Origin of the sequence: Mycobacterium sp. IS-1264, from assembly GCF_001954195.1 — a bacterium.
GTDB lineage: Bacteria > Actinomycetota > Actinomycetes > Mycobacteriales > Mycobacteriaceae > Mycobacterium.
This window is the reverse complement of sequence record NZ_MBES01000056.1, coordinates 1-111,470: the sequence shown is the minus strand read 5'-3', so window position 1 is coordinate 111,470 and position 111,470 is coordinate 1. Positions and strand designations below refer to the sequence as shown.

Sequence of the window (111,470 nt, the reverse complement as noted above, 5' to 3'; positions counted from 1 at the left end):
GGAAGGGGCTCGGTCGCCGAGACGCGGTCATCGAAATCTTTGATCAGCGCGGTCGGACCACCGACGTCCACCCGCCCATACCCAACAAAACCAGCACCGCAAAATCCGCACTCAGAATCAGGTCTCTGTAGCGACGACATACCCCACCCGCCACCGCCCCCTGGGTACTGCGGGTAGCGGTCGGCGCGGTCAGTCGCGCTGACCTGCAATAACTTTGGTGGGCGCGGACGGTATCGAACCGCCGACCGCTGGTGTGTAAAACCAGAGCTCTACCACTGAGCTACGCGCCCTTGAATCGTCCGCCGCAGGCTACACGGCAACAGCCTAACCAGCCAAAACCGTCAGGCCTTCTCAGCTCTTTAAGGCAGCCAGCGCGTCGGTCCACAGCTTCTGGTCGCGGGCCTCGCCCGGCTCCTTCATCTCGGCGAACTGGATGATTCCCGATCGATCGACGACGAAGGTACCGCGATTGGAGTATCCGGCGGCTTCGTTGAACACGCCGTAGGCCTGGCTGACCTCGCCGTGCGGCCAGAAATCCGACAAGACCGGAAACGTGAAACCGCTCTCCAGGGACCAAATCTTGTGCGTCGGCGGCGGGCCCACCGAGATCGCCAGCACCGCGCTGTCGTCGTTTTCGAAAACGGGCAAGTGATCACGCAGCAAGTCGAGTTCACCCTGGCAGATCCCGGTGAATGCGAGCGGGAAGAACACCAACAGAACGTTCTTGGCGCCACGGTAGGAGCTCAGTGTGACGCGCTGCTGATTCTGGTCGCGCAAGGTGAAGTCCGGGGCGGGCGTTCCGACCGGCAGCATCAACGCTTCCCGGCCCGCGACTTCGGCTGAACCAACCGGCTGGCGCTCCAGTCACCGAGGTTGACCGACGAGGTCGGCATCAACCCCGCGGTGGGCGCCGCCTCGGCGATCTCGGCCGGAAGGACGTGACCGGGCTTGCCCGTCTTGGGTGTCAGCACCCAGATCACGCCGTCCTCGGCCAGCGGGCTGATCGCGTCCATCAGGGTGTCCACCAGATCGCCGTCCCCATCCCGCCACCACAGCAGGACGACGTCGACCACCTCGTCGGTGTCTTCGTCGAGCAGGTCACTGCCACAGGCTTCCTCGACCGCGGCGCGAATGTCGTCGTCGGTGTCTTCGTCCCAGCCCCACTCCTGGACGACTTGGTCCCGTTGGATGCCCAGCTTGCGAGCGTAGCTCGGGGCGTCATCCGCCGCGACCACCGTGGAGCCTCCTTTTTGCCATGTGCGCCGTGCGATGGGGATTATCGTCGCACAGCCGCGACGCGGTCCACACCCGTGCCTGGTAACGCGTGTCAGAACGACGCCAGGCAGAGTTTGAGGGCCTTCGTCTTCGTGTCGTTGAGCTGATTGACCCGCCTGTTGAACTCGCCCGTCGGCGCATGCGTACCGATGGCGTTCGCGACCCCGCGGGCGGCGTCGATGTACGCGTTGAACGCGTCCTTCATCTGCGCCGACAGCGCGTCGCTGAAGCTGTTGGCCACCGTCGAGGCGCTGTCGTTGAGCGCGTCGATGGCCGGGCCTTCGGTCGGCCCGGTGTTGCGGCCCGCATTGAACGCCCCGACAAAGGCATTCACCTTGTCGATCGCGGTGCTGCTAGTGGTGGCCAGCGAGTCGCACGAGGTGCGAACCGCCCGCGTCGTCAGGGATTGCTGCCGCTGGGTTTCCCGGATGCTGGACGTCGCGGCCGACGCGGACACCGACGCGGACACCGACTGGCGGTAGGCCGGGGCCACCTTCGTATCGGGCGTCGCCGTGCCGTTGGTGACGGTGGTACAGCCCACGATGCCCATCACGACCACCGCGACACACCCGAGCGCCAGAGCGCCTCGCTTTACGGCTTCCCCCGCAAGGACGGCACGCCATCCGATGAGCACAGCTAGACGTTACCGGGTGGCCGTCCCCGCCGCCTGCGGCACACCGCGGCTACCCGCCCGGGACGCCGGTGCGGCACGATAGAAGGCGAAACCGCGGGCAGACGACCCGCCAACCGAGGAGCGGAAGTTGACCACCGAGTTCGCGCGCCACGATCTGGCCCAAAACTCAAGCAGCCCAAACGAATCCGATCGGGTGCGGGTGATCCGCGAAGGCGTCGCGTCCTATCTGCCCGACATCGACGCCGAGGAGACCAGCGAGTGGCTCGAATCGTTCGACGAAATGCTCGAACGCTCCGGGCCCGCCCGCGCCCGGTATCTGATGCTGCGCCTGCTGGAACGCGCCGGTGAGCAGCGGGTCGCGATCCCGGCGCTGACCTCCACCGACTACGTCAACACAATCCCCACCGAACTGGAGCCGTGGTTCCCGGGCGACGAGGACGTCGAGCGCCGCTATCGGGCCTGGATCAGGTGGAATGCGGCGATCATGGTGCATCGCGCGCAGCGACCGGGCGTCGGCGTGGGCGGCCACATCTCGACCTACGCCTCCTCGGCGGCGCTCTACGAGGTCGGCTTCAACCACTTCTTCCGCGGCAAGGCCCATCCCGGCGGCGGGGACCAGATCTTCATCCAGGGCCACGCGTCGCCGGGCATCTACGCCCGCGCCTTCCTGGAGGGCCGGCTGACCGCCGACCAGCTGGACGGGTTCCGCCAAGAGCACAGCCATCCCGGCGGCGGCCTGCCGTCCTACCCGCACCCGCGGCTGATGCCCGACTTCTGGGAGTTCCCGACGGTGTCGATGGGGCTGGGCCCGATGAACGCGATCTATCAGGCCCGGTTCAACCACTACCTGCACGACCGCGGCATCAAGGACACCTCCAACCAACACGTGTGGGCATTCCTCGGCGACGGCGAGATGGACGAGCCGGAGAGCCGCGGCCTGGCCCACGTCGCGGCGCTGGAGGCACTGGACAACCTGACCTTCGTCATCAACTGCAACCTGCAGCGCCTCGACGGCCCGGTGCGCGGCAACGGCAAGATCATCCAGGAACTGGAGTCGTTCTTCCGGGGCGCGGGCTGGAACGTCATCAAGGTGGTGTGGGGCCGCGAGTGGGATGCGCTGCTACACGCCGACAAGGACGGCGCGCTGGTCAACCTTATGAACACCACGCCCGACGGCGACTACCAGACCTACAAGGCCAACGACGGCGCCTACGTGCGCAACCACTTCTTCGGTCGCGATCCGCGCACCAAGGCGCTCGTCGAGCACATGACCGATTCCGAGATCTGGAACCTCAAGCGCGGCGGCCACGACTACCGCAAGGTCTACGCCGCCTACCGGGCCGCCGTCGACCACAAGGGCCAGCCGACGGTGATCCTGGCCAAGACGATCAAGGGCTACTCGCTGGGCGCCCACTTCCAGGGCCGCAACGCCACGCATCAGATGAAAAAGCTTGCGCTGCAAGACCTCAAGGACTTCCGCGACGCCATCCGGATCCCGATCAGTGACGCGCAGCTGGAAGACGACCCGTACCTACCGCCGTACTTCCACCCGGGTCCCGAGGCCCCGGAGATCCGCTACCTGCTCGACCGGCGCCGCGCGCTGGGCGGCTTCCTGCCCGAGCGGCGCACCAAGGCCAAGGCGCTGAACCTGCCGGGCCGCGACACCTACAAGGCGCTGAAGAAGGGGTCCGGCACCCAAGAGGTGGCCACCACCATGGCGACGGTGCGCACGTTCAAGGAAGTGTTGCGCGACAAGGAGATCGGGCCGCGCATCGTGCCGATCATTCCCGACGAGGCGCGCACGTTCGGCATGGACTCGTGGTTCCCGAGCCTGAAGATCTACAACCGCAACGGCCAGCTCTACACCGCCGTCGACGCCGAATTGATGTTGGCGTACAAGGAAAGTGAAGTCGGCCAGATACTGCACGAGGGCATCAACGAGGCCGGGTCGGCGGCATCGTTCACCGCGGCCGGCACCTCGTATGCGACGCACAACGAGCCGATGATCCCGATCTACATCTTCTATTCGATGTTCGGGTTCCAGCGCACCGGCGACGGCCTGTGGGCCGCGGCCGACCAGATGGCGCGCGGCTTTCTGCTCGGGGCCACCGCCGGGCGGACCACGCTGACCGGCGAGGGCCTGCAGCACGCCGACGGCCACTCCCTGCTGCTGGCGGCCACCAATCCGGCCGTCGTCGCCTACGACCCGGCGTTCGCCTACGAAATCGCCTACATCGTGGAAAGCGGACTGGCCCGGATGTTCGGCCAGAACCCGGAGAACGTGTTCTTCTACATCACCGTCTACAACGAGCCCTACGTGCAGCCGCCGGAGCCGGAGAACTTCGACCCCGAAGGCGTGCTGCGCGGCATCTACCGCTACCACGCGGCCACCGAGCAACGCACCAACAAGGCGCAGATCCTCGCGTCCGGGGTGGCGATGCCGTCGGCGTTGCAAGCCGCCGAGATGCTGGCGGCCGAGTGGGACGTCGCCGCCGACGTGTGGTCGGTGACCAGCTGGGGCGAATTGAACCGCGACGGCGTGGCCGTGGAGACGGCGCGGCTGCGCCACCCCGACCAGCCCGCCGGTGTCCCCTATCTGACCAAGGCCCTCAACGGGGCCGTCGGACCGGTGATCGCCGTATCGGACTGGATGCGCGCGGTCCCCGAGCAGATCCGGCCGTGGGTCCCCGGCACCTACGTCACGCTGGGCACCGACGGGTTCGGCTTCTCCGATACTCGGCCCGCCGCGCGGCGCTTCTTCAACACCGACGCCGAATCCCAGGTGGTCGCGGTGCTGGAGGCCCTGGCGCGAGACGGCGAGATCGACCCGTCGGTACCGGTCGCTGCCGCCCGTCAGTACCGGATCGACGACGTGCAGGCCGCCCCGGAGCAGACATCCGATCCCGGCGTCGCCTAAGGCCGTGGCACTTCCCCCGCGAGCGTGCGGCTAGCCGCACGTTCGGGGTCCAGCGTGCGGCTGGCCGCACGTTCGGCGCGGGAGGCGCGGCGGCAGCGCGTGGCTTTGGCGGAAAGTTCCATAAATGTGACGTAGGTTTTAGGGGTGAATGACAACCCGTTCGCCGGTCCTTTTGCCAAGCATCCAAGGTCGCCGCTGGAATTGCTGGACACCGTCCCCGATTCCCTGCTGCGTCGGCTGAAGCAGTATTCGGGCCGGCTGTCCACCGAAGCGGTGAACGCCATGCAGGATCGGTTGCCGTTCTTCGCCGACCTGGAAGCCTCCCAGCGGGCCAGTGTCGCGCTGGTGGTGCAGACGGCCGTCGTGAACTTCGTCGAATGGATGCACGACCCGCACAGCAACGTCAGCTACACGGCCAAGGCCTTCGAACTGGTGCCCAAGGACCTGACCCGACGGATCGCGCTGCGCCACAGCGTGGACATGGTTCGGGTCACGATGGAGTTCTTCGAGGAAGTCGTGCCGCTGCTGGCCCGTTCCGACGAGCAGCTGACCGCGCTGACGGTGGGGATCTTGAAGTACAGCCGCGACCTGGCCTTCACCTTCGCCGGCGAGTACGCGGACGCGGCCGAGGCGCGGGGCAACTGGGACAGCCGCATGGAGGCGAGCGTCGTCGACGCGGTGGTGCGTGGCGACACCGGCCCGGAGCTGCTATCTCGTGCGGCCGCGTTGAACTGGGACACCACCGCGCCGGCGACGGTGGTCGTCGGGACCCCGGCGCCGGGCCGCGAGGATGCGAACGGACCGGGTGACAGCGAGCGGGCCAGCCAACACGTTCGTGACGTCGCCGCCGTCCATGGCCGCGCGGCGCTCACCGACGTGCACGGCACCTGGCTGGTGGCGATCGTGTCGGGCCCGTTGTCGCCGACGGAGAAGTTCCTGGGTGACCTGTTGGTCGCGTTCTCCGACGACCCGGTGGTCATCGGACCCACCGCGCCGATGCTCACCGCGGCTTATCACAGCGCCAGCGAGGCGATATCAGGGATGAACGCCGTCGCGGGCTGGAGCGGGGCGCCCCGCCCCGTGCTGGCCCGAGAGCTGCTGCCCGAACGCGCCCTGATGGGAGACGCATCGGCGATCGTCGCGTTGCACACCGACGTGATGGGGCCGCTGGCCGAGGCCGGGCCCACCCTCGTGGAGACCCTTGAAGCTTTCTTAGATTCGGGCGGCGCGATTGAGGCTTGCGCCCGCAAGTTGTTCGTTCATCCAAACACCGTGCGGTACCGCCTGAAGCGCATCACGGACTTCACGGGCCGCGATCCCACCCAACCCCGTGATGCGTATGTGCTGCGTGTGGCGGCGACCGTTGGTCAGCTCAACTACCCCACGAGCCCGTCTAGTGTCGGCAGCAACGCCCTGACGCAGGTTCCCCTCCCGGTCAGAGGGGGTGCGGTGGCGCCGTCCGCGAGATAGTGATCCAGGCAACAGATCGCGGCACGATATCAAACATGTTGCTTACGGAGCTGTTTTGTAAGGTGTATACAAAAACCTAAGACGAGGTTCATAATCTGTTACACCCGCCAAAACCGTTTCCACAGTGTTCTCTTAGACACGTGATTGCGTTTCTCGCGCCCGGACAGGGTTCGCAGACCGAGGGGATGCTGTCGCCGTGGCTGGAGTTGTCCGGCGCGGCGGACCAGCTGGCCCTGTGGTCGAAGGCCAGCGGCCTTGATCTCGTGCGGCTGGGCACCACCGCCTCGACCGAGGAGATCACCGATACCGCGGTCACCCAGCCATTGGTCGTCGCGGCCACGCTGCTGGCTCATCAGGAACTGACAAAGCGCGGTCTGCTCGCCGGCAAGGAATTCATCGCGGCCGGTCACTCCGTCGGCGAAATCGCGGCCTACGCGATCGCCGGTGTGATGGGGGCCGACGACGCCGTCGCGCTGGCCGCCACCCGGGGCGCCGAGATGGCCAAGGCCTGCGCCCTCGAGCCGACCGGCATGTCCGCCGTCCTCGGCGGCGACGAGGCGGAGGTACTGGCCCGCCTCGAGCAGCTCGACCTGACCCCCGCGAACCGCAACGCCGCCGGCCAGATCGTGGCCGCCGGCCCGCTGGCCGCGCTGGAGAAGCTCGCCGAAGACCCGCCGGCCAAGGCCCGGGTGCGCGCCCTCGGCGTGGCCGGAGCGTTCCACACCAAGTACATGGCTTCGGCTCTTGACGCGTACGCCGCCGCGGCGGCCGCCATCGCGACCGCCGAGCCCACCGCCACGCTGTTGTCCAACCGCGACGGGAAGCCGGTCACCTCGGCGGCCGCTGCGATGGACGCGCTGGTCGCCCAGCTGACCCAACCGGTGCGCTGGGACCTGTGCACCGAGTATCTGCGTGAGAACACTGTCACGGCGATTGTGGAGTTCCCGCCCGCGGGCACCCTCACCGGCATCGCCAAACGCGAACTTCGGGGGGTTCCGGCACGCGCCGTCAAGTCGCCCGCAGACCTGGACGAGTTGACCAACCTCTAACGCAGTCCAGTACAACCAAAAAGCACGTCAGTTCGATTTACACACAACACATTACGAAGGGAAGCAAGGCTGTGGCCGTCACTCAGGAAGAAATTATCGCCGGTATTGCGGAGATCATCGAAGAGGTCACCGGTATCGAGCCCTCCGAGGTCACCCCGGAGAAGTCGTTCGTCGACGACCTGGACATCGACTCGCTGTCGATGGTCGAGATCGCCGTCCAGACCGAGGACAAGTACGGCGTGAAGATCCCCGACGAAGACCTCGCCGGTCTGCGCACCGTCGGTGACGTCGTTGCGTACATCCAGAAGCTCGAGGAAGAGGACCCCGAGGCCGCCGCTGCGCTGCGCGCCAAGATCGAGTCCGAAAACCCCGACGCCGTGGCCAACGTCAAGGCGAGGATGGAAGCGGACACCAAGTGACCAAGCCTTCCACTGCTAATGGCGGTTACCCCAGCGTTGTGGTAACCGCCGTCACGGCGACGACAGCAATCGCGCCGGACATCGAGAGCACGTGGAAGGGTTTGTTGGCCGGCGAAAGCGGCATCCACGTACTCGAAGACGAGTTCGTCACCAAGTGGGACCTGCCCGTCAAGATCGGCGGGCACCTCAAGGAGCCTGTCGACAACCACATGGGCCGGCTGGACCTGCGGCGCATGTCCTACGTCCAGCGCCTGGCGAAACTGCTGAGCGGTCAGTTGTGGGAGACCGCGGGCACCCCGGAGGTCGATCCCGACCGGTTCTCGGTCGTTGTCGGCACCGGTCTGGGCGGCGCCGAGCGGATCGTCGAGAGCTATGACCTGATGAACGAGGGCGGGCCCCGCAAGGTCTCCCCGCTCGCCGTTCAGATGATCATGCCCAACGGCGCCGCGGCGGTGGTGGGCCTGCAGCTGGGGGCGCGCGCCGGGGTGATAACGCCGGTGTCGGCCTGCTCGTCGGGCTCGGAGGCAATCGCCCACGCGTGGCGTCAGATCGTCATGGGTGACGCGGATATCGCCGTGTGCGGCGGAGTCGAAGGTCCCATCGAGGCGCTGCCCATCGCGGCGTTCTCCATGATGCGGGCCATGTCGACTCGCAACGACGAGCCCGAGCGTGCGTCGCGGCCGTTCGACAAGGACCGCGACGGCTTCGTGTTCGGCGAGGCCGGGGCGCTGATGATGATCGAGACCGAGGAGCACGCCAAGGCCCGCGGCGCCAAGCCGTTGGCCCGGTTGCTCGGTGCCGGTATCACCTCGGACGCCTTCCACATGGTGGCGCCCGCGGCGGACGGCGTGCGTGCCGGCCGGGCGATGACGCGGGCGATGGAGCTGGCCGGCTTGTCCCCCAAGGACGTCGACCACGTCAACGCACACGGGACCGCAACGCCGATCGGCGACACGGCCGAGGCCAACGCGCTTCGGGTCGCCGGTTGCGAAAAGGCCGCGGTGTATGCGCCGAAATCGGCGCTGGGGCACTCAATCGGCGCAGTCGGGGCGCTCGAGTCGGTGCTTACGGTGCTGACCCTGAGGGACGGGGTCATCCCACCCACCCTCAACTACGAAACCCCTGACCCCGAAATCGATCTGGACATCGTCGCGGGCGAACCGCGCTACGGCGAGTACCAGTACGCGATCAACAACTCGTTCGGGTTCGGAGGGCACAACGTCGCGCTCGCGTTCGGGCGTTACTAAAGCACGGAAGGAACGTTCGCCACACCCATGACAGAGCTGGTTACGGGGAAAGCTTTCCCCAATGTGGTCGTCACCGGCATTGCCATGACGACTGCCTTGGCACCCGACGCGGAAACCACCTGGAAGTTGCTCCTGGACAGCCAGAGTGGGATCCGTCTCCTCGAGGACCCCTTCGTCGAGGAGTTCGACCTGCCGGTCCGTATCGGCGGGCATCTCGTGGAGGAGTTCGACAGCCAGCTGACTCGCATCGAGCTGCGCCGAACGGGCTATCTGCAAAGGATGTCCACCGTCTTGGGCCGCCGGGTGTGGGAGAACGCCGGTTCACCCGAAGTCGACACCAACCGGTTGGCCGTTTCCATCGGCACGGGTCTGGGTTCGTCTGAGGAAATGGTCTTCAGCTACGACGACATGCGGGCCCGCGGCATGAAGGCGGTCTCTCCGCTAGGCGTGCAGAAGTACATGCCCAACGGAGCGGCCGCGGCGGTCGGGCTGGAACGGCACGCCAAAGCCGGTGTGATGACACCGGTTTCGGCGTGTGCGTCCGGTTGCGAGGGCATCGCCCGGGCGTGGCAGCAGATCGTGCTGGGTGAGGCGGACATCGCGATCTGCGGCGGCGTGGAGACGCGGATCGAGGCGGTGCCGATCGCGGCGTTCGCGGCGATGCGCATCGTGATGTCGACCAAGAACGACGACCCCGCCGGTGCGTGTCGCCCGTTCGACCGGGACCGCGATGGTTTCGTGTTCGGCGAGGCCGGCGCTCTGATGGTGATCGAGACCGAGGAGCACGCGAAAGCCCGCGGCGCCAACATCCTGGCCCGGATCATGGGTGCCAGCGTCACCTCGGACGGCTTCCACATGGTCGCGCCGGACCCCAACGGGGAACGCGCCGGCCATGCGATGACGCGGGCGATCCAGCTCGCGGGCCTCACTCCCGGCGACATCGACCACGTCAACGCGCACGCCACCGGCACCCAGGTCGGCGACCTGGCCGAAAGCAAGGCCATCAACAACGCCCTGGGCAGCAACAAGCCGGCGGTATACGCCCCCAAGTCCGCCCTCGGCCACTCGGTCGGTGCGGTCGGCGCGGTGGAGTCGATCCTGACCGTGCTCGCGTTGCGGGATCAGCTGGTCCCACCGACACTGAATCTCGAGAACCTCGATCCAGAGATCGATTTGGACGTGGTGGCGGGTAAGCCGCGGCACGGTGATTACCGGTACGCGATCAACAACTCGTTCGGATTCGGCGGTCACAACGTGGCGATCGCCTTTGGGCGGTACTAAACCCCAGCGCCATCAACCCCGAGCAACACCGGAAACAGGAGACCCGCAATGACACTCATGGCCCCCGAGGCGGTCGGCGAATCGCTCGACCCCCGAGACCCGTTGTTGCGTCTGAGCAATTTCTTCGACGACGGCAGCATCCAACTGCTGCACGAGCGTGACCGCTCGGGCGTGCTTTCCGCCGCGGGCACCGTGAACGGTGTGCGCACCATCGCGTTCTGCACGGACGGAACGGTGATGGGCGGCGCCATGGGCATCGAGGGTTGCACGCACATCGTCAACGCCTACGACACCGCCATCGAGGAGCAGAGCCCGATCGTGGGTATCTGGCACTCCGGCGGCGCCCGGCTGGCCGAAGGCGTCAAGGCGCTGCACGCGGTGGGCCTGGTGTTCGAGGCCATGATCCGGGCGTCCGGCTATGTCCCGCAGATCTCGGTGGTCGTCGGCTTCGCCGCCGGCGGCGCCGCCTACGGGCCGGCCCTGACCGACGTCGTGGTGATGGCGCCGGAGAGCCGGGTGTTCGTCACGGGGCCCGACGTGGTGCGCAGTGTCACCGGCGAGGACGTCGACATGGCCGCGCTCGGCGGCCCGGAGACTCATCACAAGAAGTCCGGGGTGTGCCACATCGTCGCCGACGACGAGCTCGACGCCTACGAGCGCGGCCGCCGGTTGGTCGGATTGTTCTGCCAGCAAGGGCATTTCGACCGCACCAAGGCCGAGGCCGGCGACACCGACATTCACGCGTTGCTGCCCGAGTCGTCGCGGCGTGCCTACGACGTGCGCCCGATCGTGACCGCGATCCTCGACGACGAGACACCGTTCGACGAGTTCCAGGCCAACTGGGCGCCGTCGATGGTGATCGGGTTGGGCCGGTTGTCCGGCCGCACAGTCGGCGTGCTGGCCAACAACCCGCTGCGCCTGGGCGGCTGCCTGAACTCCGAAAGCGCCGAGAAGGCGGCGCGATTCGTGCGCCTGTGCGACGCCTTCGGCATTCCGCTGATCGTGGTCGTCGACGTCCCCGGTTATCTGCCCGGCGTCGACCAGGAGTGGGGCGGCGTGGTGCGTCGCGGCGCGAAGCTGCTGCACGCGTTCGGTGAGTGCACCGTTCCGCGGGTCACGCTGGTCACCCGAAAGACCTACGGCGGGGCCTACATTGCGATGAACTCCCGGTCGCTGAACGCCACCAAGGTGTACGCCTGGCCGGACGCCGAGGTCGCGGTGATGGGCGCCAAGGCCGCCGTCGGCATTCTGCACAAGAAGAAGCTGGCCGCCGCGCCCGACCACGAGCGCGAAGCGCTGCACGACGAGCTGGCCGCCGAGCACGAGCGGATCGCGGGCGGCGTGGACAGCGCCATCGAGATCGGCGTGGTCGACGAGAAGATCGATCCGTCGCACACCCGCAGCAAGCTCACCGAGGCACTGGCCCAGGCACCGGCACGCCGCGGCCGCCACAAGAACATCCCGCTGTAGCTCACTTTTTAGCGCGAGCTGGGGGCACCTCCCGCTTGCGGGGGAACGCAGAATCGCACTCGCGCGCGCTGCGCAGTGCGAATTCTGCTGGGGCACCTCCCGCTTGCAGTGGACTGCTCGCGGCGTATTTCAGGAATCCAAGAATCGCTGAACGGCCTCCGTGAGGATGCGCCCGCCGGTCGTGTTGAGGTGAATGCCGTCGATGTGGAATTGCCAGCCGTTGCGCCGAGCGATCTCGTCAAAGCTTTGGCGCAGCACCATCTCCCGCCACAGGTAGTCGCGGTAGAGCGACGCGAAGGAGAACCGCGTGAACGGTTTCGTCGTCGCCGCCCCGGCGAGGCGCTCCTGGAATGCTTCGTAGAACGGGATGTAGTCCGTGGACTCCCGCGCGGCGGCTTCGCGGATGATCCCGTTGTAGGTGCCGAACAGCTCGTTGAGCCGCGCCTGCACCGGATGGCCTGAACCGGGTGCCTCCCCCACCGGGGCAAGAGAACTCAGCGCGACCCTGGCATTGGTCTCCCGTTGCAGCCGGCGCACGATGACGGCCAGGTTCTCGGCGAACCGCGCGGGTGTCGGTTCGTCGCGGAGCCCCTTAAGAGTGCGAACGAATCCCCGGAAGTTGGGAAAGACGCTCGCCATGATGTCGTTGCTGCCGATCAGCACGATCACCCGGCCCGGCCGGCAGGCGATCACCCGGTCGAGGCGCCCGACGGCGTTGCCCGACAGATCCCCACCGACGCCGAAGTTGACGAAGCGAAACCGGTTGTTACGGGGCCGCTTTTCCAGCTCGTCGATCCATTTGTAGGTCCCCCTCGACGCGGTGGTGCTCGACCCCAGGCAGGCCACCGTTTCGGAGCGCGGCGGGTCGGTCATGGCGCGCGGCCGAGGATGCGGCACAGCACCCGACCGAGCTCGTCGCCCGGTGAGCGCGGGAGCTCGTCGGCGCGCCAGGCGACGAAGTCGTCGGGCCGCACCAACAACGCCCCGTCGGGCGCGAGTCCTGCGACGGCGGACCACGAGCCGTCGACATCGACCGCGGCGCCGATGCGCCGCACGGTGATTGGGGCGCCAGCGGCCTTCGACGCGCGGGCCGCGGCGTCCGACCATGCGGCGTCGTCGTCCCCGGTGAGCAGCGTGAAGGCGGGACCGAGCAGATCGAGTGTGGAGACCCGCTTCCCGTCGTCGACGACCCAGGCGTGCGGGACGCGCGTGCCGGGCTGCCCGCGCAATTCGTCGACCAGCGACACGGCGTTGGGATCCACCGGCGCGGGAGAATCGGAAACCACTGCGCCCGAACGGTATTGGTAGCCGATAAGCACGGCGAACATCGACGCCTCCTCGTCCGGCGGCAATAGCGGCCGGTCGTCGTCCAACCGCAGGAAGGCCAGCGACGGCCCGGTGAGCGACTGGCGCGCGTTGAAGCGCCCGACCGGGTGCCGCTCGGCATGGTAGGTGGTCAGCAGCTCCGGGCCGGCGGTCCCGTTCACGACGGCCGCCAGCTTCCAGGCCAGGTTATGCGCGCTCTGGATGGCGGTGTTGGCCCCGCCGGCCTTGAACGGCGGCATGGTGTGGGCCGAGTCGCCGACGAGAAACACTCGGCCGCAGCGGAATTGGTCAGCGACACGCTCGTACGGCTGCCACGGCGCGACGTCGATGACTTCCACGTCCATCGGCTCGCCGATCGCTTTCGTCAGCATCTCGCGGCACCGCTGGGCGGTGAACTGTTCGGCGGTTTCCCCGCGGGCGGGAAAGTAGGTGCTGATGAACATGCCGAAGTCGTCGCGCACCGGCAGAAAGATGCCCTCCACGTCGGGATTCTTGACTTGGATGCCGTCGCCCGGGCCGAGGTCGCCGACGAATTTTCGCCACGGCGCCCGGAAGTAGACGAACACGACATAGATCGGCAGTGCCCCGTAGCCGGAGGTCGTCACGCCCAGCGCGTCGCGGATCGGGCTGTGCACGCCGTCGGCGGCGACGAGATAGTCGGCGCGCACCACCTCGGTCGCGCCCGACTCACGATCGCGGATGACCGCGGTGACGCCGCTAGCGTCCTGGTCGAACGAGCCCAACTCCGTGTTGTAGCGCGCCTCGCTGCCGTGCCGGCGGATGTGGCTCAGCAGCATCGGCTCGAAGGCGCTCTGCGGGCAGTACTGGCCGCCGGGCTCGGGGCTCAACTCCTCGAAGGGCGCGAAGATCGCGTTGACGTCGAGCGTCTGACGCTGTTCGGCGCTGTTGAGCGTCGGCTTGCTCAGCACGTCGGTAACGCCGTGGGCAATCGCGTGGACCTCGTCGGCCAATCCCAGGCCGCGCAGGATCTCCAGGCTGCGGAAGCTCAGGTTGCGCGCCTTCGGGTAGATGAACACCTCGCCGCGCTTTTCGACCAGCAGCGAGTGAACGCCGTGTTTGGCGAGCAACGCAGAGGTGGCCAGGCCGGCGGCTCCGGCGCCGACCATCAGGACCGGGACATGCTTCGTGTTCATCACCGTCTCCCCTCTACACGGAACTATGCAGTTCCGTGTAGTTCCAATGTGGCACGGCCCGGCCTGATGCGCAACAACTACGGCGCCGGACCCCCGGCCATCGGCAAGATCACGTCTTCGAGCATGCGCCGGACATAGACCCGGTCGATTGGACGTCCGGTGATCACCCGCAGCACGTTGAGGCCCAGCGCGACGTCGGGGATCAGGCTGAGGTCGCGGTCGGCCGGGATTTCCCCGCGAGCCACCGCATGGTCGAGTATCGCGCGGACCACCTGCCGCGGGGTGGACAGCACCAGGTCGTCCAGGGCGGCCGCGAGGACGGGGTTGTGCATGGCCGCCGTCGCCACCCCGACAACCACCCGAATCATGTGTGTGTCAGCGTCATTCAGGTCGGGAGTGGCCGCAACCAACGCGTCGATGTCACCGCGAAGGCTGCCGGTGTTGGGCGGTTCGACGGGTCCCAGTCGCCGCCTCCAATGCGCGATCGCGTCGGCGACCACCACCTCCTTCGACGGCCAGCGACGATAGATCGCCGCCTTCCCGACGCCGGCGCGCGACGCCACGTCGTCCATGCTCAACCGGTCATAGCCGACTTCGGCGACGCCCGCCAGGGTCGCGTCGAGGATGGCCGCATCCAACGACCGATCCAGGCGCCCAGGGCTTCGGGATCGGCTCGACGTGCTCGCCTGGCCGCTTTCGCGCTTCATGATGTTCCTAACGATACGGACTAGTTCCGTTTAATGGTATCCTCAGCCGAGGCGCGCCACGAATTCCTCGGCCACGCCGGCCACCCGCTCACGATCGCGCGCAACCAGGCCGATGCGCGTTCGCCGGTCCAGGATGTCGTCGACGTCCAGTGCGCACTCGTGAGTGACGGCGTACTCGAACTCCGCCCGGGTCACGTCGATGCCCTCGGCGACGGGCTCGGTCGGCCTCTCGCAGGTCGCCCGAGCGATGACGTTGGGCGCCTCCGCCCCGTATCGCTGGATCAGCGACTCGGGCAGGCCGGCCATCGGCGGCACCGTCGAACCCGGGTTGGCCGGGGCGCCGACGAGCGGTAGATTGCGCGTCCGGCAATTGCCGGCACGCAAGTGCCGCAGTTCGACGGCGCGGTCCACGACATCCTCTGCCATGTAACGGTATTCGGTCAGCTTTCCCCCAATCACGCTGATGACGCCGGAGGGCGATTCGACGACGGCGTGCTCGCGCGAAACATCGGCAGTGCGGCCTTCGCCGGTGTCGATCAGTGGGCGCAGACCGGCGTAGGCACCAATGACATCGCTGGCCTGCAGAGCGGTCCCCAGCGCGGTGTTCACCGTGTCTAACAGGAACGTGATCTCCTCCGACGACGGTTGTGGCACATCGGGAATCGGACCGGGAGCGTCCTCGTCGGTCAGGCCGAGGTAGACGCGGCCCAGTTGCTCGGGCATGGCGAACACGAAGCGGTTGAGCTCCCCGGGGATCGGAATCGTCAGCGCGGCAACAGGATTCCCGAACGCGCCGGCGTCGAACACTAGGTGGGTTCCGCGGCTGGGACGCAACCGCAGCGATCCGTCGATCTCGCCCGCCCACACCCCCGCCGCGTTGACGACGGCACCGGCGGACACGTCGAACGACTCGCCCGTGCGTTGGTCGGTCAGGCGCACCGAGCCGCCGGTGGCCTCAGACGCCGCGACATAGATGAGGATCCGGGCGCCGTGCTGCGCGGCGGTGCGCGCCACAGCCGTGACCAGCCGGGCGTCGTCGATCAGCTGCCCGTCGTAGGCCAGCAGGCCACCGTCCAGGCCGTCGCGTCGAACCATCGGCGCCATCTCCGCCACACGACCGGCCGAAACCCTGCCCGATCGGGGCAGCACCGACGACGGCGTCCCCGCTAGCACTCGCAGCGCATCACCGGCGAGGAATCCCGCGCGCACCAAAGCGCGCTTGCCACGACTCATCGACGGCAGCAACGGGACCAGCTGGGGCATCGCGCGCACGAGGTGAGGGGCGTTGCGCGTCATCAGGATTCCGCGCTCGATCGCGCTGCGTCGGGCGATCCCAACGTTGCCCGTCGCCAGGTACCGCAGGCCACCGTGGACCAATTTCGAACTCCACCGGCTGGTGCCGAACGCCAGATCGTGCTTTTCCACCAGCGCCACCCGCAGGCCCCGTGATGCGGCGTCCAGGGCAATCCCGACGCCGGTGATGCCGCCACCGATCACCAGCACGTCCAGCGGCTCGCCGTCGGCGAGGGCGTTCAGGTCGGCCGTACGACGCGAGGAGTTCAAGGTCGTCACGACAGGTAACCATTCAGCGAGTAGGTGAGCTCGTTGGCCAGCGCATCGGAATCAAGAATCGGCCTGACGATCCGTTCCGACTGGATCGTCGACTGGGCGATCAGCAGCACCATGGTGGCCATCTGCAGCGGATCGCCGGCGCGGACGCTGCCGTGGCGCTGGGCAGCGCGCAACCGATCGGCTAGGGCGTCGATCAACATCTGCTGACTCGACCCCAGCCGCTCGGTGATGTAGATCGGCGCCAGCTCAGAATGCATCACTGACATGACCAAGTCATCGCGACGCAGCAGATTGGCCACCGTAACGATCTGTCGCACAAGGGATTCCCGGTCATCGCCGAGCAATGGCGCGTTGCGCATTACCCCAACGATGCGTTGAGTCAGCAGTGCCGCCACGATCGAGCGGGTATCCGGCCAACGGCGGTAGACGGTCGGCCGGCTCACGCCGGCGCGCCGGGCGATCTCGGCCAGGGTTACCCGGTCCACCCCGAAATCGACCACACAGCTGGCGGCGGCCGCGAGGATCCGTTCTCGGGTATCGACTGATGCGTTACTGATTGACAGCATGTGTAATACTGTAACGCATGACGCACCTCGAGGAACTCCTCCCGCCGATGAAGTGGAACGCGTGGGGAGATCCCGCCGCGGCCAAGCCCCTGTCCGAGGGGATCCGGGCGCTGCTCAAGCAGGCCGTGGGCCTGGACGATTCCGCCGAGACCGAACTGGACGCCGATGACGTCGAGCTGCGCCCGTCCGCGCTCACACCAGAAGATCGAGACGCGCTGACCGCGATCGTCGGCGACGGCTACTGCCGCGTCGCCGATCGCGACCGGTTGTTGCACGCGGGCGGCAAGTCGACCATCGACATGCTGCGGCGCAAGGAGAAGGTCCAGGACGCGCCCGACGCCATCCTGTTGCCCGGCGACGAAGACGCCGTGGCTGCGATCCTGCGCTACTGCTCGGAGCGCGGCATCGCCGTCATCCCCTTCGGGGGCGGCACCAGCGTCACCGGCGGCCTGAATCCCACCCGCGCCCAATTCGACGCGGTGGTCTCCCTCGACTTGCGCCGCTTCGACCGGCTCATCGACCTCGACGAGGTGTCCGGGCAGGCGGTGTTCGGCGCCGGCGTGACCGGGCCGGACGCCGAACGCATGCTTGGCGCCCAAGGCTTTTCGCTCGGGCATTTCCCGCAGAGCTTCGAGTACGCCACCATCGGGGGCTTCGCCGCAACCCGTTCGTCGGGCCAGGACTCGGCGGGCTATGGCCGGTTCAACGACATGGTTCGCGGGCTCCGGGTGGTCACTCCGGTCGGCATCCTGGATCTGGGCCGCGCGCCGGAGTCGGCCGCCGGTCCCGACCTTCGTCAGCTGCTGATCGGCTCGGAGGGCACCTTCGGCGTCATCACCCAGGTGCGGCTGCGCGTGCACCGCGCGCCGGAAGCCGTCCGCTACGAGGCGTGGTCGTTCCCGGATTTCGCGACCGGGGCCGCGGCCCTGCGCGCGGTCACCCAAAATGCCACGGGCCCCACCGTCATTCGGCTCTCCGACGAAGCGGAGACCGGGGTCAACCTCGCTACCACCGAGGCGATCGGCGAAAACCAAATCACCGGCGGCTGCTTGGGAATCACGGTCTTCGAGGGCACCACGGAACACGTTGAAAGCCGGCACGCCGAAACCCGCGCACTGCTGGCGGCGCAGGGCGGCACGTCGCTCGGCGAAGCGCCGGCCCAAGCGTGGGAACGCGGCCGGTTCGCCGCGCCGTACCTGCGCGACTCGCTGTTGTCCGCGGGCGCGCTCTGCGAGACGCTCGAGACCGCCACCGATTGGTCCAACATTCCTGCCCTCAAGGCCGCGGTTACTGAAGCGCTCACCGGTGCGCTGGCCGAGACCGGCACGCCGGCGCTCGTGATGTGCCACATCTCGCACGTCTACCCCACGGGCGCCTCGCTGTACTTCACCGTCGTCGCGGGGCAACGCGGCAATGCGATCGAGCAGTGGCAGAAGGCCAAGAAGGCGGCGTCCGACGCGATGATCGCTAACGGCGCGACGATCACCCACCACCACGCCGTCGGCGCCGACCACCGACCTTGGATGCGCGACGAGGTGGGTGATCTCGGAGTGCAGGTACTGCGCGCGGTGAAGGCGACGCTGGACCCGGCCGGAATCCTCAACCCCGGCAAGCTGATTCCGTGAGTCCGCGTGAAATCGCCAAGGTCACCGCGCTGACCAATCCCGCGTCGGGCCACGGCGCCGCGATCCGCGCGGCGCAAATCGCGATCGCAAGGCTGCACGATCGGGGCGTGCAGGTCACCGAGATCATCGGCGACGACGCCGAAGACGCGCGCCACCTTGTCGGCGCCGAGCTCGAGCGAGGAACCGACGCGGTCATGGTCACCGGGGGCGATGGCGTCGTCTCCAATGCCCTACAGGTGTTGGCGGGCACTGACATTCCGCTGGGAATCATCCCGGCGGGCACCGGCAACGATCACGCCCGCGAATTCGGCATTCCCACAAAGGATCCCGCGGCGGCCGCCGACATCGTCGTGGACGGCTGGACGGAAACCATTGACCTGGGCCGGATTCGCGACAGCAATGGCACCGACAAGTGGTTCGGCACCGTGGCCGCGACGGGGTTCGATTCGCTGGTGACCGATCGCGCCAACCGGATGACCTGGCCGCACGGCCGTGCGCGTTACTACATCGCGATGCTCGCCGAGCTTTCGAGGCTGCGGTTGTTGCCGTTTCGGCTGGTGCTCGACGGGACGAAAGAGATCGACGCCGACATCACGCTGGCGGCCTTCGGCAACACCCGCAGCTACGGCGGTGGACTGCTGATCTGTCCCAGTGCCGACCCCACCGATGGTCTGCTCGACATCACGATGGCGCATTCGGCGTCCCGGACCAAACTGGTCCGCCTGTTCCCCACCGTCATGAAGGGCACCCACGTCGACCTCGACGAGGTCAGCACCGCACGCGCCACATCGATCCACGTCGACTGCCCCGGCATCAACGTCTACGCCGACGGCGACTTCGCCTGCGCGCTGCCCGCCGAGATCTCCGCGGTACCCGCTGCGCTGCAGATTCTGCGCCCCGCGCGGTAAGCACGAGCGCCGTGTGGTGATGGCCGTTCATCACAGACGGCAGATCTGGTCGTGGAGCTCGTCGAGGTAACCGTCGTAGGCGGCGACGATGTCGTCGAGGTCGAGTTGCTCGGGTAGGTCTTCGGGGCACTGCCGCGCAATCAGGTAGGCGATGGTAGCGGCGACAACACGGGTTTCGTCGGCGTCGGGTCCGGCGATGCGCGCGACAACCTCTGGCGTGGCTCGCATTCGGATGGCGACGAGTTCCTCGCCCTGGTCGACACGCACGAGGTACTCGTGATCGCCGAGTGCTTCGATTCGCGGAGTTTCGATTTTTTTCATTGTCATGACGCACCTCCACGCCCCTAGATGGTCTGGTGCCGCCCGAAGTATTCGTGGTCTTCGTTGTAACCGCCGTAACCGCTGCCCAACTCGGAGTAGTGTGCGACGAACTCAATGCCCTTGAGCCACTTCACGTGCCGGAAGCCGTGCTGCAATTCATTGCGCAGCCGCAGTGGCGCCCCGTGACCGTAGCTCACCGGTTCGCCGTTCATGTCGTAGGCCAGCATCGTGAGATGGTTACTCATCTGGTCGATCGGGTGCGCGACATAATAGATCCCCCCGTCCGCGCCGGGGCCCAGCGAGTAGAACACCACCCACTTCGCAGCGGGCAGCGGTCTGACGACGTCCATGATCGTCTTCATTTGCACGCCACCCCATTTGGCAACACCCGACCAGCCCTGGATGCAGAAGTGTTGGGTGATCTGTTCGTGGTACGGCAAGTCATGCAAGTCGGCCAGCGAGAACTCGGTGGGGTTCTCGACGAGGCCGTAGACCCGCAGCCGCCAATCCACGAAGTGGTTCTTTTCCAACTCCTTGTACTCAACGGTTTCCGGGTAGGTGCCGTTGTGCCAGAAGTACGGCGAGATGTCTTTTTCTGTGAACGCACCAGGCTTCGGGTTGGCGTACTCGAACAGCCGCTGCAGCGGCCCGACAAGCGCGTAGCCGACCCGCTGCACAATCCTGGGGTGGCGATAAGTGAACGGGGTGGCGACCACCCAGCCAATCGTTACCACCGCCATGGCCGCGGCAAAGACCCAGAAACCCACCCAGCTGTTGTCGTCGCGGGCGCCGAACATGTGGTTGAGGTTGAGCACAGCATCGGTGGCAAAAACCATCGTGACATGCATAACGATGAACACGATGAAATACACCAAGACCAGGAAGTGCAGTGAGCGTGCGTGCTGAATGTTCAACCGCTTGCTGATCACGGTGAGGCGCATCGAAAGTGCCGGCGACATCCCAAGCGCGGTGATGACCGCGAGCGGTGCCGCGATGAAGACCGTCGTGAAGTACGTCAACAACTGCAGCGCGTTGTAGGCCACCCAGGTGTTGTCGGTCGGCCAGTCCAGCGACAGGTATTGGATCGCAACCGATCCCGCATTGGGAAAGACGTCCCAGCTGGTCGGCACGATGTGTCGCCATTGACCGGTAGCGAACAGCAGCACATAGAACACCGCGCCGTTGAGCAGCCACAGAACGTCAACGCCGAGGTGCCACCACCGCGCCAGCCCAATGGAATGGCGAATCCCGGGCAACCCCAACTGGCCGGGCAGACCAACGGAGTCGTCCTTGGCCGTCCACAGCGGGTCATCCGGCACCGGCTTGGCCACTCGCAGCCACTCGTCCCTGCCCGGGGTGGCGTTGCGACTGAAGTACAACCGCGGATGGTCGCACAGGATCTGAATCCCGGAACGGATGATGAACGTCATCAAGAACAGGTTGAAGAAGTGGCTCCATCCGACCCACGCCGGGATGCCGGGGCTGACGCCGGAAGGCACATGGGTTCCGGGATATCGCTGGATGAAGGCCTGCACCGCCGGGATGTGGTGCAGGCCATTGGCCACCGCCACGGCCACGACGAGCACGGCGAACCCCACGGGAAGCAGCCAGAGCACGTTTAACCACTTGTCGCGACCCACCCGCAGTCGCGGCACCATGGCCCGCTTGTCTTCTATGCCGCCGGCCCATGTCTCCGGATTGACGATGTTCTCGGCAAGGCGCAGCTCTGCGCGGTACCCCGCGCCCTGATACCCGCCGGCATCGCCCCTGTGGGCCTGGCGGACGCGGAGTTCGTTGTCGGTCACGCCGTATCGCACCTAACGCAATTTTTACAATTTGATATGGATAAACTCTAGCGCGTGAAGTGCCTGATCAGGAAGGGTCGCTGCGAGTGACTCGCCTCACCACGCGCTACGGATTCTGCGCCCCGCGAAATAAGGATCACGGCGGTGTAACAGATCGGCCACCCCGTCCGATATCTTGGCGTCGGCTCTGCACCGGGGGGAAATATGTCGGGACACCGCAAGATTGCACTGGGCGTGTTGGCTGCCGCGGCGCTGGGCTGCGCAGTCTGGCTTTCGCCCGCGGCCTCCGCGATTCAACCGTCGGCCTGGAACGGGCCCTACCTGCTGACTTTCGCCGCGAACCAGAAGACCGGTACCAGCATGGCGGCCCGCCAGCCCGAAACCTCCCAGCGGGCCAGCTACTCGTTCACGTCGAACTGTTCGACGGGCGTCTGCGTCGCCACGGTCAATAACCCTCCGGCGCCCAAAAGCCCGTACGAGCAGCGATCGGTCCAGTTCGCCTGGAACGGATCTCAGTGGGTTCAGCAGATCAACCGGACCTGGGATTGCCCACTGCTCGGCGGCCGCGTGGAACGCGACCCCGCGAGGTCCATCACAGCCTTGACGCCCGCCGCCGACGGCACCCTGACCGGCGTGTTTCACATCGACATCGTCAGCGGCGCGTGCGCAGGCAGCATGGAGATGCCGGTCACCGCTACCCCGGTGAGCCCGCCCGTTATCTAGCCGACGCCCCGGCTCAGCCAGGTCACCTCACCGGCGTCGCCGCCGTCGCGGTACACCTCGAGCGCCTCGTCCCAGGCCGTCCCCAGCACCGAATCCAGTTCCGCGGCGAGCGTGTCGGCGCCCTGCGCCATCATCGCCCGCAGCCGCATCTCCCCGACCATGATGTCGCCGTTGGCGCTCATCGCTCCGCTCCACAAGCCGAGCTGCGGGGTGTGGCTGAATCGGTGGCCGTCGACTCCGGGGCTGGGATCCTCGGTGACCTCGAATCGCAGCACCGACCAGGAGCGCAACGCGTTGGCCAGCCGGGCGCCGGTGCCCACCGGCCCGACCCAATTGGTGACCGCGCGCAGCTGTCCGGGCATCGCCGGCTGCGGAGTCCACACCAAGTTGGCCTTGGATTGCAGGGTCGACGACAGCGCCCACTCGACATGCGGGCAGACCGCCGCGGGCGAGGCATGGATATAGACCACGCCAGCCGTCACGTCGGCGAATTGATTCGACGCACGCATCTCCTGCTCCTTCGGTTCCACGAGGGACGTCTTCCCCAACGACCTGGTGGACCCGCGAGCAGCGGAAATGCTGATGTTTTTGTGTCCTGCGTGTCTATTGTGCCCTGTGATACCCGTGTTGCGCTAGTCTTCGATGCCTATTTGGTGTATTCGGATATCGCCGCGTCGGAAATCGCGGGCCACAAGTCCAGCGCCCACTCCCCGAAATCGCGGTCCGTGAGCGCCACCAGCGCCAGCTCCGCGGCGGGATCCGCCCAGATGAAACCGCCCGCCTGGCCGAAATGCCCGTACGTTCGCGCCGAGTTGCGCCCGCCCGTCCAGTGCGGCGATTTCGAATCCCGGATCTCGAAACCCAGCCCCCAGTCGTTGGGTCGCTGCACCCCGTACCCGGGCAGCACGCCGTCCAGGCCGGGAAATTGCACCGTCGTGGCCTCGTCGTGCAGCTGCGCCGACACCGTCGCCGGGCGCAGCAGGTCACCGGCAAAGGCGGCCAGATCCGCCACCGTGGACGTCGCCCCGAACCCGGCTTCCAAGGCCCCGCCGTCCAGCCGGGTCGTCCCCATCGCCAGCGGTTCGCACACCGCCTCGGTCAGGTAGCGGCCGAACTCGATCCCCGACTCCCGCTCCACGGTCTCGGCCAGCACGGTGAAGCCATAGTTGGAGTAGATGCGCCGGGCGCCGGGCTTGGCCAGCGCGCGGTCGTTGTGCATCGCAAGGCCCGACGCGTGCGCCAGCAGGTGGCGAACCGTGGCGCCGGGCGGGCCGGCCGGGGTCTCCAGGTCGACGACGCCCTCCTCGATGGCGACGTGGACGGCCCGAGCCACCAACGGTTTGGTGACCGACGCCAACACGAACACCTGCTTGCTGTCGCCATGCGTCTCCAGCACCCCGTCGGGTCCGATCACCGCGGCGGCGGCGGATGGGACGGGCCAGTCGTCGAGAGCGTCGAGGGCCGCCATCACTTCCTGGCGATGTAGTAGTTGTTCAGCGGATCCGATTCGATCTCGGCCACCCGCACGTCGCCGAAACCGGCGTCGGCGAGCATCGAGGTGGCCAGCTGCGTTCCCCACGCCGTGCCCAGCCCGGCGCCATCCAGCGCCAGTGACACCGTCATGCAATGCATCAGCGAGACGGTGTAGAGATAGGTGCTCATCGGCACGTCGACGTTCTCCTCGAGCCGGCTCGACGCCTTGACGTCGGCCATCAAGAAGACGCCGCCGGGTCGCAGCGCTTGGTAGATGTTCTCCAGCACCCGCGCCGGCTGCGCCTGGTCGTGGATCGCGTCGAACACGGTGATGACGTCGTAGGCCTCGTGCTTGTCCAGCCGCGCCAGATCGTGGCTTTCGAAGGTCGCGTTCGTCAGGCCGAGGCGAGCCGCCTCGGCGACACCGGTGGCAATGGCCTCGCGGGAAAAGTCGATGCCGGTGAACCGGCTTGCCGGAAACGCCTGTGCCATCACGTTTATCGCGTGACCGCTGCCGCAGCCGAAATCGGCCACATCGGCTCCGGCACGGAGGCGTTCCGGGAGGCCGTCGACCAACGGCAGCACGACGTCGACGAGCGCGACGTCGAACACGGCGGCGCTCTGCTCGGCCATCAACGCGTGGAAGCGAGGGAATTCGGTATACGGCAGCCCGCCACCCTCGCGAAAGCAACCGACGATTTTCTGCTCGATCTCGCCGAGTTGCGGAACGAACAGCGCAACGAGGGCGAGGTTGTGCGGCCCGGCCGCACGGGTGAGGGTCGCCGCGCGGTGAGCGGGGAGCGAGTAGGTGCCGGCGGCGGCGTCGTAGTCGACGACGTGCCCGGTTGTCATGCCAGCAAGCCACTCCCGGACGTAGCGCTCGTTGAGGCCGGCGGCCTCGGCGATCTGCGCGCTGCTGGCGGGAGGCAGCCGGGCCATGGTGTCGAGCAGACCGGTCTGATGCCCGATGCTCAGCAGGATGGTGAGACTGGCGCCGTCGATGGCCCCAACCATCCGCTCGGCGAATTGTTCGGCCGTCTCGGGTGCCGTCATGGTCAGCGACGCTACACCGTAGGTTGGACGCCATGAGTCAGACAGTGCGCGGCGTGATTTCACGAAAAAAGGGCGAACCCGTCGAGCTGGTGGACGTCGTCATCCCGGACCCCGGGCCCGGTGAGGCCGTGGTCGACGTCATTGCATGCGGGGTGTGCCACACCGACCTGACTTACCGCGAGGGCGGCATCAACGACGAGTACCCGTTCCTGCTCGGCCACGAGGCGGCGGGCACGGTCGAGGCGGTCGGGCCGGGCGTGACCGCCGTCGAGCCGGGCGACTTCGTGATCCTGAACTGGCGCGCGGTGTGCGGGCAGTGCCGGGCCTGCAAGCGTGGCCGGCCGCACCTGTGCTTCGACACCTTCAACGCCGAGCAGAAGATGACGCTGACCGACGGCACTGAACTCACCCCGGCGCTGGGCATCGGCGCGTTCGCCGACAAGACACTGGTGGCGGCGGGTCAATGCACGAAGGTCGATCCGGCGGCCGATCCTGCCGTCGCCGGCCTTTTGGGTTGCGGGGTGATGGCCGGCATTGGCGCGGCGATCAACACGGGCGCGGTGGAGCGCAACGACACCGTCGCGGTGATCGGCTGCGGCGGCGTGGGCGATGCCGCGATCGCGGGGTCGGCGCTGGTCGGCGCCCGGCGGATCATCGCCGTCGATACCGACAACAGCAAGCTGGATCTGGCGCGCAAGTTCGGCGCCACCCACACCGTCAACGCCCGCGAATTCGACGTCGTCAAGACCATCCAGGACCTCACCGACGGCTTCGGGGCCAACGTGGTGATCGACGCGGTCGGCCGTCCCGAAACGTGGAAGCAGGCCTTCTACGCCCGCGACCTCGCGGGCACCGTGGTGCTGGTGGGTGTGCCGACCCCCGACATGCTTTTGGAGATGCCGCTAGTGGACTTCTTCTCCCACGGCGGGTCGCTGAAGTCGTCGTGGTACGGCGACTGCCTGCCCGAGCGCGACTTCCCCACCCTGATCGACCTCTACCTGCAGGGCCGACTTCCCTTGGAGCAGTTCGTCTCCGAACGCATCGGACTGGACGACATCGAGGAAGCCTTCCACAAGATGCACGAGGGCAAGGTGCTGCGCTCGGTGGTGGTGTTGTGATCGAGCGGGTAGTGACCCACGGGACGTTCGAACTCGACGGCGGCAGTTGGGAAGTCGACAACAACATCTGGCTCGTCGGCGACGATTCTGACGTCGTGGTGTTCGACGCCGCTCACGACGCGGCGCCGATCATCGAGGCTGTAGCGGGCCGCCATGTCGTGGCGGTGGTGTGCACGCATGGCCACAACGACCACGTCACGGTCGCCCCCGAACTCGGCAAGAGACTCGATGCGCCGGTACTCCTGCACCCCGGCGACGACGTGCTATGGCGAATGACCCACCCGGACAAGGATTTTCGCTCAGTGTCCGACGGTGAGACGTTGAGCGTCGGCGGCACCGAATTGCGCGCGCTGCACACCCCGGGCCACTCGCCCGGGTCGGTGTGCTGGTATGCGCCCGAGCTTGGGGTGGTGTTCAGCGGCGACACCCTGTTCTCCGGCGGACCCGGCGCGACCGGGCGCTCGTTCTCCGACTTCCCGACGATTTTGCAGTCGATCTCCGACCGGCTCGGCAAGCTGCCCGGCGAGACTGTCGTGCATACCGGCCATGGCGACAGCACCACCATCGGCGACGAGATCGTCCACTACGAGGAATGGGTGGCGCGCGGGCACTAGGTGTTTGGTATCGGATCGGTTCCGCTCGTCACGGCTGCCACAGAAGTCCCTCCGCCGGGCGGGTCTCTCTCTGCCCGCCTCATAGCGACAAATTGCGCGGCGTCGCTGCTGCCGCCGCAACCCTCAACCGGTTTGTCGCTATGAGGCGGGGCAGAAAGCCTGTCCCCTTCTCCAGCCGCGGCTTATACGTATCGCCTCACGCGCTCGCAGTACCGGAGGTATTCCGCGCCGTAGTGGTTGCGCATGAACTCTTCCTCACGCAGCACCTGGCGGTGGAACAGCGCGAGCCCGCCGGCGAGGAAGGCCAACGGTATCCAGTTGGGGAAGACCAGGAACTCGCCGATCAAGACCAGCGCGCCGCCGACATAGATCGGGTTGCGGCTGACCGCAAAGATGCCGGTCGTGACCAGTTCGTCGGGGTGATCAACGTCAATGCCGACGCGGAAGCTCCGGCCGAACGAGACCAGGCTGGCCACCAGGACCGACAACCCGCCGAGGCATAGCGCAACCCCTGCCCATGCCGCGGCATTCGAATGAAAGAACCGCTGCCCGCTCACGATCGGCCAATCGAAGGCCGCGGCGAAGACTGTGTAGAAGTAAAACAGCGCAACCGGCGGGATCAGAAAGTCCGTCTTGTCCAGGTTCCCGAAATGCATTGCCTGCGTTCCGGTTCGGCGCAGCAGGAGGACTCTCGTCAGCACAATGGCAAGCAAGGCCACGAGGGCCGACGCGGCGAAATATCCCGGCATCGTTATCGCATATCCTCTCTGGGTTCACTTAATTCGAAGCAACCGAAACTCGTGGCGCCGCAGCAGGCGCAGTATCACCGCGCCTGGAAATCCGAAGGCTTGGCGTCCCAGGTCGGCGGGATACGGTTCGATGCCGTCGATTTCGTACTCAGCGCCCTTGAAAACCACCACACAGCGGCGCGACGCCATTACGTTGCGATACCAGGCAACATCGGTGCCGTAGGTCAGCTCGGCGACGAAACCACCATCGACCTCGGCGAGGATAAGCGGTGTTTCATAGGTGCGACCGGTCTTGCGCCCACGGTGGCGCAGCAGGGAAAACCCTCGGCCGCGGCGGGCGGCCCCCAACGCCAGCGGGTTAAGGGTGTGGCCCAATACCCAGAAAAGCGCCGCCCGCATCCGCGGATCGCTTTGCCTCCCAAGCCGCGACAATCGCATGATACTATTCTAGGCGCTATGCCTAGTAAAATGTCAACAGACGATGAATTTCAGGTGTCGCCCGACCTGGTGGACGCGGCGATCCGCGCCGCCGAGCAGTGCGGCCGGCCGGTGGCCGAAGTGTCACTAGGCACGCTCGCCGAGACGGCCGGGATGTCGCGCAGCACGCTGCTGCGCAGGATCGGGGGATCTCGGCGGGCCTTGGACGAGGCGGTGCGCCAAGCCGGCGTCGATCCCGGCGGGCGGCCGGTGCGCGAACGCGCCATTGAAGCCGGGGCCCGGTTGATCAGCGATCGTGGGCTCGCGTCGGTGACGCTGGAATCCGTTGCCGAGTCGGCGAGTTGCTCGGTGGCGAGCTTGCAGGCCATATTCGGCACTCGCGACCGATTGTTCGGAGTGATTTACCAGCGTTACAGTCCGCTGAGCGATCTGGCCCTGCTGTTTGCCGACGACACCGCCCGCCTCGAGGACACCGTGGCGAGCTTTTACGCGGTGATGGCGGCTGGTCTGGCCCGCGAACCGCGGGTGGCTCCCGCAATGCTGGCCGACCTGCTGGCGAACCCACGTGGACCCGTCGCCACGGTCTTCGCCGACTACTTTCCTCGTGACTTCGCCACCGTCGGAGGATGGCTGCACCGGCAGGTGGCCGCAGGCACGATCCGCGACATTCCGATCCCCCTGTTGATAGAGCAACTGACCGGACCCCTGCTAGCCCACGTATTAATGCTTCCCGCTGCGGGCCAGCCGGGTTGGGAGATGCCTGAACTGGAGCAAGTGTGCGACGCATTCACCGCCATGTTCCTCAATGCCGTTGGAACGCAAGGCAGCACGCAATGACACGCGACACCGACAAGGGCTCAGTGTCCCTCGAGGATCCGTCGCTTCTCGGATTCGAACTCGCTTTCCGTCAATGCCCCGGAATCCCGCAGTGCCGCTAGCGTTTTCAGCCGTTCTAACCGAACGCCCTCGTCGTTCGGCTCATACGGTTTAGGCTCATGCACCGCCACGAACGCCGTTGCCGCCTTACGCCGGGTGCGCGACAACCACATGCCGGACACAATCGAATCGACCAGTCCCACAACGAAGACGGCCACGAACACCCACACCAGATAGCCGTAGGAGCTCTTGTGCCCGAAGGCAAGTCGCGGCTCGATGAAGCCGTTGACCCTGCCGTCCGTGGTGACGTTGTAGGTGCCGGCGGCGGGAATCTGAGCGATCCATACCCGCACGTGTGCGTCATTGTTGACCGTCGTTGTGCTGCCGATGTTTTCCGTCACCACCGGTTGCGCCACCCCCTCGGGCGGCGAGATCGTGACACCGAGCGGCGGGACGGGCAGACCGCCATTGGGCCCGCCGATCACCACGGTGTGGAAGCTGACGGTGACCTCACCGGCGGGCAGGCTCAGGCTGCTCGACCCTGGGATCGGCACTTCGCCGTAGGCGTCGTATTTGTCCAGGAAGAACGCGTTGAGCACCAGCGAGACGATGAAGCCGGCCACCGCGACGACCATCATCACGATGGCCCCGGCGAGCGAGATTTTTGCGAGCCGCCTGCTGCTCATTCAGGCAGTTTGTCACCGCGGGCCATGCGGTGCCAGCGAAACACCGCGACCCCGACAATCACGAACGCCGCCACCGGCACCCAGTCGCCCAGCCGTTGGTACGGCGTCGCATACGACCCGATCGGCACGGCGACCACGGTGACCCCCCGAAAGCCCGACCGACACCACGCCAGCCGTCGGCCGCGCGCGTCGAACGCCGAACTGTCCCCGGACAATCCGGCGTGCACGGCCGGGCGGCCGGCCTCGACGGCGCGGACCGCGGGCTGCGCGGCCAGCTGCGGCTGCGCCCAACTGCCCTGGAACGACGAGGTCGAGCTTTGATACACCAGCAGGCCGGCACCGAGTGAAGCCTCGCGCCGGGCGAGGTCGGAGAATGTCGCCTCGTAGCTGATCAACGGTCCGATGGACACGCTGCCCACTCGCAGCACCACGGGCCCGGTGCCGCGCTGCCGGTCCTCACCGGCGGCCTTGCTGTGGCGGGTGATCCAGCCGAAAAGCGTTCGCAGCGGCACGTATTCGCCGAACGGCACCAGCCGGGTCTTCCGGTAGCTGCCCAACGATCCGTGCTCGCCGATGAGCACCGCCGACTTGTAGATCCCCCCACCGGGAGCGGGCGCATCGACGTTGACCAACAGATCCGCACCGACTCGCCCGGACAGCTCGGCGAGCCGGGCCAGCAGCTCGCGATGGCTGACGAGGTCTTGACCCACGCTGCTTTCGCCCCAGACCACCAAGTCGGGTCGCTGGCCGGCGACCGACGCGGTGAGCGCCTCGCTGGCCGCCAGCCGGGCATCGGAGTCGGCGATGTCGCCGGGCTGCACCAAAGCGACCCGCAGCGTCGACCCCCCGGCCGGCGCGGGCCCCAGCAGATACCACAAGGGCCCCACCGCCGCACACGCCAGCACGGCCGCCGTCGCGACGAGCCGACTGGTCACCTCCCGGTGCGCGATTACGCCGACGATAGCGGTATTACAAGCAACCAGAAGGAAACTCGTGAGCCACACCCCGCCCAACGACGCCGATGCCAGCGTGACCGGCTGGTTGGATTGCGAGGCGCCCAGCGATGCCCACGGACCGCCCAGCCATGGCAGCGACCGCCCCGCCTCGGCCGCCACCCACGCGCTGGGCAACACGACCAACGCCGCAATAGTGCGGCCGACGGTGGCGGGCGGCGCCAACAACCGATGCGCGAACCACCCCCACGGCAGCCAGAGCGCGCCGAACCCGACGGCCAAGGGCACCAGGAGAGGACCGATGCTGGTCACCAACCAGTACTGGTTAATCAGCACGAACCCGCCGAGACCCCACCACGCCCGCACGGACGCCTGCCACGCCGAAGGCGCCGCCCGCACCAGTAACAGCAGCGGAACCACACCGAACCAGGCCAGCCACCACCACGACGGCGCCGGAAAAGCGAGCGTGGGCAGCGCGCCGGCGGCTAATGCGGCGGCCCAGCCGCGACCGGGCTGTCGACAAGCCGACACAAAGAGCAGACTAAGACGGGGCTCATATCGAGTAAGGAGTGATACGCATGGCCAAGGATCTCGTCGCCACCGTGCCGGACCTGACGGGGAAGCTGGCGATCATCACCGGGGCCAACAGCGGGCTGGGGTTCGGGCTGGCCAGGCGGCTGTCCGCGGCCGGCGCCGACGTCGTCATGGCGATCCGCAACCGCGCGAAAGGGGAAAAGGCGATCGAGGAAATCCGCGCCACGGTTCCCGACGCCAAATTGACCATCAAACCTCTCGACCTGTCGTCGCTGGCATCGGTCGCCACGTTGGGCGAACAGCTCAACGCCGAGGGCCGGCCGATCGACATCCTGATCAACAACGCCGGGGTGATGACGCCACCGGAGCGCGACACCACCGCCGATGGCTTCGAATTGCAGTTCGGCAGTAACCATCTCGGGCATTTCGCCCTCACCGGGCGCCTGCTGCCGCTGCTGCGCGCCGCCCAAAAATCCCGCGTCGTCTCGCTGAGCAGCCTCGCGGCCCGGCAGAGCGGCAAGATCCACTTCGACGACCTGCAATTCGAAAAGTCCTACGCGGCGATGTCGGCCTACGGGCAGTCGAAGCTCGCGGTGCTGATGTTCGCCCGCGAGCTCGACAAGCGCAGTCGCGCGGGCGGCTGGGGCATCGTCTCCAACGCCGCGCACCCCGGCCTGACCAAGACCAATCTGCAGATTGCCGGCCCGTCGCATGGCCGCGAAAAGCCGGCCCTGATGGAGCGGCTATACAAGCTGTCCTGGCGTTTCACGCCGTTCCTCTGGCAAGAGATCGACGAGGGAATCCTGCCCGCCCTGTACGCGGCCGCCGCGCCCCACGCCGAGGGCGGTGCGTTCTACGGGCCGAGCGGTTTCTATGAGGCCGCTGGGGGCGGCGTGGCGCTGGCGAAGGTCCCCGCAAACGCCAAGAACGACGACGACAGCGCGCGGCTGTGGGAGATTTCCGAACAACTCACCGGCGTCAGCTACCCGAAGCCGAACTGAGAGCTGCCACAACGCTTTTCGCCGCCACCCAGCGGCGCCAAGCCCACCCCGGCGCTGATCCGGCGGCAAACAAACGCGTTGCCGAGAGTTTCGGCACGATGCTGCGGGGGGAACCCCCATCACAACCGTCGAGACTGCAACTCGGAAGGGGGTAGCCGCCATGAGCGTGCAGGACGACAAAGACGCTGGTCAAGAAGAGGGCCAGCAGTTAACTGAGAAACCAGAGCCCGACGAGGAGCAAAAGGAAAAGGCCGCCGAAATGATGACGGCCTACGAAGACCGGCCCACCCTGGTGCTGCCCGGCACCAGTGGAATGGTCTCGGGCACGGCGGTCAACGACTGGCTGGACGACGAGGGCAACCCGAAGGGCGGGGAAGGCGCCGAGGACCAGGGCGCGAGCGACAAAGGCGCGAGCGACAAAGGCGCGAGCGACAAAGGCGCGAGCGACAAAGGCGCGAGCGACAAAGGCACCGAGGACCGAGCCGAGAATCAGGGCGAGGACCAAGGCGACGAAGACCAAGGTACCGAGAACCTCGGCAAGCAAGAGCAGATCGAGAAGGACAAAGCCTTTAACGAGGAACTTCGCGAAGCCGCAAAAGAGGAGAACAAGGGCGAAAAGCGCTGAGCTAGGTTAAGGCGCCCGCGCCAGCCGCGCGCAGCGCGGCGCCGACGGCCGCCGTCAGGTGCGGGCGCGGCGTGGTGACAACCGGCACCCCAAGATGGCCCGACAGCGTGGTGGTGACGGCCGGGATATGCGCCCCGCCCCCTACCGAGATCACCGCGACCAACTCGCGAATTCCGTTGTGCGCCAACGTTTCATCCAAGACCGAAACGAAATCGTCGAGCGAATCGTGGATTGCGCCGTCGAATTCAGCCCTGGTGAACCGGACCTCGTCGCTCACCCCGGGCAACCCCAGCGCGACCACCGTGTGCGACGAGAGCCCCTCCTTGGCGCTTCGGCAGGCGGCGCGCAGTCGGCTGAGCGAGCCGACCGCCGACGTGCCGGGCGGGTCGAAAAAGCCCGCGTCCGGCAAAACCGCCATGACTGCGGTCAGCACCGCCTGATCGATCAGGTCGCCGGAGAAGTCGGGGTGGCGCACGGTCGCGGCCACCGGGTGATCGTCGCCGGCGTCCAGCATCGTGATGCTGGTCCCGCTGCCGCCGAAATCGCACACCGCCACTGTCCCGCGGGCCGGTATGCCCGGGTTCGCCCGGACGGCGAACAGGGCCGCCGCGGCATCGGAGATCAAGGTCAACGGCCGGTTCGACCATTCGGCCAGCCGGCTCAACGCCGAGCCCAAGGCGTCCACCGCCGTCGCTTCCCAGTGGGCGGGATACGTCACCGCGATGTTCTCGGGCAAGGCGCGTCCACAGGTGGCGGCGACGGCCAGCGCGCGCAACCCGTCGGCGAGCAATGCCTCGCTGCGATGGGTTGAGCCGTCGGCCGCGACGATTCCGGCCGGGTCTCCCACCCGCTGGACGAAGTCGGTGATCACCAGGCCCGGCTCGCCCAGCTGAGGGTTTTCCGACGGGACGCCGACCTCCGGTGAGCGTTGCCGATACAGGGTCAGGACGGGCTTGCGGGTAAGGGCGTGGTCGGCGGTGACGGCCGCCAGGTTGGTGGCACCGACCGACAACCCCAGCGCGGGGCTTGCTCCGGTCACCGGATGTTTCCGGCGCCCGCGATCAGCGGCAGGTCGAGCGGCGTGACCCAGCCTGGCCGCAGGTCGTTGACCGCGGGAACAGCGTTCAACGCCCGCATTCCAGTCGCCAGGCATCCGGCCGTCGCCGCGTCGCGGCCCGAGCCGTCGGTGAACCGGAACGCGGTCTCCTGGAAGATGCTCGGCGTCCCCTCGATATCGACCCGGTAGACGTCGTTGTCATGTCCCGTCGGCCAGTCGGGCGCCGCGTCGAGCCCGATGCGGTTGACGTGTTCGAGCTGGATGCGCGTCTCGCCCTGGTAGATCCCGTTGATGGTGAACCGGACGGCGGCAACATGTCCCGGCTTGATGACACCCCTGGCGGAGTGCCGCTCCGTCGGGGTCACCCACTTGTCCCAGGTGGTGGTGATCTCGTCGAGCATGATGCCGGCGGCGTGGGCGATCATCGGGACCGTGGCCCCCCACGCGAAGATCAACACGTCACTGTTCTCCAGCATCGGGCTGTATTCCGGCTCGCGGCCGATGCCCATCTCGACTTCGTAGTCGCCCTCGTAGTTGGTGTAGTCCAGCAATTCCGACGCCCGCACCCGCCGCACTTCTGAGCACAGGCCCATCAGCGTCATGGGGAACAGGTCGTTGGCGAATCCCGGGTCGATGCCGGTGGTGAAGCAGGACGACTCGCCCAGCTCGCAGGCTTCGGTGATCGGCGCGATCCAGTTGGGCGGGTTGAGGTGCATCGTCGGCCAGACCCACGGCGTCATCGCGGTGGAGCACACGTCGATTCCGGCCCGCAGGAAGCGGGTGATCAGCGCGATGTTGTCCTTGGCGTGCATGGCCGTCGGGCCGTAGTGGACCAACGCGTCGGGCTTCAACGCGATCAGGGCGTCGACGTCGTCGGTGGCGAGGATGCCCACCGGCTCGGGCAACCCGCAGATCTCGCCGACGTCGCGGCCGACCTTGTCCGGGTTGCTGACGCCGACGCCCACCAACTCGAACACCGGATGCTTGACGATCTCGGCGATCACCATCCTGCCGACGAAGCCAGTGCCCCAGACCACCACACGCTTCGAATCCGTCATGCGCACCTTCCGATCGTCAGCCCCGCGTTCACCCTATAGACCAGGCGATGCCCGTGATGACACGATGACATCCATGACGAAGCATCTGCGCGGACCGACGCTCGTGTTCGCGATCGGGATCGGGGTCGCGAACGCGTGCGGCGTGGCCAACGCCATACCCCAGAACCCCAAGGTCCAGTACGAGGTGAGTGGTCCCGGCGTCGCGCAATACATCTCCTACCAAACCGATGCCGGTCAGCAGCGCCAGGTGAACGCGCCACTGCCGTGGTCGACGCAGTTCACCGCGTTCGGGGGCCAGGTATTCGTCATCAGCGCACAGGGGCCGGGCCCCTTGACCTGCAGGATTCTGCTCGACGGCAACGAAGTGAGCAAGGCGACGGCGACGGTGGGCTCACCCACCAGAACCCTCTGTACGCACTGACGACGGTCTAGGCTCGCCAGTGTCACCTCTTCAACGGCGAAGGAGGGCCTAGGTGAGCCTTACGACGGGTCCCAAAAAGGGCATAGCGACGCGGCAAAACGGGACGCCACCGCCGGACATCCCGCTTGCCGACATTCATCTCGAGTCGCTTGATTTCTGGGCCCTCGACGACGACGTTCGCGACGGCGCGTTCGCGACCTTGCGCCGGGAGGCCCCGATCTCGTTCTGGCCCGCCATCGAGATGGAGGGGTTCGAGTCGGGCAATGGGTATTGGGCGCTGACCAAGCTCGACGACGTTCACTTCGCCAGCCGCCATCCGGACATCTTCAGCTCCAGCCCCAACATCACGATCAACGAGAATGCGCCCGAGATCGCCGAGTACTTCGGCTCGATGATCGTCCTCGACGATCCGCGACACCAGCGGCTGCGCTCGATCGTCAGCCGCGCGTTCACGCCGAAGGTGGTCGCCCGCATCGAGGCGTCGGTGCGCGAGCGGGCGCACCGCTTGGTCGCCTCGCTGATCGCCAATCATCCCGACGGGGAAGCCGATCTGGTCACCGAGCTCGCCGGGCCGCTGCCGTTGCAGATCATCTGCGACATGATGGGGATTCCCGAGGAGGACCATCAGCGCGTATTCCATTGGACCAACGTGATTCTCGGGTTCGGGGACCCCGACCTGACGACGGATTTCGAGGAGTTCATCGGGGTTTCGATGGAGATCGGCGCGTACGCCACCGCGCTGGCGGAGGACCGGCGCGTCAACCATCACGACGATCTGACCACGAGCCTGGTGGAGGCCGAGGTCGACGGGGACCGGCTTTCGTCGTCGGAAATCGCGTCCTTCTTCATCCTGTTGGTGGTGGCCGGCAACGAGACCACGCGCAACGCGATCAGCCACGGCGTGCTGGCCCTGTCGCGGTATCCCGAGCAACGCGAAAAGTGGTGGTCGGACTACGAGAATCTCGCACCCACCGCGGTCGAGGAGATCGTGCGGTGGGCCTCCCCCGTTGTCTACATGCGACGAACGCTGACCCGAGACTTCGAGCTCAGCGGCACCAAGATGGCGGCCGGCGACAAGGTCGCGCTGTGGTACAACTCGGCGAATCGCGACGAGTCAAAGTTCGCCAATCCGTGGGCTTTCGACATCACGCGCGACCCCAATCCGCATCTCGGCTTCGGCGGCGGGGGCGCCCATTTCTGCCTCGGCGCCAACCTGGCCCGACGGGAGATCCGGGTTGCGTTCGACGAATTGCGCCGCGAAATCCCCGACATCGTCGCGACGGAGGAACCCGCGCGGCTGCTGTCGCAATTCATTCACGGCATCAAGACCCTGCCGGTCGCCTGGACTCCCCCACGCGGTTAGCTCCGCGAGCAGACGCAGAATCGCACAATTGCCAATGATCCCGTGCGATTCTGCGTCTGCTCGCCGGGCAATTCGGGGCTTACGCTAACCAGCGTGACCATTCCCGCGTTTCCCCCTCCCGAGGTGCTGGCCGCCCGCGAGAAACTCGTGCTCGACCACTTCCACGACGAGGTCCGCCAGGCCTGGGACGACGTGCTGTCCACGTTCCCGCACCCCCGCTACGAGCTGATCCCGCAGATGGTCGTCCACGACGGCGACGAGGCGGTGCGCGCCTATTACCACTACACCCGCACTGCGTTTCCCGACCAGGACCACGAGATCATCGCGCTGCGACACAGCGCCGACGCGGTGATCGTCGAGTTCTGGTTGATGGGCACACACCGCGGTTATCTCGGCAAGGTTCCGCCCACCGGCAGCCGGTTCCGGGTCCGCATGAATGCCTACTTCGTGTTCGACGACACGGAAACGCTTGTGTGCGAACGCATTTACTTCGACACCCTGACCATGATCAAGCAGCTGCTGGGCGGGCTGAACATGAGGAGGCCGTCGAACTGGCTGCTGGCCGCGCGGTGCGTGCGCGGCTTCCTGTCCATGTCGTCCGAAAAGCCTGACCCGGCACTGACTTCCGCGTAAACTGCGCTGCATGCGGGCCCTTTACGCGATATGCGGCCTAGCCGCCAGCGCATTGCTGGCCGCCTGCGGTTCCGAGCCAGCCAGAAACACCATCACGCCGCACGCGACGGCGACGCCATCCGCGACGGCGGCCACAAAGCTGAGCTCGCACACCGTGAAATGGGTCGACCTGCAGGTCGGCGACTGCGTGGCCGACCTTCCGCCAATCGATCTGAGCCGGGTGACCGTCACCGCCGTCGACTGCGCCACACCGCATTTGGCCGAGGTGTATCTGCGAGGTCCGTTGGCCGTCGACAAAGCCGTCGCCATCGTCGCCAACAAGGACTGCAACGAAGGATTCGCGCCGTATACCGGACAATCCGTTGACGGCAGCCCCTTTTCGATCACCTATCTCATCGACTCGAACCAGGACCGAACCGGCGCCAATCCCACCCCGAGCACCGTCATCTGCTTGCTGCAAGGCGCCAACGGTCAGCCGCTGACGCGTTCGGCGCACCGACCCTAGCACCCCAACTGTGCGGCGAGGTCGACGAAGTCGGCCGCGTTGACGTCGAATTCGTCGGAGTAGGCGACGTCGGCTTCGACGCCGGGCCCGAATTCCAAAGGGCGCGCGACGAATGCCGTGCGGAACCCGAGCCGGGCCGCCGCGCGGATGTCGTACTTGTGGCTTGCCACCATCATGACGTCCGCGGGATCGTGACCCAGGTAGGTCGCGGCCATGCGATAGATCGCCGGATCGGGCTTGAACACCCCGGCCATCTCGGCGGCAAAGACGGCATCCCAGGGCAATCCCGCCCGCTTGGAAATGTTGATCACCGCCGAGACGTCGGCGTTCGACAGCGTGGCCAACGTGAACGCGCCCCTCAGCCGCGTCAGCCCCGGCACCACATCCGGCCAGGGCGCCAGCCGCTGCCAGGCCAGGGTCAGCTCGTCGCGCTCGGCATCCGAAAAGCCCCCGATGCCGCACTCCTCCAGGACGGTGTCCAACGACGAGCGATACACCGAGTGCACCGAAACCCAGCGCGTGCCCGGCGAGGTCCCTAACGCGGCGAAATAGGCTGCGCGCCAACGCCGCACCACGTCACCCCAATCGACGCCCGGGTGCCGCCCGGCACTGAGACGCTGGGCCTCGCCGCACACGGTGGAGTGAAAATCGGTCGCCGTGCCCTGCACGTCGAACAACAATGCCTTGACCACGGGCCCCATCATGCAACGATGTGCCTCGTGGCCGACAGCGCAGAAGAGCACGAAGAACTCGACTACCGGTTCACCTTCGCCAACGAGCGGACGTTCTTGGCCTGGCAGCGCACCGCGCTGGGCCTGCTCGCGGCGGCCGTCGCCCTCGTCCAGCTCGTCCCGGAGCTGGCGATCCCCGGCTCGCGCCGACTGCTCGGGGTAGGTCTCGCGCTGCTGGCGACCCTCACCAGCGTGATGGGTCTGATGCGCTGGCAGCAGGCCGATCGCGCGATGCGCCGCGGCGATCCGCTGCCCCGTCATCCCTCGCCGGTGTTCCTGGCGATCGGCCTCAGCGTGGTCGGCATCATCGCGCTCGGCCTGGTCGTCCTCAAGGCGGTCGCGGGTTGACCCGGCCGGCCAGTCTGGCGGCGGAACGCACGATCCTGGCCTGGACGCGGACGTCGTTCGCGTTTCTGGTCAACGGCGTGCTGTTGACGATCAAGGACTGGCACGGCGCGACGGAGCCGGCGGCGCTCATCCCGGCCGCGTTGGCCGCGGCCGCGGCGCTGTGCAGCTTCGTGATCGCCCTGCAACGCCAGCGCACACTGGGCCGGCGGCCGATGCCGGCCCGGATCACCGCTCGGACCCCGGTGTACGTCGTCGGGATTTCCGTGCTGGTGCTCGTTGTCGTGACGGCGGTGACGCAGCTCGTCTAGAGCTTCAGGTACGCCGCGATCCCCCGGACGACAGCCGCGGCATACGCCGCCCGGCCGTCCGGGCTTTCCATGCGCGCGGCCTCGGCGGCGTTTTTCATGTTGCCGAGTTCGACGAGGATCGCGGGGTAGTCGGCGAGGTTCAGGCCGGCGAGGTCGTCGCGGCCGTAAAGGCCGTCGGAGCCGATGTAGTTGGACGGCCGCAGGCCCGCCTGGACCAACGCATCGCGCATGGTGTGGGCCAGCTGAATCGCGGGCCCGGATTGCGCGGCGTTCAATGGCGGGCTGGAGTAGTTGACGTGGAATCCGCTGCCCGACGGCGGACCGCCGTCGGCGTGGATGCTGACGATCGCGTCGGGGCGCATCGCATTGGCCTGCGCGGCGCGCTGGTCGACGCAGGGACCGACGGAGTTGTCGTTGTCCCGCGACAGCTGGGTGCGCACGCCCATCTGATTGAGCGAGCCGCTAATTCGCTGGACGACGTCCCACGTAAACGCGTGCTCCGAATAGCCGTCGTTGGTGGCGGCGCCCGACGCCTGGCAGGCCTTGGTGCCGCCCCGCCCGTTGGGGACTTGCTGGTTTATCGACGCGTCGTTCACTGCGTTGTGGCCCGGGTCGAGGAAGACGGCCGTGCCCGCGGCGGCGGCGGGTGGGGCGCCCAGCGTCGCGGCACCCAGCACCGCCGGCGCGACGCCGGCGTACTTCAGGAGGTCACGCCTGGAGACAGCGTCCATCGCGCGATGCTAGCAATTGGCCCGCGGCAACGAGTATTGGGCTGGCCAGCAACATGTTTGGCGACGCCTCTCCGCGAAACTCCCACCAAGACGTGGCCGTGGCCGCCAAATGTGGTCCACAATCCGGTGATTGGCCAAGCTCGGCAGTCCACGCACCGCTAACGCCCGCGCGAACCGCAGCAAACTTGGCTTCGCGGGCCCGATGCAATGGGGACGGTTCCTTTCGGCGAGTGACTTGCGGATGCCCCCGCGGTGTGAGGGAATAATTATGAAGTCCTCTGGAAATTCTTAGGTTTGGGAGGTGCTGGAATGGGCAAATATTGCGGCATGACCGCCGGTAATGTCATTCGTTTTCTTGCTCCTGCAGTACTCGCGGCCGCTGGGCTCAGCGGTTCCGTCGTGTCTGCCCCCATCTCATCCGCCCAGGGATGTCCGGACGTCGAGGTGTTGTTCGCCCGCGGCACCGGTGAGGATCCCGGGGTCGGTCCGACGGGACAGGCATTCGTCGATAACTTGCGCGGGCGCATCGCCCCGAAGTCGATGGATGTCTATCCGGTTAACTACCCCGCCAGCCAGGAGTGGCAGACGGGCGTCGACGGCATCCGGGACGCCGGCGCGCACGTCCAGTCCGAGGCGGCAAGCTGCCCGCAGACCAAGATGGTGCTCAGCGGCTACTCCCAGGGCGCGGCCGTGATGGGCTTCGTCACCTCCGCGGCGGTGCCCGACGGGGTCGACCCCGCGACAGTGCCGAAACCGCTGTCGCCCGACGTGGCCAACCACGTCGCCGCCGTCGTGCTGTTCGGAATGCCGAACGTTAGGGCCATGGACTTCCTGGGCCAGCCCCCGGTCGTCATCGGGCCGACCTACGCGGCCAAGACCATCAAGGTCTGCGCCCCCGAGGACCCGGTGTGCTCCGACGGCATGAATTTCGCCGCGCACGACACCTACGCGGCCGACGGCGACATCGTTGCCAAGGGCGCGGAATTCGCCGCCAGTCGCATCAACGGGTCTGCAGCGGGTCCGGCGACCGTGGTGAATTCGCCACACGGGGGTTTCGGCAGCTGACCTGCTGACCATACAAAAAAGTATGTTACGGTCGACGGCATGTCCGCCGTCGATGTCCGCCCCCTGCACGGGATTACCGATGAATTCGTCGCGCGGCTGGCCGAACGTGCCGACGAGGCCGAGCGGCTAAGGCGCCTGCCCGCGGAGACGGTCAGCGAGTTCAGGCGGACCGACCTGATCCGGCTGTTGCTTCCGGCCCGGTTCGGCGGCATCGAGGCGTCGTTCCCCGAGCTGCTCGGACCGATCCGGCGGATGGCGCACGGCTGCGCCTCGAGCGCGTGGACGCTGGGTTTTTATGCATTGCACAACTGGATGCTGTCGCTGTTCGATCCGCGGCTTCAGGAGGAAGTGTTCGCCTCGGGACCGGTCCTCGCGCCCGCTCCCCTGGCCCCGACCGGGCGCGGCGCCGCGGCGGACGGCGGGGTGCGCCTGACGGGGCGGTGGTCGTGGGCGACAGGGGCGATGGATGCGGATTGGGTGATCGTCGCGGCGCTGATCGAGCGACCGGACGGTGTCAGCCCGTCGCTTCTGGCGGTGCCGGCCGGCGAGGTCGAGGTCGCCGACGTGTGGCACACCTCGGGCATGCGCGGCACCGGTTCTCACGACCTCTTGGCCGACGATGTCTTCGTGCCCGAGCACCGCATCGTCGCGGTGTCGCACATCTACGGCGGAACCGCGCCGGGAGCGCAGTTCCACGGAGTGGCGACGTATCGGTGGCCGCTGGTGCCGGCGCTCGCGCTGACAGCGGCGATGCCGGTCCTCGGGGCCGCCGAACGGGTGACCGAGCTATTCGCCCAACGGCTGGCCAGCCGGGTGCTCGCGTATAGCGGTGTGGCGCAGAAGGATCAGCCCGCCGCCCAGATCAGGCTCGCCGATGCCAACGTGCGGCTGCGCGCAGTGCGCGCATTGACCGCCGAGACCGCCGACGAGATCGAGCGCATCGTGGTCAGCGGCGAGCGCGTCCGACGATCGACACGCGCCAACGCGCGCATGGCAGCTGCCCACACCGTGCACGAGTGTCGGTCGGTCATCGCCGATCTGATGGAAGCCGCCGGGGCCAGCGCGCACTTCTTGGCGAACCCATTGCAGCGCGCAAAGCGCGACGTCGACATCGCGGCCGGCCATGTCGTGTTCGACTACGACGTCGGCCGAGAGTTGGCCGGGGCCTTGGCAATTGGCGCGAAGATCTCGCCGATCGCGATGATCTGAGTGCTTACGACGGGCCGGCGAGCTTGGTCCGCGATTGCTGCAGCTGGGCGGCGTGCAGAATCGAGCCCGCCATAAGGAATGCGGGTTTCTTGCAGTCGGCGGGTTCGATCGACAGGTTGGCGGCCCGGCGCATCACCATCAGGGCGAGCGCGCTGTAGGTCGCATACGGAATGATCAATAGGTTGGCACGCGCATCGCACCCGCTGATCGTCATCACGTGCTGCTGTCTGCCCTCCCATCCCGGAGAGTTGAAATCGGGTGGTCGTTGCAGCGGTGGCCAGTTGACATTGATCGACGCGATCGCTCCGAGCAACGGCGTCAGGGTCTCGACAAGGTTCGGCAATTCATTCGTGATGCGGTCTACCCGTGGCCACCAGGCACCGTCGATGTCGTGGCCTAATTCGCAAGCCACGGAAACCCGCACCGGGTCGGCTCGGCGTCGAGCCCTAATCGGATGGGTCATTGCCGACAGCTCTGGACGATCCACGGATGTTCCTTCACGGACGGCGTCACCGCCCCGCGGGTGCGGGGCGCCGGAGGAATCACATTGCCCGTGATGTCATGCCGCGGAGAGCGGTGGACGACCGCCGACAACGAAACGGCTCACTGTCGACGCTACGCCACTAGCGTTGGGCACCGTCCACGGGATCGGCCAGCATGAGGTCGAGGAATCGTTCTCGCTGCGCGACGGACTGCGCCTGCTCGGCGGAAGCGGCGAGGTGCAGCAGCCCGATCCCCGCCGCGAAGGTCAACTCCGCTCGCAGCTTGGCGTCGTCGGGGCCAAAACCGTAGTCGGCGTAGGCCTTTGCGACGGTTTGCAGGAGGCGTCGGTCGGCGGCGCGGATGTTCGCGGCCGCCACCCGGTCCGTGCGCGCCCACTCGCGCATCGCGCGCTCCAGCATCCAATGCTGAGGGCTGACCAAGTCAATCATCATGGCGGACAACCGTTCCCGCGGTGGCAGCGCATCGAGCTCGGCCAGGGATTGGCGGTCACGCTCGAGGAAAGTGTTCCAGGATTCGACGAGCGCGGCGCGATAGCCGTCCATGTCCTCGAAGTGCCAGTAGAAGCTGCCCCGGGTCACGCCCAGCTGCTGGCAGAGCCGTTCGACCTTCAGCGCGCGCACGCCCTCCTCGGCGAGCACGGCGTAGCCGGCCTGCAGCCAGTCCTGGACCGACAGGCGGGTCGACGGGGGTTTCCGCGCAGCCACCGTGCCAGGTTACGGGCTTTTCTCGTCCGGCTCGTCGGCGTCGGCCACGGTCAGCGGCAGGGCCAGTTCTTCGAGCGGTCGGCGCTCGGCGGCGACACCGAGCCACAGCTCGACCAGGCCGGCGGCGGCCATCACGACCGCGCCGATCAAAAACGACCAGACCACCTGGCTGCGATCTCCGGAGTTGATCAGCTGGCCGAAGAGCAGCGGCCCGGTGATCCCGCCGATCGCCGTGCCCACCGCGTAGAAGAACGCGATCGCCAGGGCCCGGGTCTCCATCGGGAAGATCTCGCTGACCGTCAGGTAGGCCGCGCTCGCACCCGCCGAGGCCAGGAAGAACGCGACCGCGAGCACCGCGATGAACGTCCAGGCGCCGCCGGTCTTGGTCACGAACAGGACCGCGAGGACGACGACAGCGACGGCCGAGCCGATGTAGGTCAGGGTGATCATCGGTTTGCGGCCGACGGTGTCGAAGAGGTGCCCGAGCAGCAGCGGGCCGAAGAAATTGCTCAGCGCCCACAGGATGAAGAACACCGGCACCGCCCCGGAGGCGACGCCGTAGAACCCGCTGAGCAGGGTGCCCAGGTTGAAGGTCACGCCGTTGTAGAGGAAGGCCTGCCCGATGAAGAGAGCCAGCCCCAGGACCGCGCGGCGCGGGTAGAGCTTGAATGCCACCCGGGCGATCTCGACGAACGAGATGGTCTCGCGTTGTCTGATTCTTAGTGGCCGGCCTTGTGGCTCGGGCAGCGCTTCGCCGGTGTGCTCTTGGACTTCCGCTTCGATGTCGCCGACGACCCGCTCGGCTTCCTCGTCGCGCCCGTGGATGAACAGCCAGCGTGGGCTTTCCGGGACGTTGCGCCGGACGACGAGCACGAAGATGCCGAAGATGGCCCCAATGCCGAACGCGAGCCGCCAGCCGATGTTCGCGGCGAAGTTCGCCGTGTCGAGGAGGACCAGTGCGCCGGCCGCGCCCGCGGCCGAACCCAGCCAGTAGGTGCCGTTGATGATCAGGTCGACGCGGCCGCGCACCCGTGCGGGGATCAGCTCGTCGATGGCCGAGTTGATGGCGGCATATTCGCCGCCGATGCCGGAGCCGGTGAAGAAGCGTGCCAGGTAGAAAAACCACGGCGCGAAGGCGAACGCGGTGGCGACGGTGGCGGTCAGATACACGATGAGGGTCAGCACGAAGAGGTTGCGGCGGCCGAAGCGGTCGGTCAGGTGGCCGAAGAACAGCGCGCCCAGGCACGCCCCGGTGATGTAGATCGCCGCCGCCACGCCGATGTCGGCGGGGGTGAGCTCGATGCCGCTGCCCTTCTCGGTCAGGCGGGCCGACACGTTGCCGACCATCGTGACCTCGAGCCCGTCGAGGATCCACACGCCGCCCAGCCCGACGACGACGCGCCAGTGAAACCGCGACCAGGGCAACCGGTCCAGCCGCGCCGGCACCTGGGTGGTGATGGTTCCGGTTTGCACGCTGTCACTCATCGATACCCCCATTACCCACCGCGTCGCGTTCGCAAGCCTCATCCGCGATCTCGAAGTCCCAGCCGTTCGGGAAACCGATCATGCCGAAGGACTCCCGTGCTGCCGGGGCCAGATACACGCTAGCGGCCGTGTGGGTGGCGGGGCGACAGTGCGGTCGAGGATCAGGACCGGGTGCGCGACGAGCGTTCTAAGACGGAAGGAACTCCGAACGCGCTAGGCGCCGGAGCCATCCCCATCCGTCGACGCGAGCCAGCAGGCTCCAAAAGCCGCTACTTGCAACCAGGTTCGACGACCACCAGACGTGGTCGCAGCCGCTGCGGCGGGATCTCGACACCCGCCGCGAGGTCGTCGATCAGCGCATCCGCAAAATCCACCAAACCGGCGACATCGGTCCCGTAGCGCCCCGGGCGGTCGGCATGGGAAAGGCGGGCCGACGCGTTGCGCAGCAGACTCGTCGCCCCCTTGACGTTGCCGCGCTGGGCATGGGTGATGCCAACTGCGAGCTGCGCCAGGCCTTGCCACAGCATCCGTTCGTCTTCCGGACCGTGCTTCCAGGCCGCCTCAAGGACCTCGTGCGCGCTGAACGCCAGGCCCTGGTCCAGCAGATCCTGGGCAGAGGCCAGGGTTTCGGCCGGTGCCAGCTCAAGGTCATCGGGGATCCGTGGTACGCCCTCACTGCCATAGGGCAGCGGTCGGCCCAAGGAATCACGCGGGCGGGCACTTCGGGGTCGGCCCGATTCGTCCCGATCACGCTCGGCCATGCGCCCATCATGGCAAGCCGCGCTGTGTATTAGGAGCTCGGCTGTGAGCTGTCCACGTCGCGGCGGTCGGTGGTCGCGATGAAGTCCTCGATCAGCTCGACCACCTCGTTCGGCGCCTCGACGTGCGGGTAGTGACCGACGTGAGGCAGCACCTCGAGTCTGGCGTCCGTGCGCACCTTCGCCGCGGCGTACGCGTGCTCGACAGGAATGATGTTGTCCCGCTCGCCCCAGATCGCCATGATCGGCAGGTCGGCGCGCACCTGCAGCCTGTTCAGCGCGCTGACCGCCTGCCCGCGGTAATCGACCACGGACCGCAGCGTGCGCAGGAAGGACGCCCGCGTCTGCCGATCCGACAGCGACGAGTAGGCGCTCCATGTCTCGGCGCCGCGCGGCGAATGAATGCCGGCGCCCCTGAACCATGACCGGAGCTTGTTGCCGACGGTGAGCACCGGCTTCGGCGCGATGATCGGCAACAGCAGCTCCGCGCCGGGCGCCGAGAGCAGCCGTAGGATGATTCCGACGTCGGGACCGAGGCCGCCGCTGCTGATGAGCACCAACCGGTTGACGTAGTCGGGGTGCTGATAGGCGAACTGCATGGCGACACCGCCGCCGAGCGATTGACCGACCACAGTGACTTGGCTGACGCCGAGTTCGTCGAGGAAATCGCGGAGCAAGACCGCGAACGCTCCCAACGAGTAGTCACTGCGGGGTTTCGCCGACTCGCCGTGGCCCAGCAGATCCGGAGCGAGCACCCGGAATTTTTTCGACAGCTGCGGTAGCACGGCCCGCCAGGTGGCCGAACTCCCGGCCATGCCGTGGATCAGCAGCAGCACTTCCCCATCGCCGGCGTCGCGGTAGGCCATCCGATCGCCGTGCAACTCCAGAAACTTCAACTCGTTCATTTCGACCGAGTACCCCCTCTGGTCCCGATCCGGCCCGGTGGACCCTATCGTTGCAGAAAACATTAGGCGCGCGAAGAAAAGGTCGCGGCCGGCGTCAGCCCCGGTGGATCGTATTGGAGCGGCCCGAGTCGGTGATCTTTGGCGTGCCCGAGTGATAGGTGACGACGTTGTCGTAGCCGGAGACGTTGATGCGGTCGACGGCGTCGACGGTGACTTTGTTGTCGTAGCTCGAGATCGTGAGGCTGGCGGCGTGGCCGGTGACTTCGAATTCGATGCTGTAGGCCGACAGCGTCAGCTTGCAGTTGTTGCACGCGTGGGCGGTGACCGTGTTGCTGTAGCCGCTGGATTCCAGGGTGTCCGCGCTGTCGACGGTGACGTTGTTGTTGTAGCCGCCCACTTTGAGGCTGGCGCAGTGCCCGGTGACCGTGTACGTGCCGCCCGTGCCATAGAGCGTCAGGTTCCCGTCGTTGCAGGCGACCGTCTTGGTCTCCATGCTGCCGCCCACTCGGAGGTCGCCGCCTTGGGGTACTTCGGTGGGGCCGTTGCTGGGCTTCGAGTTCGGGCCGATGCTTCCAATGATCGACCCACTGGGGTTGGACCTCACGAACATCATCACCAGGCCCACGACGACCGGGATGAGAATCCCCAGGACGACGAGCACGAGCAACCACGAGAATGACGGGCTGCGTCGCGGCTGTGGCGTGCCGTAGCCATACGTCGGCGTTGTCGAGTACGTCGGAGCGCCGGTATACGGCGCCTGAGGCGCGTACGGCTCGCTCCCGATATATGGCGTGCTGTCGGCGGTTGGCGTCGCGTCGGCAAGCCCGCGCTCTAGCTCGCGGATCCGCTTTTCGGGATCGTCGTCTTTCATTTGCCAAATGTGCCACAGGTACTGGTCGGGGGCCAGCCTGAATTCCCGCTCAGCCGACTGTTTCAGGACGCCAGCTGCGGGCGGGTAGCCACAGTGAGCGAAATCCTAAGTGTTGGAAAGTAATTCGAAGGAGTCGATGATGGCGGTATCGTTGATGCCCTGGTCAACACGCGACCTCTCATGACAGGATTGCTCGGGTGATCCTGGCCGTAGACCTCGGCAAGACGTCCTGCCGGGCCGCGGCAGGCGGCCGGAGGGCCGAGGGGGCGGGCGCGCCGGGGCTCACGGCGCCTGGCGGTGTGGGGGCCGCGGAGGCAGCGATCCTGGCCGTCGCGGGTGATTTCCGCCCGGTCGACGAGGTGATTGTGGGCGCCGCCGGGGCGCTCGCGGCGCCTGACGCGGCGCGCGCGCTGGGCCACGCGCTGCTGGCCTCGCTGCGGGCGGAGCGAGTCGCGGTGACCAGCGACGCCGTGATCGCGCACGCGGGCGCGCTGGACGGGAAGCCGGGTGTGGTCCTGATCGTGGGCACCGGTGTCGTGGCGCTCGCGATCGGCGCCGATGGCACGCTGCGGACCGCCGACGGCTGGGGCCCGTGGCTGGGTGACGAGGGCGGCGGCGCGTGGATCGGCACCGCCGGGCTGCGCGCGGCGCTGCGCGCCCACGACGGCCGCGGCCCGACCACCACGCTGCTCGACGCCGCCCGCGCCCGCTTCGGTGCGCCGGAGACCTGGCCCGCCCAGCTCACCGGAGCCGCCGCCCTCGCCTCCTTCGCGCCCGAAGTCCTTGCCGCGCAAGACGATTCCGTGGCGTCGGCGATCGTCAGCGCCGCCGCCGAGGCGCTCGGCGCGACGGCCCACGCGGCCGGGGATGGCCCGGTGGCGATGGTCGGCGGCCTGACAGGGGTCGAGGCGCTGCGCGAGCAGCTCGACCTCGTCCCGGCCGCCGGCGACGCGCTTGGCGGCGCGCTGCGGCTGGGCGCGATCCACGAGCCGCATGTGATCCGCGTGCAGGCCGCCAAAACCGTTGTGGCACAAGGGCTCGACGCGCTCGCTACCGAAGCCGTGCGTCCAGACCTGGACGACCTCGACGCCCGGCCCATCGGCGAGGTCGTCGCGCTGCTCGTCGCCGCCGAGGGCGAGACGCACGCCGCGGTGGCGGCGGCGGTTCCGCGGATCGCGGCGGCGGCCGAGGCGATCGCCGCACGGCTCGAGCGCGGCGGCCGCCTGATCTACGCCGGCGCCGGAACGCCCGGGCGGCTCGGCGTTCTCGACGCGGCCGAGTGCGGGCCCACATTCGGCACCGACCTCGTGCGCGGAGTGATCGCCGGCGGGCCGGCGGCGCTGACCGCGGCGATCGAGGGCGCGGAGGACGCGTTCAACCCGGTCGATCTCGCCGACCTGACGGCCGCCGATGCCCTCGTCGGGATCACGGCATCGGGCCGCACGCCGTACGTGCTCGGGGCGCTCGAGCACGCGCGCGCGACCGGCGCGCTGACCGTCGCGATCGTCAACAACCCGGGCAGTGAAGCGTCTGCCGACGTCGTAATCGAATTGCTCACCAGCGCTGAGGTTCTCGCCGGGTCCACGCGGCTGACCGCGGGGACGGCACACAAGATCGTGCTCAACACGCTCTCAACGAGCGTGATGATCGCGCTCGGCAAGGCCTACGGACCGCGAATGGTCGACGTGCGCGCGACGAGCTCGAAGCTGCGCCGGCGCGCGGTGCGGATCGTCCGTGACGTGGCCGGCGTCGACGAGGAGGTCGCCACCGCCGCGCTCGCCGCCGCGGGCGGTCACGCCAAGACCGCGATCGTCGCGCTGCTCGCGGGCGTCGACGCCGCCGAGGCCGCCGTGCGGCTCGACCGGGCCCGTGGACGCCTGCGAGACGCGCTCGATCAGGCATGAGTGTGGCCGGGGCGGCGCATCATTGAGGGGTGCGGATCGGAGTCGGGGTTTCCACCGCGCCCGACGCACGAACGGCCGCGGTGGAGGCCGCAGCGCACGCGCGCGACGAGCTCGCGGGTGAGGCGCCATCGCTGGCCGTGCTCTTCGCATCGCGATCACACACTGACAAGGCCGTCGATGTCCTCGACGCGGTGCAAAGGATCGTTGAGGCGCCCGCGCTGATCGGTTGCGTCGCCCAGGGGATCGTCGCCGGCGGCCGCGAGATCGAGGACGGGCCCGCGGTGGCGGTGTGGCTGGCGTCCGGCCTGGCCGCGGAGACATTCGCGCTGGACTTCGTCCGCACCGGCTCGGGTGGCCTGATCACGGGTTACCGGTTCGACCGGGCCGCGCACGATCTGCACCTGCTGCTGCCGGACCCGTACACGTTCCCGTCGAGCCTGCTCGTCGAACACCTCAACACCGACCTTCCGGGGACGACCGTGGTGGGGGGCGTGGTGAGCGGTGGGCGGGGGCTCGGCGAGACCCGGCTGTTCCGCGACCACGGCGTGCTCACCTCCGGCCTCGTGGGCGTGCGCCTGCCTGGCGTGCACGGTGTTCCGATCGTGTCGCAGGGCTGCCGGCCGATCGGCAACCCATACATCGTCACCGGCGCCGAAGACGGCACGGTGATCACCGAGTTGGGCGGCCGGCCGCCGCTGCAGCGCCTGCGCGAGATCGTCGAGGGGTTGTCGCGCGACGAGCAGGAACTGGTCAGCCACGGGCTGTCGATCGGGATCGTCGTCGACGAGCACCTCGCTGCTCCGGGTCAGGGCGACTTCCTGATCCGCGGCCTACTCGGCGCCGACGAAACGACCGGGGCGATCGAGATCGGCGAGGTTGTCGAGGTCGGCGCGACGGTGCAGTTCCAGGTCCGTGACGCGGCGGGGGCCGACAAGGACCTGCGCCTGGTCGTAGAGCGGACTTTGGCGGAGCTGCCCGGGCGTCCGGTTGGCGCGCTGTTGTTCACCTGCAACGGGCGTGGCCGGCGAATGTTCGGGGTCGCCGACCATGACGCGTCGGCGATCGAGGAACTACTTGGCGGGATTCCGCTCGCCGGCTTCTTCGCCGCCGGGGAGATCGGCCCGATCGCGGGCCGGAACGCGTTGCACGGATTTACCGCTTCGATGGCGCTATTTGTCGACGATATGAGATGAGCAGCTACCTACGGACTGGGCTCCTGTAGTTGTGTGGTCTTCGCGCCGGGTAGCCGGCGGATCCAAGTTGGGAACGCGTGTACGTGCCGGTCCTGACATCCATTGCTCCACGCATGCACAATGGGCGCCCGGCGGTCGACCAGGAGTTCACGCACGCTGTCAGGGAGCCGCGCTTGCCCGTCACAGCTGCCGCGGAAACCCGTGTCCGTCGCTCCGGCCTTGTCGGTGGGTGGCGGCAGACTTCGTGACATGTCTCAATTGGGAGCGTCGTCGGTGGCGGCGGCCTTGGCCGGCGAGCACGCGGACGTGCGCCGCGCAGTGGAGTTGGTCGGTCAGATCCTGGCCGGATCGGTAACCTCGCGAACCACCTTGGATGGGTTCTTACAGGCGAGTCTGGGTCGGTCCGGCTCAGATTTGGTGTGTGAATCACGGAAGCTCTCTTCGATAGGTCACGTCACCGTGGGTTTAGCGATCGCGGCGCTGATTGACCGGTTCGATCCCGCCATCGGCCCTGGTGATGACGACGAGCCGCCTACTTGGGGTCACATCGAGATCGGCGAGCAACACCTGGCCCCGCCATCTGCCTTGTCCGCGTACTTCGCCGAGGGACAGCTTGCCCCCGCGCCGCTGGTGGTGCGGCTCAGCGAAGCGTTCGCCTTCAGCGACGGACCCCGCCTGCAGATCTACGCTTCCGCCGGCGACCGGTCATATGGCGTGGCGGTCATCGACGCGATCATGGCCGACGCCGAAGGTGCCAAGAACTTGTTCCGCGGACGCGCGCTGACCGCGACTGAAAACGACGGACTGGTGCTGGAAGTCAGTGAGCTGCCCGCCATTAACCGCGCGAATGTTATTGTGCCCGAATCCGTTTGGTCAGAGATCGACTTGAACATCGCGGCCGTCACCACCCATCGCGAGCTCATGAGGAGTTTGGGGTTGGGTGTTCGGCGCGGTGTGCTGTTAGCCGGCCCGCCCGGGGTAGGCAAGACCGTGATCTCCCAGGCGATCGCAAACGAACTGGTCGGTTCATTCACCGCGATCATCGTCGACGCCCGCGCCGGGCAGTCTGCGCTTGCCGGGGTGTACAAGGAGGCGCGCACCCTAGGCCCGACCTTGATTGTGTTGGAAGACCTCGATCTGATCGTCGGCGACCGGCGAAAGAGTGGTGACGCCCGGGCGTTGTCGGAATTTCTGGCAGTGATGGATACCGATCCATCGGCTCCGATCTTGACTTTGGCGTCCACCAATGACATCAGCGCTCTGGACGCTGCCGCTATCCGCACTGCACGCTTTGATTCGATCATCGAGATCGGCTACCCCACCCGCGACGCCGCGGCCCAAATACTGTCCACGTACCTACGGGGCGTGCCCGGCGGCGAGAGCGTCGCGGTACACAATGTTGCCGCCCGTTTCAGCGCTGATACCAGCGGAGCGGACATCCGTGAGATTGTGCGCCGCACTGTGCTTGCGAGCGGTTCAGTCACGCAGGCGGGTCTGATCGCCACAGTGCAATCCGGACGTTTCAAACCCCAACTGCCCCAAGGACATTACCTATAGCCCGATCGGTTCTATCCCATCGCCTTCGACTGCGACCACTACCAGACCTGACCCTTGCCGGTGTATTTAGTACTTAGCGTTGAGATCGTCTCTCGCATTTCGTAACTTTGTTCCGTAACGCCCGATATGAATTAAGAATTGGCCACCCTAGCCAGTTCATTCGATTCTATTAAAGCTCTTGCGGCGTAGATTGTCTGCCGCTCACCGTCAAATTATTCTCGCATCGGTGCTCCAAGTGCCGAGTTCGGCAAGGCGAGCTCGGATTGCGTCAAATCGTTTGATCGCAGATGCGATGCGGCGCTGCTGATCTATGTCATAGTTGCCGCTGTCATCCACCGGTATAGATATAACTAATTCCCTTACACGCGCAGTAAACAACTTGGCCTCATAGAGGAATCCACCGGCAGTCACGGCGCTCTGTAGCGCAACTGAGAGATAGTCCAGGTCGAATTGTCCTTCGCGAACCGGTTGAACAGCAATAACATCGTCCGTCAAGAGGCATCCCTTTTGCCGCACAAAAACTTTGCCAACTGAAGCACCGTTCGCATTCACGGTCACACTTGGTGCAGCTTCAATCGGAAATGCGGGGATTGTTGCGCCTTTCTTCCTTGTATTCCTTCTCATACTGTTCAACCAGGACCTACTCACGCTGCCTTTGGTAAGAGTTGCATCCTTAAAACAGGAGTAGACAACCACTTCGTCGTCCGGATTTATAGGGGGATGCTCTTGAATCTGGGTCGTGGTTATGCGAGTTCCTGATCTAACGGTTAGGAGCGTCTCGTCAGCCAATGAAACATCAGCCATCGGACCGGATGTAAGCAGCTCCAGCTCGGCCTTAGCTTCGTCGAGATCGTTCATCAATTGTTCGAGAGTATTTCGAGCATCATCAATGAAGTCATCTCGGGCAACAGGCGATGTAGTCTCGCCAAGTTGAACCAGTTCGTCATCTGACCAAAACCTGAAAATGTCCCATCTATCGTCAGGTCCAAAACCGTCGGCTTCGACAATCTTCACCACCGGCGAATTCGACGCCGCAGTGAGATCTCCTTCCTCCCGCGCAACAAAGGCAGCGGCGATGCCGGCTAGATCATTGTCATCTGGCGTAGGAGTGCGCCGCCAATCCAAGGATTCGCCAATGCTTCGCGCCAACCCGCACAGCACATCGGGACGCGGGTCCGAGTTAGTATGTCGCCGTTCGAGGACGATAATGTACGTTTTCTGGGCAGTGTTGAAGAAGGTGTTGCGAGGTAGCTGGATAGAAGCGAGAAGGTTGCATTCATCGAGTAGTTGTTGTTTCGGGCCCGGCTCCGTCCTATTCAATAGCCCTTGCGGCACGACGACGAATGCCCGTCCACCAGGCTTAAGAGCGCCAGATATATAGCGGATAAAAAGAGCCTCAACGCCAAGGCCAGCCCTGTCATAGTACTCCTTCAAGACCTTGCCGTTCCTTGGTCCGCTGACCGCCTTAATGGTGTCTTTGTATATCGCACTGCCGCGAGTAACATACGGAGGATTAGTCAATATGACGTCGACACTATTGACCGGAGGCTGGAGCAACGAACCAAGGGTTTTATTATCGTCCATCAACACGAAAGTCTCGGCCATCGCCTTGTTCAGCGCGCTCGGTGTTGTGGCAGGGTCTCGCACAAGCTCCGCCAGATGCAAAAGCATGTTCGCTTTTGCTAATACGTGAAGATCGGCATCTACGTCCAAGCCGATCGTTCTCACTCGGCGCCGGGGCTTTCCAGAAATAACCGTGACGTTGCCTTCAAGCGCGTCTGACCACATCAACGGTTCGAGTATAAAACCGCCGACTCCGGCGGCTGGATCCAGCAACACGGAGTTTTCTTGAAGCTTCCCCAACTGAGCCATGGCGACCATGGAACGCACAACGTTACGCGGCGTGAAGAACTGGCCCAGGCGCTGTTGTCGCGCCGAGCGTCGAAGGAAAGTCTCGTATAAGCGCAACTTGAATTCTGGGTCGATGGTCGTCAATGGACCAAAGGCATTGAAAGCATCGATTATGCTACGAAATGTTGTATTATAGCTTTCGTGCGTCTGGCTTCCGCTCTGCAAAAAAACGAACCCATTGATGATCGAGGTCTTTGACACTACGGTTCTCAGATCGAATAGCTTTGGCACATCGTCGTCGTCGCAGATCGTATTGTCCGGAAAAATCGACTTGATTTTTGGCCGGATCTGGTTGACGTAATACTCGACCTCGGTGACGCCAGTCTGCTCTTTGAACTTAGCGGGATCTCCTACTAGACGGTAGAAATTCAAATCGGCCGGCAGCAAGGAAGATGACAAGTTGTCACTGAGGAACTTGAGTACAAATATCTCGACGAACGTGAGGAGGCACTCTTTTGGCTCGGCCTTCGTGGCGTGCCAAATTAACTGCCAAACACGCTCGGCCAGCGGGGTGGGATCCTTCGGCGTCTCGACTCCCCCCGATAACAAACCTTCGAGCACGGCCGGAGAGAAATCTCGCTTCTCCATGAGCGTGACAACTCCACCCGATGTTTCGCTAGCTACGACGTCCACATATACGGTTTTGGTTCCATCGGCTGCGAAGGCAACAGTTGAGCCTACGGCGAGTGCTGACAGCAATGCCTGTTCTAACGCACCCTGGAGGCGCCTCTCCCCCAAGGTCCCAGCGAACTCACCGTGCTTCTTGTGCTCACCGATGGCTACCGGCACTGGCTTTCCGTCGCGGCGCTGCAGATAGACCGAATCGGGCTTGAGGGACGCGGGGCGCTTAGGAGGCTTGTACACGACTGGCGAAAACCGGTGCTCGGTCGGCAGGATGACCGGAAGCCCCGCGGTGACCAGGTTGGCCAGCGAGGTAGATCCTAAATTTAGGTGCTCGAAGGATCCGAACGTCTCGCCCTTGAGCTTGCCGCTCGCGAGGTACCCACGTTGCTGCAACTCTTCGTTCGCCACTGTCCGCCATTCTCTTTTGCGACTGTGTGGCACGGTACGTGACTAGCGGTCTACCTGTCATGGAGGCGCGCGGCTGGTCCGTCCCCTCGTCCTGTACCTGCAACCATCCTTGAGCAGGTCCTTATGAAGGAGCTAGCGACCATCCGTCAACTTGAGATAGCAACTGATCCGATCGCGTTCGCCGAAGCCACAATTCACCCGACGGCACGCCTACACAGGTGGCCGTCGTTGACCTCGATCGCTCATCGCCGAGTGACTCCTGGAGCGCCGAATGACTCATGGGGGTTAGGTGCGGCGCGCCCACACCCTTGACGAGGCGATGGCAATCCACTCACAGTTTCGTCGCCAAATCCCAGCACCCGGGGCCGGGATCGCTGGCAGCAGGAGCCTTAAGCGTGATACAGATCGAGGCGTACAACGACAAATCTGCCGACGGCCCATAGATGAATCGTCGAATTAGCCTACTAATTGCAAGTACCGTAGTTCCAGAATGCATCGCTATACCATCCCGGCACCGTGCTTAGGCCCGACCAGCGCGGACAAGCTAATTTAAGGCCTTTCCGGCAGAGCCGAAAGCCACCCGTCGCTAAGCAGTTCCAGCAACTGCCCATCCGGATCGCGAACCATTGCCGAGGCTTGGGACACCGTCCCGTCGACCACCGTTCCCCCGAACTCCGCAGCCTTCCCCAACACGCCCGGAAGATCGGATACCGAAAACGAGATGTGCGTCAGACCGATCTGATCCATAACCCGCCCCGGCCCGGCGTGTACTCCACGCCGCGAGTAGTCGATGAGTTCGAGGACCAAGCCATCCCGGACCAAGTAGGTCGCGTGGACTCCGAGTGGTTTGGGGAGCTGCAGCAGCTGATCCGCAGCCTCGTCGGGCACGTCAAGTTCCCACCAGAACTGGAACCCCAGCAGACCCTCGTAGAAGCGGCGTGACCGCTCGCGGTCGGCAACGCATAGCCCTACATGGTTGAAAGTTGTTCGGTGACTGGACATTACAACCTTCCAAAGCGGCTCGGGCTCTGACGGACACAGGCCAACTATTCGTACGCATTCAAAAGCGTAATAATGCAAAGATAGCGTTGATACGCGGCCACCGCCGCCAGGTCTCCTCGTGGAGGGCTCTCGATGACTACACGGCCCGACGTCAGGCCCGACTCCATCGTCGACTTCGACCACCATTCCGACGAGTTCAACCTCAACCAACAGCAGATCAACGCCGAGCTCAGGCAGAAATGCCCCGTCGCCTGGAACCAGAACTACGACGGCTTCTGGTACCTCAGCAGCTACGACGCGGTCAGCCAAACGGCCCGAGACGACGACACCTTCTCCCATCGATACGACCCCAACACCGACGACGGCGTCGACTACCAGGGCGAGATGGGCGTGCCGCGTCCCGACGGCCAACCCGCCCTGGGCATCGGCGAGGTCGACGGCGACTATCACCTGGCCCTCCGCCACGCGCTGGCACCGTTCTTCTCACCCGGCGCCGTCGAAAAACTCAAGCCCTTCATGGAGCAATCCGCGCACTGGTTCCTCGACCAGAAAATCACCGACGGGCGGATGGACCTCGTCCTCGACTACGCCAGCCCGGTCCCGGCCATCCTCACCATGAAGCTGATGGGCCTGCCCTACGACAACTGGCACCTCTACGCCAACCTCTTCCACTCCGTCATGGCCGTCCCCCAGGACAGCGACGAGTACGCCAGCGCCATCGCCAAAGTCCCCGCCATGATGCAAGAGGTCCTCGAGTTCGCCGCGGCCCGACGAGCCGACGCCCGAGAAGACCTGACCAGCTTCCTCATCCAGTTCGAATTCGACGGCAAGCGCCTCACCGACGACCAGCTGCTCAACATCATCTGGAACCTCATCGGCGGCGGCGTCGACACCACCACCTCCCAAACCGCGCTCACGCTCAAACACCTGGGCACCCACCCCGAGCTACTCCAACAACTCATCGACCACCCCGAGCTCTACCGCACCGCCACCGACGAATTCCTGCGCTACTTCTCGGTCAACAAGTCATTGAGCCGCACGGTCACCCGCGACGTCGAACTCAATGGCCAACGCCTGAGAAAAAACGACCGCGTCATCATCAGCTGGCTCTCCGCGAACCACGACGAAAAAGAATTCGACCGACCCGACGACGTCATCCTCGATCGAATGCCCAACCGCCACCTCGCCTTTGGGCTCGGGCCGCATCGCTGCATCGGATCGCACCTGGCGCGCCTGATGTCCGAAGTGATGGTCAGGGCGGTGCTCGACCGCATGCCCGACTACCGGGTCGACGTCGAAAACACCCACCAATACATGAGCAACCCGAGCATGACCGGCCTCGGCAAGCTACCGGTCACCTTCACACCCGGCGCGAGCAGGCGCACATCACGCCCCTGGTGATGGCTCGCGCGGAATCATGACGCGCCGCCGGTCAGCAGTCCACGCTCGATAAGTTCCCACACTTGCCGCTGCGCGAATTCGATGCCGGCCGCGGTTTTGGGTAATGGCCCGTCCAGCAGGAGGTTCGCGAGGCCGTGCACCGCCGACCAGACCGCAATCTCGGCTCCGGGCCTGCGGCGCCGGTCCAGCAGTCCGGCGGCTTGGCATTGGTCGAGCACGTCGCTGAGGATCTCGAAGGGATCGGCACCATCACGCGGTGCTGCGGCGTCCTGATCCGCGGCGGGCGCAGTGGCGGGATGCGAGGTAAACGCGGTCCGGAACAGTCCGGGCTCACTCAACGCGAAGTCAATGTAGGCCGTACCAACCGCACGCAGCCGCTGGCGGGGAGCTCTGGCGCGGGCAACGCGTCGGCGCATTTCGGCGGCAAGCTCGCTGCGCGCATGGCGCGACACCTCGTCCAGCAGTGCTTCGCGGTCGGCGAAATGACGGTATGCGGCCGAGTGCGACACCCCGGCCACCCGGGCGGCCTCGCGCAGGATGACCCGATCGGGTCCGCCTTCGCGAGCCAGCTCGATGCTCGCCTCGACCAACGCTGAGTTCAGCGCACCGTGGTGGTAAGGCTTTTCACGCTGTGGTCCGGCGGGGGTCATGCTCGCCAGAATCCCACACGGACTCGATGTTGACAACGGTCACATGCCGTCGCATACTGCAATGTAACCAGTGGTCACATTGCGCTACTGGTTCGAAGTACCGATTAGTGGAAGGACAGTCCGATGACAAACTCACGCGTGCTGGTGACCGGCGCCACCGGCAAAATTGGCGGCGCGGTAGCCGCCCAACTATTGGAAAAGGGCGTGCCGACAAGGGCTTTGGTGCACCGCGAGGACGCGCGCAGCGCCCGCTTGCGTCAGTTGGGCGCCGAGGTCGTCGTCGCCGATATGTTTGACATTCAACAGGTTACGGCCGCGATGAACGGGGTCGATCGGCTCTATTTCAATCCCCCGTGGCATCCTCACGTACTCGACAGCGCGGTGGCCTTCGCGGTCGCGGCACAGCGCGCAGGAGTGGAAGCGGTGGTGGCGCTTGGGCAATGGCTGGCCAGCCCCGAGCATCCCTCGTTGATGACGAGGCAGGCCTGGCTGACCGACAAGTTGTTTGAGCTGCTGCCGAACACCGCCCACGTCGCGGTCGATCCCGGCTACTTCGCCGACGGCTACCTGAACCTGCTCTCGGTCGCCGCGCAGCTGGGCGTGTTGCCGGTGCCGACCGGCGGCGGCCGCAACGCCCCGCCGTCCAACGAGGACATCGCCCGCGTCGCCGTCGGTGCCCTGCTCGATCCGCACCGTCACGACGGGCGGGCCTACCGCCCGACCGGGCCGACTCTGCTAACCGGAGCAGAAATCGCCGACGCGATAGGTGAGGCGTTGGGCAGGCGGGTGCGTCACATCGACATCCCGCCTCGGATGTTCATGAAGGCCCTGCGCGCGAACGGAAAACGATTCGGTTTCGACGAGTTCTTCCAGTCCGGCATGCGCCACTACGGGCCGGAGTATGGCCTGGGGACCTGGGAAGTCGGCGGCCCGACGACCCATGTCCGTGATGTCGCCGGTGTCGAACCGGAGGACTTCCTGACCATTGCGCGCCGCTATGTCGGTGGCCCGGAATTACGGCGCACCCCAGGCAATTTCGTTCGCGAACTCTGGAACATGATGCGCATCACGGTTACGCCGATGCACCGGCTGGACAGGTTCGACCGACTCCAGCAGCATCCGCAGCCCGCCCGCCCGGTTTTCTCGGCGCAATCCGCGATCTGGCGACAAGAACATGCCGCAGTCGATGGCCGGTTTGGGCTAAGCCAGCCTCACCCTGCATCGCCATCGCAGGTCGCGTAAACCGGCTCGCCCGTTAGCCGGCTGTGGCGTACTGCAGCACCGGCTCCGACGAATCGACGTGCTCACCGCTGATGATCCTCAGCCGTTCGGGGCGCACCTCGTAGCGGACGCCGTTGAGCGGATTGGTGACGTCGAACCCGTCCCCCGCGCGTTCGGCGTTGGACAGTTCGATGTGGGCGCCGTCGCGAATACGCTCACCGCGGTAGTAGTAACTGCCGCTGAGGTTTTCACACACCACCGCGAGTGACTGGGCGGTGCGCACCACCGCGGCGGGCGGATTGCCCGGATCGCACCGGGCCGTCTCACCGACGAACCCCAACCCGTCGGCACCCTTCACCGGGCGCGATAGCGACGGCGTCTTCGGCACCGGCGCGCTCGGCGGAGGTGCAGCCCGCTGGGTCTGCGACGGCACGGCGCCGTTGCGGGGCGTGAAGACCACGGATCCCACCGCCACGACCAGGCCGACAACCAACGCGACCACCGCCGCCACCGTCAGCACGAGCGGCGCCCGGCCGATCGTCAGCGGGCGGACCGGCCGCTCCGGCGTCGACTCCGCGGGCGGGTAGGGGCTCGAGCCAGTGTCATCGGGATTGGGATAGAACGCCGCGAACGGCCGCGTGCGCGGCGGCACGCTCTGCCCCGCCGCAACGGGAATCCGCTCGTCGGCCGAGGACACCGCCTCGCTGGCCGCCCGGGCCAGCTCACCTGCGGACGCGTACCGCCCCGCGCGCTGCTTGGCCATGCCCCGTGCGACGACGTCGTCGAAGGCCCGGCCGACGCCGCGGCGCATGATGCTTGGGCGCGGCGCCGGGGACAGCAGGTGTGCGCTCTTCAGTTCTTGCGGATCCGAGCCCTCGAACGCCGGCTGTCCCGTGAGGCATTCGTAGAGCACGCACGCCAGCGAATACACGTCGGTCTGCGGCCCGATCCGCCCGCTGGTGAACCGTTCGGGCGCCATGTAGGTGCGCGACATCGTCGCGTCGCCGCCGGCATGCGCGATGCCGAAGTCGACGACGTACGCGAAGTGGTCGCGCGTGAGCAGGATGTTTTCCGGTTTGACGTCAAGGTGCGTCAGGCCAGCGGCGTGCGCGGCGTCCAGCGCACGCGCCACCTGCGCCGTGATCGAGGCAGCGCGCGAGGACTCCAGCGGGCCCCGCTCGCGCAGCAGGTCGCGCAGGCTGCCGCCGTCGACCAGGTGCATGTCGAGGTAGTGCACCCCGTCGATCTCGCCGAAGTCATGCACCGGGATGACGTGGGGTTCCTGCAATCGCGCCGTCGCCCGGCATGCTTGGTAAAAGCGTTGCTGGAAGCCAGGTTCCGCGGCCCTCTCCGCACGTAACAGCTTGAGCGCGACGCGCCGATCCTTAACCGTGTCGTAGGCCCGGTAGACCTCGCCGAGCGCGCCGCTGCCGATCAGTGCTTGCAGCTCGTATCGCCCGAACCGGGTAGAGGACAATCGGAAATCCTTCCGTCAGCTCGAACAGGTCCAGCCCGGCGGATTCCCAAATTCGGCGTCGACGTAACGTGCGCCAGCTCACGCGTGCGGCGGTACTGGGCACCAGAACAGGCCGCAGTTGAAGTTGGGAGGGCCGGTGTGCCGCGGCGGAGCGTTGATCGGTCCGTTCGGCCAGCCATATACGGCTCCATTGCCGGTATCGACGACACCACGATAGTCGTAGTAGTACTCGTGGCACACGCCCATGTTCCAGTTGATGAAGTTGTCCGGAATCCGCTCGCCGGGACACCAGTGACCGCACGTGTGGCCCGCCGGGCAGTTTCCGCCGACGTGGCCAAAAGGATCGGCCTGGGCGACGCCCACGGCCATCCCCAACCCCGCGGTGGCGATGGCGCCCGACACCAGTACCCCGGCGACGATCCTCTTCAAAGTCATGCGGTAACTACACACCGGCCGGACCACTACCGATCCCAATTACGATGAGCGACATGACGGCGCGCTTCGCGGAAATCGTCGGGGCCCACAACCTGCTGACCGGCGCCGCCATCCCCGACGACTACTTCCACGATGAGGTGTTGACGGCGGCGCCGCAGAAACCGGGGTGGGTCGCGAAACCGGCATCCGCCGACGAGGTCGCGCAGCTGCTGAAAGCCGCCACGCAGCACAAGGTTCCGGTGACGGCCCGCGGATCCGGGACCGGCCTGTCGGGCGCGGCGATACCGCGGGAAGGCGGGCTCGTCATTTCCTTCGAGCGGATGAACGCGGTCCTCGAGGTCGACACGACCAACCAGGTCGCCGTCGTCCAACCGGGGGTGACGCTGACCGAGCTGGACGCCGCGACCGTCGACGCCGGGCTGAGCTACATGGTTCATCCGGGCGAGCTGTCCTCCAGCGTCGGCGGAAACGTGGGAACCAATGCCGGCGGCATGCGTGCGGTCAAGTACGGGATCGCCCGCCACAATGTGCTCGGGCTGCAGGCCGCGCTGCCGACCGGCGAGCTCATCCGGACCGGCGGCAAGATCGCCAAGGTCTCCACCGGTTACGACCTGACCCAGCTCATCGTCGGCTCCGAAGGCACCCTGGCCCTGGCCACCGAGGTGATCGTCAAGCTTCATCCGCGCCTCGATCACAGCGCCACCGTGCTCGCCCCGTTCGCCGACTTCGACCAAGTCATGCAGGCGGTGCCTCGCATCTTGGCCAGCGGGCTGGTGCCCTACATCCTCGAGTACATCGACAACATGACGATGGCCGCCCTCGTCCATACCCAGAACCTCGAGCTCGGCATTCCGGACTCTGTCCGCGACAGTTGCCAGGCGTATCTCGTTGTGGCGCTTGAGAACCGCACCGCGGACCGGCTGGGCGAGGATATCGAGCGGGCCGGTGAGCTGGTCGCCGAGCTGGGGGCCGTCGACGCCTATGTTCTCGAGGGAAGCTCCGCCCGTCGATTGATCGAGGCACGCGAGAAGGCGTTCTGGACGGCCAAGGCGATCGGCGCCGACGACATCATCGACACCGTCGTGCCGCGCTCCGCGATGCCGAAATTCCTTTCGGGTGCACGCGAATTGGCGGTGGCCGCGGGCGGTGCCGCGGCGGGCTGCGGGCATGCCGGTGACGGCAACGTGCACCTGGCCATCATCTGCAGGGACCCGTCGCGTCGGAAGAAGCTGATGACCGACATCTTCGCGCTGGCAATGGAATTGGGTGGCGCGATCTCCGGTGAACATGGCCTTGGCCGCGCCAAAACCCCGTACTTCCTCGAGCTCGAAGACCCCGTCAAGGTCGAGCTCATGCGCCGCATCAAGCAGAGCTTCGACCCCGCGGGCATCCTCAATCCCGACGTGCTCTTCCCGACGCAATTGTCGCTGTGAGGCGGGCACAAAGCGTGTCGCCTTTTCGAGAGACTCGTGTGGCCGATGTGACTTAGCTGCGTCGCCGCGCCGCAACCCAACGCGCGACGAACCAGCAGAACAGCGCAAACCCGACGCTGGAATAGATCAGGTTGATGATCAAGCCCGCCGTTGGATCGAACCCGAGCCGGCGCAGCTGCCCCGCTTTACGGGCATCGATGCCGTGGCTGAGCTCCAAGATGATTCCCGCGATCGCGAGGAGATGCCCGGCGAGCGCAACGAGGACGACCCGGATCACCCAACGAAAACCACGCAGCACCATCACCGCGACGGCGGTCAGGGCGACCGCAACCGCGATGTACGCCAGCGCTTGAACCGTCTCGCGGTGCGCTACTGCGGAGACCAACGCGGTGATGGCCAGCCCGACACCGGCAAGCATGAGCCCGGCGACGCTGATTGCAAGCGGCCGATGGAACGCAGCCATGCCGGCGAAGTCTACGCGTCCTCAAAGCAATTGGGCCACAACGCCTTCAATCATCGCTTCCGGGTCTGCCTGAATGCCGACCGCACGCAACTCGCCCCCGATGGCAAGCGACGCGACGCCGTGCACCAACGACCAGAGCGGGCCGGCAATCGAACGCGGGTCCTGGCCAGCGGCCTCCTGACATTGCGTTATCGCCTCGAGCAGGTCGCCGAACGCGCGCTCCGCGGCAACCGCCAGGCTCGGGTGGTCCGCTTTCGAAATCTCGGCGCCGAACATCACCTGGTAGCGGTCCCGATGGTGCACGGCCCAGCGCACATAAGCGCGGCCCAGTTCGACGACCCGCGCCTTCGGATCCGCCACGGCCTCGGCGGCGGCGGCCAGCTCGGCGTGCAGTTCGAGGAACCCCTGTTCCGCGACGGCGGCCAGCAACGAGGCCTTGTCGGCGAAGTGCCGATACGGGGCCGCCGCGCTGACGCCGGCGCGCCGCGCCGCCTCGGTGAGGGTGAACCCTTTCGGCCCCTTCTCGGCCACCAGCGATAGCGCGGCGCTGGTCAGCGCCCGTTTCAGGTCGCCGTGGTGGTAACTATCCCGGCGCGCAGACGTCGTTTTCCGTGCCATGTTGACGACATTAACATTATGGTCTATGTTAATGCTATTCACATCTCCGCAGAGGAGCAGAAATGAGCAAGCAACTGGCGACCATCGAGACCAACCGCGCGGGCGACCGTGACCGGCAGCGGACGGCCGCACGCCTCGGCCAGGCACTCGCGCAGGGCTACCTGGAACTGCACGACTACGACCAGCGCCTGCAGACGGCGTACCAAGCACACACCACCGGGGACCTAAAGCAGCTCCTGACCGACCTTCCCCTCGATCGCATCCGCCGTGCCGACCCTCGCCGCCGCGCCGCCCGCGCGGCCGCGTCCCGCCGCGGCGTGCGCATCCACCTCACCGCCTTCGTCGCGATGGCCGCCATCGTGCTCACCGTGTGGGCAGCGACCGGCGTCGCGTACTTCTGGCCGATCTGGCCCATTTTGGGTGCGGCGATCGGTCTCGTCAGCCACGCCCTGGCCGTCCGGCCGGCCGTGAAAACCGTTGGATATCAAGGAGTTTAGCCATGTCACTCGCCGTCATTACCGGGGCCAGCTCGGGCTTCGGCGCAATCTTCGCCGACCAACTCGCGAAACGCGGCCATCGTCTGGTCCTCGCCGGACGGGACGAGCAGAGGCTCAGCGCGGTCGCGCAACACGTCGGCCAACAAGCCGAACTCGTCGTCGGCGACCTCGGCACCAAAGCCGGCGTCGATGCCCTGATCGCCCACCTCGGCAACCGGGACGTCGACGTACTGGTCAACAACGCCGGGTTCGGCACCTACGGCCCGTTCGCCGAGATCGACACCGAGCGCGAGCACGAACTGGTCGCCGTCAACGTCGACGCGCTCGTACGCCTCACGCATGCGGTCCTCCCCCAGATGCTCAAGCGCGGTCGCGGCGGAATCCTGAATGTCGCCTCCACCATCGCGTTTCAGCCCGGCCCCTACCAAGCCACCTACGGCGCGTCGAAAGCATTCGTGCTGTCGCTCAGTCAGGCCTTGTGGGCGGAGACCCGAAAATCCGGAGTCACGGTGACGGCGTTGTGCCCGGGCCCAACCCGCACCGGGTTCGTCGACGCGCTCGGATCCGACGTTTCGCACACCGCGATCTATCGACGCCTCGCCGCGCCCGAGCCCGTCGTGGCCGCCGGCCTGAAAGCCCTGGACCGAGGCCGGCCCGTCGTCGTACCCGGCTGGCGCAACCGGTTCACGTCCACGTTCAGCCACCTGATGCCCGGCGGGCTCTCGGCGCGGGTCACCGGGCGGATGCTGCGGCCCGCAGAATAACAAACCTATTGCGCCACAACCTATTTCGGACGCACCCCGGCGGCGCGGTAGACGAAGACCGGCTCGACCGGAAAGCGCAACGTCGTGCTCGGCAGCTTCTCCAGCACCTCGTCGGGGATTTTCCTCTTGTAGTTGAGCTTCATCATCCCGCTGCAGGCGCGGTCCACGCCGTGCAACCCGATGTCGATCACCAGACCTTTGCCGGTGATTGTCGCGGTCGCCGGTCCCTTATCGGCGTCCCAACCGCAATCGATGGACCGCAGGTTGGTGTCCCCCCGCGCCGGAAAGGTCGCGACCACCCGCGCATTGCTGAAGGCGAACGCGCCCTTATACCGGGACACCCCGGAGGCCGAAAAGACGCCCGGGACATGGCCGCTGAAATGCCGGCTCACGCCGACATTCCCCGCAAGGAAAATCAGACCCTCGGCTTCGAGCTGCTCACGCAGGTCCGCGGGCACATTGCTCAACCGCGGCCAGTTGCGAAGGAAACCAAACACAGCCAAATTTCTACCGCACCGTCACGGTCGCGTTGTAAGTGCTCTTCGGCGTCGGGTCGCGGCCCACGAAACTGGTGTAGTAGGTGGTGATCGTGGTGATCCCGGGTTTCAGCACCGCGAAGGTCCAGACTTCGGTTCCGGGCGCCCCCAGCCTGTCGCTGCTCGGCTGGACAAACTCGTGACTGGTTTGCTTCAGGATCGTCGTGTCGCCGATCTTCGTCTCGGCCGTCCACCGATACGGCGTGGTGTAGTTCGAGCCCAACTTCAGTGTCAGTGTGTTGCCGACGGCAACGGTGGCGTTCTGCGTGATGACGCTTTGCTTGAGGACGTCATCCATGGAGACCTCAAGGGTCGTGCTGGTCGGGGGGTTCCTGGACTGGAACGTGCAGCCCACCAACGTCGATATAACGAGAATCGCGACGGTCACCAAGAGCCTGATCTTCACGACAGTCATTTGCTTCCATTATGGGGGCTGACCCAGGTCGCCACGTGGTGAGGAGCAGCAGGGCAACCGGCAGCAGCACGGCAATGGTGAGGACGGTTGTCTGCGCGACCGCGTCGGCCGTCGTGAAGTGCTCCAGGTGGCTGACATGAAAGATCAGGTGCGGGACCGCGAACAGCACGTAGGCACCCAGCGCAACCCGGACCATGCGGCGCTCCATCGTTATTGCGGCGACGACGAATACGAGCGCAAGTGAGAGATTCATCGCGCCGTAGTCGCGCATCAGGTGTTCGGAGAACGGCGGCACGAGGGTCACCCAGGGCACATGGTCGTAGAACGCTCGGGGGGCCAGCGTCGCGACGAGTCCGACGGCGAGCGCCACGAATGTGAGAAACCACACTCCGGCACGAAGCACGGCCAGCCGGGCATTCACCGCGACCCCCTGAGTCGCGGTAAGTACGCGCGGATGGCGCCGCGGTACGGCCGTTGACCCGCGTCGACCTGTTCGCGAAGGTACTGCTCGAAGGTGATCGTGCCGTCGGCGTGTTCCGGGGTCATCAGCCCGCCGGCGCCGATCCCGCGAAAGACCTTGCCGGGCAACCGGATCGGGACGATCGGCCGGCGCTTGCCGACGATCGCCAGGTAGCTGCGGGCGAGATCGTCCAGCGCACGCGGCTGCGGCCCGCCGAAATCCGGTGCACGCCCGACAGGCTCGCCGAGCGCCAGTTGGGCCAACCGCACGCCCACGTCGCGCACGTCGACCGGTTGGAACCTCAAGCCCGCCGGCAGCGCCATCACCGGCGGCTTCGCGAGCATCCGCAACAGGAACGCGATCAGATCGTGAAACTGCGTGGCCCGCATCACCGTCAACGGCAGACCCGACTCGGCGATCGTACGTTCATTGGCGAGCACGGCGCGGTAGAAGGCGAATGGAATGCGGTCGATTCCGACGATGGAGACGAACACCAGATGCGGTGAGCCGGCTCGTTTCGCAGCCGCGACCAGGCGCTCGCTGGGAAAGACGCAATGCACGATCGTGTCGATGCCGTCCAGCGCCGCGTCCAATCCGTCGCCGGTTTGCACGTCGCCGACGACGTGCTGAACGTCGGTGGACTGCTGCGGGCGCCGTCCCCGGCTCAGGACGCGGACGTCCTTGCCCGCGGCCGCAAGATGGTCGACGACGATGCGCCCGACGGTGCCCGTGCCGCCGGTTACCAGTACTCGATTAGCCATACCCTTATGAACCGGGCAGCCCGGCCGGACGTGACAACTGCTCGGCAATAAATCTCAGCTTGTCCGGATTGGCCACCACACGCAGCGCCGCTATCCGCTGGCCGCTGATCTCGAAGTACAGGACGGCGGCCAACGTCTCGCCGTCGAATGCCAGCACTGCCGGCTCGCCATTGACGTCAGCGACATCCAGGCGCAGACCGAGCTCAGGCATGTTCCTGCCGAACGCGCCCGCCACGTAGCGGGACACCCGGTCGCGGCCCAGGATCGTGCGCCGCGCGGCGCCCACCTTGCCGCCGCCGTCGGCCGTGGACGTCGCATCGGCGGTCAGAATTTCGACGAGTCCGGTCACGTCGCCCGCGCCGGCCGCGGTGAAGAATCGATCGACCAGGGATCGCCACTGCGCACGGTCCGGCTGGAATCGCTGCCGGGATTCACCCAGCCGTTCCCTCGCGCGCCGGTAGAGCTGCCGGACGTTGATCTCCGACAACTGCAGGATCTCGGCGATCTCTAAGTGGCTGTAGGCGAACGCCTCTCGGAGCACGAACGCCGCGCGCTCGTTGGGTTTGAGGCGTTCCATCAAACTCAGCAGCGCGATCGACACCGACTCGCGCTGCTCGGCGGTTTCCTGCGGACCGAGCGCCCGGTCGTCGGTGAGGACCGGCTCCGGAAGCCACGGGCCGGGATACACCTCGCGGCGAGCGCGCGCCGACGTGAGCCGGTTGAGGCACAGGTTCGTGACGACCTTGGTCAGCCATGCCGGCAGTGATTCGATGTGCGCCGGGTCGGCGGCGTGTAGGCGCAGGTATGCATCCTGTACCGCGTCTTCCGCTTCGCTCGCCGACCCGAGCAGTCGATACGCCAACCAGAACAGGCGCGAGCGCTGAGCCTCGAAATCCTCGACGAGCTCGCTCACCCTGCCCAGCCTGCCACGCCCGGATCCCGATGGCCCGTCCGGCGTTTTGGGGCGCGAGTTTGCTGCAGGTCCGGTAGCTTCTGTCCAATGTTTGGCATCATCCGGCCCTGCCGTCACCGGCTCGGCGACGAGCTCGCGGCCGCGTGGACGGCCCAATTGTGCGGATTGTGTCTGGCCCTGCGCGACGACTACGGCCAGGTCGCGCGGATCGCCACCAACTATGACGGCCTGGTGGTCTCGCTGCTCGTCGAGGCCCAGTCGGCCGGCGAGCCGACCCGCCGCAAAGCCGGACGGTGCCCGCTGCGCGGGCTGCGGCGCGCCGACGTTGCCACGGGTGAGTGTGTGCGGCTGGCCGCGGTGGTGTCGCTGGCGCTGGCCGCCGCTCGGGTTCGCGATCACGTCGACGACCGCGACGGCGTGGTCGGCGCGGTCGGGGTGCGACCGGCCGCGCGTCGCGTAGCCGAGCGGTGGGTGCGTCAGGGCACCGACGCCGGTCACAGCCTGGGCTTCGATACCGGCGTGCTCGTCGCCGCGATGGACCGGCAGGCCGAGCTCGAGGCCACGGCGGGGCCGGGCAGCTCGCTGCTCGCGGTGACCGAGCCCACCGAGACCGCGGTCGCCGAAGCGTTCGCGCACACCGCCGTGCTGGCCGGCCGCCCGGCTAACCAGGAGCCGCTGCGCGAGATCGGCCGGCTGTTCGGGCGAGTGGCGCACCTGCTCGACGCGGTCGAGGACTACCGCGACGACCTGGCGCGCGGCAAGTGGAATCCGTTGGCCGCCACGGAAACTCCTCTGACGGAGGCACGCGCGCTATGCGACGACGCGGTGCTCGGCATCGAATTGGCGCTTGCCGACGTGGAGTTCAGCGACGGACGCCTGGCCCATCGCTTGTTGACGCGCGAGGTGCGCCGGGCGGTCTCGCGCACCTTCACCGGCGCCGGTTACCGAGCGCAAAGCGGAACGCCGCACGGCCAGCAGGAACCGATCAACTTCGGTCCCGGCAATCCCGCCGGCCCAGAGGGCGAAGAACCCGGCGCAGTGGCCAAGCGCCGCGGCGGCGGCGACGGAACCGGTTGCATCTTCTGCTGCGATGGCTGCGACTGTTGTTGCGACTGCGGCGATTGCTGCGACTGCACATAGGCCCGACCCGTGCGGCCGGTTAATGTTGCCGGCCATGACTACCTATGACACGCTCACCTTCGCGCAGGACGGACCCGTCACCCGAATTGTGCTCAACCGGCCGGACGCAGCCAACGGCATCGACGACACGCTGGCGCGTGAGTTGGTCGACGCGGCAGCGCGATGCGACGTCCCCGAGACGAAGGTGGTCGTGCTTAGCGGCGCGGGACGGTTCTTCTGCGCCGGCGGCGACTTGAAGGCGATGGCCGCCTCGCCGCTCGGCCCCGGCCGATTCGTCAAACGCCTTGCCGACGACCTGCACCGAGCCATCTCGACGTTCGCGCGCATGGACGCCGTCCTGATCATCGCGGTCAACGGCGTCGCGGCGGGGGCTGGATTCAGCCTCGCGATGATCGGCGATCTCGTGCTGGCCGCCGAGTCCGCGTCGTTCACCATGGCCTACACCAAGGCGGGCCTCAGCCCCGACGGCAGCTCGTCCTACTATCTCCCGCGGCTGATCGGCGTCCGCCGCACCCAGGACCTGATGCTGACCAACCGGCGGCTCTCGGCCGTGGAGGCGGCGCAGTGGGGACTGGTCACCGAAGTCCTGCCCGACGACGGTCTGGGCGCCCGCGTCGACTCGCTGGTCGCTGAAATGGCCGGCGCCGCAAAAGCTTCCAGCTCGGCGGTGAAGAAACTACTGCTCACGAGTTTCGGTAATGGCCTCGAGGAGCAAATGGAGATCGAAGGCCGGATCATCGCGGCATGCGCCGACAACCCCGACGGCCGCGAGGGCATCGATGCGTTCGTGAACAAGCGGGCGCCGAAGTTCGCCTGAGTCAGTCGGTCTGCGGGCACCCACATGACTCTCGAATCTGATAGCGCATGCGCTATCGCGTTTGAAATTCACCTGCCCCTTCCCTGACGGTGCCCGTGGGGCGGGTGTGACTCAAACCCCACCCGGCGCAGGTCGAGCGCGTCCGGCAGGATGGGCTGGTGTTTGGCCTTGAACTCGTCGTCGCGCTCGTATCTACCGTCATCGTGGGGACGGTCATCGGCCGGCGGTATCGCGTGGGCCCCCCGGTGCTCCTCATCTTGCTCGGCGCACTGGTAGGTGTGATCCCGCACTTCGGTCATGTGCATGTCGACGGCGAGGTCGTGCTGCTGCTGTTCCTGCCCGGGATCCTCTACTGGGAGGGCATCAACACCAGCTTTCGCGAGATCCGAGCGAACGCGCGCATCATCGTCATCCTCAGCGTCGCCCTGGTGATCGCGACGGCGGCCGCCGTGTCGTGGACCGCGCGCTCGCTGGGCATGGACCCGCACGCGGCCGGCGTCCTGGGCGCGGTGCTGTCCCCCACCGACGCCGCCGCGGTGGCCGGCCTCGCCAAAAAACTGCCGCGCCGCCAGCTGACCGTACTGAAGGCCGAGAGCCTCATCAACGACGGCACCGCGCTGGTGCTTTTCGCCGTCAGCGTCCAAGTCGCGATCGGCGGATCGGCCATCAGCCCACTGCAAGTGACCGGCCGGTTCATCCTGTCCTACGTCGGCGGCATCGCCGCCGGGCTGCTAGTCGGCTGCGCGGCCACCTTCATCCGCAAACGAATCGACGCACCCCAGGAGGAAGGCGCCCTGAGTCTGCTGACACCGTTCGCCGCGTTCCTGTTGGCCCAAGCCTTCGACTTCAGCGGTGTGGTCGCGGTCATGGTGTCCGCCCTGGTGCTCGCGTACGCCGGGCCGCTGGTGATCCGTGCCCGCTCCCGCCTAACGGCCTACGGGTTTTGGGACATCGCGACATTCCTGCTCAACGGCTCGCTGTGGGTGTTCGTCGGGGTGCAGATCCCGGGTGCGTTGCGCGGCATCGCGGGCGTCGACGGCGGATTTCGCCACGCCTTGTATCTCGCTCTCGCCATCACCGGGGTGGTCATCGTGTCCCGGATCGTGTGGGGCGAGGTCACCACTCTTCTCATTCGCCTCATCGACCGCCGCGAGTTGCAACGCAGCCGTCGCGTCAACTGGCGCCAGCGGTTCCTCACGGCGTGGGCCGGATTCCGCGGAGCCGTGTCGCTCGCCGCGGCGGTGGCCGTCCCGATGACCACGCTCAGCGGCGCGCCGTTCCCGGACCGCAGCCTGATCATCTTCATCGTGGTCGTCGTCATCCTGGTGACCGTCCTGGTCCAAGGAACCACGCTGCCGGCGGTGGTCCGCTGGGCGAAGATTCCCGACGACGTCACCTACCTACAAGAATTGGAGCTCGCCCGCACCCGCGGCGTGCAAGCCGCCCTCGACGCACTGCCGACGGTTGCCGACGAAGTCGGCATCAGTGACGACCTGCGACGGCGCCTGCAGAAGGAATACGAGGAGAAGGCCGCGCTCGCCCAAGCCACCGAGGACGGTTCGGCGAACAGCCGCCTGCTTAAGGGCAAGGAGAAGGTCCGGCGGGTGCGACTCGGCGTGCTCGAACACAAGCGCCGCGAAATCACCGCGCTGCGCAACCAGAAGGTCATCGACGACATCGTGCTGCGCGAATTGCAGAACGAGATGGATCTAGAGGAAGTGCAGCTGCTCAACGCCGCCGACGACGAGTGAGTTAAATCTACGTCGTCCTCGGTACGTCACACGCGCCTCACGAATCTCGCCGGAGAGGCGGCACCCTTTGTGCCCGCCTCATAGCGACAACTTGAGTACTTGTCATACCGGCAGGCGATCGTTCGGGTATGGAGCTCCACGGAATCGAATTGCGTTACGTGCTAACGATGCACCTTGCCCACAATGGACGAACGACCATCGCCGAAATGATCGATGCACTCGATCGGCAGGGCTTCCGCGTCCGTGGCAGGGCATCAAAGGCCATTTCCGATGCCTTGCGTTGGGAAACCGCACGCGACAGAGCGCGCCGAATCGGGCGAGGCCGGTATGGGCCCGGGTATATCCCGCGCTCGACCGAACACAGAATCCACCAACGCGTGCTGGCTCTGCGGGAGGCAGCGAAATTGTCGCTGTGAGGCGGGCACAACGAGCACCCCTTCCCCCGGGAGGCCAAAGTGACGAATGTGACAACTCAGCGGTAGATGTTCACGCTGCCGGGCAGCCCTAGGCGCATTGGCTCGCCCCGGCCGGTGGCGGCGAGCAGAAAATCGTGTGCCCCCATACCGGTTTGCTGCTCGAAGCGCTCGCTCGAGATGCCCAGCAGCCGCGCGACGGCCGGGTTCGCAGCGGCCTCGTCATCGCGCTGCAGCGCACCGAGCACGAAGTCGACGCTGGCACGCAGGCCAGGGCCGGGATCGAACGGCAGCCCCAAGGCGGCGCGAATGTCGTCGCCGTGGAGATAAGCGTCGTTCAGCAGCGCGTGCACGCCCTGGCCAAGGGTAAGGCCAGGGACCGGGCTTGGCGCCGACCAGGCCGCGTCATCGAACACCTCCGCAAGGCGCGCAAGCGAATCCATTGCACTCCGCAGCCGCCCCGCGAGTGCCTCAGGCGATTCGCCGCGCAGGGCCGCGGCTTGGTCGTCGGGCGTGCGACTGCCAATGGTGCCGCCGACCGTGTCGAGAACCTGGCCCACCACGTGGCCGGCGACGTCGCGCACCTGCCACCCCGAGCAGCGGGTTTCACGGGTCCAGTCCGAATCATCCAGTGCGCCAATGAGTTCGGCGAATGAACGATATTCGTCGAGTAAACCCTGCACGGTCTGGTCTCGATCGGGCCCTGGGCGCGTGATCATCGCAGCGCCGCCGTTACGCTGCGCAGCCGGTGCAGCTGCTCGATGAACCCGTCGGGACCGAGGACACCTATCCGGCAGACCAGATGCCGCGCGCCCGCGTCGATGAAGCTCGCCAGCCGGGCGGTCACGGCGTCGGGTGTACCGGCCGCGAACGTCTGGATTTGCTCGACAACGTCGATGCCGAATCCATATGTCTGGGTTGCGAAGTGATCCAGGGCAGCTCGCCCTCCGTCGGCATCGTCCGTCAATAGCACGGTGACGAACAACGCCGGCGTGACGGCATCGGCGGCGCGCCCAGCACCTTGGGCGGCGGCGCGCACCTCGAGCAGACCCGACCGATAGCCCTGCGGCGTCGGGGGATACGGGAGCCACCCGTCGTACAAGCGGCCGGCTCGAGCCCGCGCACCGGTGGTGTCCGCGGCCAGCCACACCGGTGGACCGGACGCGTTGAACGGGGTGATGCCGGCCGGAATGTCGTCGAGGTGCAGCACGGCGCCGTGAAAAGAGCTGGGCTCCTTGGAGTTCCAGAGCTGGCGCCACAACGCGACGGTGTCGTCGAGGCGCGCGAACCTTCGGGCCCATGGCACCTCCGACGCGGCGTATTCCACCTCGGACAGTCCCGGGAAGCCGGCGCCGACCGCCACCGCCAGCCGCCCACCCGATAGCCGGTCAATCGAGGCCAGCACCTGTGCGGTCTGCACCGGCCGCCGCAGCACCGGCTGTAACGCAGCGGTGCCCAGAGTGATCCGGTCGGTGATGGCGGCCGCTGCCGAGAGAAACGTCAGCGCCTCGATGCGGGGCCGCACCAACGAGTCGTTGGCCCACAGCGAGTCGAACCCCAGCTCTTCGACGGCGCGGGCGAAGTCGAGGAGCCCACGCAGATCGGTACCGGCCCAGGGCTCGGCGGCGAGCGGCGGCATGACACCAATGCAGACTGGCTGATCCATATCGCGATCGTGTCGCCGGGAATGGTGCACGGCAATTCCCTGCAAGGAATAGCGTCCAGCGCGACAAATGAGTTGACTGTTGGCATGTCCGTTTCGGCGCCGGAAGACTTCGGCGCGGTCCTGCGCGAATGGCGCGCCCGGCGCCGGCTGAGTCAGATCGACCTGGCCAACGAGGCCGGCACCACACAGCGGCATCTGAGCTTCCTGGAGCAGGGGCGATCAGTGCCGGGCCGCGAAATCGTCAGCAGGTTGGCCGACTCGCTGCAACTGACGCTGCGGCAGCGCAACGCGCTGCTCTCGGCGGCGGGCTTCGCGCCGGCGCACCCGGAGTCGCCCCCGGACGCGCCGCTGCTGGAACCGGTGCGGGAGGCGCTGCAACACGTCCTCGACGGCCACCTGCCGTATCCCGCGATGGTCATGGACGGGTTCGGCGAACTCGTCGCCGCCAACAGCGCCTTCGGGCTGCTGATCGACGGGGTGCCGGCGTCGCTGCTGAAGCCACCGATCAACGTGTTGCGCGTTGCGTTGCATCCGGAGGGCATGGCGGCGCGGATCGTAAATCTCGACGATTGGCGCCGGCACATCTTGCATGGTCTGCGTGAGCGTGGCCCGCACCCACGGCTCGATGCGCTCATCGAGGAACTGGAGGCGTACGGCCTGCCGGCGCCGGGCGGCAGGCCGATCGAATCGCTCGGCTTCGCTGTGCCGCTGCACCTGCGCTCCCCCGACGGCGACGTACGGCTGGTGGCAACGATTTCGACGTTCGTCACCGCACTCGACGTCACCGTGTCGGAGCTGCGCCTGGAGGCGTTCCTGCCCGCCGACCGCGAGACCGCAGCGATTCTCGCCCGTCGCCACGCCGAGTGAGACGAGCAGGCCTCCGCCGACGAATTCACCCACTGTTCAGGCACCCGTCGGTTCCACATCGTTGAGTGCACAGGCGCGGCGGGTGTCCTCACGGTATGCGTGTCGTACAGGTCGCCAACTTTTATGGCCCGCGCTCCGGCGGCCTTCGCACCGCAGTGGACCGGCTCGGCGCCGAATACTGCGCCACGGGACACGAGGTGTTTCTGATCGTCCCCGGCTCGCGGACCGAGCACACCGAGTTGCGGACGGGTGTCGTACGAATCACCCTGCCCGCCAGGCTGATTCCATTTACCGGCGGCTACCGCGCGGTGATGCCGTGGCCGGTCAAGGCGCTAGTGGAGTCGCTGAAACCCGACGCGTTGGAGGTCTCCGACCGGCTCACGCTGCGATCGCTGGGGCCTTGGGGCCGCGAATTCGGCGCCAAGACGGTGATGATCTCCCATGAGCGCCTGGATCGCCTTGTGGGACAGATACTTCCGCGTCGGGCGGCGGAGAAGTTCGCGGACTTCGCCAATAGGCGCACGGCCGCCAACTACGACACCGTGGTGTGCACCACGGGTTTCGCTCGCGAGGAATTCGACCGTATCGGAGCGACGAACACCGTCACCGTCCCGCTGGGCGTGGACCTGCACACCTTCCACCCGCGGCGGCACTCGTACCTGGTGCGGCGGCGATGGGCCACACCGGAACAGATCCTGCTGGTCCACTGCGGCCGGCTGTCGGTGGAAAAACGCGTCGACCGCAGCATCGACGCGCTCGGCGCCCTCTGCCACGCCGGCGTCGATGCCCGGCTGGTCGTCGTGGGCGAGGGCCCGTTGCGGGCCAGGCTGCAGCGGCAGGCCGCCCGGCTTCCGATCGACTTCACCGGTTTCATCAACGACCGCCACGCGGTCGCGGGGTTGCTCGCCACGGCCGACGTGACGCTGGCACCCGGGCCGCACGAAACGTTCGGGCTCGCCGCGCTGGAATCGCTCGCGTGCGGGACGCCGGCCGTCGTCTCGCGGACGTCGGCGCTGACCGAGATCGTCACCCCCGACAGCGGCGCCCTGGCCGACAACGATCCCTTCGCCATCGCGACAGCCGTCGGCACCATCGTCAGCCGACCCGAGCGGCACCGCCGCAGTTCCGCGCGGCGCCGCGCGGAGAACTTCACCTGGCAACGCGCGGCGGCGGGCATGCTGGCATCGCTGGGAACCGCGTAGCTACGCTCGATCGGTGCAACCGCGCGACCGGGTCCTGATCACAGTCACGGAGCTGGCCGACCTCATCGCGGCTGGCGATCGGCTCACCGTCCTGGATGTGCGTTGGCGCCTCGACGAGCCCGACGGGCGACCGGCGTACCTGGAGGGCCACATCCCGGGCGCGGTGTATGTGTCACTCGAGGACGAGCTCAGCGATCACACCGTTGCCGGCCGCGGACGACATCCGCTGCCGTCGGGCCGCGATCTGGAGTCCGCCGCGCGCCGCTGGGGTATTCGGACCGACGCGACGGTCGTGGTCTATGACGACTGGAATCGCGCCGGCTCCGCGCGGGCATGGTGGGTGTTGACCGCGGCGGGGCTGCCGAACGTAAGGATTCTGGACGGCGGCCTGTCGGCGTGGCGGTCCGCCGGACATGGTCTTGAGTCAGGGCTTGTCGACCCGCAGCCGGGGAATGTGACTGTGCCGCACGACAATTTGTACGCCGGGGGCCGACCGACGTTGACTGCCGAGCAATCGGGCGCCGTGACGATGCTCGACGCCCGCGCGCCGGAACGCTTCCGCGGCGACGTCGAACCCCTCGACCCCGTCGCCGGTCATATCCCCGGCGCGAAGAACCTGCCGAGCACCGCGGTGTTGGCCGCCGACGGTACGTTTGTCGGCGATCTTGCGCTCGCCCAATTGCTTTCCGACCGCGGCATCTCCGATGCCAGCCCCGTGGGTGCCTACTGCGGCTCGGGGGTTACCGCCAGTGTCGTGATCGCCGCGCTCGCGGCGACCGGCCGCGAGGCGTCGCTGTTTCCCGGGTCATGGTCCGAATGGTGTTCGGACCCGAGCCGCCCGGTGAGCCGCGGTCCCGAATAACCCGCTCAGTCGCCCCAGCTCCGCAGGAAAGCCTCGGTTACCCGGGCGGCGTTGCCGGCCGCGACCTTGTAGTAGTGGAAGAACTGGAACGGAAAGCCCGGCAGGTGCAGTGGGTCTCCGGGCCCGTCCGAGATACCGCGGATCCCCAGGAATGGGACGCCGTGTGCGTCCGCGACGGCCTGCGCGGCGGCGGTCTCCATGTCCGTCGCGTCGAAGGCCGGGTCTGCGGCCGACCTGATCTTCAGGTTGCTGAGCAGCGCCTTTCTCAGCCAGGGCAGCGCCGCCTGGAAGAAGTTGCCGGTATGCAAACGCGACCGGTCCGGCGCGCTGCCGGGTTCGCAGCCGAAAACGTTGCCGCCGTTCGGGATGCAGGGGAACGCCGCGCCGTTGTTGTTGTCCCAGCTGCACCCGTCGCCGCCGACGAACACCTGCGGGTAGCGCGGCAGGTTGACGTGCGCCAGTGCGACCGACAGCTTCTCGGCCGTGGCCAGCATGCCGGCGTCGACCGGACGAAATGTCGCGCCCTCGTCCAGCGTCCACCGCGCCGGTACGGCGACATCCGCGATACTGGTGCGCCCGCCGCCGCCGGCGACGCCCGAAAACACCACCGCGGCAATGGAAGTCGCGTGTGCAAAATGCGCGAGGGCGATCTCGGTGGTGTCGGCGGCGTTCACCATGCCGACGCCGGTCATCGCCACGACCACCTTCTTGCCTGCGATCGTGCCGAGGTAAAAGTGCCGGCGGTGGACGACCACCACCGGGTCGGCGTCCAGCGTGGTGTGCGACAGCACCGCGTCGGCCTCGGCCGGAAACGCGGACAAGACCAGCGTTCGCTGTTCACAATCCGGCGTCATGGTGGGGCACTTCCTCGGGCTCGGCAGCGGTCACATTCTAAGTTCCGCCTCGCCACGGGTGGCCTAAAGCTAATCTCAGCGGCGTGCTCGAAGTGATCGAAAAGCGGCCCTCCCACGAATCCGACATACCACTGCTCTTCGTCCACGGCGCTTGGCACGGCGCGTGGTGCTGGGACGAGCATTTCCTCGACTTCTTCGCGGACAAGGGCTACCGATCGCTGGCCCTGAGCCTTCGCGGGCACGGCAAGAGCCCCGCACCCAAGCGCATGCAATTTTGTTCGATGGCGGATCTCGTTGACGACGTCGATTCGGTCGCGAGGAGCCTGCCCAGACCACCCATCGTGATCGGCCACTCCATGGGCGGCTTCGTCGTGCAGAAGTACCTGGAGTCGCACGATGCGCCGGCCGCCGTGCTGCTCGCCCCCGTCCCTGTGAGCGGGGTCGCCGGATTCCTGCTGCGCAGGTTCCGGCGCCACCCGTGGTTGACCGCAACGGAACTGGCGAAGACCAAATCACTGCGCAGCATCGGTGCCACACCCGAATTGGCCCGCGAAAGTTTCTTCTCCGAGCTCACTCCCGATGCCGACCTGGCGCGCTACACCGCGCAGCTCGGCGAAGAGAATCTCGGAAAGCACGTGCTCGACATGCTGTTCCTCAACCTGCCCCGACCCGAACTCATCACCACCCCGCTGTTGGTCGTAGGCGCCGAGAAAGACGGGTGTTTCACGCAGGGGGAAGTCCGCGCGACCGCGCGTGCGTATCGCGTCGAGGCCGAGCTCTTCCCCAAAATGGGCCACGACATGATGCTCGAGCCCGGCTGGGAGGCCGTCGCCCAGCGAATCCACGAGTGGCTCGAAACATGACGGGTCGACTGGCCGGCAAGGTCGCTATCATCACCGGCGCCAGCACCGGACTGGGGCCGGTGCTGGGCTCGTTGTTCGTCCGCGAGGGCGCCCGGGTCCTGCTCGCCGCGCGCCGCGAAGAGCTGGTCCATAGCGCCGCCGAAGCGGCGGGTCCCGGTGCCATCGCGATGCGGGCCGACGTGACCGACGAGCGTGACGTCGCCGCCATGGTGACGCGGGCGGTCGACGAGTTCGGCCAGGTCGACATCCTCTGCAACAACGCGGCCGCGCCCGGACAGGACCGCTGGATCTGGGAGCAGACGCTGGACAACTGGAACGCCACGATCGCCATCGATGTCACGGCGGCGATGCTGTGCACCCGCGAGGTGCTCAACCGGTCGATGTTGCAGCGCCGTCGCGGGGTCATCCTGAACTTCTCCTCGACCGCCAGCTACACCGGCATGGTTCGCAAAACGCACTACGTCACGGCGAAGGCATCGCTTCGCGCGTTCACCAAGGCCGTTGCGCTGGAAGTGGGTTCGTACGGCATTCGGTGTAATTGCATAGTGCCCGGCGCCATCGACACCGAACTGTTTCGCAACTGGGTCCAACGGATGGCCGACGAGCAAGGCGTTGACTTCGCGACTCAGCGCGCAACGTCCCTCAAAGGAGTTGCGCTGCAAGATATTTCCTCTCCCGACGATGTCGCAAACCTGGCGCTGTTCCTGGCCAGCGACGAAAGCCGTACCATCACAGGGCAATCGATTCCCGTCGACGCCGGAGGGTACATGCAGGGATGAGCGCCGCTAAGCTGTCGGTCGCAACGCCGGTGGTGACGATGCTGCCCGGGTCCAGTGGCGATTGGGAGAAGACCGCGTCGATCGACGACCTGGCGCAGATTGCCGAAGCCGCAGACCAACTCGGCTACCACCACCTGACCTGCAGCGAGCACATCGCGCTGCCCGCTGCCGAACGGGCTCGCCGCGGCACGCGTTACTGGGATCCGCTGGCCACGCTAGGCTACCTGGCCGCACGCACCCAGCGAATACGGTTGGCCACGCACGTGCTGGTGCTCGCCTATCACCACCCGCTCGAGATCGCCAAGCGCTACGGCACCCTGGACAAAGTCAGCAAGGGCCGACTCATTCTCGGAGTCGGCGTGGGCAGTCTCAAGGAAGAGTTCGACCTCATCGGGGCGCCGTTTGACGATCGCGGACCGCGCGGCGACGATGCGTTGCGGGCGCTGCGCGCCTCCCTGTCGGTCGTCGAACCGGCATACCGCGGCGAGTTCTATGCGTTCGACGGGATGGTCGTCGACCCCTGCGCCGTCCAGGAACATGTGCCAATCTGGATCGGTGGACGCACGCTGCGCTCGCTGCGCCGGGCCGCGACACTCGCCGACGGCTGGGCTCCCTTCAGCGTGAGCCCGCGCCAGGTCCGAGACTGGTTGGGCCGCTTCGAACTTCGGCCCGGGTTCGAGGTCGTCCTGCCACCCGCGGTGCCGCTGGACGCGATCAACGAACCGGAACGCACCCGCGATGTCCTCGCGGACACCGCCGCACACGGCGCCACCATCGTCAGCGCCTGGTTCACCCACACGTCACTGCAGCATTACCTGGAAAATCTGCACGCGCTCGCGGAGCTGCACGCCCCCGAAGGATCCCCTTGAACCGAGTCAAGGCAGGCGTTTTCAGCCTCACCGCGGCGCCACCACCCGACGACGACGGCAGCTACCTGCGCTGGCACCTGCTGGATCACATGCCGGAGCAATACCAACTGCCGGGCATCGTGCACGGGTTGCGCTGGATCGCCGACGGCGACTACGCCGAGCATCGCTTGGCGGCCGACGGACCGCTCGGCGACGTCGGCAACGCCGTGCACTACCTGGTCGGCGACCCCGTGGAAAAAACCTTCGACGACTTCGTCGTACTCGGTCGCACCCTGCGCGACAATGGCCGCTTCCCCGCCACACGACCGTCGCTGCAAGTGGCCGGGCTGCGCCTCCTAGAGTGGCAATCCGCGCCGCGCGCACTCATTTCCGCGGAGGTCGTGCCGTTCCGGCCGCACCGCGGCATCCTGCTGATCGTCGAAGAGCCCACCAACGGCCGCTCCGACGAGTGGCTGCAATGGCTGCACGCCGAACACTATCCGGCACTGCTCGCCACGCCCGGCACCGCGGGCGCCTGGACATTCGGGTCCACCACCGCCTGGCAGATACCGCGCGGTTGGCGAAGGGACCACCAATACATCACCGTCGTTTACCTCGACGACGACCCGCTCACCGTCACCGGTGCGATGGCGCCGCTGATCGAAGAGCGGTGGCGATCGTCTGCCGTACGACCCGTGTTCGCCGGCCCGCTGCGGACCATGATCAGATGGGAAGCGTGGCCGTGAGACAAATCGTCGTCGGTGTCGTTGTTCTGGTGGCCGTCACGTCGGCCTGTTCCACCAAGAGGGGCGCCCCTCCGGCAAGCTCGAGTCCGGCAGTGTCCGGCGCCACCGTCATGCTCGACCAGCACACCCACACCATCTACAGCAGAGTCGACTGCAGTACCTCCGCGGCGAAACCGAGTGCGACACCGGCGGAGTCGGGAGATCTGACCACCCGCATCACCGTGCATGACGATGCAGCGTCGATATCGCTGGCGCTGTCCGACGAGATACCACCGAGCGTCGACGGCTTCGCCATCTCGCTCAAGGTGGAAGACGGTCAATATCAGTTGCCCTACCAGTCGGTGCAGACTCCGACTCAGGTCCAGGCGAGCAAGGAGGGCAAGAGCTACACGGTGACCGGGGCGGGCCAAGGGTCGGCGCCCGGACAAAGCAGCACGCGTCAGGTGACATTCGGGATTCACGTGACGTGCCCGTGAAGGGCTCTCGCAGTCCCATCGGTCACTACAGTCACCAGAGATATGCGGGTGACCTTTTGCCCGCCTCACAGCGACAACCCCGGCCATTGCTACACCGACGTGCCCCGTTGTCGCTGTGAGGCGGGCAAAATGGCATAGCCCGAACTTTCTGTGACACGTGTTGTCTAACCGCGATTCCCTCTGGGATGCTGGCAGCTTGGACATCTTCGCGGAGTGGCAGAAGGGCAGTACCGAACTTCGTTGGCGGTCGACCACCGCTGCCAACGACGGGCAGGAACTTACCGTGTTCAGCCGCCGCTGCGGCACGCCCGGGGCACCCGCACTGGTACTGGTGCACGGCTTTCCGACGTCGAGCATCGACTACTTCGCCCTGTCAAATGAGCTGAGCGCCGAGTTCGACATGTATCTGCTGGACTTTCCGGGCTACGGATTGTCCGACAAACCACCGGAGCCGTACGTCTATTCGTTGTACGACGACGCGCGCCTGCTCGTCTACGCGATCACCCAGGTGTGGAACCTGAGCCAATACCGCATGCTCACCCACGATCGAGGAAGCAGTGTCGGCATGATCGCGCTGGAGATGTTGGCGACCGACGACCAAGCGGCCGTGCCCGTCGACCTCATCTTGACCAACGCCAACATCTACCTGCCCCTGTCGAACCTCACCGCGTTCCAAACCGCGATGCTCGACCCCGCCACGGGACGCGCCACCGCGGCGGCGACGACGCCGGAGCTGCTCGCGGCCGGCCTGGGAGCCAGCACTTTCATGCCGCGGCGGACGGCGCAGGACCCGGAGATCGCCGCCCTGGCGAAATGTTTCGCCCACAATGACGGCATCCGCGTGCTGCCCGACACGATTCAGTACCTGAACGAGCGCGCCGCCGACGAAACCAGTTGGCTCGAAGCGCTTTCCAGGAGCGAAGTCAACACCACGGTGGTCTGGGGCGTGCACGACAACGTCTCGCCGCTGCGTGTCCCCAACCACGTCTGGCAGGCGTATCTCAAGGACAAGCCCGGTCGAAACCGCTACTGGGTGTTGCCGAGCGCCGATCACTATCTGCAGTGCGACGCCCCCGGGCAATTGGCCCAGATCGTTCGCCTCACGGCCCAGGGGGACGACATTGCGCTCCAGACGCTCGGGAATCAACCCGACGGCGCGGTCCTGGTGGATCAAAGCGCGTGACCGGTTACGGCGACGAGGATCGTCGTGACGCGGTAATCGACGACGCCGGCGACCGGCGTTGGCTGACCCCCGGCGTCGGGGCGGTGGGAGGGGCGAGCTTCTTCTCGGATGCGGGCCACGAGGCCACCACGTCGGTGCTGCCCGCGTTTCTGACCGGCACACTGGGCGCCTCCGCGGCTGCGCTCGGCGTCATCGACGGGATCAGCGACGCGTTGATCGGGGTGATGAAGCTGGTCGGCGGACCGCTCGCCAACGATCCCGACCGGCGAGGACGGGTTTCGTCGGCCGGTTACCTGGGCACCGCGTTGGCGACCGGGGCGATCGGCGCGGCGGTGACGGTATGGCAGGTCGGGATTCTGCGCGCCCTCGCCTGGGTCTCTCGTGGCGTGCGGGGGCCGTCGCGCGACGCCCTGCTGGCGTCCCTGATCCCGGACTCGGCACACGGCAGGGCATTCGGGCTCGAACGCGCCGGGGACAACCTGGGTGCGGTGGTGGGCCCGCTGCTCGCGGCCGGGCTGGTGGCCTGGGTTGGCATCCGCCCCACGCTGTACCTGGCCGCAATTCCGGGGTTGTTCGCCGTGGCCGCGATCCTGGTGGCCGCACGCGAGGCCCGTCGCCGCAACCACTCCAACGGCCGCCCGGCCAGGCGGAGATTCGAGTTCGGTGCTCTGCGCGACGCCGGAATGCTGCGCGCCTTGCTGCCCGTCGCGCTATTCGAATTCGGCAACGTCGCAACAACTCTGCTGATCCTGCGTTCCACTCAGCTACTCACCTCCCCGCACCGGACGGTGACCGCGGCGACATCGCTGGCGATCCTGATCTACGCGCTCCACAACGCGGTCGCCACGGCGGCTTCGCTGATTGCCGGACGATGGTACGACGGGACCGGCCCACGCACGGTATTCGCCACGGGCGCGGCCGTCTATGTCATGGGCTATGCGGTGTTTGCGGTCGGCCCGCACAGCGCGCTAGCCATCGCGCTGGGCTTCGCGCTCGCCGGAGCGGGCATCGGCCTGGCCGAACCCACCCAATCGGCCGTTGTTTCCCAGTTGCTTCCGGACCGGTTGCGCGGCAGCGGATTCGGTGTGCTCGGTGCGGTACAGGCAACGGGTGACGTGGTGGCCACGGTCGTCGCGGGCGTGCTCTACACGGTGGCGTCGCCCGCGGTCGCCTTCGGCTACGCGGCCGCGTGGATGGCCGTCGCGATCGTCGCGTCGGGCCTGCTACGGCCGTCGCGGGCCTAACGACTGGGGCTCGAACGTGACGCTGCAGTCACGTTGGAGCTCGAGCGTGACTGCAGCGTCACGCTCGAGGCGCGATGGGCTTAGGTCAGTCGTTGCGGTGCAGGAAGCCGTGCAGGATCGCCTGGACGAGTTCCTCGACGATGACCTTCCTTGACGGCTGCTTGGTCCCAAAGTACGTCGAACGCAACGCGGCCATGCCGGCGATCATCGCCACCGTTGAATGGGCCGGCAGGTCAGGATGATCCGCGCGCATCCCACGCAAATGCATGCCCTCGGCGCTGATCCGGCCGAGCACCTTCAGCGCCCGCCTGACGTCGGCAATGCCGGCGTCGGCCATTTCCTCCGCGCTCAGCGTCTGCGATGCCATCAGCGTCAACAGCAGACCCTGGTGTTCGACGAACACGTCGTAGAGCTGCCCGACGAAGTGCCCGGCCAAGTCCTCCTCGTTGGTCTCCTCGGGGATAACCGACTGCCACGTCCGGCCGAATTCGTCGACGAAACTGGTGAACGGCAGGACGAGGGCCTCCCGGAACAGCGCTGCCTTCGAACCGAAATGGCGGAACAGCAGGTGTTCGGTGACGCCGGCAGCCTGGGCGATTTCACGCGTCGTGGTGCTGCGGTAGTCCTGACGCGCGAACAGATCTCGCGCCGCGTCGAGCAGGAGCTTGCGCGGCGCGCCGCGGGGTCGGCGCGTGGCGGCCGGGGGCGTCTTCGTCGTGGAGGGTCGCTGGGACACATCTTTTAAGATAGCATCCACTATCTACTCGACCTCGTAGCGAAAGGGGCGCGGACGTGGGCGCTGTCATCATGCTCGGCACGCTGTTCGGCCTGATCGTCCTGATATTCGGTTTGGTGCTTCGCTACGACCCGCAAGCACGCCGGGGTCAAGGGCGCGACCAATGACCACCGCGATGACGCCGTTGATGCAGGCGGCCAGTGGCTTCGCCATCGTGGGGGGCATCGCGTTTACCGCGGTCGGTCTGTACCTGAGCATCCGCCAGGGCCGCGTGCACCCGCTCCTGCTCCTTTGCATCTCGGCGATCTCGTTCTCGTGGATCGAAGCGCCCTACGACTGGGCGATGTACGCACAGTTCCCGCCCGCTATCCCCCGCATGCCGTCGTGGTGGCCGCTGAACGTGACGTGGGGTGGGCTGCCCTTGTTCGTTCCGATCGGCTACATCTCCTACTTCGTGCTGCCCGCCGTGACGGGCGCAGCGCTCGGGCGATGGCTGAGCTCGAAATTCCAATGGCGCAGGCCCACAACGCTATTGACCGTCGGCCTCGTCGTCGGGTTCTGCTGGGCGCTACTCTTCAACGGGTTCCTCGGCGCGAAGCTCGGCGTCTTCTATTACGGCCGCGTGATCTCCGGGCTCGCGATACGTGAGGGGACCATCCATCAGTATCCGCTGTACGACTCCCTCGCGATGGGCATCCAGATGATGGTCTTCACCTACCTCCTCGGGCGGACCGATTCGGAGGGACGAAATGTCATCGAGACGTGGGCCGAGAAAAGGTCGACGAGTCGTCTGCAAGCATCGGTGCTGTCCATCGTCGCCGTAGTCGTCATCGGAAATGTGCTCTACGGCGCGGTTTTCGCACCGCATCTCGTGACCAAGCTGGGCGGCTGGGTGACCGCGGGTCCGACGGGCCAGTTGTTCCCGGGCGTCCCGAACCAACCCAAGTAGGCGCCTAGCCGGTGAAGACCGGCAGCTTCGACCAGCCCCGCACGCTCGACGTGTGTGCCTTGCGGGCGTTGGCGTAGTCGACTTCCCAGTCCGGCCAGCGCTTGATGACCTCCTCCAAGGCGACCCGCGCCTGCATGCGCGCCAACGCCGATCCAAGACAGAAGTGCAGCCCGTGGCCGAAACTGAGATGGGTGTCGCCGCGATGGATGTCGAACTTCTCGCCCTCGGGATACCTACGCTCGTCGCGGTTGGCGGATCCGTTGAGCAACAACATGATCGAACCCTCGGGAATCGTCGTGCCATGAGACTCGACATCGCGGGCGACGTAGCGCGCCTGCACCGGCGAGGGCGCTTCGTAGCGCAAGACCTCCTCGATGGCCATCGGGATCAGCGACGGGTTCTCGACGATCTGCCGCCGCTGATCGGGGTGTTCGGCCAGCAGCTGGCCGGCGAAGCCGATCAGGCGCGTGGTGGTCTCGTTGCCCGCGCCGGCGATCATGCTGGTGTACTGCAGCACCTCGACCCGCGTCAGCCGCCGGGTCGATCCGTCCTCCTCGACTTCGGCGTTGAGCAACTGGGTCATCAGGTCATCGGAGGGGTGGTCCACTCTCCAGTCGATGTAGTCGGCGAACATCTGATAGCTCTGCTCGAAAAACTCTTTCGTGGCGGGCCTGAATGTGCCCTCTCTGAGGGTGAGTGATCGGCCGCCGCGGTCGCGAATCGACTCCTGGCTGTCTTCGGGAATGCCCAGCAGGTAGCCGATCGTGCGCATCGGGATCATCGAACCCAGGTTCTCGACGAAATCGAACCTCCCCGAGCCCACCAACGGGTCGAGCGCACGAACGCAGAACGCCCGGGTCAGCGGCTCGATCGCCTCCATCCGCCGCGGCGTGAAAACCCTTGAGAGCAAACGACGATGCAGATCGTGAATCGGTGGGTCCTCGAAGAGGATGATTCCCGGCGGAACCTCGACACCACTCATGATGATGTCCATGGTGGTGCCGCGGCCGGACCTGAAGGTGTCGAAGTTCATCAGCTCGCGAGAGACATCCTCGTACCGGCTCAACGCGTAGAAGTTGTACTTGTCGTTGTGATACAGCGGGGCTTCGTCGCGCAGCCGCTTCCAGACGGGATACGGGTCGTCGTCGATGTCGAAATCGAACGGGTCGTAGTACACCCCGGTCGCACTGGTCATAGCGATGTCCTCTCCGACAGAGCCTCGGGCAGCACGACCTCGCCAACCCGCTTGAGGTATGGCCACGCGACTTCGGGCGGCAAGCCGCCGCACAACGGCGACAAGTTGAGTACCTGCCCGGAGCGAACCCGCGAAATCGCTTCCGGCACAGAGATGATCACGTGGGACTTTCCGGCCTCGCGCAGCTCGTCCACCGTGGCCACGTGCGAGAAGCCGGCCGTCGTCTCGTCCCCGGGATTCCAGGCGGCATAGGTTCGCACGTCATGCAACAGATGCTCGCCGAGCTCTTCCCACGCCTGGTCCACGTCTTCGGCCACGAAAACGACTGACGGGGTGTCGCGGCTGGGAAACATCGTCGGGCCGGGCGTATGACCGTGCTGGCGGCATGCCTCCTCGTAGGCCTCCTGCATGCCGGGTTCGTTGGCGTTGCCCAGCATGCCCAGGCCGTACCTGCCGGCGCGGCGGGCTGCCGCCAATGTTCCACCGCCCCACATCATCGACGGGCCGCCCACGGTCAGCGGCGTGGGCGTCACCGTGATGCGACGCCCATCCTCGTCAACGGTTTCTCCGGCGAGCAACCGGCGCAACAGCCCGAGCTTTGCGTCGGCGAGCCTGCCGCGCTTGGTGATTTCCAAGCCGAAGTGCTCGAACTCCTCGGGCCGGTACCCCAGTGCCAGGGTGTAGGACGCCCGTCCCCCGCTGATGATGTCGAGGACCGCCATGTCCTCGGCCAGCCGGACCGGGTCGTAGAACGGCAGAATCAGGATCAGGTTCATCGCCAGCCGTTGTGTGCGCGCCGCAATGGCCGGCGCCAGGATCATCGGCGACGGCAGGTACCCGTCCTCGGACCCGTGGTGCTCACACAGCACGGCGGCGAGGCCACCGTGATCCTCAGCCCAGGCACACATCTCGGGCACAGCGGCGTACAGCGCGGCTGGCGGCGCTCCCCAGGAAGGAGCGCGCATATCGAAACGCAGTGTAAACACCCAAACTCCTAGATGACCTAATATTTGTCCACGTACGCTACGTGCCTGCTGAGAGCTGCGTCAACGTTCAATCAAAGACGTCCCGCGGCAGGGTCGTCGGGATGTCCAGCGAGCTGAGCAGCCCGGGCGGCGCATCGACCACGTACGGGATCGCGTTGACCACGCGCATGGCCGTGGCCGCCATCGCAGCGCGCCCCGCGCCGCGACCCTCGGCCGCCCCCAGGGTCATGACGCAGTGAATGTCCGGATCGCCTTCGATGTCGACCCGATAGGTCGCGTCGCATTCCGACGTCGGCCACCCGGGGGCGACGTCGCGGGCCATCCGGATGATGTGTTCGATCATGATGGCCTCGCGGCCCTTGACGACGCCCGCCGCGCGGGTCCGCACCGCGCCGCAGGTGCCCGCCTTGACGGTGCCGAACGCGACCTCGATATCGCGATCGGTCAGCTCCCTGTCGAGGGAACCGTTGATGCGCTCGACCTCGACCCCGAGCCCGCTCGCGATCAGGTATATCGGTGCCTTCCAGGCTATTTCGATGAATCCCGGCGTCGAGAGCATGGGCTCGAAATCGAGTGGACGGCCGAAGCCCATCCCGTCCATCATCACGTCGGCCACCGGGTAATGGTCGTTGAGGGCGACCTCGCTCGCCGTGATGGTGCGGATTCGCTTCGACTGCGTAGTCATCAGCAACGCCAGCTGATCCGAGGCAAAACCCGGAAAGATGCCCGAGACGTAGAAGGATGCGCCGCCGGACCTGGCGGCCGCCTCGAGTTGGTCGCGCCATTCCGGCGCGACATACGAAGGTGGATACACCAGACTCGTCGACGACGTCGACACGACGTTGATCCCGGCCTTTAGCAGCCGCAAGTAGTCGGGCACGGCGGCGCCGTCGCGCTCGGGACCGCTCGCGGCATACACCACCGCGTCGGGCGCCAGGGCGATCAAGGCGTCGGCATCGTTGGTGGCCGCGATACCCAACGGTTCGATGCCGGCCAATTCCCCGGCGTCCTGGCCGACTTTGTCGGGCGAATGCACCCATACCCCAACGAGTTCCAGGTCGGGCCGGCGGCGGATCGCATCGATGGCGATCGACCCGACTCCCCCCGTCGACCACACAACGGTACGCACGGGGCTCACCTCCCTACTCATGAGCGGCCGCGGCGCGCTCGAGGTATTGCCACGCCGCATCGGCCGGCCCGGCCCACTCCGGCGCACGCAGGTCGAACCTAAGCGTGAACATCAACAGCACCATAACCTAAAATTTGTTCGTTAGGATAGTGTGCGCTCTCTTAACAGGAGGAACGAAATGGCAGCTCAGCGCGTAGTGGTCTGGGCGACCGGCGGCATCGGGTCGATCGCGATCCGCACTATCCACCGACGCCCCGATCTGGATCTGGTCGGCGTGTGGGTGCACTCCGCGGAGAAGGTCGGCAGGGACGCCGGCGAACTCGCCAATGGCGAGCCGATCGGCCTCGCCGCCACCAATGACGCGGACGCGCTGATCGCCCTCAAACCCGATTGCGTCATCTACGCGGCCAGCGGCCCCGAGCGCGACGCGCTGGCCATCCCGGACTATGTTCGTCTGCTCGAAGCCGGAATCAACGTCGTCACGACCAGCACGACCCGGTTGGTCAATCCGCACGCCTACCAGCCCACTGAGTGGCGCGACCAACTCCTCGGCGCGGCTAAGCAGGGCCAGGCGTCGTTGTATGCGTCCGGGATCGAGCCCGGCTTCGCCGCCGACTATCTGCCCTTAGTGCTGTCCACCCAGTCGTCGTCCATCGAGAAAATCCACTCGTTTGAGGTCGGCCTGTACGACGACTACGGGGTTCCCGACATCATGAGCGACGCGTTGGGCTTCGGACGTCCGCTCGACTACCAGCCCTGGATCGGCTATCCCGGTGCCATCGCCGGCGAATGGCAGGGGCAGCTCCGGCTGATCGCCGACGCGCTTGGAGTCGAAATCCAGGAAATCCGTGAGAGTTTCGATCGCGCGGTAACCAACCGGACACTTGAGGTAGCCATGGGCACCGTCGAGGCCGGGACATGCGGCGCCCTGCGAATGAAGGCGATCGGGGTGGTCGACGGTCACGAGGCCATCGTCATCGAGCACGTGACCCGGCTCGCGCACGATGTCGCCCCCGACTGGCCGACCGGGATCGGCGATCTGTCCTACCGCGTCATGATCACCGGCGACCCCGACATCGACTGCAGCATGGCGGCGACACTCAAGGATCCGCACAAGGCCGGCGTCGGCGGAATGACCTCGGGGGCGGGCGCGATGGTCGCCACCGCAATGCGAGTCGTTAACGCGGTGCCGTATGTCGTTGCCGCCGAACCCGGCCTGCTGAGTTCCGTGGACTTGCCGCTGACGATTCCAAAGCACGCGTTCGCCACTTAGTCTGCCCGAGTGACGGTTAACCCGCTCGAGGAACTCACGCTGGAGCAGCTGCGCCTCCGGACCAGCATGAAGTGGCGCGCGCACCCGGCCGACGTGCTGCCGCTGTGGGTCGCGGAGATGGACGTCCAGCTCGCGCCGACTATCGCCGACGCCCTCCGCGCAGCCATTGACATTGGCGATACCGGCTATCCCGCCGGCCACGCGTTCGCCGAGGCAGTCGGCGAATTCGCTTCGCGGCGTTGGCAATGGCACGACCTGGAGGTCCGCCGCACCGCGACCGTTCCGGACGTCATGCTCGGCATCGTCGAGACGCTGCGTCTGGTCACCGACCGCGGCGACGCGGTCGTCGTCAACTCACCGGTGTACGCGCCGTTCTATGCTTTCGTCTCGCACGACGGCCGCCGCGTGATCGAATCGCCCCTGGACGCCGACAGCCGAATTGATTTGGACGCCTTGGAAGAAGCGTTCACCTGTGCGTGCGCTTCGGGCGGGAAGGCCGCTTACCTGCTGTGCAATCCGCACAACCCGACGGGCGCGGTGCACACATTCGACGAACTGCGCCGGGTTGCCGAACTCGCCCGGAGTTTCGGAGTCCGGGTCGTGTCGGACGAGATTCATGCACCGGTCGTCCTCCCCGGCGCACGCTTCGTCCCGTATCTGACCGTTCCCGGTGCCGAGAACGCGTTCGCCCTGACGTCGGCGTCGAAGGCGTGGAACCTATCCGGGCTGAAGGCGGCCCTGGCCATTGCCGGTCCGGAGTCGGCCGCGGACCTGCGCCGCATGCCGGAGGAGGTCGGGCATGGGCCCAGCCACCTCGGCATCATCGCGCACGCCGAAGCGTTCAGGACCGGCGGCGCGTGGCTCGACGCGCTGTTGCCGGGCCTGGACGCGAACCGGGCATTGCTGGGCGATCTGGTCGCCGAACACCTGCCCGGAGTGAAATGTCTACGGCCGCAAGGCACTTACCTCGCGTGGCTCGATTGCCGAGCGCTCGGGTTCGACGAAGAAGAAACCGAGGGACTCGCGGTGGTAGCCGATCTATCCGGGCCCGCCCGCTGGTTCCTCGATCACGCCCGCGTCGCGCTCAGTTCCGGCCACGTGTTCGGTACCGGCGGAGCCGGACATGTGCGGCTGAACTTCGCTACCTCGCAAGCGATTCTCACCGAGGCGGTATCGCGAATGGGCCGCGCGCTTGCGCAGCGATGAGCGCCGAAGTTCTTCTGAAACAGCGATTTTCAGTTAGGCGGGGATTTCCTCGACGCCCCGGCCCAGGTTTCGGAAGCCCTCAGCGGGCTTCTTGAGGCGCAGTAGGAACGGCAGCGTACTCAATTCGAACTTCGTCGTCTTTCCCAGCCGGCCGAAGAAGCCGCGCTCCGGCACGGTCGGCACCACCTCGGACGTGGCGAGGTCGATGTAGTGCGTCGAGGTGTTTCCGATCCCGGCGAAGTCGTGGATCAGCGGCTTGCACAGGCCGCGGGTCGATTCGTCGAGGCACTCGGCCACCGGGTCGGTCATCAGCACGTATTCAGCTACGGGTACCGAGTTTTTCAGCATTCGGTGGACGAGGATGACATCGACGCCGGCGAGCTCGGTGTGGCGTTTGACCCGCTGCTCGGCCACCTCGCCCTGGTGGACGACGAATTTGAGCGACAGCTTGTCCAGCTGTACGCAGCTTGCACACTCGCAGGCGATGTCGGCTTTGAAGCGCTCCCGCTTGGCGAGGAATGACCTGCGCATCCGTGACAGCCGGTCACACACCAGCACTTTGGCATTGCCGTCGGGCTCCCAGAAGAACGCGGCGTCGCCCTCCAGTTTCGCCAGCTTTAGCCCTTTACCAGCATCGATAACCGCCTCCAGCAACCCGGCCACCGTCTGCTGCGCGTGCGCCAGGTGCGTCCGGTTCCAATTCATGTAATCGGTGTATCCGCTGATGTCGGCGATCAGCAGAACCGCGTGCCGGATGGCCATGAGTTTTGGAGTGTAGTGGCCCCCACTGACAACCCTCAAAGAAATCTCGTACTGGACGAAGGGGCGTTCGGAGAGAGAGGCTTGCAGAGGTGCCCGCTCACCGGAGGAGCTGAATGTGGATGTGCTGCGAACCCCGGATTCCCGATTCGAAAACCTGGAGGGCTATCCGTTCGTAGCGAACTATCTCGACGTGGCGGCAAGCGACACTCAGCCGCTGCGAATGCACTTTCTCGACGAGGGTCCGGCGGATGGCCCGCCGATCGTGCTGCTGCACGGGGAGCCCACCTGGAGCTACCTGTACCGAACGATGATTCCGCCCCTGGCCGATGCCGGAAACCGGGTGCTCGCGCCCGACCTGATCGGCTTCGGCCGGTCCGACAAGCCCAGCAGGATCGAGGATTACACCTATCTGCGCCACGTCGAGTGGGTGACGTCATGGATCGAGCGCCTCAACCTGAAGGACGTCACGCTGTTCGTCCAGGACTGGGGATCGCTCATCGGTTTACGCATCGCCGCCGAGCAGAGTGATCGCATATCGCGGCTGGTAATCGCCAACGGTTTTCTCCCGACGGCCCAGCAACGTACCCCGCCCGCTTTCTACGCGTGGCGGGCCTTCGCGCGTTACTCCCCCGTGCTGCCCGCCGGGCGCCTGGTGTCCGTCGGGACCGTCCGCAGGGTTTCGACCAAGGTGCGCGCCGGCTACGACGCGCCCTTCCCTGACAAGAGCTATCAGGCCGGAGCCCGCGCCTTCCCGCAGTTGGTGCCGACCTCTCCCGACGATCCCGCGATTCCTGCCAATCGCGCCGCGTGGAAAGCCCTGGGGCAATGGGACAAACCGTGCCTGACCATCTTTGGGTATCGCGACCCGATCCTCGGTGCCGCCGACCGTCCCCTGATCAAGCACATCCCGGGCGCGGCCGGCCAGCCGCACGCCCGCATCAACGCCAGCCATTTCATTCAGGAAGACAGCGGCCCCGAGCTGGCCGACCGCATCGTCGCCTGGCAGCAGGCGGTGCGGTAAACGTCGGCAATCACACAGACGCTGCGCCAAACCCTCCTGTCCGCAACCGAAATCGACGTTCGGCGACCTCAGCCGGTGACAGCGAGTACGGCCGCGGCGAGCTCGGGACGGCACACCAACAGGTCCGGCAGCTTCGGGTCCGGCTGGTTGTAGGCCAGCGCCGAGCCGTCGATGCGTGAGGTGTGCAAACCCGCGGCCCGGGCGACCGCCACCGGGGCGGCCGAATCCCATTCGAACTGACCGCCGGCGTGGACGTAGACGTCGGACAGACCTTGCACGATCGAGGCCACCTTGGCTCCGGCCGATCCCATTTCGACCAGGACGCCGTCCAGGGCGTCGCGAACGGCCAAGGCGATCGCGGGCGGCCGGGTGCGTGATACCACGATGCGCGGCTTGTCCGGTGCGGCGGGAGGCGCGGCAACGTCGGGTGTGGCCAACGTGATGCCCTGCGCCGGCAGCGCCACCGCACCGGCGACAAGCTCGCCGGCCTCCCAGAGCGCGACGTGCACCGCCCAGTCGTCGCGCCCGAGTTCGGAGAATTCCCGGGTGCCGTCGAGCGGATCGACAATCCACACCCGCTGCGAACGCAGCCGCACCGGATCGTCGGCGCCCTCCTCGGAAAGCACCGCATCGTCGGGGCGTTCGTTCGCGAGCGCTTCCATGAGAAAGTCGTGGGATCGCTTGTCCCCCGCGGCTTTCCGCTCGCTGGCATCGAACTCGGCGAATTCGTCGCGCACTCCGAGCAGCAGCCGGCCCGCCTCGGTGGCCAGCCGCGCGGCCAGCTCGTGGTCATTCATCGGTCACTCCGGAGATCATCGCCATCCTCAATATGTTGGTCGGATTGACCAAACTTACCGCGCCGCGATTCATGCGGCGCCCGCCACCCCGGGGGTGGCATTTCTGCCATAACCTGGTGAACGTGAGCGGCAACGTCTCTTCATCGAGCCGGCCGCGGCGGATTCCGCGGGGGCGCAAGACCGTGATCGGTGTCGTCCTCGCGGTGCTGCTGATCGGTGGGCTCGGCTTCGTCGGGATCAAGCTGGCCCAGCACCAGAACGGCGCCGCGCCGCCGACCACCACCCAGCCGGCACCTCCTAGCAGCTTCGCCATTCCGGCCTGCTACAACCCAGCGGTTCAGCCGGCCGAGCGTCCCAAGAAGCTCAATGTCCTGGGCTGCGCGAGCGTAGCCGTTGCGCTGCAAGACATGTCGTGGAGCTCGTGGGGACCCCAGGGCGCCGACGGGACCGGCACCGCCGTTTTCAAAATGTGCGACCCGAATTGCGCGGCCGGCTATCAACTCACCGATCCGGTCGTCGTGCACGCGTGGAATCCGCAGCCGCCGCGTCCGGATGCAATCTGTCAGGTCGGGCTCAGGATTTTCGCCGACCTGATCCTGGCGTTCCCCAAGGATGTCCCGCCGCCCACCGCGCAGAAAATGACCACCCAGTACAACGGAATGCCGGCGGTGCACTACGTGAACTACGCCGTCGGCAACGGTCGCGACACCCAATTCATCGGCTACACGTTCTGCAACTAGCCGCGACCGCTAGACCTCGATGACGACCGCCCCGCCCTGGCCACCGCCGGCGCACATGGCGGCGACGCCGATGCCACCGCCGCGGCGGGCCAGCTCGTAGGTCAACGTGGTGACCATGCGCGCACCCGATGCCGCGATGGGGTGGCCAAGGCTGCAGCCGCTGCCGGAGAAATTGACCCTCTCGTCGTCGATGCCGTACTCGCGGCACGCCGCGATCGGCACCGAGGCGAACGCCTCATTGATCTCCCACAGGGCCACATCACCGACCGACAGGCCGGCGCGTTGTAGCACCTTCCCGATCACCTTGACCGCACCCAGACCGCAGTCCCGGGGCGGCACGCCCACTGCGGCCCACGCTTTGACCGTGCCCATCACGTTGAGCTTTTCGGCTTCCGCGTAGTCGCGGTCGACGAGGGCGACCGCCGCGGCGGCGTCGTTGGTGCCGCTGCTGTTGCCCGCCGTGATGGAGAATCCCTCGATCTCGGGGTGCAGCACCTTGAGCGCGGCGAGTTTCTCGACGGTGGTGTCGCGGCGCGGATGCTCGTCGACCGAAAAGTCCGTCACCGAACCGTCCAGCTGGGTGATCTTCAGCGGGATGATCTCGTCGACGAACTTGCCCGCGTCCATGGCCGCGATGGCGCGCTGATGCGACCGGGCGGCCCAGGCGTCCATCTCCTCGCGGGTGATGCCGACCGTCTGCGCGGTGTTCCAGCCCACCGTGATCGACATGTCCTTGGTGGGCGCATCGGGCGTCTCGACATGGGTCGGCGGCAGCCAGCGCTCCTCGAACTTCAGCTCGGGACCGGGAATTCGCTGGTTCATCAGCGGCGTCATCGACAGCGACTGCACCCCGCCCGCGATGAGCACGCGCTCCATCCCGGAGCCGATCTGGGCCGCGGCGTTGCCGATGGCGGTGAGGCTTCCCGCGCAGTGCCGGTTCACCGCCTGGCCGGGAATGTCCTCCATCCCGGTCGCGGCCGCCGCGTAACGCGCCAGATCCCCTCCGCCGTAATGCGATTCGGCGAAGATGATGTCGTCGATGGCCGATGGGTCGACGCCGGAGCGACGCACCACCTCGGGGAGCACCGTGGTGACCAGAACCTCGGGCGGTGTGTTGACGAGCGTTCCTTTGAAGGAGCGCCCGATCGCGGTCCTGACTGCTCCGACGATGACGGGTGTGGCCATTGTTTACCTCGAAGTGTTGGGTGGGCGGTGCGCCAAGTTTACACTAAACGCCTTAAGCGTAACGCCACCCCCGGGTCACACCTAGCGCTACGCTCGCGCAATGACCGCAACCCCCCTCATAAAACCCGACAACGCCCAGGCGGCCGCGTACCGCGTCGCGGCGATGCTGATGGGCATCGGCACCCTCCACTTCCTGGCACCCAAACCGTTCGACGGGATCGTTCCCGCCGAGCTGCCCGGAGACGCGCGGCTGTACACCTACGTGTCGGGAGCTGCCGAGGTATCGATCGGCGCGCTGCTGTTGCCGCGCCGCACCCGGCGATCCGCGGCGCTGGCGGCCGCCCTGCTGTTCGTCGCGGTGTTCCCGGCCAACGTCAACATGGTCCGCTTGTGGTGGGGCAAGCCCTGGCCGATGCGAGTCGCCGCCCTGGCCCGGCTGCCGCTGCAGATTCCGATGATCACCACGGTGCTGAAAATCCGGCGCGACAGCTAGCGTGTCACATGCGCCACATGCGTCGCTGGCCGCGGCGGTGTCCGTTGTGCCCGCCTCCGAGCGACAACCGGTAGTTGGCGGCGTCCCGCCTGGTCGCCCGACTTGTCGCTAAGAGGCGGGCAAACTGTCTGCCGCCTGACGCGGAAACTGGTGTGGCAGTTGAGATCATTGCGGCGTAAACACACCCGAACGCACGGGAGGTTTTAGTGGCGAAGGCGGACATCGCGGCCCTGCTCGCGGTCGCGGCGGCGTTGACGATGGCCATCGGAGACGTGATCGAGCAGCGATCCGCCCAGCAAGTCACGGACAAGCCTGTCGGCACGTGGACCCTGTTTCGCGAGCTGCTCCGCGATCGTCGGTGGTGGGCCGGCAGCCTCGTGGCGGGAGCCGGGTTCGGTCTGCAAGCCGCGGCACTCGCGCTGGGTTCGGTGGTACTCGTGCAGGCGTTACTGGTCACCTCGTTGCTGTTCGCGTTGGTCATCAGCACGAAGACAAGCCACCGCAAAGTCACACGCCCGCAAGTGATCTGGGCCGTGCTCCTCGCGGTGGCGGTGACGGTGGTGGTTGTCGTCGGCGATCCACAGGCGGGGAACCCGCGAGGGTCATTCAGGACGTGGAGCGTCGTGGCCCTCGTCATGGGACCGGCGCTGATCCTGTGCGTGATCGGCGCGCGGATTTTCTCGGGGTGGACCAGCGCCCTGTTGCTGGGCCTGATGTCAGGTTCGCTGTGGGGCCTGTTTTCGGTGTTGACCAAGGGCGTCGTCGACCAGCTTGGCCACGGGATCATGCCCTTGCTGCGCATGCCCGAGCTCTACGTTTGGGCCGTGCTGGCGATCGCCGCGACGGCGTGGGAACAGTCGGCCTTTCGGGCCGGCCCGCTGACGGCGTCGCTGCCCGCCGTGACCGTCGCCGAGCCGATCGTCGGATCGGTTCTCGGCGTCACGGTGCTCGGCGAAACGATGAGCACCAACAATGTCGGCCTGGTAGCACTGGGTGTGTCGGTCGCGGTCATGATCGCCGCGACGGTGGCGCTGGCCCATGGACAGGCCGCGGCATCGACCGGCTAGCGCGTTCAGCCGAAGGTCTCGCGGAGTTCTTTCTTGATCACTTTCCCGAATTGGTTTCGCGGCAGCGCATCGACGACCACGAGACGTTCGGGATGCTTGTAACGGCTGAGCCCGTGCGAATGGCAGTGCTGAACAAGGGATTCCAGCGACACACTGTCGGCTGACGTTGGTACCACCACCGCGCAGACACGCTCACCCGCGCTGCGGTCGGGCACCCCGATGACGGCGACGTCGGCGACCGCCGGATGGGTGACAAGCACGTTTTCGATCTCGGCCGCGGAAACATTCTCCGCGTTGCGGATGATCGCATCTTTGAGACGGCCGGTGACGCGAACATTGCCGTCGGCATCGATCAACCCGAGATCGCCGGTGCGCAACCAGCCTTCCCCGTCGAATGCGTCGGCGTCGAGCGCCGCGTCCGTATAGCCCAGGAAGCATTGCGGGCCCTTGAGCCGCAACTCGCCTTCACGCCCGGCGGGAAGTTCGACTTCTCGGCCGTCGACCACGCGGACGCTGACCCCCGCTACCGGCGCGCCCACGGTGTGGTCGAGGACCTCCGGCGGGGCGGTCAACGACGGTGAGGTGGCGCAGGGAAACTCGGTGAGCCCCCAGGCATTGGCGATCCCGGCCACTCCGAAGGTTTCCCGAACCTGGCGCCCGAGTTCGGGTGTGATGGGTGCGCCTCCGGCCAGGCAGCCCCGCAGCGCGGGGAACAGGGGCCGATCGCCGTGGGCGCGTTGGGCCTCGAGGAACGCCACGAAGAACGGCGTCGCCGTGCCGAGGAACGTAGGGTTATGCGCTGCAACGGAAAACGGCGTCGTCGCCGGGTCGAATGCCTCGAACAATGCCAGCCGCATACCGGTCAATAGCGCGGCGGCCAGCATCGCCGCGCCGCCGATGTGCGCGATCGGGAACGCGATCGGGTCGACGTCGCGGCTCGTCGCGCCGACCATGCCCACCACGCCCGTCGAGCCGGCGATCACCGACGCGTCGGTGTGACGGATCCCCTTGGGGGTCGCGGTGGTCCCCGACGAGTAGTAGATCCAGCGGGTATCGCCGGTGGATCCCGTTGGCGCCGTGAGGGTATCGACGCTGCCGCGGGGCAGCCGCAGCTGGCCGACGGCGGGCGGAGTCTCCAGGTCGACGGTGATGACCTCGAAGCCGTTGTCCGCCGACAAAGCGCGGGCAAGCCCGCCGTGGTCGAATCCGCGCCAGAAGTCGGGCGCCACAAAGAATTCCGTTGCCAGCTGCCCGGTGATGAAGTCGACTTCGCGTTCCCGCAGTATCGGAATTATCGGGTTTTGCACCGCGCCAAGTCGAGCGAACGCCGCCATGACCACCATGGTTTCGAGCGTGGAGGGCAGCTGCCAGGACACCACCGTTCCCGCGCCGATCCCCCGTTCGGCGAACGCGGCGGCCGTCGCGCACGCGGCATCACAAAATTCACGCGCGGTAAGGCTTCGGCCGTGCTCGTCGGCGAGCAGACGGCGGTTCGGGTCGCGCTGTGCCGCGCCGGCGATCAACTCCCAGAACGTCATCTAGGTACGTCGGTGGGTGGCCGAAATCCCGAGTGGGCGAGCGAGACGGACACGGCGCTGCCGACGGGACCCTGGTGGTCGACGAGGACGGCCGACCCGGTGGCGACCCCCTCGTTGCTGTAGTGGGTGAGCGCGGCCAGCCCGATATGGGGCCCTTCCGGCAGCCGGCTCAGGGTCAGGGTGTAGTCGACATTGATGAACTGCAGAGCCCGAGTGCCCCAGTTGGCGATTGCGGCGGTGACGTCGGCGGCCATCGCCGCTCGGGTAAACGCCGTGAACGGCTCGCCGTCGATCAACGGGCGCGTTTCCTGCAACCACGTGTATTTCTGCCCGGACGCATTGACCCAGTCAGGATCGGGATTCTGGACGCCCGCGCCCCAGCCGTACGTCCGCATGAACAGCGACGGGTGGGTGCCGTCCTCTTCGATCGGTAGCCGCGGCATCTGCACCGGCTGTGACCACACGTCCCCGTCGGGTTGCGGGCCGCGCCGTAGAAACAGCGCACTGCCGCGCGCGACCGGGGCGTCGTGCTGGATCAGGACCGCCTCGACCAGCCGCAGCCGCCGTCGCTCGTGTCGCACCCGCGTGCGCACCTCGATCGGTTCCAGCGCGGTTGGTGCCGGAAGGTCGACGGTGAGCCGCGCAGGTTGCAGTTCGGGGTCGTCGACGGCCTGTTCGACGGCCCAGCCCAAGAGGCCGCCGGCGACGTGGCCGCTGAGCGACGGTCCCCACCCGCCGCGGGCGATTTGGGTTGGCACGTAATGGCTTCCGTCACGCACGAAGTACGGTGTCGCCGCCGACGCGCCAATGTCGTCGGGCACGATCCTCGTCTCGGTCACCGCATGCCTGCCTTCTCCTGTAAAGCCACGAACCGTGAATATTACAGTATTGCCTTCTAGTCGCGCGGTGAGCCGACACGATGTGCGGTGCCGTCGGGATCGACGTAGACGAATTCCCGTAAGCCGTAGGGTGTGTCGTGCGGCGCGATCAAGCGGCCTTCGAGGTGCTCCAGCGCCTTCCATTCCGCGTACACCGCGTCGGCGTCACTGACGTAGAGGTACACACTCGCGGCCGTGCGGAGGGGATCGTGCTCGGCCCACTCGGTGAGGTGGATCGAGACCGATCCGCGATCGGCAAAACCGTACCGCTCGGGTCCTTCGTAGGCGCGGGCATCGAATCCGAGTCGGCGGTACCGATCAAGCGCGAGGTCAAGGTTTCGGACCGGGACGATCGGTGATACCGACGTGAAATCAATCGCGGGCACACCACAGTGTGTCAGCGGGGTCGGACGTCGCCCAAATGGCCTCACGCCGTTCACCTGTTGGCCGTGGAAAGCCGCCACGACCAGGGCGTACACTCTGGCGGCCGAGCCGGTCAAGCGACGATACTTGCGCCATCACAGTGCGGGCCTGCTGGCGGGGGCCATCGCACAGCGTTGAGGAGGACAAGTGAGCACATCAGAGACGACGGCCGGGGGGCTGCCGGTCATCCATCTGTCGCAACTGCTGCGCGCACCGGTGCTGGCCCGCTCCGGCGAGACGGTGGGCCGGGTCGAGGACGTGATCGTGCGGCTGCGCGGCGCCGAGGAGTATCCGTTGCTGACCGGGATCGTCGCCGGGGTCGGTGGCCGGCGAGTGTTCATCGGAAGCAAATCCATTGATGAGTACGCCACGGATCGAGTTATCTTGGCCAAGAACAAGATTGACCTCCGCGGCTTTGAGCGCCGCGACGGTGAGGTGCTACTGCGCGCCGACGTACTGGGGCACAGGTTGATCGATGTCGCCGCCGTGGAACTGGTGCGCGCCTACGACGTCGAGCTGGAAGACACCGGCGCCGGGTGGGTGCTCGCGCGGCTGGACACGCGCCGACCGCCGTTGTTGTTCGGGCTGATCAAGCGCTCCGGTGGCCACGCGGCGCGCGATTGGAAGGCATTCGAACCGCTGATCGGGCACGCGCGTTCCGATGCCGTCCGCCGTATGTCGGGCCGGTTCGGCGGATTCAAACCCGCCGAGATCGCCGATCTGCTCGAAGACGCCGACAAGGCCGAGGGCGGCGAGATCCTCGATCGGGTCCGCAGCGACCCGGAACTGGAAGCCGATGTCTTCGAAGAGCTCGACCCCGACAAGGCGAGCCAACTACTCGATCGCATGCCCGACGGCGAGGTCGCGGCGCTGCTGGGCCGGATGCGCGCCGACGATGCCGCCGACGCGATCGCAGACCTGCGGCAATCTCGGCGCCGGCGCGTCCTGGACCTGATGCCGGCCCCGCAGCGCACCAAGGTGATCACCCTGATGGGGTTCAACCCCGACAGCGCGGGCGGGCTAATGAACGTCGACTTCGTCTCCTGCGCCGCCACCGCAACCGCCGGCACCGCGCTCGCACTGATCGCCGACTCCCGCGCCATCCAGCCCGAGGCGCTCATCAAAATGCACATCGTCGACGAGGACAAACGCCTCGCCGGTGTGGTGTCGGTGATCGCACTGCTGCAGGCCGACGCCGCCGAAAGCGTTGGGGCGCTGATGGATTCCGACCCGATCCGGGTCGGATCCGAAGCCGACCTGACGGACATCGCGTTGCTGATGGCCGACTTCAACCTCTACTCCATCCCGGTGGTCGACGAGCAGGACCGCATGCTCGGGGTGGTCACCGTGGACGACGTACTAGAGGCCACCATCCCGGAGGACTGGCGACGGCGGGAACCCGCGCCCCGACCGGTCCGCGATATCACCAGTGATGAGGACAACGCGTCGGTGCCGAGAGGGGAAGCTACGTGACCTCCGGCGACGACAACACCACTGTCGCGGGAGCGTCGGGTCCCGGCGTTGAACCGCCCGAGGTGCGCCGTACCGCGGTGCTCGACAGCAAACACCTGGGCGATATTGAGGGCGCGTTCGGGCGCATCAGCGTCGGCGAGACCGACCATCCCCGCACCCTGAAGACCAGACTGCTCACCCTGCTGGCGATCGTCGGTCCGGGGATCATCGTGATGGTCGGCGACAACGACGCCGGCGGAGTGGCCACGTACGCCCAAGCCGGCCAGAACTACGGCTACTCCCTGCTGTGGGTGCTGTTGCTGCTCATCCCGGTGCTGATCGTCAACCAGGAGATGGTGGTCCGGCTGGGCGCGGTCACCGGCGTCGGACACGCCCGGTTGATCAACGAACGCTTCGGTCGCGGGTGGGGCTGGTTCTCCGTCGGCGACCTATTCCTGCTCAACTTCTTGACGATCGTCACCGAGTTCATCGGCATCACGCTGGCCGCCGACTACATCGGCGTCTCGAAATACGTTGTGGTCCCGGTCTCGGCGGTGGCACTGGTCGCGATCATGGCGAGCGGCAGCTTCCGGCGTTGGGAGCGGGCGATGTTCGTCTTCATCGCCGTCACCCTGCTGCAGATCCCGATGCTGCTGATGTCGCATCCGCAGTGGGCACATGCGGCGAAGTCGCTTGTGGTGCCAAGCATTTCGGGGGGTGTCAGCTCGGACGCAGTGCTGCTGATCATCGCCATCGTCGGCACCACCGTGGCGCCGTGGCAGCTGTTCTTCCAGCAGTCCAACGTCGTCGACAAACGCATCACTCCCCGATTCATGGGCTATGAGCGCGCGGACACCGTGTTGGGGGCCTTCGTCGTGATCGTCGGCGCCGCGGCACTGCTCATGACCGGCGACTGGGCGGCACGCTCCACCAACACCGTGGGCCGTTTCACCGATGCCGGCGACATTGCACACCTGCTCGGCCAGCACAGCGCGACGCTCGGCTCGTTCTTTGCGATCGTGCTGATGGACGCGTCGATCATCGGCGCCGCAGCGGTCACCCTGGCAACCAGCTACGCCTTCGGCGACGTGTTCGGCCTGAAGCATTCGCTGCACCGCGGCTTCGCCGACGCCAAACAGTTCTACCTGTCCTACACCGCGATGGTGGTGCTGGCCGCGGCCATCGTGCTGATCCCCGGCGCCCCGCTTGGGCTGATCACCACCGCGGTGCAAGCCCTCGCCGGACTGCTGTTGCCCAGCGCCAGCGTGTTTCTGCTGCTGTTGTGCAACGACCGGGAAGTGTTGGGGCCGTGGGTGAATCGGCCCTGGCTCAACTGGGTCGCCGGATTGATCGTCGGCACCCTGCTGCTGCTGTCGGGGATACTGATGGCCACTACCCTTTTCCCCGGCATCGACGTCATCGCCGTCGCCGGCTACCTGGCCCTGACGTTGGTCGTGCTCGCCGCCGCGGCCGCACCGGCGCTGCGCTGGATGGCTCGCCGGCAACCCGCGCCACCGGCCCCGAAGCTCCCGGCGCGCGGCGTGGACCGCACCCATTGGCGGATGCCACCGCTGACACTCTTGGAGCCGGTCACCTGGTCGCCGGGCACCCGGCTCGGCATGATCGCCCTGCGCGCCTACCTGATCGTGGGAGCGCTGCTGCTGGTGGTCAAGGCAATCCAGGTCGGCCGCGGATAGTGTTTACTGGCTATTCATCAACAACGTCCGATTGACAGCGATGAGACTGATGGCCTGTGCCGGCGTGGCCGCGTGTGGGTCGCACCAGCCGTCGCCGCCGGCCGCGTCCGGTCCGAGCACGACGAAACCCGCGAGCACGTCGGTTTCGCCCAGCACGCCTGGCAGCGTGGCCATGTCGCCGGGCGCACCCGGCACTACGCCGCAGTGCGTCGGATTATCGATCTGTCCCCCGCCGCCGCCGGACGCCGAGGGCAACCCGGCGTGTTACTACTCCGACGGCTGGCGCGCCAACGGCTCGGGCGCGGGCATCGAGGTCTGGTACTTTCACGAGCCACAGAACATGTCCAAGCCCGACAAAGTGACGGCGGTCGTCCGCAAAAAAGACGGCACCAACGAGTCCCAAAACGCCGACATCGAGGCCGGTCAGCAGGTGCACCGCTTCGAATTTCCGGCTATCGACACGTCTTCGGTGCAAGAGGTACTGCTCAACACGAGTAACGGCCGCTGCTTCGTCATCGGGCCATGATGCACTCCCGACGAAGTCGAACCTCTATCGGCGCGAGCGCGGCGGTCGGCTGCCCGGGGCGGTAAACCCCCCGGTGTCATCGAAGAAGGCCCACTCCCCCTCATCGTCGACCTCCATGCGCCAACCAAGCTCGGAGGTGTGTGCAACGGAATTCGTAAACCAGGCGTGCGCGGCCTCGGCACTGTCGAAATCCCTGGTCGCGATGATTTCGCCGTGCGGGCCGACAACTCGAAACCTGGCCATACGGTGTGGTTATCCCTTCTTATCGGCATTCAATCGCAAGTAATGTCCGCCGACAAGTGCCAGGAAGGAAATCTCGACCGAGCTAGACGGTGCGCGTCAGCCGGCCCGCGAGCAGCTCGGCGAACCTCGCCGGATCCTCGAGGGCGCCGCCTTCGGCGAGAAGCGCTGTGCCATAAAGCAGTTCGGCGGTTTCGACGACCTCGGCACGAGCGGCATCGTCGTCCGCCTGCTGCTGCGCCTGCCGCAGCCCGATGATCAGCGGGTGGCTCGGATTGAGTTCGAGAATCCGCTTCCCCACCGGAACCGCCTGCCCGGAGGCGCGGTACATCCGCGCGAGGGCCGGCGTGATGCCAAAAGCGTCGGTGATCAGGCAGGCCGGCGACTCGGTCAGCCGGGTTGACAGCCGAACTTCTTTGACGTGCTCACTCAGGGTTTCCTTCAGCCAGGCCAGCAGATCGGCGAACTCTTTCTCCTGCTCCTCGCGCTCGGCCTCGCTTTGCTCCTCCTCGGCGTCCAGGTCCACCTCACCTTTGGCCACCGACTGCAGCGGTTTCCCGTCGAACTCGGTCACCGTCCCCACCCAGATCTCGTCGACCGGGTCGGTGAGCAGCAACACCTCGTAGCCCTTGGCCTTGAACGCCTCGAGGTGCGGCGACTTGAGGATCTGCTGACGTGACTCGCCGGTCGCGTAGAAGATCTGCTGCTGCCCTTCCTTCATGCGCTCGACGTACTCGGCCAGCGTGGTGGCTTCCTCCTCGCTGTGCGTCGACGCGAACGAGGAGATGCGCAGCAGCGTGTCCTGATTGTCGAAGTCCGACAGCAGGCCCTCTTTGAGGACCCTGCCGAACTGAGTCCAGAACGTGCGGTAGTCCTCCGGGCGCTCGGACTGCAGATCCTTGATCGTGGAGAGGACCTTCTTGGTCAGGCGGCGACGGATCGCGTTGATTTGCCGGTCCTGCTGCAAGATTTCGCGAGAAACGTTGAGCGACATGTCCTGTGCGTCGACGACGCCCTTGACGAACCGCAGATACTCGGGCATGAGCTGGTCGCAGTCGCCCATGATGAACACGCGCTTGACGTAAAGCTGTATCCCGACTTTGGCGTCGCGGTTGAAGAGGTCGAACGGGGCGTGGGTCGGAATGAACAGCAGGGCCTGGTACTCGAAGGTGCCCTCGGCCCTCATCGCGATGACCTCGAGCGGGTCGTCCCAGGCGTGCGCGATGTGCTTGTAGAACTCCTTGTACTCCTCCTCGGACACTTCGTCTTTGGGCCTGGCCCACAGCGCCTTCATCGAGTTGAGGGTCTCGGTTTCGAGGGTGACGACCTCCTCGCCACCCTCCTCGCTGGGCGGGGTCCGCCGCTCGACTTCCATCCGGATCGGCCAGGCAATGAAGTCGGAGTACTTCTTGACCAGGCTCCTGATCATCCACTCCGCGGTGTAGTCGTGTAGCTCGTCCTCTTTGTCTTCGGGCTTGAGGTGCAGCGTGACCGACGTTCCCTGCTGGGCATCCTCGACGGATTCGATCGTGTAGGTGCCCTCACCGCTCGACGCCCATCGGGTGGCCTCGCTCTCACCGGCCTTGCGTGTGAGCAGCTCGACCTTGTCCGCCACCATGAACGACGAGTAGAAGCCGATACCGAACTGCCCGATCAATTCCTCGGACGCGGCCGCATGCTTGGCTTCACGCAGCTGCTGGCGCAGCTCGGCAGTACCGGACTTGGCCAGAGTCCCGATCAGGTCAACGACCTCGGCGCGCGTCATCCCGATGCCGTTGTCGCGAACAGTCAACGTGCGTGCGCCCTTGTCGACCTCGATGTCGATGTGCAGATCGGAGGTGTCGACGTCGAGGTCTTTGTTGCGGAACGCTTCGAGGCGCAGCTTGTCGAGTGCGTCAGAAGCGTTCGAGATCAACTCCCGCAGAAACGAGTCCTTGTTGGAGTAGACCGAGTGGACCATCAAGTCGAGCAGTTGTCGGGCCTCAGCCTGAAACTCCAACTGCTCTACACCGGCGTTCATGCGATTCGACATAAACCAAAATCTACCGAGATCTGAATCTGTGAAGGGTGGGGGGCCTCACACATTCGCTCATGAACCCAGACCGGCCGCCGCGCCGGCATAAGCGCGGACAACCAGGCGAAACACCGTCCCGCGAGCCCCGAAAATCAGCCGGCGCCGGCCCCGCCGCGCAAAGAGTCTGCACGTCCCGATCACAGCGCACGCATAGCCGGGCTTCCTAGCGTCGGTGGGCGTAGGGGGAATCAAGCAACTAGAGACGGGTGACCGACCATGAAATTCAAGCAACTGATCGCGGGGGGAACCATCGCCGGCGCTCTCGGTGCAGCGGTGTTTGGGGTGGGCGCCGGCACGGCGTACGCGGCTCCGGTTTCGCCACCGCTGGCTCCTGGCGCTCCCCATGATCCGCCCGGACCCGGTGGACCCGGCGGACCTGGCGGGCCCGGCAATCCCGGTGGGCCCGGGAACCCAGGCGGCCCCGGTGGACCCGGGAATTACCACCAGAACGGTCCCGGCGGACCCGGCGACCACGGCCCGGGCGGACCTGGCGGTCCGGGCGGGCCCGGCGGTCCCGGGGACTACCACCCGAACGGTCCCGGCGGGCCCGGTGGCCCCGGCGGCCCCGGACCGTGGCGAGGCGATCCGCACCGTGGCTATTTCCACGCAGCCCCCTGGGGTGACGGACCCGCACCCTGGGGATGGGGTGAGCCGCCGCGGCCCGCGTGGGACCGGCCGCTTCCACCGCCCGGCGGGCAGTGGGGCTACGGCCCGATCAACTACTGGGGCTACCAGGAAACTCCGGTCTGGGATCCCGGCTTCAACCAGTGGGGGTTCTGGTTCTTCGGGGTCTGGATCCCGCTGTAAAAAGCCACCTCACACGGCGCCCGCCTTGCCACTCGGCGAGGCGGGCGTCGGCGTCGGCGTAACTGCCTAAGGTGAATTGACGACCGCACGGGCGGTAGTAGCGTGGTCTCGAGTTCGAGAAGGGGAAGCGGTGGTCGTCGGCAGCCAGATGCTGTACTCGGGAGCCAACGAGTCGCTGGGCCGCGAGGCGCACTGTGCTGCCACGGATTTCGCCGGCATGGATGAGCGCAGCGTCGCGAAACCGCGGGCGGTGCGATGCAGCTGCGCTACATAAGCGTCGCCGCACTCGTCGCCGAAGCCGGCGGCGATCCCTGGGCGATCAACCACAGCCTGCAAGCCGGCCGCCCGGCCCAGATCTCCGACCTGGCAGAGGCGTTTCACGCCGCCGGCCGCTCCACCGCCGAATCCAGCGCCGCCTTCGACGAAGCCCGCCGCCGCTTCGAGGCGTCCTGGAATCGGGACAACGGCGAGAATCCGATCAACGACTCCGCCGAAGTGCAGCGCGTGTCCAAAGCGCTGGGCGCCCAGTCCGTAGAGCTGCCGAAGATCGGTGTCGAGCTGGAAAACATCGCCGCCGCCCTGGCCGAAGCGCAGCGAACCGGCGCGGTGCAGATTTCAAACCTGGAGGGCCAACTACAACAGCTCGACAACGAAATCGGCCACGCGGTCGAAGCGGAGAAAGACATCCACCCCAGCGCGGCCGACAAGTCCGCGCTCGACACGCTGATCACTCACCTCGAACAAGAAGCCATCGACGACACCAAATCAACGCTGGGCCAACTCGTCTCGCTGCGCGACGGTTACTCGGACTGTCTGCAGAAATCACTGACCACCGTGCGCGCCGACGGATACGAGCCGCCGGTCATCCAGGGATTGGGTGTAGCGCCTCAGATTCCGCCACCCAACACCAAGCCCGAAGATGTGAAGAAGTGGTGGGACTCGCTGAGCCAGCAACAACGGGATCAGCTGATTGCTGAACACCCGCCGGAGCTGGGAAACCTCAACGGAATCAACGCCATCGCCCGCGACGCCGTCAACCAAGCGGTGATGAATGACGACATCAACCTCGTCGAGAACATCGCCAAACAGCGCGGGGTATCCGTCGCGGACGTCCTCGCCAACCCGGGACTATATGGCCTGTCGGGCACCGAGGTCACGCGCTATGGCAACGCCGTAAAGACGCGCGACGGCCTAAACTACGACAGGGGCCCGGAAGGCCCCAACCAACGACCCGTCATGCTCTGGGCCTACGACCCGTTGGCATTCAACGGCTGGGGCAGGGCGGCGATCGCGATCGGCAATCCCGACTACGCGCGCAACACCGCGGTCATCGTCCCGGGCACCGGCAGCAGCGTGCAGCAAGGCTGGATGTCGGGGCACCAAGACGCGACCAACCTCTACGACCAGTCCCTGGCCGCCGACCCCGAACACCACTACACGTCCGTGATCGCGTGGATGGGTTATGAAGCGCCGCACGGCTTCTCCGATGTCCGGGTCAGCGAACCCGGACTGGCGCGGGCCGGCGGTGATCTGCTCGCCGCCGACGTCAACGGCCTGTGGGTGACCCACAACAGCCTCACGCCGGAGCACATCACGGTCATCGGGCACTCCTACGGCTCAACCACCGTCGCCGACGCGTTTGCGCACAGCAACATGCACGCCAACGACGCCGTGCTGATCGGTTGTCCGGGAACGGATCTGGCGCACAGCGCCGCAGACTTCCACCTCGATGGCGGGCACGTCTACGTCGGCTCGGCCTCCACCGACCCTGTCAGCTGGATCGGCCAGGGCAGCGGCCTGCCCGAAGAATGGCTCAAAGGCAAGCTCAGGGACTACGGACTCCCCGTTCCCTACGACGCCGGCCTGGGCCGCGATCCGGCCGGCGACGGGTTCGGATCGATCCGCTTCCACGCCGAAGTGGCGGGCTCCACCGACATGGACCGGCACGACCATTCGCACTACTACGACATGGGCAGCGAGGCGCTGCGCAGCATGACGGACATCGCCAGCGGCCAGTCCAACCACTTGGCGACCGACGGACTACTCGCGGACGGCCGGCGGCAACCACATATCGGGCCGTTCCGAATACCCGGTATACCTGCATATATCGATCCCGAGCACGATCGCCCACGCGATACGATCAACGACAACCATGCCTACCCCACGTACGCCCCTCGCTGATCGCCACCAAATGCCATGGCGTTCCGTGATCTTCACTGCGCTAGTCCTCGTCCTGTCGATCGCCACGGGAGGGTGTTCGCTGATGTTTCCTGACCGGCACGACATTGACCATCCGGCCAACCCGCTGTCCGATGACCAATCCCAAGCCCAGGTTGTCGACGCCGCCAAGCAAATCGCACAGCAGGTGAGCCTGCCAGATGTGTACGGGGGCTTCGCGTTTCAATCGTGCAACGACCAGGGGGACCCACCCTACCGCGGGGTCGTCGAGATGAGCTTCAAACTGCCGACGGACGACCGCAAGGGGTATCCCGCCGAGGTCGACCCGGACACGTTCTTCAATCAAATCGCCGCGACGATGGTCGCACACGGGTGGACCGACGGACCCCCGCCCGGATTGCGCCCGAACGGACGGGTGATCAACAGGAACGGCGTCATGGCGGTCATGTCCGCGGGGCCGAACCCCGGCTGGAACCGCATCCAGCTGTACGGCGAATGCCGGAACATGACCGATCACCACAGCGATGGCAAGACCAACTGGGTGAAGATCACCGACCAATTGCGTTGACGATGCTCAATCCGCAACGTGCGGTTGGATTTCCTCGATCACCCACTGCGCGTAGTCAAGGTAAGCCTCCGGCCCGTTCAACCGCGGCGGAGGGACCGAGCTGAACGTCACGCCGAGTTCGGCGAAGCGGCAGAGCTGGTCGATGATCTCTTGCTTGCCCATCCCAGGCCGATAATTGGGATCGTCCGTCGCGACGTGGCCCTCGCCGACTCGGCCCATGCCCAGCGGATACATGACGTCGAACGGCCCGTCGTCATACGTCGGCTGCGACTTGATGAAGTCGATCTTGGCCGGAACGTCTTCGACCTTCGACAGAAACGGCCACCAACCCGATGCGAACCGCGCCGCCCGTTTCAGCGCCGCATCTGCGTCACCGGCGATCCAGATCGGCAGATGCGGGCGCTGCACCGGCTTCGGCGCGAAGGCGATTCCGTCGAAAGAAACATACTTGCCGGAAAAACTCGGCGCCTCGTTTGTCCACAGTTCGACCATCGCCTGAAGGTATTCGTCGGCGATGCGGCCCCGCTCACGGAACGGCACCCCCAGCGCATCGAATTCCTCTGCGTCCCAACCCACCCCGAACGTCGCGGTGATGCGCCCGCCGCTCAGCCAGTCCGCGGTCGCCAGCGCCTTGGCCAGCACCACCGGATGATGCAACGGCAGGATCGTCACGCTCGAATTGACCCGGATCCGCTGTGTCGCCCCCGCGATGAACGCCTGCGCAACCGTCGAATGCAGATAAAACGGGCCGGACAGCTCCAGGTGCGAATGCGGGACGACGAAATGCTCAGGCACCGAGACCATGTCGTAGCCCAGCTCGTCTGCCCGCTTGAGCATCGCCGCTTGCTGCGGTCCCGTCACGGCGAACTCCCAGTCGGCCGTCATCGCGGGCAACTCCAGCGTGTGCGGCAGGGCGAATGCCAACTTCATCCCGCCATGATGTCGGGTCAACAATGAGCTGCACCCGTCGGGTGCCCGGTAAAGCGCCGCGGGCTTTAGACTGCTCGCGTGAATCCGGTGAAATCGTGCTAACCCTGCGGCGTTTCGTTGCCGTGGTCGCCGTCTCGGTACTGGCCGCGGGCTGCGGATCGGCGCATGCGGCCGGCCCGCGCACCATTACGTTGACGCTAGTGCGCCATGCCCAGTCGGCGGCCAACGCGTCCGGCTTGATCGACACTTCAATCCCCGGCCCGGACATAACCCCCAAGGGGTGGTGTCAGGCGACGCTGGCGGCCACCCAATTGGCCCCCAATCACTACGACGGCATCTACGCCTCGCCCCTGATCCGCACGCAGGAGACGGCCACACCGACGGCGCAGGCGCTGGGCGAAGCCGTCACCGTGCTGCCCGGGCTGCGGGAGATTGAGGCGGGCCAGTACGAGGGCACCCCCGAGGCCGACATCCCGCAGACCTACTTCGCCGCACCCCGGCAATGGCTGCAGGGTGACCGGAGCGCGCGGATCCCGGGCTCGGTGGACGGCAACGAGTTCGACGCGCGGTTCGACGCTGCCGTCCAACAGATTTACGACAGCGGCGAGCAGAACCCCGTCGCCTTCTCGCACAGCGCGGCGATCATGTTCTGGATGCTGATGAATGTCCGCAACGTCCCGCCGCAGCTGACCGCCAAGCCACTCCCGAACGTCGGGCGCGTGGTGATAACCGGAAATCCCTCCGGCGGCTGGACATTGACCGACTGGGATGCCGATCCCCCGCAGTGCTGAGTCCCTACGCCTAGCTCTTGGTTCCGACGGTGATCAGATCCGACACGATCTGCGTCCACAGCGGTCTCGGGATTCGGTGCTGATCGGCGACGGTGAACCCCGCGTTTTCGAACAACGACCGCATCTCGGTCGGCGACGCGTTGTGCTGGGGTTTCCACCTGTTGGCCGCCGAAGCCTGTAGTCGCGGTTGCCGTGTGCTCAGGGCGCTGACGGCCACCAGGCCGCCGGGG

114 protein-coding genes, 1 tRNA gene and 2 pseudogenes are annotated in these 111,470 nt (G+C 66.5%); 59 read left to right on the top strand and 58 right to left on the bottom strand.

The window, feature by feature from the left end; all coding sequences use genetic code 11:
• Nucleotides 1-215: 215 nt before the first annotated feature.
• The 4 genes from A5744_RS11910 to A5744_RS11895 all read right to left on the bottom strand — a co-directional run bounded on the left by A5744_RS11910 (nucleotide 216) and on the right by A5744_RS11895 (nucleotide 1,909).
• Nucleotides 216-290 (bottom strand) — tRNA-Val (locus tag A5744_RS11910).
• A gap of 61 nt (nucleotides 291-351) precedes the next feature.
• Nucleotides 352-813, bottom strand: coding sequence for a peroxiredoxin (locus A5744_RS11905; protein WP_076061183.1), 462 nt, complete (start codon nucleotides 811-813; stop codon nucleotides 352-354).
• Nucleotides 813-1,235: a DUF3052 domain-containing protein gene (locus A5744_RS11900; RefSeq protein ID WP_076061181.1), complete on the bottom strand. Its 423-nt coding sequence runs from the start codon at nucleotides 1,233-1,235 to the stop codon at nucleotides 813-815. The genes A5744_RS11905 and A5744_RS11900 overlap by 1 nt, the downstream gene beginning before the upstream one ends.
• 92 nt (nucleotides 1,236-1,327) lie before the next feature.
• Entirely contained in the window at nucleotides 1,328-1,909 is a 582-nt protein-coding gene (locus tag A5744_RS11895; RefSeq protein WP_076061179.1) for a hypothetical protein, read from the bottom strand.
• Nucleotides 1,910-2,036: 127 nt separating this feature from the next.
• Here A5744_RS11895 and aceE point away from each other — a divergent pair, with 127 nt between their 5' ends.
• From aceE to A5744_RS11860, 7 genes are all read left to right on the top strand, one after another.
• On the top strand, nucleotides 2,037-4,826 hold the full coding sequence (aceE, locus tag A5744_RS11890; RefSeq protein WP_076061177.1) for a pyruvate dehydrogenase (acetyl-transferring), homodimeric type: 2,790 nt from the start codon (nucleotides 2,037-2,039) through the stop codon (nucleotides 4,824-4,826).
• 144 nt (nucleotides 4,827-4,970) lie between these two features.
• Nucleotides 4,971-6,296 carry a PucR family transcriptional regulator gene (locus tag A5744_RS11885; protein ID WP_076061175.1) on the top strand — a complete coding sequence of 442 codons (1,326 nt, stop codon included), beginning with the start codon at nucleotides 4,971-4,973 and terminating at the stop codon, nucleotides 6,294-6,296.
• Nucleotides 6,297-6,436: 140 nt separating this feature from the next.
• Entirely contained in the window at nucleotides 6,437-7,345 is a 909-nt protein-coding gene (locus tag A5744_RS11880) for an ACP S-malonyltransferase (protein ID WP_076061173.1), read from the top strand.
• Between the two features lie 71 nt (nucleotides 7,346-7,416).
• Nucleotides 7,417-7,764: a meromycolate extension acyl carrier protein AcpM gene (gene acpM / locus A5744_RS11875; RefSeq protein WP_076061171.1), complete on the top strand. Its 348-nt coding sequence runs from the start codon at nucleotides 7,417-7,419 to the stop codon at nucleotides 7,762-7,764.
• Complete coding sequence (kasA, locus tag A5744_RS11870) at nucleotides 7,761-9,011, top strand: 3-oxoacyl-ACP synthase KasA (protein WP_076061169.1); 1,251 nt, start codon at nucleotides 7,761-7,763, stop codon at nucleotides 9,009-9,011. Before acpM ends, kasA begins: the two co-directional genes overlap by 4 nt.
• A gap of 27 nt (nucleotides 9,012-9,038) precedes the next feature.
• Nucleotides 9,039-10,292 carry a 3-oxoacyl-ACP synthase KasB gene (gene kasB / locus A5744_RS11865; protein ID WP_076061167.1) on the top strand — a complete coding sequence of 418 codons (1,254 nt, stop codon included), beginning with the start codon at nucleotides 9,039-9,041 and terminating at the stop codon, nucleotides 10,290-10,292.
• Nucleotides 10,293-10,340: 48 nt separating this feature from the next.
• Entirely contained in the window at nucleotides 10,341-11,762 is a 1,422-nt protein-coding gene (locus A5744_RS11860; protein WP_076061165.1) for an acyl-CoA carboxylase subunit beta, read from the top strand.
• A 129-nt stretch (nucleotides 11,763-11,891) separates the two neighbouring features.
• Here A5744_RS11860 and A5744_RS11855 read toward each other — a convergent pair whose 3' ends face one another.
• The 5 genes from A5744_RS11855 to A5744_RS11835 all read right to left on the bottom strand — a co-directional run bounded on the left by A5744_RS11855 (nucleotide 11,892) and on the right by A5744_RS11835 (nucleotide 17,087).
• Nucleotides 11,892-12,635, bottom strand: a complete 744-nt coding sequence (locus A5744_RS11855) for an SGNH/GDSL hydrolase family protein (protein ID WP_076061163.1) — start codon at nucleotides 12,633-12,635, stop codon at nucleotides 11,892-11,894.
• Nucleotides 12,632-14,242 (bottom strand): FAD-dependent monooxygenase, encoded by a 1,611-nt coding sequence (locus tag A5744_RS11850; RefSeq protein WP_076061161.1) that lies wholly within the window; start codon nucleotides 14,240-14,242, stop codon nucleotides 12,632-12,634. The genes A5744_RS11855 and A5744_RS11850 overlap by 4 nt, the downstream gene beginning before the upstream one ends.
• A gap of 77 nt (nucleotides 14,243-14,319) precedes the next feature.
• Entirely contained in the window at nucleotides 14,320-14,949 is a 630-nt protein-coding gene (locus tag A5744_RS11845; protein WP_076061160.1) for a TetR/AcrR family transcriptional regulator, read from the bottom strand.
• A 42-nt stretch (nucleotides 14,950-14,991) separates the two neighbouring features.
• Nucleotides 14,992-16,521, bottom strand: a complete 1,530-nt coding sequence (locus A5744_RS11840) for a glycerol-3-phosphate dehydrogenase/oxidase (protein ID WP_076061158.1) — start codon at nucleotides 16,519-16,521, stop codon at nucleotides 14,992-14,994.
• A complete protein-coding gene (locus A5744_RS11835) occupies nucleotides 16,518-17,087 on the bottom strand; it encodes a TetR/AcrR family transcriptional regulator (protein WP_076061156.1) in 570 nt (189 codons plus the stop codon). The genes A5744_RS11840 and A5744_RS11835 overlap by 4 nt, the downstream gene beginning before the upstream one ends.
• Nucleotides 17,088-17,134: 47 nt before the next feature.
• Here A5744_RS11835 and A5744_RS11830 point away from each other — a divergent pair, with 47 nt between their 5' ends.
• On the top strand, nucleotides 17,135-18,712 hold the full coding sequence (locus A5744_RS11830) for an FAD-binding oxidoreductase (protein WP_139331318.1): 1,578 nt from the start codon (nucleotides 17,135-17,137) through the stop codon (nucleotides 18,710-18,712).
• Entirely contained in the window at nucleotides 18,709-19,620 is a 912-nt protein-coding gene (locus A5744_RS11825; RefSeq protein WP_076061152.1) for a diacylglycerol kinase, read from the top strand. The genes A5744_RS11830 and A5744_RS11825 overlap by 4 nt, the downstream gene beginning before the upstream one ends.
• A 30-nt stretch (nucleotides 19,621-19,650) precedes the next feature.
• Here A5744_RS11825 and A5744_RS11820 read toward each other — a convergent pair whose 3' ends face one another.
• Both A5744_RS11820 and A5744_RS11815 read right to left on the bottom strand, forming a co-directional pair.
• A complete protein-coding gene (locus A5744_RS11820; RefSeq protein WP_076061205.1) occupies nucleotides 19,651-19,941 on the bottom strand; it encodes a hypothetical protein in 291 nt (96 codons plus the stop codon).
• A 23-nt stretch (nucleotides 19,942-19,964) separates the two neighbouring features.
• Entirely contained in the window at nucleotides 19,965-21,665 is a 1,701-nt protein-coding gene (locus A5744_RS11815; protein ID WP_076061203.1) for a molybdopterin-dependent oxidoreductase, read from the bottom strand.
• Between the two features lie 285 nt (nucleotides 21,666-21,950).
• Here A5744_RS11815 and A5744_RS11810 point away from each other — a divergent pair, with 285 nt between their 5' ends.
• Entirely contained in the window at nucleotides 21,951-22,469 is a 519-nt protein-coding gene (locus A5744_RS11810; protein WP_076061150.1) for a hypothetical protein, read from the top strand.
• On the opposite strand, the gene A5744_RS11805 is transcribed toward A5744_RS11810, so the two are convergent.
• From A5744_RS11805 to A5744_RS11795, 3 genes are all read right to left on the bottom strand, one after another.
• Nucleotides 22,466-22,978 (bottom strand): DUF3145 domain-containing protein, encoded by a 513-nt coding sequence (locus tag A5744_RS11805; RefSeq protein ID WP_076061202.1) that lies wholly within the window; start codon nucleotides 22,976-22,978, stop codon nucleotides 22,466-22,468. The genes A5744_RS11810 and A5744_RS11805 overlap by 4 nt on opposite strands.
• Nucleotides 22,979-23,115: 137 nt before the next feature.
• The gene (locus A5744_RS11800) at nucleotides 23,116-23,937 is read right to left on the bottom strand and encodes a serine hydrolase domain-containing protein (RefSeq protein ID WP_076061148.1); all 822 of its coding nucleotides are present in this window, start codon (nucleotides 23,935-23,937) and stop codon (nucleotides 23,116-23,118) included.
• The gene (locus A5744_RS11795; protein WP_076061147.1) at nucleotides 23,937-24,995 is read right to left on the bottom strand and encodes a class I SAM-dependent methyltransferase; all 1,059 of its coding nucleotides are present in this window, start codon (nucleotides 24,993-24,995) and stop codon (nucleotides 23,937-23,939) included. Before A5744_RS11795 ends, A5744_RS11800 begins: the two co-directional genes overlap by 1 nt.
• 32 nt (nucleotides 24,996-25,027) lie before the next feature.
• Between A5744_RS11795 and A5744_RS11790 the strand changes: the two genes are divergently transcribed.
• Together A5744_RS11790 and A5744_RS11785 are read left to right on the top strand one after the other, a co-directional pair.
• The gene (locus A5744_RS11790) at nucleotides 25,028-26,113 is read left to right on the top strand and encodes an S-(hydroxymethyl)mycothiol dehydrogenase (RefSeq protein ID WP_076061145.1); all 1,086 of its coding nucleotides are present in this window, start codon (nucleotides 25,028-25,030) and stop codon (nucleotides 26,111-26,113) included.
• Nucleotides 26,110-26,727: an MBL fold metallo-hydrolase gene (locus A5744_RS11785; RefSeq protein WP_076061143.1), complete on the top strand. Its 618-nt coding sequence runs from the start codon at nucleotides 26,110-26,112 to the stop codon at nucleotides 26,725-26,727. Before A5744_RS11790 ends, A5744_RS11785 begins: the two co-directional genes overlap by 4 nt.
• Nucleotides 26,728-26,909: 182 nt before the next feature.
• On the opposite strand, the gene A5744_RS11780 is transcribed toward A5744_RS11785, so the two are convergent.
• Nucleotides 26,910-27,476, bottom strand: a complete 567-nt coding sequence (locus tag A5744_RS11780; RefSeq protein WP_076061141.1) for an isoprenylcysteine carboxylmethyltransferase family protein — start codon at nucleotides 27,474-27,476, stop codon at nucleotides 26,910-26,912.
• A 24-nt stretch (nucleotides 27,477-27,500) separates the two neighbouring features.
• Nucleotides 27,501-27,875, bottom strand: a complete 375-nt coding sequence (locus A5744_RS11775) for a nitroreductase/quinone reductase family protein (protein WP_076061139.1) — start codon at nucleotides 27,873-27,875, stop codon at nucleotides 27,501-27,503.
• A 69-nt stretch (nucleotides 27,876-27,944) separates the two neighbouring features.
• Between A5744_RS11775 and A5744_RS11770 the strand changes: the two genes are divergently transcribed.
• On the top strand, nucleotides 27,945-28,751 hold the full coding sequence (locus tag A5744_RS11770; protein ID WP_076061137.1) for a TetR family transcriptional regulator: 807 nt from the start codon (nucleotides 27,945-27,947) through the stop codon (nucleotides 28,749-28,751).
• 20 nt (nucleotides 28,752-28,771) lie between these two features.
• Here the strand turns inward: A5744_RS11770 and A5744_RS11765 are convergent, their stop codons facing one another.
• A complete protein-coding gene (locus A5744_RS11765) occupies nucleotides 28,772-29,476 on the bottom strand; it encodes an SHOCT domain-containing protein (RefSeq protein WP_076061135.1) in 705 nt (234 codons plus the stop codon).
• Nucleotides 29,473-30,960, bottom strand: coding sequence for an apolipoprotein N-acyltransferase (lnt, locus tag A5744_RS11760; RefSeq protein ID WP_076061133.1), 1,488 nt, complete (start codon nucleotides 30,958-30,960; stop codon nucleotides 29,473-29,475). The genes A5744_RS11765 and lnt overlap by 4 nt, the downstream gene beginning before the upstream one ends.
• Before the next feature lie 47 nt (nucleotides 30,961-31,007).
• Here lnt and A5744_RS11755 point away from each other — a divergent pair, with 47 nt between their 5' ends.
• A complete protein-coding gene (locus A5744_RS11755; protein ID WP_076061131.1) occupies nucleotides 31,008-31,964 on the top strand; it encodes an SDR family oxidoreductase in 957 nt (318 codons plus the stop codon).
• 160 nt (nucleotides 31,965-32,124) lie between these two features.
• On the top strand, nucleotides 32,125-32,589 hold the full coding sequence (locus A5744_RS11750) for a hypothetical protein (protein WP_076061129.1): 465 nt from the start codon (nucleotides 32,125-32,127) through the stop codon (nucleotides 32,587-32,589).
• A 22-nt stretch (nucleotides 32,590-32,611) separates the two neighbouring features.
• Here A5744_RS11750 and A5744_RS11745 read toward each other — a convergent pair.
• Nucleotides 32,612-33,628: pseudogene (locus A5744_RS11745) on the bottom strand (Hsp70 family protein); the annotation flags it as partial.
• A complete protein-coding gene (locus A5744_RS11740) occupies nucleotides 33,625-34,704 on the bottom strand; it encodes a dihydrodipicolinate reductase (protein ID WP_076061126.1) in 1,080 nt (359 codons plus the stop codon). The pseudogene A5744_RS11745 and the gene A5744_RS11740, both read right to left, overlap by 4 nt.
• 73 nt (nucleotides 34,705-34,777) lie before the next feature.
• Here A5744_RS11740 and A5744_RS11735 point away from each other — a divergent pair, with 73 nt between their 5' ends.
• From A5744_RS11735 to A5744_RS11720, 4 genes are all read left to right on the top strand, one after another.
• Entirely contained in the window at nucleotides 34,778-35,125 is a 348-nt protein-coding gene (locus A5744_RS11735; RefSeq protein ID WP_170874475.1) for an MmpS family transport accessory protein, read from the top strand.
• A gap of 52 nt (nucleotides 35,126-35,177) precedes the next feature.
• Entirely contained in the window at nucleotides 35,178-36,488 is a 1,311-nt protein-coding gene (locus A5744_RS11730; RefSeq protein WP_076061122.1) for a cytochrome P450, read from the top strand.
• Between the two features lie 93 nt (nucleotides 36,489-36,581).
• Nucleotides 36,582-37,121 carry an ester cyclase gene (locus A5744_RS11725; protein WP_076061120.1) on the top strand — a complete coding sequence of 180 codons (540 nt, stop codon included), beginning with the start codon at nucleotides 36,582-36,584 and terminating at the stop codon, nucleotides 37,119-37,121.
• Nucleotides 37,122-37,131: 10 nt separating this feature from the next.
• Nucleotides 37,132-37,626: a hypothetical protein gene (locus A5744_RS11720; protein ID WP_076061118.1), complete on the top strand. Its 495-nt coding sequence runs from the start codon at nucleotides 37,132-37,134 to the stop codon at nucleotides 37,624-37,626.
• Here the strand turns inward: A5744_RS11720 and A5744_RS11715 are convergent.
• The gene (locus A5744_RS11715) at nucleotides 37,623-38,327 is read right to left on the bottom strand and encodes a haloacid dehalogenase type II (RefSeq protein WP_076061200.1); all 705 of its coding nucleotides are present in this window, start codon (nucleotides 38,325-38,327) and stop codon (nucleotides 37,623-37,625) included. The genes A5744_RS11720 and A5744_RS11715 overlap by 4 nt on opposite strands.
• Before the next feature lie 9 nt (nucleotides 38,328-38,336).
• Between A5744_RS11715 and A5744_RS11710 the strand changes: the two genes are divergently transcribed.
• Both A5744_RS11710 and A5744_RS11705 read left to right on the top strand, forming a co-directional pair.
• Nucleotides 38,337-38,705, top strand: a complete 369-nt coding sequence (locus A5744_RS11710) for a DUF202 domain-containing protein (RefSeq protein ID WP_076061116.1) — start codon at nucleotides 38,337-38,339, stop codon at nucleotides 38,703-38,705.
• The gene (locus A5744_RS11705; protein WP_076061114.1) at nucleotides 38,702-39,013 is read left to right on the top strand and encodes a DUF202 domain-containing protein; all 312 of its coding nucleotides are present in this window, start codon (nucleotides 38,702-38,704) and stop codon (nucleotides 39,011-39,013) included. Before A5744_RS11710 ends, A5744_RS11705 begins: the two co-directional genes overlap by 4 nt.
• Here A5744_RS11705 and A5744_RS11700 read toward each other — a convergent pair.
• On the bottom strand, nucleotides 39,010-39,744 hold the full coding sequence (locus A5744_RS11700; protein ID WP_076061112.1) for an Rv3717 family N-acetylmuramoyl-L-alanine amidase: 735 nt from the start codon (nucleotides 39,742-39,744) through the stop codon (nucleotides 39,010-39,012). The two genes, A5744_RS11705 and A5744_RS11700, sit on opposite strands and share 4 nt — an antisense overlap.
• Before the next feature lie 309 nt (nucleotides 39,745-40,053).
• On the opposite strand from A5744_RS11700, the gene A5744_RS11695 reads away from it, so the two are divergent.
• Nucleotides 40,054-40,809, top strand: a complete 756-nt coding sequence (locus A5744_RS11695; RefSeq protein WP_076061110.1) for a cutinase family protein — start codon at nucleotides 40,054-40,056, stop codon at nucleotides 40,807-40,809.
• Nucleotides 40,810-40,848: 39 nt separating this feature from the next.
• Complete coding sequence (locus A5744_RS11690; protein WP_076061108.1) at nucleotides 40,849-42,018, top strand: acyl-CoA dehydrogenase; 1,170 nt, start codon at nucleotides 40,849-40,851, stop codon at nucleotides 42,016-42,018.
• A 4-nt stretch (nucleotides 42,019-42,022) separates the two neighbouring features.
• On the opposite strand, the gene A5744_RS11685 is transcribed toward A5744_RS11690, so the two are convergent.
• From A5744_RS11685 to A5744_RS11660, 6 genes are all read right to left on the bottom strand, one after another.
• Nucleotides 42,023-42,481, bottom strand: a complete 459-nt coding sequence (locus A5744_RS11685; protein WP_076061106.1) for a DUF5994 family protein — start codon at nucleotides 42,479-42,481, stop codon at nucleotides 42,023-42,025.
• Nucleotides 42,482-42,641: 160 nt separating this feature from the next.
• Nucleotides 42,642-43,226 (bottom strand): TetR/AcrR family transcriptional regulator, encoded by a 585-nt coding sequence (locus A5744_RS11680; protein ID WP_076061104.1) that lies wholly within the window; start codon nucleotides 43,224-43,226, stop codon nucleotides 42,642-42,644.
• A 9-nt stretch (nucleotides 43,227-43,235) separates the two neighbouring features.
• The gene (locus A5744_RS11675) at nucleotides 43,236-44,711 is read right to left on the bottom strand and encodes an MFS transporter (RefSeq protein WP_076061103.1); all 1,476 of its coding nucleotides are present in this window, start codon (nucleotides 44,709-44,711) and stop codon (nucleotides 43,236-43,238) included.
• Nucleotides 44,712-44,980: 269 nt separating this feature from the next.
• Nucleotides 44,981-45,472 carry a DUF309 domain-containing protein gene (locus A5744_RS11670; RefSeq protein ID WP_076061101.1) on the bottom strand — a complete coding sequence of 164 codons (492 nt, stop codon included), beginning with the start codon at nucleotides 45,470-45,472 and terminating at the stop codon, nucleotides 44,981-44,983.
• Nucleotides 45,473-45,501: 29 nt separating this feature from the next.
• Nucleotides 45,502-46,374, bottom strand: coding sequence for an alpha/beta fold hydrolase (locus A5744_RS11665; RefSeq protein WP_076061099.1), 873 nt, complete (start codon nucleotides 46,372-46,374; stop codon nucleotides 45,502-45,504).
• Between the two features lie 94 nt (nucleotides 46,375-46,468).
• A complete protein-coding gene (locus A5744_RS11660; RefSeq protein WP_076061097.1) occupies nucleotides 46,469-47,245 on the bottom strand; it encodes a DUF3060 domain-containing protein in 777 nt (258 codons plus the stop codon).
• 197 nt (nucleotides 47,246-47,442) lie between these two features.
• On the opposite strand from A5744_RS11660, the gene A5744_RS25020 reads away from it, so the two are divergent.
• The 3 genes from A5744_RS25020 (at nucleotide 47,443) to A5744_RS11640 (ending at nucleotide 51,899) form a co-directional block, all read left to right on the top strand.
• Complete coding sequence (locus tag A5744_RS25020) at nucleotides 47,443-49,149, top strand: N-acetylmuramic acid 6-phosphate etherase (RefSeq protein ID WP_240563027.1); 1,707 nt, start codon at nucleotides 47,443-47,445, stop codon at nucleotides 49,147-49,149.
• A 29-nt stretch (nucleotides 49,150-49,178) separates the two neighbouring features.
• Nucleotides 49,179-50,342, top strand: coding sequence for an FIST N-terminal domain-containing protein (locus A5744_RS11645; RefSeq protein WP_076061095.1), 1,164 nt, complete (start codon nucleotides 49,179-49,181; stop codon nucleotides 50,340-50,342).
• Between the two features lie 249 nt (nucleotides 50,343-50,591).
• A complete protein-coding gene (locus A5744_RS11640) occupies nucleotides 50,592-51,899 on the top strand; it encodes an ATP-binding protein (RefSeq protein ID WP_076061093.1) in 1,308 nt (435 codons plus the stop codon).
• A gap of 207 nt (nucleotides 51,900-52,106) precedes the next feature.
• Here the strand turns inward: A5744_RS11640 and A5744_RS11635 are convergent, their stop codons facing one another.
• On the bottom strand, nucleotides 52,107-54,842 hold the full coding sequence (locus A5744_RS11635) for an N-6 DNA methylase (protein WP_076061091.1): 2,736 nt from the start codon (nucleotides 54,840-54,842) through the stop codon (nucleotides 52,107-52,109).
• A gap of 549 nt (nucleotides 54,843-55,391) precedes the next feature.
• Nucleotides 55,392-55,844, bottom strand: coding sequence for a VOC family protein (locus A5744_RS11630; RefSeq protein WP_076061089.1), 453 nt, complete (start codon nucleotides 55,842-55,844; stop codon nucleotides 55,392-55,394).
• Between the two features lie 132 nt (nucleotides 55,845-55,976).
• Between A5744_RS11630 and A5744_RS11625 the strand changes: the two genes are divergently transcribed.
• Nucleotides 55,977-57,245: a cytochrome P450 gene (locus A5744_RS11625; protein WP_076061087.1), complete on the top strand. Its 1,269-nt coding sequence runs from the start codon at nucleotides 55,977-55,979 to the stop codon at nucleotides 57,243-57,245.
• A 14-nt stretch (nucleotides 57,246-57,259) separates the two neighbouring features.
• Here A5744_RS11625 and A5744_RS11620 read toward each other — a convergent pair whose 3' ends face one another.
• Complete coding sequence (locus tag A5744_RS11620; RefSeq protein ID WP_076061085.1) at nucleotides 57,260-57,895, bottom strand: TetR/AcrR family transcriptional regulator; 636 nt, start codon at nucleotides 57,893-57,895, stop codon at nucleotides 57,260-57,262.
• A 123-nt stretch (nucleotides 57,896-58,018) separates the two neighbouring features.
• On the opposite strand from A5744_RS11620, the gene A5744_RS11615 reads away from it, so the two are divergent.
• A complete protein-coding gene (locus A5744_RS11615; protein ID WP_076061083.1) occupies nucleotides 58,019-59,137 on the top strand; it encodes an NmrA family NAD(P)-binding protein in 1,119 nt (372 codons plus the stop codon).
• A gap of 13 nt (nucleotides 59,138-59,150) precedes the next feature.
• Here the strand turns inward: A5744_RS11615 and A5744_RS11610 are convergent, their stop codons facing one another.
• Nucleotides 59,151-60,593: a serine/threonine-protein kinase gene (locus tag A5744_RS11610; RefSeq protein WP_076061081.1), complete on the bottom strand. Its 1,443-nt coding sequence runs from the start codon at nucleotides 60,591-60,593 to the stop codon at nucleotides 59,151-59,153.
• Nucleotides 60,594-60,671: 78 nt separating this feature from the next.
• On the bottom strand, nucleotides 60,672-61,028 hold the full coding sequence (locus tag A5744_RS11605; RefSeq protein WP_076061079.1) for a hypothetical protein: 357 nt from the start codon (nucleotides 61,026-61,028) through the stop codon (nucleotides 60,672-60,674).
• Nucleotides 61,029-61,072: 44 nt separating this feature from the next.
• Between A5744_RS11605 and A5744_RS11600 the strand changes: the two genes are divergently transcribed.
• Nucleotides 61,073-62,461, top strand: a complete 1,389-nt coding sequence (locus tag A5744_RS11600; RefSeq protein WP_076061077.1) for an FAD-binding oxidoreductase — start codon at nucleotides 61,073-61,075, stop codon at nucleotides 62,459-62,461.
• 52 nt (nucleotides 62,462-62,513) lie between these two features.
• On the opposite strand, the gene A5744_RS11595 is transcribed toward A5744_RS11600, so the two are convergent.
• Both A5744_RS11595 and A5744_RS11590 read right to left on the bottom strand, forming a co-directional pair.
• The gene (locus tag A5744_RS11595) at nucleotides 62,514-62,924 is read right to left on the bottom strand and encodes a hypothetical protein (protein ID WP_076061075.1); all 411 of its coding nucleotides are present in this window, start codon (nucleotides 62,922-62,924) and stop codon (nucleotides 62,514-62,516) included.
• A gap of 21 nt (nucleotides 62,925-62,945) precedes the next feature.
• Nucleotides 62,946-63,542, bottom strand: a complete 597-nt coding sequence (locus tag A5744_RS11590; protein ID WP_076061073.1) for a TetR/AcrR family transcriptional regulator — start codon at nucleotides 63,540-63,542, stop codon at nucleotides 62,946-62,948.
• A gap of 62 nt (nucleotides 63,543-63,604) precedes the next feature.
• On the opposite strand from A5744_RS11590, the gene A5744_RS11585 reads away from it, so the two are divergent.
• Nucleotides 63,605-64,039, top strand: a complete 435-nt coding sequence (locus A5744_RS11585; RefSeq protein WP_076061071.1) for a DUF1707 domain-containing protein — start codon at nucleotides 63,605-63,607, stop codon at nucleotides 64,037-64,039.
• A gap of 2 nt (nucleotides 64,040-64,041) precedes the next feature.
• The gene (locus tag A5744_RS11580) at nucleotides 64,042-64,803 is read left to right on the top strand and encodes an SDR family oxidoreductase (RefSeq protein WP_076061069.1); all 762 of its coding nucleotides are present in this window, start codon (nucleotides 64,042-64,044) and stop codon (nucleotides 64,801-64,803) included.
• A 20-nt stretch (nucleotides 64,804-64,823) separates the two neighbouring features.
• On the opposite strand, the gene A5744_RS11575 is transcribed toward A5744_RS11580, so the two are convergent.
• From A5744_RS11575 to A5744_RS11555, 5 genes are read right to left on the bottom strand one after another with little or no spacing between them, the layout of a single operon-like run.
• Nucleotides 64,824-65,300: a hypothetical protein gene (locus tag A5744_RS11575; protein ID WP_083679275.1), complete on the bottom strand. Its 477-nt coding sequence runs from the start codon at nucleotides 65,298-65,300 to the stop codon at nucleotides 64,824-64,826.
• Between the two features lie 10 nt (nucleotides 65,301-65,310).
• Nucleotides 65,311-65,745 carry a protease inhibitor I42 family protein gene (locus A5744_RS11570; protein WP_076061065.1) on the bottom strand — a complete coding sequence of 145 codons (435 nt, stop codon included), beginning with the start codon at nucleotides 65,743-65,745 and terminating at the stop codon, nucleotides 65,311-65,313.
• Nucleotides 65,645-66,175 carry a hypothetical protein gene (locus A5744_RS11565; RefSeq protein WP_240563026.1) on the bottom strand — a complete coding sequence of 177 codons (531 nt, stop codon included), beginning with the start codon at nucleotides 66,173-66,175 and terminating at the stop codon, nucleotides 65,645-65,647. The genes A5744_RS11570 and A5744_RS11565 overlap by 101 nt, the downstream gene beginning before the upstream one ends.
• Complete coding sequence (locus A5744_RS11560) at nucleotides 66,172-66,975, bottom strand: NAD(P)H-binding protein (RefSeq protein WP_076061063.1); 804 nt, start codon at nucleotides 66,973-66,975, stop codon at nucleotides 66,172-66,174. The genes A5744_RS11565 and A5744_RS11560 overlap by 4 nt, the downstream gene beginning before the upstream one ends.
• Nucleotides 66,976-66,979: 4 nt before the next feature.
• Nucleotides 66,980-67,888, bottom strand: a complete 909-nt coding sequence (locus A5744_RS11555; protein WP_076061061.1) for an RNA polymerase sigma-70 factor — start codon at nucleotides 67,886-67,888, stop codon at nucleotides 66,980-66,982.
• A gap of 87 nt (nucleotides 67,889-67,975) precedes the next feature.
• On the opposite strand from A5744_RS11555, the gene A5744_RS11550 reads away from it, so the two are divergent.
• From A5744_RS11550 to A5744_RS25015, 4 genes are all read left to right on the top strand, one after another.
• The gene (locus A5744_RS11550) at nucleotides 67,976-69,028 is read left to right on the top strand and encodes a DUF5685 family protein (protein ID WP_076061059.1); all 1,053 of its coding nucleotides are present in this window, start codon (nucleotides 67,976-67,978) and stop codon (nucleotides 69,026-69,028) included.
• A 34-nt stretch (nucleotides 69,029-69,062) separates the two neighbouring features.
• Complete coding sequence (locus A5744_RS11545; RefSeq protein WP_076061197.1) at nucleotides 69,063-69,845, top strand: enoyl-CoA hydratase-related protein; 783 nt, start codon at nucleotides 69,063-69,065, stop codon at nucleotides 69,843-69,845.
• Between the two features lie 158 nt (nucleotides 69,846-70,003).
• Nucleotides 70,004-71,596: a Na+/H+ antiporter gene (locus tag A5744_RS11540; protein ID WP_076061057.1), complete on the top strand. Its 1,593-nt coding sequence runs from the start codon at nucleotides 70,004-70,006 to the stop codon at nucleotides 71,594-71,596.
• A gap of 128 nt (nucleotides 71,597-71,724) precedes the next feature.
• Nucleotides 71,725-72,012 carry a hypothetical protein gene (locus A5744_RS25015; RefSeq protein ID WP_076061055.1) on the top strand — a complete coding sequence of 96 codons (288 nt, stop codon included), beginning with the start codon at nucleotides 71,725-71,727 and terminating at the stop codon, nucleotides 72,010-72,012.
• A 56-nt stretch (nucleotides 72,013-72,068) separates the two neighbouring features.
• On the opposite strand, the gene A5744_RS11530 is transcribed toward A5744_RS25015, so the two are convergent.
• Nucleotides 72,069-72,728: a maleylpyruvate isomerase family mycothiol-dependent enzyme gene (locus A5744_RS11530; RefSeq protein ID WP_076061053.1), complete on the bottom strand. Its 660-nt coding sequence runs from the start codon at nucleotides 72,726-72,728 to the stop codon at nucleotides 72,069-72,071.
• Entirely contained in the window at nucleotides 72,725-73,675 is a 951-nt protein-coding gene (locus A5744_RS11525) for an LLM class flavin-dependent oxidoreductase (protein WP_076061051.1), read from the bottom strand. The genes A5744_RS11530 and A5744_RS11525 overlap by 4 nt, the downstream gene beginning before the upstream one ends.
• Before the next feature lie 84 nt (nucleotides 73,676-73,759).
• Between A5744_RS11525 and A5744_RS11520 the strand changes: the two genes are divergently transcribed.
• The 3 genes from A5744_RS11520 (at nucleotide 73,760) to A5744_RS11510 (ending at nucleotide 76,606) form a co-directional block, all read left to right on the top strand.
• Nucleotides 73,760-74,542, top strand: a complete 783-nt coding sequence (locus A5744_RS11520; protein WP_076061049.1) for a helix-turn-helix transcriptional regulator — start codon at nucleotides 73,760-73,762, stop codon at nucleotides 74,540-74,542.
• Between the two features lie 95 nt (nucleotides 74,543-74,637).
• A complete protein-coding gene (locus tag A5744_RS11515) occupies nucleotides 74,638-75,744 on the top strand; it encodes a glycosyltransferase (protein ID WP_076061048.1) in 1,107 nt (368 codons plus the stop codon).
• Between the two features lie 13 nt (nucleotides 75,745-75,757).
• A complete protein-coding gene (locus A5744_RS11510; protein ID WP_076061046.1) occupies nucleotides 75,758-76,606 on the top strand; it encodes a sulfurtransferase in 849 nt (282 codons plus the stop codon).
• A gap of 5 nt (nucleotides 76,607-76,611) precedes the next feature.
• Here A5744_RS11510 and A5744_RS11505 read toward each other — a convergent pair whose 3' ends face one another.
• On the bottom strand, nucleotides 76,612-77,460 hold the full coding sequence (locus A5744_RS11505; RefSeq protein ID WP_076061044.1) for a hypothetical protein: 849 nt from the start codon (nucleotides 77,458-77,460) through the stop codon (nucleotides 76,612-76,614).
• 83 nt (nucleotides 77,461-77,543) lie between these two features.
• Between A5744_RS11505 and A5744_RS11500 the strand changes: the two genes are divergently transcribed.
• The 7 genes from A5744_RS11500 (at nucleotide 77,544) to A5744_RS11470 (ending at nucleotide 83,599) form a co-directional block, all read left to right on the top strand.
• Nucleotides 77,544-78,323, top strand: a complete 780-nt coding sequence (locus tag A5744_RS11500; protein WP_076061042.1) for an alpha/beta fold hydrolase — start codon at nucleotides 77,544-77,546, stop codon at nucleotides 78,321-78,323.
• Nucleotides 78,320-79,102 (top strand): SDR family oxidoreductase, encoded by a 783-nt coding sequence (locus A5744_RS11495; RefSeq protein WP_076061040.1) that lies wholly within the window; start codon nucleotides 78,320-78,322, stop codon nucleotides 79,100-79,102. Before A5744_RS11500 ends, A5744_RS11495 begins: the two co-directional genes overlap by 4 nt.
• A complete protein-coding gene (locus A5744_RS11490) occupies nucleotides 79,099-79,971 on the top strand; it encodes a TIGR03619 family F420-dependent LLM class oxidoreductase (RefSeq protein WP_076061039.1) in 873 nt (290 codons plus the stop codon). Before A5744_RS11495 ends, A5744_RS11490 begins: the two co-directional genes overlap by 4 nt.
• The gene (locus A5744_RS11485) at nucleotides 79,968-80,696 is read left to right on the top strand and encodes a hypothetical protein (protein ID WP_076061038.1); all 729 of its coding nucleotides are present in this window, start codon (nucleotides 79,968-79,970) and stop codon (nucleotides 80,694-80,696) included. The genes A5744_RS11490 and A5744_RS11485 overlap by 4 nt, the downstream gene beginning before the upstream one ends.
• Complete coding sequence (locus tag A5744_RS11480) at nucleotides 80,678-81,172, top strand: lipoprotein LpqH (RefSeq protein WP_076061036.1); 495 nt, start codon at nucleotides 80,678-80,680, stop codon at nucleotides 81,170-81,172. Before A5744_RS11485 ends, A5744_RS11480 begins: the two co-directional genes overlap by 19 nt.
• 196 nt (nucleotides 81,173-81,368) lie before the next feature.
• The gene (locus tag A5744_RS11475; protein ID WP_076061035.1) at nucleotides 81,369-82,355 is read left to right on the top strand and encodes an alpha/beta fold hydrolase; all 987 of its coding nucleotides are present in this window, start codon (nucleotides 81,369-81,371) and stop codon (nucleotides 82,353-82,355) included.
• Nucleotides 82,352-83,599: an MFS transporter gene (locus A5744_RS11470; protein ID WP_240563025.1), complete on the top strand. Its 1,248-nt coding sequence runs from the start codon at nucleotides 82,352-82,354 to the stop codon at nucleotides 83,597-83,599. The genes A5744_RS11475 and A5744_RS11470 overlap by 4 nt, the downstream gene beginning before the upstream one ends.
• An 85-nt stretch (nucleotides 83,600-83,684) precedes the next feature.
• Here A5744_RS11470 and A5744_RS11465 read toward each other — a convergent pair whose 3' ends face one another.
• Nucleotides 83,685-84,335 carry a TetR/AcrR family transcriptional regulator gene (locus A5744_RS11465; RefSeq protein ID WP_076061033.1) on the bottom strand — a complete coding sequence of 217 codons (651 nt, stop codon included), beginning with the start codon at nucleotides 84,333-84,335 and terminating at the stop codon, nucleotides 83,685-83,687.
• Between the two features lie 163 nt (nucleotides 84,336-84,498).
• On the opposite strand from A5744_RS11465, the gene A5744_RS11460 reads away from it, so the two are divergent.
• Nucleotides 84,499-85,284, top strand: a complete 786-nt coding sequence (locus A5744_RS11460; protein ID WP_076061031.1) for a spirocyclase AveC family protein — start codon at nucleotides 84,499-84,501, stop codon at nucleotides 85,282-85,284.
• Nucleotides 85,285-85,288: 4 nt separating this feature from the next.
• On the opposite strand, the gene A5744_RS11455 is transcribed toward A5744_RS11460, so the two are convergent.
• From A5744_RS11455 to A5744_RS11445, 3 genes are all read right to left on the bottom strand, one after another.
• Complete coding sequence (locus A5744_RS11455; protein ID WP_076061029.1) at nucleotides 85,289-86,479, bottom strand: cytochrome P450; 1,191 nt, start codon at nucleotides 86,477-86,479, stop codon at nucleotides 85,289-85,291.
• Nucleotides 86,476-87,465, bottom strand: coding sequence for an LLM class flavin-dependent oxidoreductase (locus A5744_RS11450; RefSeq protein WP_076061028.1), 990 nt, complete (start codon nucleotides 87,463-87,465; stop codon nucleotides 86,476-86,478). Before A5744_RS11450 ends, A5744_RS11455 begins: the two co-directional genes overlap by 4 nt.
• Nucleotides 87,466-87,532: 67 nt before the next feature.
• Nucleotides 87,533-88,615, bottom strand: coding sequence for a dihydrodipicolinate reductase (locus A5744_RS11445; RefSeq protein ID WP_076061026.1), 1,083 nt, complete (start codon nucleotides 88,613-88,615; stop codon nucleotides 87,533-87,535).
• Nucleotides 88,616-88,772: 157 nt separating this feature from the next.
• Here A5744_RS11445 and A5744_RS11440 point away from each other — a divergent pair, with 157 nt between their 5' ends.
• Nucleotides 88,773-89,867: a dihydrodipicolinate reductase gene (locus A5744_RS11440; protein WP_076061024.1), complete on the top strand. Its 1,095-nt coding sequence runs from the start codon at nucleotides 88,773-88,775 to the stop codon at nucleotides 89,865-89,867.
• 9 nt (nucleotides 89,868-89,876) lie between these two features.
• Nucleotides 89,877-91,073: a MalY/PatB family protein gene (locus A5744_RS11435; RefSeq protein WP_076061022.1), complete on the top strand. Its 1,197-nt coding sequence runs from the start codon at nucleotides 89,877-89,879 to the stop codon at nucleotides 91,071-91,073.
• Between the two features lie 33 nt (nucleotides 91,074-91,106).
• Here the strand turns inward: A5744_RS11435 and A5744_RS11430 are convergent, their stop codons facing one another.
• Entirely contained in the window at nucleotides 91,107-91,835 is a 729-nt protein-coding gene (locus A5744_RS11430; protein ID WP_076061020.1) for a DUF2652 domain-containing protein, read from the bottom strand.
• A 115-nt stretch (nucleotides 91,836-91,950) separates the two neighbouring features.
• Between A5744_RS11430 and A5744_RS11425 the strand changes: the two genes are divergently transcribed.
• On the top strand, nucleotides 91,951-92,856 hold the full coding sequence (locus tag A5744_RS11425; protein WP_076061018.1) for a haloalkane dehalogenase: 906 nt from the start codon (nucleotides 91,951-91,953) through the stop codon (nucleotides 92,854-92,856).
• Nucleotides 92,857-92,924: 68 nt separating this feature from the next.
• Here A5744_RS11425 and A5744_RS11420 read toward each other — a convergent pair whose 3' ends face one another.
• Nucleotides 92,925-93,653: a 3'(2'),5'-bisphosphate nucleotidase CysQ gene (locus A5744_RS11420; protein WP_076061016.1), complete on the bottom strand. Its 729-nt coding sequence runs from the start codon at nucleotides 93,651-93,653 to the stop codon at nucleotides 92,925-92,927.
• A 182-nt stretch (nucleotides 93,654-93,835) separates the two neighbouring features.
• Here A5744_RS11420 and A5744_RS11415 point away from each other — a divergent pair, with 182 nt between their 5' ends.
• A complete protein-coding gene (locus A5744_RS11415) occupies nucleotides 93,836-94,393 on the top strand; it encodes a hypothetical protein (protein WP_076061194.1) in 558 nt (185 codons plus the stop codon).
• A 9-nt stretch (nucleotides 94,394-94,402) separates the two neighbouring features.
• Here A5744_RS11415 and A5744_RS11410 read toward each other — a convergent pair whose 3' ends face one another.
• Complete coding sequence (locus A5744_RS11410) at nucleotides 94,403-95,578, bottom strand: thiolase family protein (RefSeq protein WP_076061014.1); 1,176 nt, start codon at nucleotides 95,576-95,578, stop codon at nucleotides 94,403-94,405.
• 100 nt (nucleotides 95,579-95,678) lie between these two features.
• Here A5744_RS11410 and A5744_RS11405 point away from each other — a divergent pair, with 100 nt between their 5' ends.
• Together A5744_RS11405 and A5744_RS11400 are read left to right on the top strand one after the other, a co-directional pair.
• Nucleotides 95,679-96,071 (top strand): hypothetical protein, encoded by a 393-nt coding sequence (locus A5744_RS11405; RefSeq protein WP_076061012.1) that lies wholly within the window; start codon nucleotides 95,679-95,681, stop codon nucleotides 96,069-96,071.
• A gap of 206 nt (nucleotides 96,072-96,277) precedes the next feature.
• Nucleotides 96,278-97,138, top strand: a complete 861-nt coding sequence (locus tag A5744_RS11400; RefSeq protein WP_076061010.1) for a DMT family transporter — start codon at nucleotides 96,278-96,280, stop codon at nucleotides 97,136-97,138.
• A gap of 5 nt (nucleotides 97,139-97,143) precedes the next feature.
• On the opposite strand, the gene A5744_RS11395 is transcribed toward A5744_RS11400, so the two are convergent.
• The 3 genes from A5744_RS11395 to A5744_RS11385 form a co-directional block, all read right to left on the bottom strand.
• Entirely contained in the window at nucleotides 97,144-98,676 is a 1,533-nt protein-coding gene (locus A5744_RS11395; protein WP_076061008.1) for an AMP-binding protein, read from the bottom strand.
• Nucleotides 98,673-99,455 carry an acyl-CoA thioesterase domain-containing protein gene (locus A5744_RS11390; RefSeq protein ID WP_076061192.1) on the bottom strand — a complete coding sequence of 261 codons (783 nt, stop codon included), beginning with the start codon at nucleotides 99,453-99,455 and terminating at the stop codon, nucleotides 98,673-98,675. The genes A5744_RS11395 and A5744_RS11390 overlap by 4 nt, the downstream gene beginning before the upstream one ends.
• A 116-nt stretch (nucleotides 99,456-99,571) precedes the next feature.
• Nucleotides 99,572-99,931 (bottom strand): VOC family protein, encoded by a 360-nt coding sequence (locus tag A5744_RS11385; protein WP_076061190.1) that lies wholly within the window; start codon nucleotides 99,929-99,931, stop codon nucleotides 99,572-99,574.
• 193 nt (nucleotides 99,932-100,124) lie between these two features.
• Between A5744_RS11385 and A5744_RS11380 the strand changes: the two genes are divergently transcribed.
• Nucleotides 100,125-101,450 (top strand): CBS domain-containing protein, encoded by a 1,326-nt coding sequence (locus A5744_RS11380; protein ID WP_076061006.1) that lies wholly within the window; start codon nucleotides 100,125-100,127, stop codon nucleotides 101,448-101,450.
• Entirely contained in the window at nucleotides 101,447-103,126 is a 1,680-nt protein-coding gene (locus tag A5744_RS11375) for an NRAMP family divalent metal transporter (RefSeq protein ID WP_076061004.1), read from the top strand. Before A5744_RS11380 ends, A5744_RS11375 begins: the two co-directional genes overlap by 4 nt.
• Nucleotides 103,127-103,129: 3 nt before the next feature.
• Here A5744_RS11375 and A5744_RS25010 read toward each other — a convergent pair whose 3' ends face one another.
• Nucleotides 103,130-103,300: a hypothetical protein gene (locus A5744_RS25010; RefSeq protein WP_240563024.1), complete on the bottom strand. Its 171-nt coding sequence runs from the start codon at nucleotides 103,298-103,300 to the stop codon at nucleotides 103,130-103,132.
• On the opposite strand from A5744_RS25010, the gene A5744_RS11370 reads away from it, so the two are divergent.
• A complete protein-coding gene (locus tag A5744_RS11370) occupies nucleotides 103,299-103,652 on the top strand; it encodes a hypothetical protein (RefSeq protein ID WP_240563023.1) in 354 nt (117 codons plus the stop codon). The two genes, A5744_RS25010 and A5744_RS11370, sit on opposite strands and share 2 nt — an antisense overlap.
• Nucleotides 103,653-103,676: 24 nt before the next feature.
• On the opposite strand, the gene A5744_RS11365 is transcribed toward A5744_RS11370, so the two are convergent.
• Both A5744_RS11365 and htpG read right to left on the bottom strand, forming a co-directional pair.
• Nucleotides 103,677-103,895, bottom strand: a complete 219-nt coding sequence (locus A5744_RS11365) for a hypothetical protein (RefSeq protein WP_076061000.1) — start codon at nucleotides 103,893-103,895, stop codon at nucleotides 103,677-103,679.
• Between the two features lie 82 nt (nucleotides 103,896-103,977).
• Complete coding sequence (htpG, locus tag A5744_RS11360; protein ID WP_076060998.1) at nucleotides 103,978-105,912, bottom strand: molecular chaperone HtpG; 1,935 nt, start codon at nucleotides 105,910-105,912, stop codon at nucleotides 103,978-103,980.
• Between the two features lie 270 nt (nucleotides 105,913-106,182).
• Between htpG and A5744_RS11355 the strand changes: the two genes are divergently transcribed.
• From A5744_RS11355 to A5744_RS11340, 3 genes are all read left to right on the top strand, one after another.
• Complete coding sequence (locus tag A5744_RS11355; protein ID WP_076060996.1) at nucleotides 106,183-106,773, top strand: chitin-binding protein; 591 nt, start codon at nucleotides 106,183-106,185, stop codon at nucleotides 106,771-106,773.
• Between the two features lie 255 nt (nucleotides 106,774-107,028).
• Nucleotides 107,029-108,954: an alpha/beta hydrolase gene (locus A5744_RS11345; protein WP_076060994.1), complete on the top strand. Its 1,926-nt coding sequence runs from the start codon at nucleotides 107,029-107,031 to the stop codon at nucleotides 108,952-108,954.
• 82 nt (nucleotides 108,955-109,036) lie between these two features.
• Nucleotides 109,037-109,519 carry a hypothetical protein gene (locus A5744_RS11340; protein ID WP_076061186.1) on the top strand — a complete coding sequence of 161 codons (483 nt, stop codon included), beginning with the start codon at nucleotides 109,037-109,039 and terminating at the stop codon, nucleotides 109,517-109,519.
• A gap of 6 nt (nucleotides 109,520-109,525) precedes the next feature.
• On the opposite strand, the gene A5744_RS11335 is transcribed toward A5744_RS11340, so the two are convergent.
• Nucleotides 109,526-110,449 carry a TIGR03619 family F420-dependent LLM class oxidoreductase gene (locus tag A5744_RS11335; protein ID WP_076060992.1) on the bottom strand — a complete coding sequence of 308 codons (924 nt, stop codon included), beginning with the start codon at nucleotides 110,447-110,449 and terminating at the stop codon, nucleotides 109,526-109,528.
• A 104-nt stretch (nucleotides 110,450-110,553) separates the two neighbouring features.
• Here A5744_RS11335 and A5744_RS11330 point away from each other — a divergent pair, with 104 nt between their 5' ends.
• The gene (locus tag A5744_RS11330) at nucleotides 110,554-111,240 is read left to right on the top strand and encodes a histidine phosphatase family protein (RefSeq protein ID WP_240563029.1); all 687 of its coding nucleotides are present in this window, start codon (nucleotides 110,554-110,556) and stop codon (nucleotides 111,238-111,240) included.
• Nucleotides 111,241-111,250: 10 nt separating this feature from the next.
• Here the strand turns inward: A5744_RS11330 and A5744_RS11325 are convergent.
• Nucleotides 111,251-111,470 (bottom strand): annotated as a pseudogene (locus tag A5744_RS11325) (SAM-dependent methyltransferase); the annotation flags it as partial.

Excerpts from the sequence above, each read along its gene's own strand:
- A5744_RS11905 (WP_076061183.1), bottom strand. The coding sequence starts at position 813 with ATGCTGCCGGTCGGAACGCCCGCCCCGGACTTCACCTTGCGCGACCAG.
- kasB (WP_076061167.1), top strand. The coding sequence starts at position 9,039 with ATGACAGAGCTGGTTACGGGGAAAGCTTTCCCCAATGTGGTCGTCACC.
- A5744_RS11860 (WP_076061165.1), top strand. The coding sequence starts at position 10,341 with ATGACACTCATGGCCCCCGAGGCGGTCGGCGAATCGCTCGACCCCCGA.
- A5744_RS11855 (WP_076061163.1), bottom strand. The coding sequence starts at position 12,635 with ATGACCGACCCGCCGCGCTCCGAAACGGTGGCCTGCCTGGGGTCGAGC.
- A5744_RS11850 (WP_076061161.1), bottom strand. The coding sequence starts at position 14,242 with ATGAACACGAAGCATGTCCCGGTCCTGATGGTCGGCGCCGGAGCCGCC.
- A5744_RS11845 (WP_076061160.1), bottom strand. The coding sequence starts at position 14,949 with ATGAAGCGCGAAAGCGGCCAGGCGAGCACGTCGAGCCGATCCCGAAGC.
- A5744_RS11835 (WP_076061156.1), bottom strand. The coding sequence starts at position 17,087 with ATGCTGTCAATCAGTAACGCATCAGTCGATACCCGAGAACGGATCCTC.
- A5744_RS11830 (WP_139331318.1), top strand. The coding sequence starts at position 17,135 with ATGAAGTGGAACGCGTGGGGAGATCCCGCCGCGGCCAAGCCCCTGTCC.
- A5744_RS11820 (WP_076061205.1), bottom strand. The coding sequence starts at position 19,941 with ATGAAAAAAATCGAAACTCCGCGAATCGAAGCACTCGGCGATCACGAG.
- A5744_RS11810 (WP_076061150.1), top strand. The coding sequence starts at position 21,951 with ATGTCGGGACACCGCAAGATTGCACTGGGCGTGTTGGCTGCCGCGGCG.
- A5744_RS11805 (WP_076061202.1), bottom strand. The coding sequence starts at position 22,978 with ATGCGTGCGTCGAATCAATTCGCCGACGTGACGGCTGGCGTGGTCTAT.
- A5744_RS11800 (WP_076061148.1), bottom strand. The coding sequence starts at position 23,937 with ATGGCGGCCCTCGACGCTCTCGACGACTGGCCCGTCCCATCCGCCGCC.
- A5744_RS11795 (WP_076061147.1), bottom strand. The coding sequence starts at position 24,995 with ATGACGGCACCCGAGACGGCCGAACAATTCGCCGAGCGGATGGTTGGG.
- A5744_RS11790 (WP_076061145.1), top strand. The coding sequence starts at position 25,028 with ATGAGTCAGACAGTGCGCGGCGTGATTTCACGAAAAAAGGGCGAACCC.
- A5744_RS11780 (WP_076061141.1), bottom strand. The coding sequence starts at position 27,476 with ATGCCGGGATATTTCGCCGCGTCGGCCCTCGTGGCCTTGCTTGCCATT.
- A5744_RS11775 (WP_076061139.1), bottom strand. The coding sequence starts at position 27,875 with ATGCGGGCGGCGCTTTTCTGGGTATTGGGCCACACCCTTAACCCGCTG.
- A5744_RS11770 (WP_076061137.1), top strand. The coding sequence starts at position 27,945 with ATGTCAACAGACGATGAATTTCAGGTGTCGCCCGACCTGGTGGACGCG.
- A5744_RS11765 (WP_076061135.1), bottom strand. The coding sequence starts at position 29,476 with ATGAGCAGCAGGCGGCTCGCAAAAATCTCGCTCGCCGGGGCCATCGTG.
- A5744_RS11755 (WP_076061131.1), top strand. The coding sequence starts at position 31,008 with ATGGCCAAGGATCTCGTCGCCACCGTGCCGGACCTGACGGGGAAGCTG.
- A5744_RS11750 (WP_076061129.1), top strand. The coding sequence starts at position 32,125 with ATGAGCGTGCAGGACGACAAAGACGCTGGTCAAGAAGAGGGCCAGCAG.
- A5744_RS11740 (WP_076061126.1), bottom strand. The coding sequence starts at position 34,704 with ATGACGGATTCGAAGCGTGTGGTGGTCTGGGGCACTGGCTTCGTCGGC.
- A5744_RS11735 (WP_170874475.1), top strand. The coding sequence starts at position 34,778 with ATGACGAAGCATCTGCGCGGACCGACGCTCGTGTTCGCGATCGGGATC.
- A5744_RS11720 (WP_076061118.1), top strand. The coding sequence starts at position 37,132 with ATGCGGGCCCTTTACGCGATATGCGGCCTAGCCGCCAGCGCATTGCTG.
- A5744_RS11715 (WP_076061200.1), bottom strand. The coding sequence starts at position 38,327 with ATGGGGCCCGTGGTCAAGGCATTGTTGTTCGACGTGCAGGGCACGGCG.
- A5744_RS11710 (WP_076061116.1), top strand. The coding sequence starts at position 38,337 with ATGTGCCTCGTGGCCGACAGCGCAGAAGAGCACGAAGAACTCGACTAC.
- A5744_RS11700 (WP_076061112.1), bottom strand. The coding sequence starts at position 39,744 with ATGGACGCTGTCTCCAGGCGTGACCTCCTGAAGTACGCCGGCGTCGCG.
- A5744_RS11695 (WP_076061110.1), top strand. The coding sequence starts at position 40,054 with ATGGGCAAATATTGCGGCATGACCGCCGGTAATGTCATTCGTTTTCTT.
- A5744_RS11690 (WP_076061108.1), top strand. The coding sequence starts at position 40,849 with ATGTCCGCCGTCGATGTCCGCCCCCTGCACGGGATTACCGATGAATTC.
- A5744_RS11685 (WP_076061106.1), bottom strand. The coding sequence starts at position 42,481 with ATGACCCATCCGATTAGGGCTCGACGCCGAGCCGACCCGGTGCGGGTT.
- A5744_RS11675 (WP_076061103.1), bottom strand. The coding sequence starts at position 44,711 with ATGAGTGACAGCGTGCAAACCGGAACCATCACCACCCAGGTGCCGGCG.
- A5744_RS11670 (WP_076061101.1), bottom strand. The coding sequence starts at position 45,472 with ATGGCCGAGCGTGATCGGGACGAATCGGGCCGACCCCGAAGTGCCCGC.
- A5744_RS11665 (WP_076061099.1), bottom strand. The coding sequence starts at position 46,374 with ATGAACGAGTTGAAGTTTCTGGAGTTGCACGGCGATCGGATGGCCTAC.
- A5744_RS11660 (WP_076061097.1), bottom strand. The coding sequence starts at position 47,245 with ATGAAAGACGACGATCCCGAAAAGCGGATCCGCGAGCTAGAGCGCGGG.
- A5744_RS11640 (WP_076061093.1), top strand. The coding sequence starts at position 50,592 with ATGTCTCAATTGGGAGCGTCGTCGGTGGCGGCGGCCTTGGCCGGCGAG.
- A5744_RS11630 (WP_076061089.1), bottom strand. The coding sequence starts at position 55,844 with ATGTCCAGTCACCGAACAACTTTCAACCATGTAGGGCTATGCGTTGCC.
- A5744_RS11625 (WP_076061087.1), top strand. The coding sequence starts at position 55,977 with ATGACTACACGGCCCGACGTCAGGCCCGACTCCATCGTCGACTTCGAC.
- A5744_RS11620 (WP_076061085.1), bottom strand. The coding sequence starts at position 57,895 with ATGACCCCCGCCGGACCACAGCGTGAAAAGCCTTACCACCACGGTGCG.
- A5744_RS11615 (WP_076061083.1), top strand. The coding sequence starts at position 58,019 with ATGACAAACTCACGCGTGCTGGTGACCGGCGCCACCGGCAAAATTGGC.
- A5744_RS11605 (WP_076061079.1), bottom strand. The coding sequence starts at position 61,028 with ATGACTTTGAAGAGGATCGTCGCCGGGGTACTGGTGTCGGGCGCCATC.
- A5744_RS11600 (WP_076061077.1), top strand. The coding sequence starts at position 61,073 with ATGAGCGACATGACGGCGCGCTTCGCGGAAATCGTCGGGGCCCACAAC.
- A5744_RS11595 (WP_076061075.1), bottom strand. The coding sequence starts at position 62,924 with ATGGCTGCGTTCCATCGGCCGCTTGCAATCAGCGTCGCCGGGCTCATG.
- A5744_RS11590 (WP_076061073.1), bottom strand. The coding sequence starts at position 63,542 with ATGGCACGGAAAACGACGTCTGCGCGCCGGGATAGTTACCACCACGGC.
- A5744_RS11585 (WP_076061071.1), top strand. The coding sequence starts at position 63,605 with ATGAGCAAGCAACTGGCGACCATCGAGACCAACCGCGCGGGCGACCGT.
- A5744_RS11580 (WP_076061069.1), top strand. The coding sequence starts at position 64,042 with ATGTCACTCGCCGTCATTACCGGGGCCAGCTCGGGCTTCGGCGCAATC.
- A5744_RS11560 (WP_076061063.1), bottom strand. The coding sequence starts at position 66,975 with ATGGCTAATCGAGTACTGGTAACCGGCGGCACGGGCACCGTCGGGCGC.
- A5744_RS11550 (WP_076061059.1), top strand. The coding sequence starts at position 67,976 with ATGTTTGGCATCATCCGGCCCTGCCGTCACCGGCTCGGCGACGAGCTC.
- A5744_RS11545 (WP_076061197.1), top strand. The coding sequence starts at position 69,063 with ATGACTACCTATGACACGCTCACCTTCGCGCAGGACGGACCCGTCACC.
- A5744_RS25015 (WP_076061055.1), top strand. The coding sequence starts at position 71,725 with ATGGAGCTCCACGGAATCGAATTGCGTTACGTGCTAACGATGCACCTT.
- A5744_RS11530 (WP_076061053.1), bottom strand. The coding sequence starts at position 72,728 with ATGATCACGCGCCCAGGGCCCGATCGAGACCAGACCGTGCAGGGTTTA.
- A5744_RS11525 (WP_076061051.1), bottom strand. The coding sequence starts at position 73,675 with ATGGATCAGCCAGTCTGCATTGGTGTCATGCCGCCGCTCGCCGCCGAG.
- A5744_RS11520 (WP_076061049.1), top strand. The coding sequence starts at position 73,760 with ATGTCCGTTTCGGCGCCGGAAGACTTCGGCGCGGTCCTGCGCGAATGG.
- A5744_RS11515 (WP_076061048.1), top strand. The coding sequence starts at position 74,638 with ATGCGTGTCGTACAGGTCGCCAACTTTTATGGCCCGCGCTCCGGCGGC.
- A5744_RS11505 (WP_076061044.1), bottom strand. The coding sequence starts at position 77,460 with ATGACGCCGGATTGTGAACAGCGAACGCTGGTCTTGTCCGCGTTTCCG.
- A5744_RS11495 (WP_076061040.1), top strand. The coding sequence starts at position 78,320 with ATGACGGGTCGACTGGCCGGCAAGGTCGCTATCATCACCGGCGCCAGC.
- A5744_RS11490 (WP_076061039.1), top strand. The coding sequence starts at position 79,099 with ATGAGCGCCGCTAAGCTGTCGGTCGCAACGCCGGTGGTGACGATGCTG.
- A5744_RS11480 (WP_076061036.1), top strand. The coding sequence starts at position 80,678 with ATGGGAAGCGTGGCCGTGAGACAAATCGTCGTCGGTGTCGTTGTTCTG.
- A5744_RS11460 (WP_076061031.1), top strand. The coding sequence starts at position 84,499 with ATGACCACCGCGATGACGCCGTTGATGCAGGCGGCCAGTGGCTTCGCC.
- A5744_RS11455 (WP_076061029.1), bottom strand. The coding sequence starts at position 86,479 with ATGACCAGTGCGACCGGGGTGTACTACGACCCGTTCGATTTCGACATC.
- A5744_RS11445 (WP_076061026.1), bottom strand. The coding sequence starts at position 88,615 with ATGAGTAGGGAGGTGAGCCCCGTGCGTACCGTTGTGTGGTCGACGGGG.
- A5744_RS11440 (WP_076061024.1), top strand. The coding sequence starts at position 88,773 with ATGGCAGCTCAGCGCGTAGTGGTCTGGGCGACCGGCGGCATCGGGTCG.
- A5744_RS11430 (WP_076061020.1), bottom strand. The coding sequence starts at position 91,835 with ATGGCCATCCGGCACGCGGTTCTGCTGATCGCCGACATCAGCGGATAC.
- A5744_RS11420 (WP_076061016.1), bottom strand. The coding sequence starts at position 93,653 with ATGAATGACCACGAGCTGGCCGCGCGGCTGGCCACCGAGGCGGGCCGG.
- A5744_RS11410 (WP_076061014.1), bottom strand. The coding sequence starts at position 95,578 with ATGGCCACACCCGTCATCGTCGGAGCAGTCAGGACCGCGATCGGGCGC.
- A5744_RS11405 (WP_076061012.1), top strand. The coding sequence starts at position 95,679 with ATGACCGCAACCCCCCTCATAAAACCCGACAACGCCCAGGCGGCCGCG.
- A5744_RS11395 (WP_076061008.1), bottom strand. The coding sequence starts at position 98,676 with ATGACGTTCTGGGAGTTGATCGCCGGCGCGGCACAGCGCGACCCGAAC.
- A5744_RS11370 (WP_240563023.1), top strand. The coding sequence starts at position 103,299 with ATGTCGCCGGGCGCACCCGGCACTACGCCGCAGTGCGTCGGATTATCG.
- A5744_RS25010 (WP_240563024.1), bottom strand. The coding sequence starts at position 103,300 with ATGGCCACGCTGCCAGGCGTGCTGGGCGAAACCGACGTGCTCGCGGGT.
- A5744_RS11365 (WP_076061000.1), bottom strand. The coding sequence starts at position 103,895 with ATGGCCAGGTTTCGAGTTGTCGGCCCGCACGGCGAAATCATCGCGACC.
- htpG (WP_076060998.1), bottom strand. The coding sequence starts at position 105,912 with ATGAACGCCGGTGTAGAGCAGTTGGAGTTTCAGGCTGAGGCCCGACAA.
- A5744_RS11355 (WP_076060996.1), top strand. The coding sequence starts at position 106,183 with ATGAAATTCAAGCAACTGATCGCGGGGGGAACCATCGCCGGCGCTCTC.
- A5744_RS11345 (WP_076060994.1), top strand. The coding sequence starts at position 107,029 with ATGCAGCTGCGCTACATAAGCGTCGCCGCACTCGTCGCCGAAGCCGGC.
- A5744_RS11340 (WP_076061186.1), top strand. The coding sequence starts at position 109,037 with ATGTTTCCTGACCGGCACGACATTGACCATCCGGCCAACCCGCTGTCC.
- A5744_RS11335 (WP_076060992.1), bottom strand. The coding sequence starts at position 110,449 with ATGAAGTTGGCATTCGCCCTGCCGCACACGCTGGAGTTGCCCGCGATG.